Source organism: Mycobacterium sp. NGS48 (assembly GCF_059812585.1).
Map to the genome: position 1 here is coordinate 114,107 of NZ_JCALCY010000007.1, position 114,796 is coordinate 228,902.

The 114,796-nt window shown below is 65.1% G+C and carries 106 protein-coding genes, 1 tRNA gene and 5 pseudogenes (2 of these 112 cut by a window edge); 75 read left to right on the forward strand and 37 right to left on the reverse strand.

The features are described from left to right. The 3 genes from AC5Y42_RS14960 to AC5Y42_RS14970 all read right to left on the reverse strand — a co-directional run. Positions 1-248, reverse strand: the beginning of a protein-coding gene (locus tag AC5Y42_RS14960) for an SDR family NAD(P)-dependent oxidoreductase (protein ID WP_499899223.1). The gene continues 487 nt to the left of window position 1, outside the view; the window shows 248 of its 735 coding nt (coding positions 1-248); the start codon lies at positions 246-248; its stop codon lies off the left edge, out of view. Continuing rightward, positions 235-1,134 (reverse strand): TIGR03619 family F420-dependent LLM class oxidoreductase, encoded by a 900-nt coding sequence (locus AC5Y42_RS14965; protein ID WP_499899224.1) that lies wholly within the window; start codon positions 1,132-1,134, stop codon positions 235-237. The genes AC5Y42_RS14960 and AC5Y42_RS14965 overlap by 14 nt, the downstream gene beginning before the upstream one ends. An 86-nt stretch (positions 1,135-1,220) precedes the next feature. Next, positions 1,221-1,844, reverse strand: coding sequence for an NADPH-dependent F420 reductase (locus tag AC5Y42_RS14970; protein WP_499899225.1), 624 nt, complete (start codon positions 1,842-1,844; stop codon positions 1,221-1,223). Positions 1,845-1,943: 99 nt separating this feature from the next. On the opposite strand from AC5Y42_RS14970, the gene AC5Y42_RS14975 reads away from it, so the two are divergent. After that, positions 1,944-2,426, forward strand: coding sequence for a MarR family winged helix-turn-helix transcriptional regulator (locus AC5Y42_RS14975; RefSeq protein WP_499899227.1), 483 nt, complete (start codon positions 1,944-1,946; stop codon positions 2,424-2,426). 28 nt (positions 2,427-2,454) lie between these two features. Here the strand turns inward: AC5Y42_RS14975 and AC5Y42_RS14980 are convergent, their stop codons facing one another. The 6 genes and pseudogenes from AC5Y42_RS14980 to AC5Y42_RS15005 all read right to left on the reverse strand — a co-directional run. Further along, positions 2,455-2,892 carry a nitroreductase family deazaflavin-dependent oxidoreductase gene (locus tag AC5Y42_RS14980; protein ID WP_499899228.1) on the reverse strand — a complete coding sequence of 146 codons (438 nt, stop codon included), beginning with the start codon at positions 2,890-2,892 and terminating at the stop codon, positions 2,455-2,457. A gap of 403 nt (positions 2,893-3,295) precedes the next feature. Further along, the gene (locus tag AC5Y42_RS14985) at positions 3,296-3,730 is read right to left on the reverse strand and encodes a type II toxin-antitoxin system VapC family toxin (RefSeq protein WP_046286737.1); all 435 of its coding nucleotides are present in this window, start codon (positions 3,728-3,730) and stop codon (positions 3,296-3,298) included. 3 nt (positions 3,731-3,733) lie between these two features. Next, positions 3,734-4,188: pseudogene (locus tag AC5Y42_RS14990) on the reverse strand (type II toxin-antitoxin system Phd/YefM family antitoxin). 487 nt (positions 4,189-4,675) lie between these two features. After that, the gene (locus AC5Y42_RS14995) at positions 4,676-5,254 is read right to left on the reverse strand and encodes a carboxymuconolactone decarboxylase family protein (RefSeq protein WP_036428816.1); all 579 of its coding nucleotides are present in this window, start codon (positions 5,252-5,254) and stop codon (positions 4,676-4,678) included. Next, the gene (locus AC5Y42_RS15000) at positions 5,251-6,387 is read right to left on the reverse strand and encodes a zinc-dependent alcohol dehydrogenase (RefSeq protein WP_046286738.1); all 1,137 of its coding nucleotides are present in this window, start codon (positions 6,385-6,387) and stop codon (positions 5,251-5,253) included. Before AC5Y42_RS15000 ends, AC5Y42_RS14995 begins: the two co-directional genes overlap by 4 nt. Beyond that, a pseudogene (locus AC5Y42_RS15005) lies at positions 6,384-6,752 on the reverse strand (TLP1 C-terminal extension domain-containing protein); the annotation flags it as partial. The pseudogene AC5Y42_RS15005 and the gene AC5Y42_RS15000, both read right to left, overlap by 4 nt. 275 nt (positions 6,753-7,027) lie before the next feature. Between AC5Y42_RS15005 and AC5Y42_RS15010 the strand changes: the two are divergent. The 5 genes and pseudogenes from AC5Y42_RS15010 to AC5Y42_RS15030 form a co-directional block, all read left to right on the forward strand. Further along, the gene (locus AC5Y42_RS15010) at positions 7,028-7,552 is read left to right on the forward strand and encodes a TetR/AcrR family transcriptional regulator (RefSeq protein ID WP_008256180.1); all 525 of its coding nucleotides are present in this window, start codon (positions 7,028-7,030) and stop codon (positions 7,550-7,552) included. A 53-nt stretch (positions 7,553-7,605) separates the two neighbouring features. Next, positions 7,606-8,043 (forward strand): PaaI family thioesterase, encoded by a 438-nt coding sequence (locus AC5Y42_RS15015; protein ID WP_046286743.1) that lies wholly within the window; start codon positions 7,606-7,608, stop codon positions 8,041-8,043. After that, the gene (locus tag AC5Y42_RS15020; protein ID WP_012394833.1) at positions 8,043-8,954 is read left to right on the forward strand and encodes an alpha/beta fold hydrolase; all 912 of its coding nucleotides are present in this window, start codon (positions 8,043-8,045) and stop codon (positions 8,952-8,954) included. Before AC5Y42_RS15015 ends, AC5Y42_RS15020 begins: the two co-directional genes overlap by 1 nt. A 92-nt stretch (positions 8,955-9,046) precedes the next feature. Next, a complete protein-coding gene (locus AC5Y42_RS15025; protein ID WP_172827193.1) occupies positions 9,047-9,625 on the forward strand; it encodes a TetR/AcrR family transcriptional regulator in 579 nt (192 codons plus the stop codon). Positions 9,626-9,772: 147 nt separating this feature from the next. Further along, positions 9,773-10,198: pseudogene (locus AC5Y42_RS15030) on the forward strand (IS1380 family transposase); the annotation flags it as partial. 69 nt (positions 10,199-10,267) lie between these two features. Here the strand turns inward: AC5Y42_RS15030 and AC5Y42_RS15035 are convergent. Continuing rightward, positions 10,268-11,233, reverse strand: a complete 966-nt coding sequence (locus AC5Y42_RS15035; RefSeq protein WP_046188922.1) for a helix-turn-helix transcriptional regulator — start codon at positions 11,231-11,233, stop codon at positions 10,268-10,270. Positions 11,234-11,395: 162 nt separating this feature from the next. Here AC5Y42_RS15035 and AC5Y42_RS15040 point away from each other — a divergent pair, with 162 nt between their 5' ends. The 7 genes from AC5Y42_RS15040 to AC5Y42_RS15070 all read left to right on the forward strand — a co-directional run bounded on the left by AC5Y42_RS15040 (position 11,396) and on the right by AC5Y42_RS15070 (position 19,195). Continuing rightward, on the forward strand, positions 11,396-11,716 hold the full coding sequence (locus AC5Y42_RS15040; RefSeq protein ID WP_012394830.1) for a 2Fe-2S iron-sulfur cluster-binding protein: 321 nt from the start codon (positions 11,396-11,398) through the stop codon (positions 11,714-11,716). A 71-nt stretch (positions 11,717-11,787) separates the two neighbouring features. After that, on the forward strand, positions 11,788-13,128 hold the full coding sequence (locus AC5Y42_RS15045) for a cytochrome P450 (protein ID WP_046188902.1): 1,341 nt from the start codon (positions 11,788-11,790) through the stop codon (positions 13,126-13,128). Continuing rightward, a complete protein-coding gene (locus AC5Y42_RS15050; RefSeq protein ID WP_012394828.1) occupies positions 13,125-14,327 on the forward strand; it encodes an NAD(P)/FAD-dependent oxidoreductase in 1,203 nt (400 codons plus the stop codon). The genes AC5Y42_RS15045 and AC5Y42_RS15050 overlap by 4 nt, the downstream gene beginning before the upstream one ends. Before the next feature lie 261 nt (positions 14,328-14,588). Continuing rightward, positions 14,589-14,999, forward strand: a complete 411-nt coding sequence (locus AC5Y42_RS15055) for an SCP2 sterol-binding domain-containing protein (RefSeq protein WP_016889191.1) — start codon at positions 14,589-14,591, stop codon at positions 14,997-14,999. A gap of 48 nt (positions 15,000-15,047) precedes the next feature. Next, positions 15,048-16,664, forward strand: coding sequence for a fatty acid--CoA ligase (locus AC5Y42_RS15060; RefSeq protein ID WP_016889190.1), 1,617 nt, complete (start codon positions 15,048-15,050; stop codon positions 16,662-16,664). A gap of 46 nt (positions 16,665-16,710) precedes the next feature. After that, the gene (locus AC5Y42_RS15065) at positions 16,711-17,817 is read left to right on the forward strand and encodes an NDMA-dependent alcohol dehydrogenase (RefSeq protein WP_012394825.1); all 1,107 of its coding nucleotides are present in this window, start codon (positions 16,711-16,713) and stop codon (positions 17,815-17,817) included. A gap of 277 nt (positions 17,818-18,094) precedes the next feature. Further along, positions 18,095-19,195, forward strand: coding sequence for a BtrH N-terminal domain-containing protein (locus tag AC5Y42_RS15070; RefSeq protein ID WP_042789224.1), 1,101 nt, complete (start codon positions 18,095-18,097; stop codon positions 19,193-19,195). 335 nt (positions 19,196-19,530) lie between these two features. On the opposite strand, the gene AC5Y42_RS15075 is transcribed toward AC5Y42_RS15070, so the two are convergent. After that, complete coding sequence (locus AC5Y42_RS15075; protein ID WP_012394823.1) at positions 19,531-19,815, reverse strand: hypothetical protein; 285 nt, start codon at positions 19,813-19,815, stop codon at positions 19,531-19,533. On the opposite strand from AC5Y42_RS15075, the gene AC5Y42_RS15080 reads away from it, so the two are divergent. Then, complete coding sequence (locus tag AC5Y42_RS15080; protein ID WP_016889187.1) at positions 19,783-20,160, forward strand: PaaI family thioesterase; 378 nt, start codon at positions 19,783-19,785, stop codon at positions 20,158-20,160. The genes AC5Y42_RS15075 and AC5Y42_RS15080 overlap by 33 nt on opposite strands. A gap of 162 nt (positions 20,161-20,322) precedes the next feature. Here AC5Y42_RS15080 and AC5Y42_RS15085 read toward each other — a convergent pair whose 3' ends face one another. Continuing rightward, entirely contained in the window at positions 20,323-21,012 is a 690-nt protein-coding gene (locus AC5Y42_RS15085; RefSeq protein ID WP_012394821.1) for a TetR/AcrR family transcriptional regulator, read from the reverse strand. 73 nt (positions 21,013-21,085) lie between these two features. On the opposite strand from AC5Y42_RS15085, the gene AC5Y42_RS15090 reads away from it, so the two are divergent. Next, positions 21,086-21,955, forward strand: a complete 870-nt coding sequence (locus AC5Y42_RS15090; protein ID WP_068157895.1) for a metal-dependent hydrolase — start codon at positions 21,086-21,088, stop codon at positions 21,953-21,955. A gap of 166 nt (positions 21,956-22,121) precedes the next feature. Here the strand turns inward: AC5Y42_RS15090 and AC5Y42_RS15095 are convergent, their stop codons facing one another. Continuing rightward, a complete protein-coding gene (locus AC5Y42_RS15095; protein WP_095562669.1) occupies positions 22,122-22,754 on the reverse strand; it encodes a TetR/AcrR family transcriptional regulator in 633 nt (210 codons plus the stop codon). Between the two features lie 128 nt (positions 22,755-22,882). On the opposite strand from AC5Y42_RS15095, the gene AC5Y42_RS15100 reads away from it, so the two are divergent. The 10 genes from AC5Y42_RS15100 to AC5Y42_RS15145 all read left to right on the forward strand — a co-directional run bounded on the left by AC5Y42_RS15100 (position 22,883) and on the right by AC5Y42_RS15145 (position 35,345). After that, positions 22,883-23,749, forward strand: a complete 867-nt coding sequence (locus AC5Y42_RS15100) for an SDR family NAD(P)-dependent oxidoreductase (RefSeq protein WP_046285465.1) — start codon at positions 22,883-22,885, stop codon at positions 23,747-23,749. A 1-nt stretch (position 23,750) separates the two neighbouring features. Beyond that, a complete protein-coding gene (locus AC5Y42_RS15105; RefSeq protein ID WP_046285466.1) occupies positions 23,751-24,674 on the forward strand; it encodes a hypothetical protein in 924 nt (307 codons plus the stop codon). Beyond that, positions 24,671-26,170, forward strand: coding sequence for a flavin-containing monooxygenase (locus AC5Y42_RS15110; protein WP_046285467.1), 1,500 nt, complete (start codon positions 24,671-24,673; stop codon positions 26,168-26,170). The genes AC5Y42_RS15105 and AC5Y42_RS15110 overlap by 4 nt, the downstream gene beginning before the upstream one ends. Positions 26,171-26,217: 47 nt before the next feature. After that, the gene (locus AC5Y42_RS15115; RefSeq protein WP_046285468.1) at positions 26,218-27,735 is read left to right on the forward strand and encodes a flavin-containing monooxygenase; all 1,518 of its coding nucleotides are present in this window, start codon (positions 26,218-26,220) and stop codon (positions 27,733-27,735) included. Then, positions 27,732-28,697, forward strand: a complete 966-nt coding sequence (locus tag AC5Y42_RS15120; protein WP_046285469.1) for an alpha/beta hydrolase — start codon at positions 27,732-27,734, stop codon at positions 28,695-28,697. Before AC5Y42_RS15115 ends, AC5Y42_RS15120 begins: the two co-directional genes overlap by 4 nt. 61 nt (positions 28,698-28,758) lie before the next feature. Then, the gene (locus AC5Y42_RS15125) at positions 28,759-30,294 is read left to right on the forward strand and encodes a flavin-containing monooxygenase (RefSeq protein WP_046285470.1); all 1,536 of its coding nucleotides are present in this window, start codon (positions 28,759-28,761) and stop codon (positions 30,292-30,294) included. A 115-nt stretch (positions 30,295-30,409) separates the two neighbouring features. Continuing rightward, complete coding sequence (locus tag AC5Y42_RS15130) at positions 30,410-31,867, forward strand: cytochrome P450 (RefSeq protein WP_047037865.1); 1,458 nt, start codon at positions 30,410-30,412, stop codon at positions 31,865-31,867. After that, a complete protein-coding gene (locus AC5Y42_RS15135) occupies positions 31,864-32,517 on the forward strand; it encodes a transglutaminase-like domain-containing protein (RefSeq protein WP_012394811.1) in 654 nt (217 codons plus the stop codon). Before AC5Y42_RS15130 ends, AC5Y42_RS15135 begins: the two co-directional genes overlap by 4 nt. 14 nt (positions 32,518-32,531) lie before the next feature. After that, a complete protein-coding gene (locus AC5Y42_RS15140) occupies positions 32,532-34,157 on the forward strand; it encodes a fatty acid--CoA ligase (protein WP_046286959.1) in 1,626 nt (541 codons plus the stop codon). A 66-nt stretch (positions 34,158-34,223) separates the two neighbouring features. Next, a complete protein-coding gene (locus AC5Y42_RS15145) occupies positions 34,224-35,345 on the forward strand; it encodes an acyl-CoA dehydrogenase family protein (protein ID WP_016889182.1) in 1,122 nt (373 codons plus the stop codon). 135 nt (positions 35,346-35,480) lie between these two features. Here the strand turns inward: AC5Y42_RS15145 and AC5Y42_RS15150 are convergent, their stop codons facing one another. After that, a complete protein-coding gene (locus AC5Y42_RS15150; protein ID WP_081288816.1) occupies positions 35,481-35,960 on the reverse strand; it encodes a transposase in 480 nt (159 codons plus the stop codon). Positions 35,961-36,316: 356 nt separating this feature from the next. Here AC5Y42_RS15150 and AC5Y42_RS15155 point away from each other — a divergent pair, with 356 nt between their 5' ends. Next, positions 36,317-36,853 carry an HD domain-containing protein gene (locus AC5Y42_RS15155; protein ID WP_012394808.1) on the forward strand — a complete coding sequence of 179 codons (537 nt, stop codon included), beginning with the start codon at positions 36,317-36,319 and terminating at the stop codon, positions 36,851-36,853. A 10-nt stretch (positions 36,854-36,863) separates the two neighbouring features. Here AC5Y42_RS15155 and AC5Y42_RS15160 read toward each other — a convergent pair whose 3' ends face one another. Then, positions 36,864-37,331 (reverse strand): NUDIX hydrolase, encoded by a 468-nt coding sequence (locus AC5Y42_RS15160; RefSeq protein ID WP_012394807.1) that lies wholly within the window; start codon positions 37,329-37,331, stop codon positions 36,864-36,866. 5 nt (positions 37,332-37,336) lie between these two features. Continuing rightward, positions 37,337-38,155 carry a hypothetical protein gene (locus AC5Y42_RS15165; RefSeq protein ID WP_012394806.1) on the reverse strand — a complete coding sequence of 273 codons (819 nt, stop codon included), beginning with the start codon at positions 38,153-38,155 and terminating at the stop codon, positions 37,337-37,339. 240 nt (positions 38,156-38,395) lie between these two features. Here AC5Y42_RS15165 and AC5Y42_RS15170 point away from each other — a divergent pair, with 240 nt between their 5' ends. The 4 genes from AC5Y42_RS15170 to AC5Y42_RS15185 all read left to right on the forward strand — a co-directional run bounded on the left by AC5Y42_RS15170 (position 38,396) and on the right by AC5Y42_RS15185 (position 43,622). Then, positions 38,396-38,740, forward strand: a complete 345-nt coding sequence (locus tag AC5Y42_RS15170; RefSeq protein WP_011893911.1) for an SCO3933 family regulatory protein — start codon at positions 38,396-38,398, stop codon at positions 38,738-38,740. Positions 38,741-38,829: 89 nt separating this feature from the next. Then, positions 38,830-40,263 (forward strand): FtsK/SpoIIIE domain-containing protein, encoded by a 1,434-nt coding sequence (locus tag AC5Y42_RS15175; protein ID WP_047037876.1) that lies wholly within the window; start codon positions 38,830-38,832, stop codon positions 40,261-40,263. After that, a complete protein-coding gene (locus tag AC5Y42_RS15180) occupies positions 40,260-41,789 on the forward strand; it encodes a replication initiator (protein ID WP_095562670.1) in 1,530 nt (509 codons plus the stop codon). The genes AC5Y42_RS15175 and AC5Y42_RS15180 overlap by 4 nt, the downstream gene beginning before the upstream one ends. A 186-nt stretch (positions 41,790-41,975) precedes the next feature. Then, on the forward strand, positions 41,976-43,622 hold the full coding sequence (locus AC5Y42_RS15185) for a recombinase family protein (protein ID WP_012394803.1): 1,647 nt from the start codon (positions 41,976-41,978) through the stop codon (positions 43,620-43,622). Here the strand turns inward: AC5Y42_RS15185 and AC5Y42_RS15190 are convergent. Next, a tRNA-Leu gene (locus tag AC5Y42_RS15190) sits at positions 43,604-43,689 on the reverse strand. The genes AC5Y42_RS15185 and AC5Y42_RS15190 overlap by 19 nt on opposite strands. Before the next feature lie 94 nt (positions 43,690-43,783). On the opposite strand from AC5Y42_RS15190, the gene AC5Y42_RS15195 reads away from it, so the two are divergent. The 3 genes from AC5Y42_RS15195 to AC5Y42_RS15205 are packed head-to-tail and all read left to right on the forward strand — an operon-like array spanning position 43,784 to position 46,343. After that, a complete protein-coding gene (locus tag AC5Y42_RS15195) occupies positions 43,784-45,130 on the forward strand; it encodes a M20/M25/M40 family metallo-hydrolase (RefSeq protein WP_499899245.1) in 1,347 nt (448 codons plus the stop codon). Positions 45,131-45,165: 35 nt separating this feature from the next. Further along, positions 45,166-45,696: a YbhB/YbcL family Raf kinase inhibitor-like protein gene (locus tag AC5Y42_RS15200; protein ID WP_499899248.1), complete on the forward strand. Its 531-nt coding sequence runs from the start codon at positions 45,166-45,168 to the stop codon at positions 45,694-45,696. A gap of 41 nt (positions 45,697-45,737) precedes the next feature. Continuing rightward, the gene (locus AC5Y42_RS15205; RefSeq protein WP_499899250.1) at positions 45,738-46,343 is read left to right on the forward strand and encodes an alpha/beta hydrolase family protein; all 606 of its coding nucleotides are present in this window, start codon (positions 45,738-45,740) and stop codon (positions 46,341-46,343) included. Positions 46,344-46,369: 26 nt separating this feature from the next. On the opposite strand, the gene AC5Y42_RS15210 is transcribed toward AC5Y42_RS15205, so the two are convergent. The 3 genes from AC5Y42_RS15210 to AC5Y42_RS15220 are packed head-to-tail and all read right to left on the reverse strand — an operon-like array spanning position 46,370 to position 48,761. Next, positions 46,370-47,434, reverse strand: coding sequence for a quinone-dependent dihydroorotate dehydrogenase (locus AC5Y42_RS15210; protein WP_499899360.1), 1,065 nt, complete (start codon positions 47,432-47,434; stop codon positions 46,370-46,372). Positions 47,435-47,457: 23 nt separating this feature from the next. Next, entirely contained in the window at positions 47,458-47,670 is a 213-nt protein-coding gene (locus AC5Y42_RS15215) for a DUF5703 family protein (RefSeq protein WP_499899362.1), read from the reverse strand. A gap of 44 nt (positions 47,671-47,714) precedes the next feature. After that, the gene (locus AC5Y42_RS15220; RefSeq protein WP_499899252.1) at positions 47,715-48,761 is read right to left on the reverse strand and encodes a hypothetical protein; all 1,047 of its coding nucleotides are present in this window, start codon (positions 48,759-48,761) and stop codon (positions 47,715-47,717) included. Between the two features lie 130 nt (positions 48,762-48,891). Between AC5Y42_RS15220 and AC5Y42_RS15225 the strand changes: the two genes are divergently transcribed. The 11 genes and pseudogenes from AC5Y42_RS15225 to AC5Y42_RS15275 all read left to right on the forward strand — a co-directional run bounded on the left by AC5Y42_RS15225 (position 48,892) and on the right by AC5Y42_RS15275 (position 56,893). Further along, positions 48,892-49,209 carry a hypothetical protein gene (locus tag AC5Y42_RS15225; RefSeq protein WP_499899253.1) on the forward strand — a complete coding sequence of 106 codons (318 nt, stop codon included), beginning with the start codon at positions 48,892-48,894 and terminating at the stop codon, positions 49,207-49,209. A 74-nt stretch (positions 49,210-49,283) separates the two neighbouring features. Beyond that, on the forward strand, positions 49,284-50,114 hold the full coding sequence (locus AC5Y42_RS15230; protein ID WP_499899363.1) for an undecaprenyl-diphosphate phosphatase: 831 nt from the start codon (positions 49,284-49,286) through the stop codon (positions 50,112-50,114). Next, the gene (locus AC5Y42_RS15235) at positions 50,111-50,803 is read left to right on the forward strand and encodes a histidine phosphatase family protein (RefSeq protein WP_499899255.1); all 693 of its coding nucleotides are present in this window, start codon (positions 50,111-50,113) and stop codon (positions 50,801-50,803) included. The genes AC5Y42_RS15230 and AC5Y42_RS15235 overlap by 4 nt, the downstream gene beginning before the upstream one ends. A gap of 68 nt (positions 50,804-50,871) precedes the next feature. Continuing rightward, the gene (locus AC5Y42_RS15240) at positions 50,872-51,459 is read left to right on the forward strand and encodes a DUF3090 domain-containing protein (RefSeq protein ID WP_499899257.1); all 588 of its coding nucleotides are present in this window, start codon (positions 50,872-50,874) and stop codon (positions 51,457-51,459) included. Next, on the forward strand, positions 51,443-52,258 hold the full coding sequence (locus tag AC5Y42_RS15245; RefSeq protein ID WP_499899260.1) for an SCO1664 family protein: 816 nt from the start codon (positions 51,443-51,445) through the stop codon (positions 52,256-52,258). The genes AC5Y42_RS15240 and AC5Y42_RS15245 overlap by 17 nt, the downstream gene beginning before the upstream one ends. Before the next feature lie 19 nt (positions 52,259-52,277). Then, positions 52,278-52,781, forward strand: a complete 504-nt coding sequence (locus tag AC5Y42_RS15250; RefSeq protein WP_499899261.1) for a DUF2505 domain-containing protein — start codon at positions 52,278-52,280, stop codon at positions 52,779-52,781. Positions 52,782-52,802: 21 nt separating this feature from the next. Further along, positions 52,803-53,570 (forward strand): 3'(2'),5'-bisphosphate nucleotidase CysQ, encoded by a 768-nt coding sequence (locus AC5Y42_RS15255; protein ID WP_499899263.1) that lies wholly within the window; start codon positions 52,803-52,805, stop codon positions 53,568-53,570. A 34-nt stretch (positions 53,571-53,604) separates the two neighbouring features. Further along, positions 53,605-54,846 carry a cysteine--1-D-myo-inosityl 2-amino-2-deoxy-alpha-D-glucopyranoside ligase gene (gene mshC, locus AC5Y42_RS15260; RefSeq protein ID WP_499899265.1) on the forward strand — a complete coding sequence of 414 codons (1,242 nt, stop codon included), beginning with the start codon at positions 53,605-53,607 and terminating at the stop codon, positions 54,844-54,846. Continuing rightward, positions 54,843-55,715 (forward strand): annotated as a pseudogene (locus AC5Y42_RS15265) (SDR family oxidoreductase). Before mshC ends, AC5Y42_RS15265 begins: the two are co-directional and overlap by 4 nt. Positions 55,716-56,177: 462 nt before the next feature. Continuing rightward, complete coding sequence (locus AC5Y42_RS15270) at positions 56,178-56,510, forward strand: hypothetical protein (RefSeq protein WP_499899267.1); 333 nt, start codon at positions 56,178-56,180, stop codon at positions 56,508-56,510. Positions 56,511-56,587: 77 nt separating this feature from the next. Next, a complete protein-coding gene (locus AC5Y42_RS15275) occupies positions 56,588-56,893 on the forward strand; it encodes a hypothetical protein (RefSeq protein WP_499899269.1) in 306 nt (101 codons plus the stop codon). Positions 56,894-56,932: 39 nt separating this feature from the next. Here the strand turns inward: AC5Y42_RS15275 and AC5Y42_RS15280 are convergent, their stop codons facing one another. Next, on the reverse strand, positions 56,933-59,566 hold the full coding sequence (locus tag AC5Y42_RS15280) for an ATP-binding protein (protein ID WP_499899270.1): 2,634 nt from the start codon (positions 59,564-59,566) through the stop codon (positions 56,933-56,935). 232 nt (positions 59,567-59,798) lie between these two features. On the opposite strand from AC5Y42_RS15280, the gene AC5Y42_RS15285 reads away from it, so the two are divergent. Continuing rightward, positions 59,799-60,113 carry a hypothetical protein gene (locus tag AC5Y42_RS15285; RefSeq protein WP_499899272.1) on the forward strand — a complete coding sequence of 105 codons (315 nt, stop codon included), beginning with the start codon at positions 59,799-59,801 and terminating at the stop codon, positions 60,111-60,113. A gap of 131 nt (positions 60,114-60,244) precedes the next feature. Here AC5Y42_RS15285 and AC5Y42_RS15290 read toward each other — a convergent pair whose 3' ends face one another. Beyond that, positions 60,245-61,165: a PAC2 family protein gene (locus tag AC5Y42_RS15290; RefSeq protein WP_499899273.1), complete on the reverse strand. Its 921-nt coding sequence runs from the start codon at positions 61,163-61,165 to the stop codon at positions 60,245-60,247. Positions 61,166-61,362: 197 nt separating this feature from the next. On the opposite strand from AC5Y42_RS15290, the gene metH reads away from it, so the two are divergent. From metH to AC5Y42_RS15320, 6 genes are all read left to right on the forward strand, one after another. Next, on the forward strand, positions 61,363-65,097 hold the full coding sequence (gene metH / locus AC5Y42_RS15295; RefSeq protein WP_499899275.1) for a methionine synthase: 3,735 nt from the start codon (positions 61,363-61,365) through the stop codon (positions 65,095-65,097). Positions 65,098-65,144: 47 nt separating this feature from the next. Next, the gene (locus AC5Y42_RS15300; protein ID WP_499899276.1) at positions 65,145-66,581 is read left to right on the forward strand and encodes a sugar porter family MFS transporter; all 1,437 of its coding nucleotides are present in this window, start codon (positions 65,145-65,147) and stop codon (positions 66,579-66,581) included. A gap of 16 nt (positions 66,582-66,597) precedes the next feature. Beyond that, a complete protein-coding gene (locus tag AC5Y42_RS15305; RefSeq protein ID WP_499884102.1) occupies positions 66,598-66,879 on the forward strand; it encodes a phosphoribosyl-ATP diphosphatase in 282 nt (93 codons plus the stop codon). Further along, positions 66,879-67,727 carry an ATP phosphoribosyltransferase gene (gene hisG, locus AC5Y42_RS15310; protein WP_499899278.1) on the forward strand — a complete coding sequence of 283 codons (849 nt, stop codon included), beginning with the start codon at positions 66,879-66,881 and terminating at the stop codon, positions 67,725-67,727. Before AC5Y42_RS15305 ends, hisG begins: the two co-directional genes overlap by 1 nt. Positions 67,728-67,796: 69 nt before the next feature. Beyond that, the gene (locus tag AC5Y42_RS15315; RefSeq protein ID WP_499899279.1) at positions 67,797-68,276 is read left to right on the forward strand and encodes a DUF4126 family protein; all 480 of its coding nucleotides are present in this window, start codon (positions 67,797-67,799) and stop codon (positions 68,274-68,276) included. Further along, positions 68,273-69,643: an FAD-containing oxidoreductase gene (locus AC5Y42_RS15320; protein ID WP_499899282.1), complete on the forward strand. Its 1,371-nt coding sequence runs from the start codon at positions 68,273-68,275 to the stop codon at positions 69,641-69,643. The genes AC5Y42_RS15315 and AC5Y42_RS15320 overlap by 4 nt, the downstream gene beginning before the upstream one ends. Positions 69,644-69,649: 6 nt before the next feature. On the opposite strand, the gene AC5Y42_RS15325 is transcribed toward AC5Y42_RS15320, so the two are convergent. Beyond that, entirely contained in the window at positions 69,650-70,432 is a 783-nt protein-coding gene (locus AC5Y42_RS15325) for a thioesterase family protein (RefSeq protein ID WP_499899284.1), read from the reverse strand. Continuing rightward, positions 70,429-71,307: a RecB family exonuclease gene (locus tag AC5Y42_RS15330; RefSeq protein WP_499899285.1), complete on the reverse strand. Its 879-nt coding sequence runs from the start codon at positions 71,305-71,307 to the stop codon at positions 70,429-70,431. Before AC5Y42_RS15330 ends, AC5Y42_RS15325 begins: the two co-directional genes overlap by 4 nt. 74 nt (positions 71,308-71,381) lie before the next feature. On the opposite strand from AC5Y42_RS15330, the gene trmI reads away from it, so the two are divergent. Then, a complete protein-coding gene (gene trmI / locus AC5Y42_RS15335) occupies positions 71,382-72,209 on the forward strand; it encodes a tRNA (adenine(58)-N(1))-methyltransferase TrmI (protein WP_499899286.1) in 828 nt (275 codons plus the stop codon). Between the two features lie 6 nt (positions 72,210-72,215). Here trmI and AC5Y42_RS15340 read toward each other — a convergent pair whose 3' ends face one another. From AC5Y42_RS15340 to AC5Y42_RS15350, 3 genes are read right to left on the reverse strand one after another with little or no spacing between them, the layout of a single operon-like run. Next, entirely contained in the window at positions 72,216-72,509 is a 294-nt protein-coding gene (locus AC5Y42_RS15340) for a DUF503 domain-containing protein (RefSeq protein ID WP_499899288.1), read from the reverse strand. A gap of 7 nt (positions 72,510-72,516) precedes the next feature. Next, positions 72,517-73,071, reverse strand: coding sequence for a lipoprotein LppK (gene lppK, locus AC5Y42_RS15345; protein WP_499899289.1), 555 nt, complete (start codon positions 73,069-73,071; stop codon positions 72,517-72,519). 15 nt (positions 73,072-73,086) lie between these two features. Next, positions 73,087-73,590: an MTB12 family secreted protein gene (locus AC5Y42_RS15350; protein ID WP_499899364.1), complete on the reverse strand. Its 504-nt coding sequence runs from the start codon at positions 73,588-73,590 to the stop codon at positions 73,087-73,089. A 142-nt stretch (positions 73,591-73,732) separates the two neighbouring features. On the opposite strand from AC5Y42_RS15350, the gene arc reads away from it, so the two are divergent. The 12 genes from arc to AC5Y42_RS15410 all read left to right on the forward strand — a co-directional run bounded on the left by arc (position 73,733) and on the right by AC5Y42_RS15410 (position 87,458). Continuing rightward, entirely contained in the window at positions 73,733-75,559 is a 1,827-nt protein-coding gene (gene arc, locus AC5Y42_RS15355) for a proteasome ATPase (protein WP_499899290.1), read from the forward strand. 137 nt (positions 75,560-75,696) lie between these two features. Continuing rightward, positions 75,697-77,205, forward strand: coding sequence for a pup deamidase/depupylase (dop, locus tag AC5Y42_RS15360; protein WP_499899291.1), 1,509 nt, complete (start codon positions 75,697-75,699; stop codon positions 77,203-77,205). Between the two features lie 106 nt (positions 77,206-77,311). After that, complete coding sequence (locus AC5Y42_RS15365) at positions 77,312-77,506, forward strand: ubiquitin-like protein Pup (RefSeq protein WP_062540654.1); 195 nt, start codon at positions 77,312-77,314, stop codon at positions 77,504-77,506. After that, positions 77,503-78,381 (forward strand): proteasome subunit beta, encoded by an 879-nt coding sequence (gene prcB / locus AC5Y42_RS15370; RefSeq protein ID WP_499899293.1) that lies wholly within the window; start codon positions 77,503-77,505, stop codon positions 78,379-78,381. Before AC5Y42_RS15365 ends, prcB begins: the two co-directional genes overlap by 4 nt. After that, the gene (gene prcA, locus AC5Y42_RS15375) at positions 78,378-79,127 is read left to right on the forward strand and encodes a proteasome subunit alpha (RefSeq protein ID WP_499899294.1); all 750 of its coding nucleotides are present in this window, start codon (positions 78,378-78,380) and stop codon (positions 79,125-79,127) included. Before prcB ends, prcA begins: the two co-directional genes overlap by 4 nt. A 173-nt stretch (positions 79,128-79,300) precedes the next feature. Then, on the forward strand, positions 79,301-80,659 hold the full coding sequence (gene pafA / locus AC5Y42_RS15380) for a Pup--protein ligase (protein ID WP_499899296.1): 1,359 nt from the start codon (positions 79,301-79,303) through the stop codon (positions 80,657-80,659). 18 nt (positions 80,660-80,677) lie between these two features. Further along, the gene (locus tag AC5Y42_RS15385) at positions 80,678-81,655 is read left to right on the forward strand and encodes a helix-turn-helix transcriptional regulator (RefSeq protein ID WP_499899298.1); all 978 of its coding nucleotides are present in this window, start codon (positions 80,678-80,680) and stop codon (positions 81,653-81,655) included. Continuing rightward, the gene (locus tag AC5Y42_RS15390; RefSeq protein ID WP_499899299.1) at positions 81,652-82,614 is read left to right on the forward strand and encodes a helix-turn-helix transcriptional regulator; all 963 of its coding nucleotides are present in this window, start codon (positions 81,652-81,654) and stop codon (positions 82,612-82,614) included. The genes AC5Y42_RS15385 and AC5Y42_RS15390 overlap by 4 nt, the downstream gene beginning before the upstream one ends. Positions 82,615-82,643: 29 nt before the next feature. Further along, positions 82,644-82,883, forward strand: a complete 240-nt coding sequence (gene tatA, locus AC5Y42_RS15395; protein ID WP_499899300.1) for a Sec-independent protein translocase subunit TatA — start codon at positions 82,644-82,646, stop codon at positions 82,881-82,883. Between the two features lie 45 nt (positions 82,884-82,928). Further along, positions 82,929-83,864 carry a twin-arginine translocase subunit TatC gene (gene tatC / locus AC5Y42_RS15400; RefSeq protein ID WP_499899365.1) on the forward strand — a complete coding sequence of 312 codons (936 nt, stop codon included), beginning with the start codon at positions 82,929-82,931 and terminating at the stop codon, positions 83,862-83,864. Further along, positions 83,848-86,610, forward strand: coding sequence for a DEAD/DEAH box helicase (locus AC5Y42_RS15405; protein ID WP_499899302.1), 2,763 nt, complete (start codon positions 83,848-83,850; stop codon positions 86,608-86,610). Before tatC ends, AC5Y42_RS15405 begins: the two co-directional genes overlap by 17 nt. A 59-nt stretch (positions 86,611-86,669) precedes the next feature. Then, the gene (locus tag AC5Y42_RS15410) at positions 86,670-87,458 is read left to right on the forward strand and encodes a DUF4333 domain-containing protein (protein WP_499899304.1); all 789 of its coding nucleotides are present in this window, start codon (positions 86,670-86,672) and stop codon (positions 87,456-87,458) included. A gap of 7 nt (positions 87,459-87,465) precedes the next feature. On the opposite strand, the gene AC5Y42_RS15415 is transcribed toward AC5Y42_RS15410, so the two are convergent. Then, positions 87,466-88,422 carry a 5'-3' exonuclease gene (locus AC5Y42_RS15415; RefSeq protein ID WP_499899305.1) on the reverse strand — a complete coding sequence of 319 codons (957 nt, stop codon included), beginning with the start codon at positions 88,420-88,422 and terminating at the stop codon, positions 87,466-87,468. 111 nt (positions 88,423-88,533) lie between these two features. Between AC5Y42_RS15415 and AC5Y42_RS15420 the strand changes: the two genes are divergently transcribed. Both AC5Y42_RS15420 and AC5Y42_RS15425 read left to right on the forward strand, forming a co-directional pair. Continuing rightward, positions 88,534-89,661, forward strand: a complete 1,128-nt coding sequence (locus tag AC5Y42_RS15420) for a M24 family metallopeptidase (RefSeq protein ID WP_499899307.1) — start codon at positions 88,534-88,536, stop codon at positions 89,659-89,661. Positions 89,662-89,689: 28 nt separating this feature from the next. Next, on the forward strand, positions 89,690-90,364 hold the full coding sequence (locus tag AC5Y42_RS15425; RefSeq protein WP_499899308.1) for a GNAT family N-acetyltransferase: 675 nt from the start codon (positions 89,690-89,692) through the stop codon (positions 90,362-90,364). A gap of 12 nt (positions 90,365-90,376) precedes the next feature. Here the strand turns inward: AC5Y42_RS15425 and AC5Y42_RS15430 are convergent, their stop codons facing one another. Both AC5Y42_RS15430 and AC5Y42_RS15435 read right to left on the reverse strand, forming a co-directional pair. After that, on the reverse strand, positions 90,377-91,246 hold the full coding sequence (locus AC5Y42_RS15430) for an NYN domain-containing protein (protein WP_499899310.1): 870 nt from the start codon (positions 91,244-91,246) through the stop codon (positions 90,377-90,379). A gap of 1 nt (position 91,247) precedes the next feature. After that, a complete protein-coding gene (locus tag AC5Y42_RS15435) occupies positions 91,248-91,661 on the reverse strand; it encodes a F420-dependent biliverdin reductase (protein ID WP_499899311.1) in 414 nt (137 codons plus the stop codon). Positions 91,662-91,696: 35 nt separating this feature from the next. On the opposite strand from AC5Y42_RS15435, the gene dprE2 reads away from it, so the two are divergent. From dprE2 to AC5Y42_RS15460, 5 genes are all read left to right on the forward strand, one after another. Next, positions 91,697-92,446 carry a decaprenylphospho-beta-D-erythro-pentofuranosid-2-ulose 2-reductase gene (dprE2, locus tag AC5Y42_RS15440; RefSeq protein ID WP_499899312.1) on the forward strand — a complete coding sequence of 250 codons (750 nt, stop codon included), beginning with the start codon at positions 91,697-91,699 and terminating at the stop codon, positions 92,444-92,446. Next, entirely contained in the window at positions 92,443-93,618 is a 1,176-nt protein-coding gene (gene cbiE, locus AC5Y42_RS15445; protein ID WP_499899314.1) for a precorrin-6y C5,15-methyltransferase (decarboxylating) subunit CbiE, read from the forward strand. Before dprE2 ends, cbiE begins: the two co-directional genes overlap by 4 nt. Continuing rightward, the gene (gene cobM / locus AC5Y42_RS15450; protein ID WP_499899315.1) at positions 93,615-94,370 is read left to right on the forward strand and encodes a precorrin-4 C(11)-methyltransferase; all 756 of its coding nucleotides are present in this window, start codon (positions 93,615-93,617) and stop codon (positions 94,368-94,370) included. The genes cbiE and cobM overlap by 4 nt, the downstream gene beginning before the upstream one ends. Beyond that, positions 94,370-95,101, forward strand: a complete 732-nt coding sequence (locus AC5Y42_RS15455) for a cobalt-precorrin-6A reductase (protein ID WP_499899316.1) — start codon at positions 94,370-94,372, stop codon at positions 95,099-95,101. Before cobM ends, AC5Y42_RS15455 begins: the two co-directional genes overlap by 1 nt. 65 nt (positions 95,102-95,166) lie before the next feature. Continuing rightward, the gene (locus AC5Y42_RS15460; protein ID WP_499899318.1) at positions 95,167-98,337 is read left to right on the forward strand and encodes an AAA family ATPase; all 3,171 of its coding nucleotides are present in this window, start codon (positions 95,167-95,169) and stop codon (positions 98,335-98,337) included. 2 nt (positions 98,338-98,339) lie between these two features. Here AC5Y42_RS15460 and AC5Y42_RS15465 read toward each other — a convergent pair whose 3' ends face one another. Then, positions 98,340-99,731, reverse strand: coding sequence for an FAD-dependent oxidoreductase (locus AC5Y42_RS15465; RefSeq protein WP_499899319.1), 1,392 nt, complete (start codon positions 99,729-99,731; stop codon positions 98,340-98,342). A 163-nt stretch (positions 99,732-99,894) separates the two neighbouring features. Between AC5Y42_RS15465 and AC5Y42_RS15470 the strand changes: the two genes are divergently transcribed. Beyond that, on the forward strand, positions 99,895-102,513 hold the full coding sequence (locus AC5Y42_RS15470; protein ID WP_499899321.1) for a helix-turn-helix transcriptional regulator: 2,619 nt from the start codon (positions 99,895-99,897) through the stop codon (positions 102,511-102,513). Between the two features lie 4 nt (positions 102,514-102,517). Here AC5Y42_RS15470 and AC5Y42_RS15475 read toward each other — a convergent pair whose 3' ends face one another. The 3 genes from AC5Y42_RS15475 to cobG are packed head-to-tail and all read right to left on the reverse strand — an operon-like array spanning position 102,518 to position 105,714. Further along, a complete protein-coding gene (locus AC5Y42_RS15475) occupies positions 102,518-103,978 on the reverse strand; it encodes a precorrin-2 C(20)-methyltransferase (protein ID WP_499899323.1) in 1,461 nt (486 codons plus the stop codon). Continuing rightward, on the reverse strand, positions 103,975-104,598 hold the full coding sequence (locus AC5Y42_RS15480; RefSeq protein WP_499899325.1) for a precorrin-8X methylmutase: 624 nt from the start codon (positions 104,596-104,598) through the stop codon (positions 103,975-103,977). Before AC5Y42_RS15480 ends, AC5Y42_RS15475 begins: the two co-directional genes overlap by 4 nt. A gap of 9 nt (positions 104,599-104,607) precedes the next feature. Beyond that, a complete protein-coding gene (gene cobG, locus AC5Y42_RS15485; protein WP_499899327.1) occupies positions 104,608-105,714 on the reverse strand; it encodes a precorrin-3B synthase in 1,107 nt (368 codons plus the stop codon). 410 nt (positions 105,715-106,124) lie between these two features. Between cobG and AC5Y42_RS15490 the strand changes: the two genes are divergently transcribed. Continuing rightward, positions 106,125-108,776, forward strand: a complete 2,652-nt coding sequence (locus AC5Y42_RS15490) for a LuxR C-terminal-related transcriptional regulator (protein ID WP_499899329.1) — start codon at positions 106,125-106,127, stop codon at positions 108,774-108,776. Positions 108,777-108,800: 24 nt separating this feature from the next. Here AC5Y42_RS15490 and AC5Y42_RS15495 read toward each other — a convergent pair. Further along, positions 108,801-110,157, reverse strand: a pseudogene (locus AC5Y42_RS15495) (HNH endonuclease signature motif containing protein). Positions 110,158-110,454: 297 nt separating this feature from the next. Here AC5Y42_RS15495 and AC5Y42_RS15500 point away from each other — a divergent pair. Further along, entirely contained in the window at positions 110,455-110,841 is a 387-nt protein-coding gene (locus tag AC5Y42_RS15500) for a nuclear transport factor 2 family protein (RefSeq protein ID WP_499899331.1), read from the forward strand. A 70-nt stretch (positions 110,842-110,911) separates the two neighbouring features. Next, a complete protein-coding gene (locus tag AC5Y42_RS15505) occupies positions 110,912-112,372 on the forward strand; it encodes a flavin-containing monooxygenase (RefSeq protein ID WP_499899333.1) in 1,461 nt (486 codons plus the stop codon). 4 nt (positions 112,373-112,376) lie between these two features. Here AC5Y42_RS15505 and AC5Y42_RS15510 read toward each other — a convergent pair whose 3' ends face one another. Next, on the reverse strand, positions 112,377-113,474 hold the full coding sequence (locus AC5Y42_RS15510; RefSeq protein ID WP_499899334.1) for a helix-turn-helix transcriptional regulator: 1,098 nt from the start codon (positions 113,472-113,474) through the stop codon (positions 112,377-112,379). Between the two features lie 590 nt (positions 113,475-114,064). Continuing rightward, on the reverse strand, positions 114,065-114,796 hold the 3' portion of the coding sequence (locus AC5Y42_RS15515; RefSeq protein ID WP_499899336.1) for an SDR family oxidoreductase. 90 nt of this gene lie beyond the right edge of the window; the window shows 732 of its 822 coding nt (coding positions 91-822); its start codon lies off the right edge, out of view; its stop codon occupies positions 114,065-114,067.

Below are 114,796 nucleotides of genomic sequence, written 5' to 3' on the forward strand. Positions count from 1 at the left end.
ACGTCGACGGCGCCCTTTTCCCGCTTGACCGCGTCGAACAAACGGTCCAGATCGTCCAGGTTGGCCGAATCAGCTTGTACGCCAGTCACGTTCCGGCCGATCAGCGTGACGGCTTCATCCAGAGCGTCCTGCCGTCGACCGGAGATGAAAACGTGAGCTCCTTCGTCAACGAACGACTTGGCACCGGCCAGCGCCATACCGCTTGATCCACCGGTGATCACCGCTACCTTGCCGTCAAGCTTTCCCACGACTACTCCATCGATTGATTACCTGGCCGGCGAAGTCAAGCAGCTGGTCAAGGGTGGAGAACATTGCGAAGGCATCCACGATCGCCTCATCAGCACCGGACTTGGCGAGGCGCTCGAGCCTGTCGACAACCGCGTCAACGGATGTGCCCGGTTCGAGGTTGATCCGCATGGCCGTCTTCAGCGCGTCCGGATCTCGACCGGCGTCCTTTGCCGCACGGCGCGCAATCGACCACAGATGGTCGTTGACCTCGTCCTGCAGCCCCTCGACTCCGAGCCAACCGGTGCCGCTGCGGCCGACTCGGCGCATCGCGGCCTCACTGGCACCGCCGATCCAGATGGGCGGACCGCCGGCCTGGACCGGGCGCAGGTCGGCATGGACCGGCGGCAGCGAGAAGAACTCGCTGTCCCAGGACACCGGGGTGGTCGTCCACCACTCGTGCAGGAACGCCAGCACGTCATCGAGCATCTGCCCGCGCCGGCGCCAGTTCGCGCTGCGGGCAATGTCGTGTTCGTCCTTCATCCACCCGATTCCCACGCCGACGTCGAGGCGGCCGTCGCTGAGCACGTCGAGGGTGGTCAGCAGCCGGGCCAGGTGAACCGGCTCGTAGTAGAACGTGCTGAGCGTGCTGGCGTTCAGCCGCACCCGGCTGGTCGCCGTCGCGGCGACGGTCCACAGCAGCACCGGATCGAGGTAACGGGTCATCTGCGGCGGGTAGGGCTGCTCTTCGCCCGGATAGGCGCTGTGCATTTCAACCGGCGTGACCAGGCGATCGCCGACCCATAAGGTGTCGTAGCCAAGGTCCTCGAGGCCGCGGCAGAACGCGCTCAGACCAGCGGCGCTGCTGATAGCGGGCCCGACTATGGGAAGTGCGAAACCAAGCTTCATCGCTAGAATCCTTTCGTTGATGTATCAACTATTCTTTGGACGCACGGCGCCCCTGTTCTTTCAGCCCGGACCGGCGGCGGTGCGGCTCAGCCGGGCACAGTGGCGCCGAGGGCGAAGTCGAAGTTCCCTACCCCGTGACGGGCGAGACCCATCGTGACCAGGCCAGTTCCTTCCAGCCAGTGCGCCATGTGCAAGCCGCCGACGTCCAGTGGGCGCAGCCCGAGGCTCTCGACGAACTCCGCCATGCCCAACTTGGCGCGCACGTCGTCGCCGGCGATGAAGACGTCGAGCGGCCGGCCCTGGGCAAGGACAACACCGAAGATGGTGTTGAATGCCTTCACCACGCTGGCGCTGGCCGGGGCCGCCTTGGCAACTTCCTGCGCGATCGAGGTGTGATCGGGAATGGCCAGCCCGTCGGCAGCAGAATTGAAGGGGTTGCTGATGTCGACGATGACCTTGCCCGCGAGGGCGTCTCCGTACTGGGTGACGACGGGAATCACGTTGGCGTACAGCAGAGAAACGATGACGATGTCCCCGGCCGGGACGGCGCCGAACTCTCCCGTCGTGGCGCTGCCGCCGAGAGCCTTGGCCAGGTCGGCGGCTTTGGCCTGATCGCGGCCGATGACCTCGACGGTGTTGCCGCCCGCTACCGCCAGCGCGCCGATGGTGCGGGCCATGTTCCCGGTGCCGATGATGCTGATGCTGCTCATGAGGGTTCCGATCTTGGAGTAATGCTCGAAAAGGTTGACTCGTCCACCTTAAGCTAATTTTGATGACACGTCAACCAATTAGTGGTACCCTGAAGGCTGATGAAACCGAACTGGCTGAACCCTCGTGAAGACCGCGCCTGGCGGGCCTTCCAGCATGCGCATCATCGGCTCGACGTGCACCTGAACCGCGGCCTGCAGGAGACGGGCCTGTCGGGGGCCGACTACGAGGTCCTGGCGGTGCTCTCAGGTCACGACGGAGACCGCATGCCCGCCCGCGAGTTGTGCAACACACTGGGCTGGGAGAAGAGCCGTGTCTCCCACCAGGTGCGGCGCATGCAGAAGGGCGGGCTGATCTGTCGCGAGCCCAACCCCGATGACGCCCGCAGCACCATGGTCTGCCTGCTGCCGGCTGGCCGGGCCGCCATCGAGAAGGCGGCGGCCGGGCACGTGGCGGACGTCCGCCGGAACTTCATCGACCTGCTCACCCCGGCTGAGCTCGACATGCTCTCCGCCCTCAACGAACGAGTCCTGCGCCACCTGGCCAAAGACGACGCCTCCCCCGTTGAAGACGAGCCCTCATAGCCTTCATCGACTGTGAGCAGTGGGGCAGTCATGCCGCGCCCTGCTCCAGCTCGAATATTGGGATGGTGCGTGTGGTTTGTGATTGGTAGTCCGCGAATCCAGGCCAGGACGCAGTGATCCTGGGAATGACGGCTTCTCGTTCGGACGGGTCGAGCTCGCGCGCAACGACTTCGAAAGCGCCGGTGGTGGCCTCGACGTGCGCGCGCGAGTTGGCCCGCAGGTTGTGTACCCATGCCGGGTTGACGTCGGCCCCGCCGTAACCGCCGGCGATCAGGAGCTTGCCGTCGATGCGAAACGCCACCAGTGGGGCGACGCGCGGCTCGCCGGACTTGGCGCCCGTCGTCGTGAGTAGCAACAGCTCGTTGTCTTTGAATCGCCCTCCGACTTTGCCCGCGTTCGCGCGGAACTCATCGGTGACATTGGCGTTGAGTGCATTTAGCGTCTCGGGATCGGGTTTCTCAGCCACGGCAAACACAGCTGCTTGGTCATCCCTTCTATTCCCTCTGGCTTGAGCACTGCAGTGGAGTCTGGCGGGGCGGTTGAAAATTTGACGGTTGCGTTGAGTCGCCGTACCGGCAAGCGCGACCAGGTGAGGACTACGCAACGCTGGTTTGCGTCTTGACTGCGACCCGCATGGCCAACGAATGACGGCGACGGCCAACCTAAGTGTTGCCGGACGTGTGATCGCGGCTTCGCCGCTCAACACACTCCATCGGCTCGGAAATGAACGCGAGCGTTCATTTCGCTCGCCTCAGTCGTGTGTCCGAGGGGGGACTTGGCCACTTACGACACGGGTTCTGACCTGGCGAATCGGTACCTGATCGTCATCCATGCCGGGGTCGACCCACCTCTGACGTCGAGCGGTCGGATTAGCGGTCGAGTTGGGCGGGGGCGAGTCGGCACCCGGCGGCTTGGGCTCCGGCGTGCAGGCGTCGGTCCCAAACGGCGACGATCAGGCCGGGGTCGCCGACTGCCAACGCGCTGGCCAGATGGACAGCGTCGGCTCCGCGCAAGGCATGGGCGCGGGCGAGGCGGCCGGCGTGCTGTTCAATTGTCGCGGTGAGTTCGACTGGGCGGGTGGCGGCCCAGAAGTCCTCCCAGTCACGCTCGGCAGCGGCGAGCTCGGATTCAGTTAGGTCGTGATTGCGGGCTGCTGCAGCGAGTGCGGCGCGGACTTCGGGGTAGGCCAGACGGCTGGACAATGCGGCGTCGCAGCCGTCCCATAGCGCGGACGCCAGCGAGCTCCCTGTCTCGGTGGTGAGAAGTTTGACGAAGGCGCTGGCGTCGAAGTAGACGAGCGGCACCGGTCAGCGCCGCTGGTCGCTGACCTGGTCAGACACCGGCCGCCGCGGCCTGGGCCGGGACCGTCCCGCAGCGACGGGCCGCTGCGCGGTGGCCCTGCCAATCACGCCTTCGGCCGTGAGACGCTCCAAGGTGCCTGCGCTGTCCAGCGCAGCGAGTCGCGCGACCGGAATCCCGCGGTCGGTGATGACGACCTCACCACCAGCCCGAACTCGATCGAGCCAATCGCTAAGGTGCGCGCGCAACTCGGTCACGGATACCTCCACACCGTGAACTGTACACTCGCTGAACCGTGATTTGTACATGTCACTCCTGAGTGTGGCAACGACGACCTGAGAGATTGACCTGCGCAAGCCGGAGGCGAGGTGGCAACGGGCCGGTACACCGATTCGTCCGCGGTGCTGGCGACGCCGAGACGGTCGATATCATGGTGGCTGGTGGCCTTCCGTCCAAGCTGCATCCGAAGGTGTTGCGGCGGAAGGTGTTTGCCGTCCCCGGTGGGACTTCGGCGCAGCTGGCGTTCGTGGTCAGCTGCATGGAGGCGGCAGCGCCTCGGTGTCGGACGCCGGGTCTAGCTTGCAGCAGCGGGCTCTTGAATTCTCTGCTTGAGGTGCTGTGTGCGGTGACTGCTGGCGATCGCCTTCATTGGCGTTCTGTTGCCAGCGACCCGATTGAACGACTCTCCCAGTAGTAACAGTTGGCCTGAGTCGCGAAGAACCTCGACATGCCTTGGATCGTATTCGTATGACGGAGCGTGCTTCAAGCTGGTGTAGGCGTCCCAGAACAGTTGGCTCCACATGTTTAGTTGGTGGCATTACCCCGAGACCGTGGCTATGAGACCGAAATCACAACTACCCGTTTGAAATTCAATAGCCCACAACTGACTAGGAACATAAGGGGTAACCGAGCTTCAACTTGGGTGCGATTGCTGAACAACCGGTTTTTACTCAATCGTCACGTCGAGGGGCTCGCCCATCGGGCGGCCAGGAGTCGGTACCCGACTCAAGCGGAATATTCAAGGATCGAAGCAGGATCGAAAAGAGCCGCCAATTGGCGATCGCTCCGACAAGTTCGACCAAAACCGCGTGATCGCCATTGAATGCCTTGTGGCACGCGGCCCAGTTTTCCTCGGCAATGACCCCGTCACGTACCACATCATCGGTCGCCGCCAGGACTGCACGCTCGGCATGGCCCAGACGATTGGAACTTTGCCAGTCACGCACCGCCAGAAGGTCATCCGAAGCCACACCGAGCAGCGTCGCGATTCGCCAATGCTGTGTCCACTCATATACCGACCCCGTTACCCAGCCGATGCGCATGATGATCAATTCGCGTAGCCGGGCGTCGAGCACACCGTTAAATAGCAGCGCCTCGAGCATTCCGTACAGGGCCACTGCGAGGCTCGGCTGGTGAAGTGCCACGCGAAATACTGACAGTTCTGCCATCTCTTCGGGCAGCCCACACTCGGCAGCCCGCAGCCGGGCCTGCTCAAGGTCGAGCATCGGTACGCGTTCCGTCCTCGTCACGTGACCTTTCTCTGTTGAAGCTCCGCATGCTGTGAGGGCGTGGGCACGAAGACGTTGTGCAGGGCCGCACTCGATTTGGCATTTTCATCTGCAAGCGAACTGAGCAGCGGCGCGAGACCAGCGAATCCGGTTGATTCTCTTGTGATCCGGTCGAACGGCCAGCGGCGCGTGGCCAGAATCTCGAGGGCTGCCCGGTAGGCGGGATACTCCACGCCGAGTGCACCGGAGATGTGTAATTCCTTATACACCAGCGTGTCTGGTTCAAAGCCGGGCGCGCCGCCTCCGCCGCGGGTGCCGGCAACCACGACCGTGCCGCCAGGCCTGGCAAGGGCGACGGCGTCGGCGAACGCGGAGGGTGCTTTGGCGGTGACATCGACGACCACGTCGGCAAGCTGTCCGCCTGTCTCACGCTGGAGCGCTGTCACTGCATCGTCCTGCGATACGTCGATGGGCAGGTCGACACCGAATGATCTGGCTATGGCCAGTCGCTGATCGTCGCGTGGACCGATGCCGGTCATCGCGACGAAAGCGGCTCCCGCCTCTTTCGCCGCCACCGCCGCGCAGATCCCGCGGATGCCCGGTCCCAGTATCGCTACGATACCCCCCGCCTTGGTGTCGGGAAGAGTTTTCCCCCATTGGATACCGGCCCCGAGAGGGTTGAACAACGTGGCGAGAACGGGGTCCATGTCTTCGGCAATCGGGAGTAGCATCGCGTCCCACGGAAGCTCCACATGGGTGGCGTATCCGCCCCATAACCCGGCGCCGATCTCCACGTCGACGAACCCGAACATGGTGGCGATGCCGTTCACCGCACATCGCCGGTATTCGCCGCGGCGACACTCCGGGCAGTCTCGGCAGGACCGGAACACCTCGACGGCCACGCGCTGGCCGGCCTGGACGCACAAGCGTTCGCTGGCCGCATTGCCGACATGTTCGACGATGCCGACGATTTCGTGACCTGGAACGAATGAGAAGCCGGCAGGCAGGTGTCCGGTGAATTGTTCGTGATCTGTACCGCATAGACCACATGCTTCAACTCGCAGGATCGCACCGCGGTCACCGACGTCGGGGATGGTCATCTGGCGCCGCTCCAGATTCCGCGGTCCGGTCAACACCATGGCCTCGGCGATCATGGAAGCTCGAATCCCGTGGACGACCCTGTGTTTCGGAGGCAAACCGTTCTGCCAACGTACATCTCGCCCGCCATCGCCTCGGCAATCTGCGGATCGTCGCTGCGTGCGACGACTCTTCGCCCGTCGGACAGGTGCGCGATGATCGGTGTCCATCGAGGTCGCCCGTCTCGGTCGTATTCGACCGTGTACCCGTCCACTGTCGCGCGACCGGTCGCCTCGTCGACGCCTGCGACGGCCAGCCGCGATGAATCGATCTGAGCTTGTTCGTCTGCCGTGTCGATCAGTCGCCACCCGGTTGGTGGAGGGGTGGCCGACCACACACCGACCGAATGTTTCGTCGAATACCAACCGAGGCCGGTGACGACGTCGTCCCCGCGATGGGTTACTTCGCCTACGCCGACCACCACCGGAGTACGCGCTTCTACCGACAATCGATCACTCGCTCAGGGCCACGGGCTGTTGTGAGACACGAATGCGATGGTGTCATATCTGCAGTCAAGCCACAATGGTGTGCGCCCGCGGCATACTGGCTGTTGTGTCGACGAAGTTGGTGCGATGGGGTGCCGCCGCGCCGTCAGATCGTGGTTCCGCTCGCGACCGATTGCTAGATGCTGCCGAGCGGTGCCTAGAGAGTTGCGGCGTGGTAGGCACGACCATGGAGGACATCGGCAGAACAGCGGGTGTCTCCAGGGCAACGGTGTATCGCTACTTCCCTAATCGGGAGGCGGTGATGTCGGGCGTCATCATTCGCGCCGCCGAGCGCTATCTCGATCGCATCAACCCCCGGATCGCGGAGCACACCGATCTGGGCTCCGCTCTCGTCGATTTCGTGGAATACACAGTTGAGGCCGCGCGCCGCGAAGAGATCATCGGATTGTTGTTCGGCAGCGACGAGGAACTCGCCGGCGTTGGCCTCGCGGCGGGGACCTCGACGTCACTCTTCGAACTCGTCACCGAGTTTCTCCGTCCCATCTTCAGGAGACACTGGAGTTACGTAGAACCGGGCGTCTCCGTCGACGACGCCGCCGAGTGGGTTCTCCGCACGATACTGAGCCTGCTGACTGTTCGAGGACCGCGGGAGCGCAGTCGTGACGGGCTCCGGACATTTCTTTCAAGGTTTCTCCTTCCCGCAATCCTGGCGAGCGACCATTGTCGACCGATGTGACAGACAAGGCGTAATGTCTCAACCACAGCTGAGGTAGGAGGCCGGACATGTCTGTGCAGTTCACCACGTTCAACCAGCAGGTCGCTGAACAACTGCAGAGCGCAGCAGAAACCACGGGCGGGTTGGCCGGTTACCTCGGCTTCCGGCACACTGACTTCACTGCTGGACGGCTCGTCGCGGAGATGGACGCACGCGACGACCTGAAGACGCCTTTCGGCAACTTGCATGGCGGCTGCTTGTCGGCCATGGTCGACCATTGCCTTGGAGTGGTGTTTTATCCCGTGATTCCGATGGGATCCTGGGTCGCGACGACGGAGTTCAAACTGAATTTGCTTCGTCCAGTCTCCAGCGGAACCTGTGTAGCCACGGCTGAGATCATCTCGCTGGGCAGAACCAGCGGTGTGGCACGTATCGACATCTGCAACGACGGCAGAGCGGTGTGTGCGGCGCAGGGCACCGTCACCGTCGTCGCACCGAAGGCCATCTCTTGATGTCTGCAAACAGAGCACATGATTCGTCCGCTCCTGTCGTCGAGCGCGTGCCCACGGTGGATGGGCTCTCGCTGGCGGTCGACTTCTACCGCTGTGACGGACCGCGGGCGGTCGTGTTGCTCCTTCACGGCGGTGGTCAGAGCCGGCACGCCTGGGATGTCACCGCCCAACGATTGCATCAGCGGGGCTACACCGTTGCCGCCTACGACGCAAGGGGACATGGTGACAGCGACTGGGATCCAGACGGACGCTATGACATCGAACGGCTGGGGTCCGACCTGTTGGCCGTGCGCGCGTACGCCGGCTCCGCCCGCCCAGTTGCCGCGATCGGGGCATCGTTGGGCGGTTTGACCATCCTCGGCACGCACTTGCTCGCCCCATCGGAGCTATGGCAGGCCGTCGTCCTGGTTGACATCACTCCGCGAATGCAGATGCACGGCGCCCGCCGAGTCCTATCGTTCATGTCGGCCCATCCCGAAGGTTTCGACAGCCTAGAGTCGGCCGCTGACGTGATCGCCGCCTACAACCCGCACCGCCCTCGCCCCGAAAACGTCGACGGCCTTCAAAAAGTCCTCCGCCGACGTGGAGACGGTCGCTGGGCCTGGCGATGGGATCCGGCGTTTGCGACGTCGAATTTTCAGTTCCTGCAGAGTGATTCAGACGACGGCGCAGAGGAGTTCGAGATGATGAGCGCATTCCTTGTCGATGGCGCGCGACAGGTGTCCGCGCCGGCGCTGCTGGTCCGCGGCCTGCTGTCGGACATAGTCTCCGAAGAGACAGTGAAGGATTTCCTCACCTTGGTTCCCCACGCGCAAACCGTTGACGTGTCGGGCGCGGGCCACATGGTTGCTGGCGACAACAACGACGCATTCTCGACGGCGGTCGTCGACTTTCTCGACCGTACCGTTTGACGCCAGTCGTCGGGCTGCGCGGGAGATCCCAGTTCGCCACCTATTCTGCTCGTATGCCAACTGATTCGGCGCGGATGTCGTTTCGCCGACATATCCGCGAGCAGGTCTTGAGGGCGACACGGGAACTCACCATTGAGAAGGGCTGGGAACAAGTCCGAGTGAGTGAGGTCGCCGAACTTGTCGGCGTCTCCCGACCGACGCTATACAAGGAGTTCGGCGATAAGCAGGGACTTGGTGACGCGCTCGTGGTGGCCGAGGGTCAGCGCTTCCTGGAGGGTATCCACGCCATCCTCGCCGAACACACCGGCGACGTTCAGGGCGGCATCACCGCAGCGGTGCGGTTCACCCTGCGTGAAGCAGAAGCCAGTCCGCTCCTGAAGTCGGTGCTGACGTCCAGCCACTCAGGGGATGATCGCGCCGGTGCGCCGACGACGGGCGTTCTTCCTCTCCTGCCGACATCGGCGTCCCTGCTCCAGCTCTCCTCCGCGGCTTTGGTCGCGTGGTTTCACGACCACTTCGCCGATCTCGACTCCGAAGACGTCGAGGAGGTCGCAGACGTTCTGGTGCGGCTCACCGTGAGTCACGTCGTCCTTCCCTCCGCGGACATCGCCACCACGGGTGCGCGGATCTCGCGGGTGGCGCTCCGCTACCTCGGCGTTGGCTATAGATAGCTGTGACTTGAGCGGTCTTAGCCTCGATCCACTGACAATGGACTGTTTGTCGGGGTGTCGGGATAAGGAAAGTGCGTTCTGAGCTGGGAAGATTGATATTGTTCAGGCAACAATCGGTCCAGTTCGAGAACGGCACTTCCGGCGCGAGTGTCCCACACGTTCACCCCGCGGTCCGATGTGTTCGATGAGGACATCTGGTGTCGTGCGCGGGCCTGGTGCCGGTGATGGCGCTGGCTGAGCAGGCAGGCCTATCGGAGTTGTTGGCCAACAAGATTCACATCGCAGCTCCCAGGGTCAAGTCGAGGTCGGCCAATCCGGCTCCGAAACTGGCCACCCTGATCGCGAGCATGTACGCGGGCGCGGATTACATCGATGATGTCGACCTGGTCCGCGCTGGCGGCATAAAAACCCTTTTTCCGCCGGGTGTATCCCCCGTCAACGATGGGAACGCTGTTGCGGGAGTTCACTTTCGGTTATGCCCGCCAATTGGATTCGGTGCTGGCCGAGCATCTGGCCGGCTTGTGTGACCGGGTGAATCTGCTGCCCGGCGCGCAGGCTCGGGCCTTCATCGAACACCCGGGGAGAGGCGACGCTGCAGAAAGACGCCGCAAAGGTCGGGATCTCCGGACCCGCCGGGACAGCTCAATGTGGTGAGAGCCGAAACTCGCTCGGAGAGCGGCCGGTCCATCGCTTGAAGGCGTGTGAGAAGTTGGCGAGGTCGCTGTATCCGAGATCCGTGGCGATCTCACTCACCGATAGGGATCGGTCGAGTAGCTGCAGCATCGCGCGCTCGCGCAGGAATGCTTGGCGCAACTCGCGAAAGGTGGTCTCCTCTTCGGAGAGGCGCCGCTTGAGTGTGCTGGTGGACATCGACAGCTCATGTGCGAACCAATGTTTACTTCGGCGTCCGGGCTCCTTCTGCAGCAGCCGTCTCACCTTCTCCGAGAACGACGTGGTTTCGCTCCGCTGGTCGAGAGTTCGCTGCAGATCGACGATGGCGAGTCGGTATGCGACGGGATCGGAGAACCGGCACACCTCGTTGAGCGTGTCCGCGGGAACATGGAGGAAGGACATCGGAGCGTCGAAGAACAGGCGCCCGGCGGTAAGGTCGTCCTCGCGATCTTTCAAGGCGGCGGGCGCTGGCCAACTCAAGTGGAGTGTGAGGGTCGGCGCCGCACGGACGAGCATGTCCAGCAGTCGCAACAACGCCAACCCGGCGTACGTGACGGCGAGGCAGTCCAGGGCACGATCGCTGGTGTGTCCCCAGAGCCCGACGGTGAGGCCTTGGTCATCTGGATGAAACTGTGCTTTGACAGCCGTCGTGATCAACGGCAGATAAGTCAGCAGCTCTACGATCTCGGCCACTGAGCCCGCGCTGACCAGCGGAACACTCAGCGGGCCGAAGGACGTCAACTGTGCCTGTTCGGCTAACGCAAATCCGAGCAGCGTTGCCTGATCGATGTCTAGACCGGGGTACGCCTCACGAAACCACCGTAACGGGGCCTGGATATCACGCTGAATCAGCGTCGCCTCGTCGGTTCCTTCGCGAGCCATGATGTTGCGAAGCCGCGCGACGGCGTCTGGGTCAAACGCCGGGCTCTCGAGCATTTGCACGAATGCGAGTGGGGGCACACCCGCGTCATTGGGGTTCACTGACCATGGCCCCTTTGAGCCGAAATCACAAGTTTCTGACTCCGGCGAACATAGCCGCAGCGCTCATCTGGCGCAAGACTTGTGTCAAGTAACTGAGGACACGCAAGGAGCCTGGCTATGGCAGTTGTCACATTTGTCTCCCACGGCGGCGAGAAGTATGAGGCGCCTCTCGAGGAAGGTCAGTCACTGATGCGGGTCGCGACCAACAATGCGGTGCCCGGCATCGACGGCGACTGCGGAGGCGAAGCCGCGTGCGGCACCTGCCATGTGATCGTCGATCCGCAATGGTCCGATCGGGTCGGCCTCTCCGGGGCCAATGAAGAGGAGATGCTCGCGATGAACCCCGAGCGTCAGCCGACCTCCCGGCTGTCCTGCCAGATGCAGGTCTCTGAGGCGTGGGACGGTTTGATCGTCCATCTGCCCGAGTTCCAACTGTGATGACGAAAGAGAGGTGAGACGTGAGCAATATTCGCGAGGCAGTCACTGCCAAGGCTCAGGCAACAATTCCGATGGACCGAATAATCCAGGGCGCCCACCTCTACGACAGAACGCGGCGCTGGGTCACCGGCACCAACGGTGAAAAAATCTTCATCGAGCGACCGATCCCGCCGGCTGACGAGGTTGAACTGACCGACATCGACCTTAGCAATCCTTTCCTCTATCGTCAGGGTCGCTGGAAGTCCTATTACGAGCGCCTACGCAACGAGGCTCCCGTGCACTATCAGGCCCACAGCGCGTTCGGCCCGTTCTGGTCGGTGACGCGGCATGCCGACATCGTGGCCGTCGACAAGAACCACGAGGTCTTCTCCTCCGAGCCGTTCATCGTCATCGGGAGCCCGCCGCGCTTCCTCGACATTGCGATGTTCATCGCGATGGACCCCCCAAAACACGACCGGCAACGGCAGGCTGTCCAGGGTGTGGTCGCACCGAAGAACCTGCGTGAGATGGAGGGCCTCATCCGCGAGCGGGTGGTAGACGTGCTCGACGCTCTGCCGCTTGGCGAACCGTTCAACTGGGTGCAGCACGTCTCGATCGAGCTAACCGCGCGCATGCTGGCCACGCTGCTGGACTTCCCGTTCGAGCAGCGGCGCAAGCTCGTCCAATGGTCCGATCTCGCCACCTCCATGGAGCAAGCCAACGGTGGGCCCTCGGACAACGACGAGATATTTCGCGGCATGGTCGATATGGCTAGAGGTCTCAGCGCTCACTGGCGGGACAAGGCAGCCCGGACAGCTGCCGGAGAGCTGCCCGGCTTCGATCTGATCACCATGTTGCAGAGCGACGAGAGCACCAAGGACCTGATCGATCGCCCGATGGAGTTCTTGGGCAACTTGGTATTGCTGATCGTGGGTGGCAACGATACGACCCGCAATTCCATGAGCGGTGGTGTTCTGGCGCTGAACGAGTTCCCTGACCAGTTTGAGAAGCTGAAGGCGAACCCCGAGCTGATCCCCAACATGGTCTCGGAGATCATCCGGTGGCAAACCCCGCTCGCGCATATGCGCCGGATCGCCAAGGCCGACACTGTGCTCAACGGGCAGTTCATCCGCAAGGGCGACAAGGTCCTGATGTGGTACGCCTCGGGCAACCGCGACGAGCGCGTGTTCGATCGGCCCGATGACCTGATTATCGATCGGGCCAACGCCCGTAACCACATCTCCTTCGGTTTCGGCGTGCACCGCTGTATGGGTAACCGGCTGGCCGAGATGCAGTTGCGGATCCTGTGGGAGGAGCTGCTTCCGCGGTTCGAGAACATCGAGGTCGTCGGTGAGCCCGAGTACGTGCAGTCCAACTTCGTGAGGGGGATCAGTAAGCTGATGGTCCGCCTCACCCCGAAAGGTGGCGCATGACCGTGCAGCGAGCGGTCATCGCGGGGGCCAGCCACGCGGGCACCCAGCTCGCCGCCAGTCTTCGCCGAGAAGGGTGGGACGGCGAAATCGTCCTCGTCGGCGATGAGTCGGCGTTGCCCTACCAGCGGCCCCCGCTGTCCAAGTCGTACCTGGCCGACAAATGCGAACTGGCCGAACTCGCGATCCGCAACTCGGATTTCTACGCCAAGCAGCGGATCCGACTCCTGGATGCGACGGTGGCGGCGGTCGACCGCTCGGCTGGTCATGTCGTGCTGAGTACCGGCGACGCACTGCCCTACGACAAGCTCGCGCTGTGCACTGGCGCCCGGCCTCGTCGGCTCCCCACCCCGGGAGCGGACCTGGCCGGAGTCTTCTACCTACGCACCGCCGCGGACGGCGAGATGATCCGAGAGGCCGCCGGCCCCGGGCGTCGGGCGGTGATCGTCGGCGGCGGCTACATCGGACTGGAGACAGCCGCCTCGTTGCGTGCACTGGGTCTGGAGGTCACCCTGCTCGAGGCGACCGGGCGCGTCCTTGAACGGGTCACCGCCCCGGAGGTATCGGAGTTCTTCGACCGGATCCACCGGGAGGAGGGCGTCAACATCCGGACGGGCACGCTGGTCGAGGCTCTGTCCGGCGACGGCAGGGTCCGCGAAGTAATCCTGGCCGGTGGCGAATCAATTCCCGCCGACCTCGTCATTGTCGGCATCGGCGTGGAGCCGAACACCGAGCTCGCCGCCACCGCGGGCCTGGTCGTCGACAACGGCGTCGTGATCGACGATCAGGCCCGGACTAGCGACCCCGACATCGTGGCCGCCGGGGACTGCGCCAGCCACGACATGGCCCGTTACGGCCGTCGCATCCGCCTGGAGTCCGTGCCGAGCGCGGCCGAGCAGGCCAAGGTCGCCGCCGCGACCGTCTGTGGGAAGTCCAAGAAGATAGCGGCCCTTCCATGGTTCTGGTCAGATCAATACGACCTCAAGCTCCAGATCGCCGGTCTCAACACCGGGTACGACGAGGTCGTCCTCAGCGGCGACCCGACCCGGGAGCGCGACTTCACCTGCTTCTACCTCCGTGCCGGCGAGCTTCTTGCCGCCGACTGCATCAACCGTCCCCGCGACTTCATGTTCAGCAAGCGGGTCATCACGCAGCAAGTCGCCGTCGAACGGGCCGAACTGGTGCTCGCCGGCTCGGACTGAGGTGCCGGCGGTGCGTAGGCGGTGGGAACGACGACGGCGGATGCGACGCGTGTCTTGGAGAGGTACTTCAGTGACAATTGCCATCCAGCCCCGCTGGCAAAGGAACGCTAGCGGCTGCCCGGCGGTCGCCTTGGCGCAGCGCATCAGGACCTAGTGGGGTTTCCCAACGAGCATGACGATTCTTTCCGGAGGAGCAGCGTCAGAAGTCGGTGCCTGTTCTGTTCTGTTCTGTTCTGACAATGAGGTTAGTTGAGGTTGACGGTGGCGGTATTTAGGGACGAGGACGAGGTCTATGCCTTCCTGGGCGGGATCTTTCGGCGGGGTTTGGAGAAGGAGGGTCTGGCGGACAAGCTCGCGAATTCGGGTGTGGTGTTGCGGGTGCATTACACAGATCCGGATGCGGTTGTGACGGTGGACATGCCGAACAAGGTGGTGGAGACCGGAGCGGCCAGTACCGCGGTGCCCAACGTGGAGTTGTTCATGTCGGCAGACACGGGGAACAAGTTCTGGTTGGGGAAGGTGAACTTGACGATGGCGATGGCCAAGGGAACGGTACGTGCGAAAGGTCCGGTGCCGAAGTTGATCAAGTTGATCCCGCAGGCCAAGAACCTGTTCCCCGAGTACCGGTTGATGCTGGAGAGCCAGAATCGGCAGGACCTCATCGATGCGTGACCCTCGCCTCACCGCGGGCTGTAGGGCGGGTGTGCGATGAGGAGCACGATGCAGGACGTTGCGTTGACTGTGCCCGCGATCGTGGCCCATGCTTCGGCAGTCCATGGCGATCGCGAGGTGCTGACTGCGCGCGGACCCCGGCAGATCTCTGGGGTGTCCTATCGCGAGGTGGGTGAGCGTGCGGCACGGTTGGCAAATGCTTTGCGCCAGATCGGCATCCGTGGAGATGAGCGTGTCGCGACGCTGCAATGGAGCAACCAGGAGCATCTGGACTGTTACGCGGCGGTGCCGTCGATGGGCGCGGTGCTGCATACGTTGAACCTGCGGCTGCCGCCGGAACAGCTGACGTGGATCGCCAATCATGCCGAGGATCGGGTGATCATCGTCGACAGTACGGTGCTTGCCCTTTTGGCGGCGGCGTTGCCGTCGATGACCTCGGTGCGCACGGTGCTAGTGACCGGAACCGGCGATCTTGCCGCGGTCGAGGGGTGCGGAAAGGACGTCCTACGGTACGACGATGTGGTGGCCGCCCAGTCGAGTACGTTCGAGTGGCCCGATGTCGATGAGCGGTCGGCTGCAGCGATGTGCTATACGAGCGGTACCACCGGGCACCCGAAAGGTGTTGTCTACAGCCATCGTTCGACGTGGTTGCACTCTCAGGCGGCGTGCACCTCGAATGCCTTGGGCATCGGTCATGACGACACGGTGTTGGCGATCGTTCCGATGTTCCACGCCAACGCGTGGGGGTTGCCGTATGCGGCGATGATGGCCGGCGCGCAGCTTCTGCTGCCTGACCGTTTCCTGCAGGCGGGGCCTTTGGTGGAGATGATCGAGGCGGTGCGGCCGACGATGGCGGGGGCGGTGCCGACAATCTGGACCGATGTTCTGCATTACTTGCGCGACAATCCTGGCCATGACGTGAGTTCGCTGAAGATGGTGGCCTGCGGTGGTTCGGCGGTTCCGCGGTCGTTGATGACCGCCTATGACGAGCTGGGCATCCGCATTGTGCAGGCTTGGGGGATGACTGAGACTTCCCCGCTGGCCTCGGTCGCTCTGCCGCGGAGTTCTGATACCCCGGAGAGGTCGCTTCACCTGCGCGCAACCCAAGGCCGGGTGGTGGCCGGTGTGCAGGCCCGCATCGTCGATGACAGCGGTGCAGAACAACCGTGGGACGGAAAATCGGTGGGGGAGATTCAAGTCCGCGGCCCGTGGATCACTCAGTCGTATTACGAGAATGACAGTCCGGCGGCGTCGCCGGACGGGTGGTTGCGTACCGGGGACGTCGGGACGATCAGCGCGGACGCGCTCATCGCGCTGACCGACCGCTCCAAGGATGTCATCAAGTCCGGGGGCGAATGGATCTCCTCGGTGGAATTGGAGAACGAGTTGGCCGCTCACCCTGCGGTGCGCACCGCCACGGTGATTGGAGTGCCCGACGACAAGTGGCAGGAACGGCCGCTGGCGGTGGTCGTCCTGGCTGCCGACCGCACCGCCACCGCGGCGGAGCTGACCGAATTTCTGCGTGCGCGGGTGGCCAAGTGGTGGCTACCGGAACGGTGGGCGTTCGTCACCGACATTCCGCTGACTTCCACTGGCAAGTTCGACAAGAAGAAGCTGCGCCGCCAGTTCGCCGACGGTGACCTCATCATCGAGACGCTGGCGTGAATCATCAATCCACTGCGACCGAAACACTGACGTTAAGGAGACACACATGAAGACACGTGCTGCAGTGCTGTGGGGCCTAGGAGAAAAGTGGGAAGTCGAGGACATCGAGTTGGATCCTCCCGGCCCCGATGAAGTGCTCGTCCAGCTGACCGCGACCGGGTTGTGCCATTCCGACGAACACCTCGTGACCGGCGACCTGCCCATTCCGCTGCCCGTCGTCGGTGGCCACGAGGGTGCCGGCACCGTGGTCGAAGTGGGTGCGGGTGTCGAGAACGTCGCCGAGGGCGATTCGGTGATCCTGACGTTCCTGCCGTCGTGCGGGCACTGTTCCTATTGCGCGCGGGGGATGGGGAACATGTGCGACTTGGGTGCCGCGCTCATGATGGGACCCCAGATCGACGGCACTTACCGTTTCCATGCCAGGGGTGAGGACGTCGGCCAGATGTGCCTGCTGGGCACGTTCTCGGAATACACCGTGGTCCCCAAGGCGTCTCTGGTCAAAATCGACCAGGGGACACCGCTGGACAAGGCGGCGTTGATCGGGTGTGGTGTGACGACCGGGTACGGGTCGGCGGTGCGCACCGGTGAGGTGCGTGCCGGGGATACCGTGGCGGTGATCGGAGCCGGTGGCATCGGCATGAATGCGATTCAGGGTGCCCGCATCGCGGGCGCGTTGAACATCGTGGCTGTCGATCCGGTGGCGTTCAAGCGTGAACAAGCCGGCGGTTTCGGTGCGACGCATGCCGTTGCCACGATCGACGAGGCCTGGTCACTGATCAGTGACATCACCCGCGGCAAACTCGCCGATGTCTGCGTCTTGACCACCGATGTCGCCGAAGGGTCCTACATCGGCGAGGCGCTGTCCTTGGTCGGTAAACGCGGCCGTGTGGTCGTTACCGCGATCGGGCACCCCGAAGACACCTCGATGTCGGGTTCACTGCTGGAATTGACGCTGTATGAAAAGCAGATCCGCGGCGCTCTGTACGGTTCTTCGAACGCCGCCCACGACATCCCGCGGCTCGTCGAGCTCTACAACGCCGGACACCTCAAGCTGGATGAGCTGATCACCCGTGAGTACACCCTCGATCAGATCAACGAAGGCTACGCGGATATGCGATCGGGCCGCAACATCCGAGGACTCATCCGATTCTGATAAAGCAGCCGAAGCGCGGGAGCGCGACCACGGGAGCAAGCGAGCTGAGTACAACGGTTGAGTGCTGCGCGTCTGTGGCTCTTACCGTTGACGTGTTGATGCAGGACTAGCGATCGAAAGTCAATGTGCCCCATCGCCATAGGCTGTCGAGATGCGCGGCTGAGGTTGGCTGCGGTCACGCGTGTTGGTGTTGGCACCTACTGTCAGCCGGGAAGCCGTGATGAAACGTAGCTTTTGACGAGTCTCAACAGTGCTACTGACAAGGAAGGAAGCGGCGATGACGAGGATTCAAGTTCCCTATCCCCATAGGAGGGGAGGGCACTGTGGTTCCGGTGCGCTTCGTGACCTTACTGAATGGGCCCAACTCGGATGGGGGACAGAAGCACTCAGTGAAGGATTGGTCTTCACCCTCGGCGGAGTCTTGGACTTCTCGTACGTCCGCTCTACGCAGTTGTTCCCCCAGGTGTACCTGGTAGGACGAGGAAGCGACCTGGAACAGGATTACCTCTCCCGGGTTGGCGCAAAGTTCGTCGTGCGATCGACCGATGACCCGGACGTGGGATGGGCATTTGTGACCGACGAAATCGACAAAGGTCGACCCGTCATGGTCTGGGCTGACATCGGCGAACTTCCTTACCTGCGCGTCCGATTGCACATGAGCCGTCACGACATTGTCATCACCGGATACGATGACGAACAACGGGTCGCCTATGTGGTCGATAATGACCGCGAGACAACCCAGACGGTGGCCTACGACGACCTACGCCGGGCGCGGTCCTCGGTCGGGTTTCCCACACCTACCCGGCACACCACATATCACGTCGACTGGCCAGAGCGAGTGCCAGACCTTGGGCCGATCGCGGCCGCTGCACTCGCCGCGAGCGCAGCGTTCATGCGCGGCGGTGCCGTAGGTGCGCCGCTACTGCGCATCGAGGCAGCTGAAGTCGAATCTTCCGGTTTGAAGGGTGTGCAGGACTTCGCCGATGACGTAGGGCATTGGCCAACGCTGTTCGATGACGATGCCCTGACCGCGGCATTGTTCGGGCTCGGGGCGTTCATCGAGAAAGCCGGTACCGGCGGCGGGCTCTTTCGTACGCTGCAGGCAGACGGTTGCCAGAACATCGCCGATCTCCTAGATGACGCCGCCACTGCCGAAGCGGCTGCCGCGGCCCGACATGCTTCCAAAGCGTGGTCTACGCTTGCGGCCGCAGCCACGGATGCCGGCACATCGCTACGGAGTCGTAGTCTAGCTGCGGCCAAAGTCGCCGCGACGATCCCGGACGCCGAAACGCGCCTCGTCGAAGCCCTCGAAACGGCCAGTCGATCCGTTGGCACTGTCGATACCGGCATCGAAGCTCATCTGAAAGGCTATCTGTGAGTGGCACTTCAAATCAATCGAGTTTCCTGAAGACTACTGGTTTCTCGATTGGCAGCATGACGATGTTCAGCGCTTCGCCCAGAACGCGGTCGGTGACGTTCGTGACCCTTGTGCAGAAGGCGAGGTTGACCGTCACCGCTGTGGGGGACAGGATTTGGTATGACCCCTATAGCACCGACGACGACCCCGAGCATTATCGGGCGAGCTATGCGGCGACAGCGTCGAGGGCGTATTGCGGGGCAGGACCAAATGGCTGATAGTGACGGAACTGGAAGGTGTACCGCAGCGATGATCTCGGCGGGCTAACGAGTCCTTTACATACTGTCTTCGGGCGATCAGCCCAGCCGACGTCGGCGCAGTTCTTCAGTCGCATGGTGGTCCATGCACTGCGTGGTCCTATTTAGGAGGATTTCGTCATCGACGAGCAAGCGGAAGAAGATTCGGCCATCGCGTGGTGGCATAACTTTCAGAATCGTGTTATCGCCGCCGACGGCGACTACCTCGATGCGCACCATCCGTGGTGCCTTGGTTGCGGCACAGACAATCCGCACGGTCATCGCCTGCGAGCGCGTCGGCGTGGCGACGGGGTGGGCGCCAGGCATATCTTCGACGGCCGACATCGCGGCGCACCCGGGATCGCACATGGCGGCGCAGTCATGACGGTTCTTGACGACACGGTGGGCATGCTGCTCTACGTCGTCGGTGAGATGGCCGTCACCCGTAAGCTCGACACCGAGTTCTTCGCGCCGGTATTGCTGGGGGTTCCCTACGAGGTCAGCGCGGAGCTCGTGTCCAGAACCGGCCGGAAACTCGAAGTGCGGACAGAATTGCGCGAGGAAGCCACCGGCCAGCTGGTCGCGTCCGCGTCCGGGTTATTCGTCGTCGTCACGCTGGATCACTTCACTAGCTCCATACAGAAGGCGTCGTCAATACGCTGCACTGCGCGACCACCCTGGGAAGGATGACTCAACCCGTAAATCTGCTCATTTTTCAACCGGCGCAGGCTGCTCAGGATTGAACCGGGGCCGACAGGGGGTTTGCTAAGCAAACGCGTACTCGACCACATCGTGGTGTACCAGCCTTCGGTAGCGTGACGCCGCAGCGTGTCGGCGAAAATACCGCCGGTCTCATCTGTTGTGGCCCGCCGGGGAGTTGATATCGACCTGGATGTGCGAAGCGGCCGGGTCAGGTTTCTGGCCGAGGGTATACAGGCCAAGACTGCCGAGAAAACCCGCACAATGCTCGATAAGCACTTCGGTCGATAGGTTTAGTTGTCCGTCTATCCAGCGACGGAGAATCTCGAACAGGCCCCCGACACCGTAGGTAGCGGCGAGATCTGCGACCTGAATCACCTCGCTGGGTATATCGAGATGCAGGCGGGCCTCTCTGAGGACGAGCTCCGCAAATTCGGACATCAGTTCGCTTCGCAGCTGCCGAAGCAGGGGTTCAGCGCCCGATTCGACAAACAATATGCGGGCCATGCTGGGATCGTTCTCGATCATCTGAACCAGGGCCTTTATCGGAGCGTAAGCGAGTTCTTGAGGAGCAACGGTGTCATCCGGTATCGCCTTGGTGATCACGGCTTGGAAGGTGGTGGAGATCTTGGTGAACATCGCACGCAGGAGCGCGTCTCTGTCGCGAAACTGCTGGTAGAAGTACCGGCTCGTCACTCCTGACTCCGTACACACAGCGGTCACGGTGCACGCGGCGGCTCCCTGCTTGCCCATGAGCGCGACCGCGGCGTCAATCAGCAGTGCGCGGCGCTGCGCATCGCGTTGAGTTGCGGACAGCCCGCCATAAACACGTGCTGGACTCATGCCCTACATTCTGGCAGTCTCATGTGACAAGGCCTAAAGTCAGATCACGCAACGGAGGAAGGACCCCGTCAAGATGCCGGAAGATCGAGCCTCGACCAAGAGCCGTGTATTGCCAAAACCCCGGCGCGTTCGTTTCCCCATGCCCACCTCCACGAAGCGGCGACACTTCGTGGATGGCGACCTGGTGATGAGCCATTTCATCTCGGTGCTTTCTGCGACCTTCCCGGAAGGGGAAGACTTCTTCATCCGCTCGGTCAAGTATTTCCAGAGTTCCATCGACGATCCCCAATTGCTGACAGCGGTCAAGGGTTTCATCGGGCAAGAGGCCACACACCGACACCAGCATCGGCTCCTCAACGAACGGCTCCAGGCCATGGGTTATCCGACCGCGCGGATCGACCGCCACGTCGCACGCCTGATCAAGCGATTGGAGCGGCGCTTTTCGCCAGAAATGCGGCTGTCGATGACCTCTGCATTGGAGCACTACACCGCGACGCTCGCTGAAATCATTCTCACCAGCGATGACGCGCAGAAGCTCATCGGACAGACAGAGGTTCGACCGATTCTGCTGTGGCATGCGTTCGAGGAGTCGGAGCACAAAGCCGTCGCCTTCGACGCCTATCGGCTGATTGGAGGCACCGAGCGCACCCGCGTACGGGGCATGCGGATCGCCTCTGCAATTCTGTTCGGCGAACTCATTCTGCAGACTGCGCTTTCGATGGCCTCTGACAAGGCCTCGTATAACCCGGTCACGTTGGTGCGTAGCCTACATCGCTTCAGTCGCACCCCGATGTTCACCGCCGATGCGCTGCAGCGATTCCGTTCGTACAACCGCCCCGGCTTCCACCCTGATGATTGGGACAGTGCCGCGGTCCTGGAGCGATGGAGCAAGGAACTGTTCGACCAAGACGGCTCACAGAAGGTCATCGCTCAGCCTGGGTAGCAAAAGTGCGTGAGGAGGGCGACGCAGAAAGACACTGTTTCTGCGTCGTTCCTCCAAACAAACGACAGCGCGCCTGTCGTCACGGATTGGATGCCCGGTGGCGGGTCAAGGCGACAGTCATACAGACAAATGCAGTCGGCCTCGAAACTCACGGAAAGGTTAAGCCTCAGCCGCTGACGACGTAGCGTTGAGCCAAGGTTTCAGCCAGTCGGCTAGTGTGCGCGACCACTTCCTTTTCGGTCACCGCAAGCAAACCGGAGTGCCAGGCCGTGATGACTTCGACGAACCCCCCCACCGCAACCAAAGTGTCCATACGAAGGGCCGTCTCGTCGGCGTCTTCTCTGAGATGTGGCCGGCTTGCCTCGACGACCAACTGCGTTGCCTCCTGCAGCGCCACAGCGCGGCGATCTTGCAGCGGTGAGCTACCTACATGCTGAGCGAGGAGGATGTGCGCCCGGCCAGGATCGCGTGCGATCCGGTCAACCACGATGGCGATCGCCGCGGTGATGGTTTCGATCGGCGGCCGATCCACACGCTCGTCGAAGAGCGCGGAAACCTCGCCGAGCATGTCATTGCGAACGCCATCCCACGCTGCGACGAGAAGATCCTCGCGCGTCTTGAAGTCCTCGTAGAAGTATCGATCGTTGAGCCCTGTCCGGGCGCAAACGCCGCGCATAGTCACTGCGGCCCAACCGCTCTCACTCCAAATCTCGGTCGCAGCCTCGATCAATTGCTGCCGTCGCTCTGCTCGACGCTCAGCACCGGTCCGACCACCCCAGACCTTGCTTCTCGACCTCACCTCACCATCTTGACAAAACGTCGGGCTCACGCCCAAACTGGTGGCATGCGACCCCAATGGTGGCTGATGCCCCCAAATGAATATCCTCCCGCACCGGAAATCAGTGTCGCGATCCAAAGGGCAAGCAGATGAGGTTCTTGCCGTTCGGTAATTCACCAGGTAGAACCCACCGCGCCCACGCAGTAGTCACAGGCGCAGGGAGCGGTATCGGCCGCGCGTTCGCCGTTGAGCTTGCTCGCAGAGGTGGACGTGTTGTGTGTGCGGACAAAGACCCCATCACTGCGAAGGAGTCGGCCGAGATGGTGAGGCAGGCCGGCGGCGAGGGTTTCGACGTCGTATGCGACGTCACCGAACTTGAGCAGGTCCGTAACCTCGCTGATGCCAGTGAAGACTGGTTCGGCAAGGCGGCGAGTCTGGTGATCAACAACGCCGGAATCGGTGCCGGCGGCAATCGCATCGGCGATACGTCGGTCGAGGACTGGAACGCTGCGATTTCTGTCAACCTTTGGGGTGTTATCTACGGTTGCGAGACTTTTGTTCCTCGCCTCCGGAGCAACGGCCGGGGCGGAGTGATCAATGTGGCGTCCGCCGCAAGTTTCGGCTCGGCGCCCCGAATGGGCGCATACAACGTGAGTAAGGCCGGCGTGCTCGCTCTGTCCGAGACATTGGCGGCCGAACTCAGCGGTACCAACGTCAACGTCACAGTGCTTTGCCCCACCTTCGTCAAGACGAACATCGCCAATAATCCTCAGATTGAGGAGTCGGCGGCGAGACTCGCGACCAACCTGATGAGGTGGACCGGCATTTCGCCGGATCAAGTGGCTCGAACGACTCTGAACGCGCACGATCGCGGACAAATCTATGTCGTGCCCCAACTGGACGCGAAAATTTTGTGGCAACTGAAAAGAGCTTTACCCGGTCCGTTTACGCGCGCGTTGGGGCTGGTGGAGCGCATGGCCTCGTGGAACGATCCAGCCGACCAGAGGGAGCAGTGAAATGGCGTTCGCATATAGCGACATGCTCGAGACGATCAAGAACAAGCAATGGGCTCTCGCCGATATCGATTGGGACGCCCCTGGTGCGGAGTTGATCACCGACGAACAGCGTCCCAAACTCAAGCAATTCATGTCCGACGTGGTGTGGATTGAGCATGTCGGAGCGCGCGCCTTTGCTGCGATGGCCCCGAAGGCGCCCTTCGAAGCGCTCGGAGACATTTACCGTTACTTTCACGCCGAGGAGCAGCGTCACGCCAACGCCGAACTTGCTCTGATGCGTCGCTGGGGCATGATCGAGGAAGGCGAAAAGCCTGTACCGAATAAGAACATCCGTCTCGTGATCGAGTGGCTAGATCGGTACGCTGAGGCTCTTCCCCTGACTGTCATCGGCGCCGCGATTCCCGCACTGGAGACCGCGCTGGACGGGGCCCTGCTGAAATTTCTCCTTGATGAGGTCGACGACCCAATTTGCGGGGAAGTATTCAATAAGGTCAACAGCGACGAATCGCGGCACCTTGCAGTAGGTTTTCAAGTCCTGAATGACCTCGGCGCCAGTCCCATGCGAATCCATGCAATCCAAACGGTCGGCGCTGTGATGGACCCCCGTATTCTCACTGGCGCGTTGCTGTATATACCGCTTCTCACGCGCATGTTGATGAATCTCAACGCGATGGGGCTATCCGAAGAGAAGCTGTACAACGCGGTGACGCGATATGGCAATGTCGGGGACCGCAGTGAGCACACGCGGAGGGTGCCTGGATATCACATCTTGAAGGCCCACATGTCCTCCTCGATCAAGCGGTCCCAACCCCTTCACTTCGTTTCCCAGCGCTTAGGCAATGCGATCGACATCTTCCCCGTGCAAGTACTCGGGCGACCGCCTTCATGGACGGATGAACTGACCTATGAACCGGTCGCTAAATGACGGACACGGTAACGACTTTGATCGTCGGCGCCGGCTTCGCGGGTATCGGTACGGCGATGAGAATGCTTCAAGCGGGCATTAACGACTTTGTCATCTTGGAGCGATCACATCGCATCGGGGGCACCTGGCGTGACAACACTTACCCCGGCGCCGCCTGCGACATTCCGTCATTGCTGTACTCCTACTCGTTCGAGCCGAACCCAGGCTGGACTCGCGCATACTCGGGGAGCGCAGAGATCCTCGCCTATATCGACGCGATTGTCGCGAAATACGATCTTGGGAGGTTCATTCATTTCGGTGCGGACGTGAGTGCACTGGAATTCGACGAGGATGCCGGAGAGTGGGTTGTCGACACGACCGGCGGCAGGCGGTATAGGGGCCGTTCAGTCGTGATGGCTAGCGGACCACTTGCTGACGCCAGTTTCCCGGATATTCGTGGCATCGAGTCGTACGAGGGGAAAAAGATTCACAGTGCTCGGTGGGACCACTCCTATGACATGAGCGGTAAGAGGGTGGCGGTTATCGGGACCGGGGCGAGCGCTGTGCAGATCGTTCCCGAATTGGTCCAGTTGGCGGCGTCGGTCAAGGTGTTTCAGAGGACGCCCGGCTGGGTCCTACCGAGGGTGAATTTCCGGCATCCGGCCTGGGCGCGTTCGACTTTCAAGCGCATGCCGGCAACCGAACAGGCCCTACGAGGTGCGTGGTTCTGGGCGCATGAGGTCATGGCCGTGGGCATGGTTTGGGATACCGCTGCCACATCTGTCATCCAAGCGGCCGCGAAGGCGAATCTGCGTCGGCAGGTGAAGGATACCTGGTTGAGACGTCAGCTAACACCGCAGTTCAGACCTGGGTGCAAACGCATGCTTATGACTAACGACTATTACCCTGCTCTCCAGGCCGATAACTGCAAACTCGTCAGCTGGCCGATCGCCACACTGGCTCCGAACGGAATTCGAACCGCCGACGGCATCGAGCATGAGGTGGACTGCATAGTATTCGCGACAGGCTTCGATGTGTGTAAACGCGGTACGCCATTTCCGATCCGAGGGCGCGACGGACGAAAACTCGAAGACGCGTGGTCTGAGGGGAGATTTGCCTACAAGAGCGTGAGTGTGGCCGGCTATCCGAATTTGTTCTTCACTTTCGGGCCTAATTCCGGTCCTGGCCACAACTCTGCCCTTCTATATATGGAGGCAGCAATCGATTACATCGTAAAAGCGATCGAGCTCTTGCGCGACGAAGGTAACGGAGTCCATACCCTGGATGTGAAAGAGGGTAGCCAAAACGCGTACCACTCCAATATTCAGCGGCGGTTACGACGCACGACATGGAACTCGGGTTGCAGCAGCTGGTATTTAACGGAGGACGGCTATAACGGCACGATGTATCCGGGCTTTGCGACTCAGTTCACCAGGGAACTGTCCCGTCTGGATATGCGGGATTACGACATCACTCGGCGTGACGATGCTGACCTGAAGTTGACACAAACACGCTGAACTGCAGCAGCGGATAGGGTAAACATCAAAGCGCACGTGAGGAAGTAATGGGTTCTGAGTCTGGGCAGCACTACAAAATTGTAATAGTCGGAGCCGGGTTTTCTGGGATTGGTACAGCCATCAGCCTGTTGAAGGCCGGATTTGCGGACTTTCTTATAGTCGATGACGCCGATGGCGTCGGCGGCACATGGCACTGGAATACGTATCCGGGAATAGCGGTCGATATTCCGTCCTATAGTTACCAGTTCTCTTATGAGATGCGAACATCCTGGTCACGTACTTACGCTCACGGGGATGAGTTGAAGGCTTATGCAGAGCGGTGTGTAGAAAAATACGGACTCCAAAATTACATCCGGTTCAACACGACTGTGGACGAAGCCTGTTTCGACGAAGGCGCCGCACTATGGCGGCTGAGCTGCTCCTCTGGTCAGAATCTGACCGCGCGTTTTGTGATAAATTGCTCTGGCGTTCTCAGTCGGCCGAAGTGGCCTGATATTCCAGGAGTGCGCGACTTCGCCGGCGTGACGCTGCATACGGCCAGATGGGACCACACGAAAGATCTCACCGGTAAGCGGGTGGCGGTGATCGGGACTGGGGCATCTGCGGTGCAGCTGATTCCCGAAATCGCGAAGATCGCATCAAGTCTGACGGTCTTCCAGCGAACGCCGATTTACTGCTTGCCGAAGCCGGATTTCTCCATACCGAGCTGGGCCGCGACAGTGATGCGGTTGGTGCCAGGGGCACAACTGATGACGCGCACTGCGAGTCAGGCGTTCGTCGAGTTCACATTTCCAATCGCAGCTCATTTTCACTCGTTGATCCCTGTGTCGGACCTCATGGAAGAGGCGGCGAAACGCTATATGCGTCGGGCGGTCGACGATCCGGTGACTCGAGACCAACTCATTCCTCGCTATTCGTTGGGTTGTAAGCGACCGAGTTTCCACAATTCCTATCTCGCAACGTACAACCGTCGCAATGTTTCGCTCGAGACCAGCGGCATCACCCATGTCGACCATGCCTCGGTTCACACGGAAGATGGCAAGAGTTATCCGATCGATGTCATGGTCTTGGCCACCGGGTTCAAAGTGATGGAGTCGGGCAATATGCCGACTTATGTGCTGAAGGGACGCGGTGGAGTGGAGCAGTCTGCCTGGTGGGATGAGCACCGCCTCCAAGCCTTCGAGGGTGTGAGCGTCCCAGGGTTCCCGAATCACTTCAATATCTTCGGTCCCTATGGTTACAACGGCTCCTCCTACTTCACACTCATCGAGGCGCAAAGTCGGCATATCGTCCGCTGTCTTCGTCGTGCGCGCACGCTGAAGGCTGATTACGTAGAGGTCAGACAGCAGGCGAACGACCGCTACTTCGCTGACATGGTTAACCGCCGACATCGACAGGTTTTCTGGCAGCCGAGCTGTTCCAATGCCAACAGTTACTATTTCGACAAACACGGCGATGTTCCGTTGCGTCCGTCAACGACCCTGGAGACTTACTGGCGTAGCCGCACCTTCCGGCTCTCCGATTACCGATTTGAACGTCGCGCAGAATCCGTGGGCGCACGGTGACCGACACTGATGCGACGGACCGGCGCCCCAGTCTTGCAAGTCATTTCGTGGCAATGACTTCGCGAAACACACTGCGTCCGCTGTCGCAACTCATCCCGTCGAACGCCCACGGCCTCGCGGTGATGGATCGCGTACTCCGGATGGCGCTTGTGGGATCGCGGCCCCGCCGAAGCGTGGCGGTTCGCACAATAGATACCGAGTTCGCCGGGAATCAGATACGCGGGGATTGGATCACTTCTCCTGCAGTCGATCCACACGCGGTTCCGTTGCTCTACATTCATGGCGGCGCCTACTCCATGTGCTCACCGGCTACCCACCGCGGCCTGCTCGGTGAACTTGCCTCCGCGAGCGGTCGGCCCATCTTTGCGGTGAGGTATCGGCTAGCTCCACGCTATCCCTTTCCCGCTGCCGCCGACGATGCACTGAACGCATACCGCTGGCTCGTCACAGGGCAGCCTTCGGCTTCCGGCGAACGCGGTGTTGCGGTGGCCGGGGACTCGGCGGGCGGCCAGCTCACGATGGCCACCGCCCTTGGCGCACGTAGTGACGGACTTCCGCTGCCGGATTCGATGCTTCTCATGTCTCCGGTCCTGGATCTGACATGTGAACTCGCGAGGGCACGCGAACTTCGCCGCCGTGATCCTTTCGCCTCTGCTCGGTCCGCGGCCCGCGCTCTTGACCTGTACGTGGCTGGTGCAGATCACCGCAATGAGCGAATCAGCGTGCTCGACGCAGACCTCAGGTCCATGCCACCGATCCTGATTCAGGTAGGCGGAAGAGAAATGTTGATCGATGACTCGAGGCATCTTGCCGACCGCCTCCGATCGGCCGGATCAAGCGTTGAGATACAGGTGTACCGGGGACAGATCCACGTGTTCCAAGCCATGTTCCGAATCCTGCCCGAGGCTCGTGAGGCGATCCACCGCGCTGGAAACTTCCTGAAAGCTTCGGCCCACCGGTGAAAGTGTTGGGACCGTGGATGCTCCACTGCCACCGCGCCATCAACTGCTTCTTAGCTGTCTCATGACAGGCGGCTTTGCGAGGGATCCTCGAGGACACGATCCGTCGATAGTGATCATCGGGGCCGGCGTCGCGGGTATCGCCATGGCCCATCAGCTGAAGAGGGACGGATTCACCAACTTCACCATGGTGGAAAAGGCTGCAGACATCGGCGGCGTCTGGCGCGACAACACCTATCCAGGAGCGGCTTGCGACGTGCCGTCAGCGTTGTACTCACTCTCGGACAAGCCCAACACTCGTTGGTCGAGACGTTATGCAGAACAGCCCGAGATACTCCAATATCTTCGCCGACTCGTCCTGGCCGACGGAATGGACCTGCAGCTGCGCACGCGGACCGAAGTCGTCGAGATGACCTTCGATGAACAGGCCGGCCGTTGGCGTTTGGTGACCGAATCCAGCGAGACGATCTGGTGCGATGTCGTGATTTCGGCCGTGGGGCAGCTCTCGCGACCTCATACGCCGAATATTGCCGGCGAAGACACCTTCGAGGGGCCGCGTTTTCATTCGGCGCGTTGGGACCATTCGGTATCGCTGCGCGGCAAGGAAGTAGCCGTCATCGGGACAGGCGCAAGCGCGATACAGTTTGTGCCATGGATCGCACACGAGGCACAGCGCGTAACGCTGTATCAGCGCACGGCGCCTTGGATTTTGCCGAAGTGGGACAGCAGGTACGGACGTCTTCACCAACAGCTGATTAAGGTTCTGCCGCTGTGGCCGCGTCTTGAGCGTTTCGCGGTATGGCTGATTTTTGAAGTGCTCGCAGTGACGTTGGTCGACGCGAAGCCCTTGTCACGCATTCTCGGCGCGGTCGCCCGCTACCACCTCCATCGGCAGGTTGCCGATCCAATGCTGCGCCGGCAACTCACGCCATCAGATGCGCCGGGGTGCAAGCGGGTGTTGTTCTCGAATGATTACTACCCCGCGATTGCCAACGGTGAAGTCTCGTTGGTGACCAACGCGGTTGCGAAGCTTTGCGACAAGGGAGTCGTGACCGACGATGGCGTACTCCACCACGCGGACGTCGTCATTTACGGAACAGGTTTCCGCGCTACCGACTTCCTCGCCCCGATGCGTGTTCGCGGCTGGGGCGGAGTGACTCTGGACGAGGTGTGGGGGACGCAGGCGCACGCATACCTGGGCATTACAGTCCCGATGTTCCCGAATCTCTTTCTCCTCTATGGCCCGAACACGAACGTCGGTTCCGGGTCGATCATTTACATGATCGAGTCTCAGGTCCGCTATGTCGGTGCCCTCATCAAGATTTTGGCGAGTGCCCCAGGGCGTACGGTCGACGTCAGGCCAGACATCGAGCAAAGCTACAACACACGATTGGGCCGGCGGCTGCGAAGGTCGGTGTGGGCGCTTTGCGCGAGCTGGTACACGACCTCGAGTGGCGCGATCCCGACGAACTGGCCTGGGCCTACATTTGCCTACCGGATCCTCACCCGCAAACCACGCAATCACGATTATCTATTCAGGCACGTTGAACGCCTTCAGTTAGACGGCCCGAGTGAGAACGGCGCGAGGCTGCGCAGATGATCCGGGTCGCAGGCGGTGTCTAACATTTCACTGTTCATTGTTCGAATATTGACATTCAGCACATCTATGTAAACTGTTACCAGATACCCGTGCAGCAGAGCGCCCAGGAGGCATCGTGGCTAATCAGCTTCTCGCACTCACGCGTCACCCCAAGGAGCGGTTGACGTCTGTCCTGTTGGCGCCCGCCCCCCGCGTCGTCGATGACAAATGGCGACAGTGGAGTCGGGACTGGAGAGTCCGGGAACTTGCGCTGGCCCCCGCCGGATCTGGGCTGAGAGCCGTCCTAGGGGACGCTGGACTCCCGTTGCTGGGGCACACTGTCGACTACATCCGATTTGGTTCAGAATTCAGTCGGGAGCGTTACGAACGTTTGGGCTCGGTGTCGTGGATGGGCGCATTCGGTACCAAAATGGTGGTCATCGCCGGTCCAGACGCAACGCGTGAGGCGTTCACAAGCGAAGCCAAGGCCTTTTCTCAGGATGGCTGGTCCTTCTTGATCGATGCTTTCTTCCATCGCGGGTTGATGCTCATGAGCTTCGACGAACATTTGATGCACCGGCGCATCATGCAGGAGGCGTTCACGCGTCCTCGCCTGACCGGATATGTCGGGCAGGTGGCCCCGTGCGTTCGCGCAGCCGTGCCCGCGTGGCCGACCGGTCCGTCGGTCCGGATCTACCCGTTGTTGAAGAATCTCACCCTCGATATTGCCACGGATGTCTTCATGGGTGGCCGCGGCAAGGACGAGAGCGCTGCTGTCAACGAGGCGTTCATTTCCACTGTTCGCGCGGCGAGTTCCTTTGTGCGAGTTCCACTCCCGGGCACCAGGTTCCGCGCCGGCGTGCATGGGCGGCGCGTGTTGGAGGACTACTTCTCCCGACACCTGCCGGCCGCGCGTGCAGGCGAGACCGACGATCTATTCGCCGCCCTATGCCAGGCGACCACGGAAGACGGTGAACGATTCTCCGACGAGGATGTGATCAACCACATGATCTTTCTCATGATGGCCGCCCATGATACCTCCACGATCACCACCACTGCTGTGACCTACTTCCTCGCTAAACATCCTGAGTGGCAGGAGAAGGCAGCGGCGGAGGCGCGGTCCTTCGGTGACGATTCGCCAGATATCGACGAACTGGAGCAGATGACGGTCCTCGATCTGATCCTCAAAGAAGCTCTGCGTCTGCTGGCGCCCGTTCCGCTGGTGATGCGCAAGACCGTCCGCGATGTCGCCATCGACGGCTATCACATCCCCCGTGAAACCTTGTGCGCAATCACACCCGCCGTAAATCACTTCGACCGCAGAATATGGAGCGACCCGGACCGTTTCGATCCGTCGCGCTTCGATGAGCCCCGGCGCGAGGACCAACAGCACCGATTCGCCTGGGTGCCGTTCGGCGGGGGGGCGCACAAATGCATTGGGATGCAGTTCGGCACACTCGAGGTGAAGGCAATCCTGCACCAGATGTTGCGTACCTACACTTGGACGGTCCCAAACGACTATCACGTGCGTTGGGACAACACCTCGCTGCCCATTCCCGTGGACGGACTGCCTGTGACGTTGCGGCACCGATGAGCGGTGAGAACTCGCCTTACCTGGAGCCCACGGAGTTCCTCGATTGGCAACATGAATCGGTACGCGACTTCGTTGCATCGGCGACCCGCGGCGCGGTCGACGACACCACGAAGGCCATAGCCATCTTCACTGCGGTCCGCGACTCGATTTGGTATGACCCCTACACCGTGACCGATGACCCGCATGCGTATCGCGCCAGCACCATCGCAACTGCAGACCGCGCTTACTGCGTCCCGAAGGCGGTGCTCTTGACGGCGGCCTGCCGAGCAGCAGGCATCCCAGCGCGGCTGGGGTTCGCCGATGTCCGAAACCACCTTCAGACCGAGACATTGCGTGAGCGGATGGGCGGTACCGACGTATTCGTCTACCACGGATACAGCCTCATGCATCTCTGCGGTGTCTGGGTCAAGGCAACTCCGGCGTTCAATCGCGAGCTATGCGCACGGTTCGGCGTCCCGCCAATTGATTTCGACGGGCGCACAGACGCCCTGCTGCACGGGTTCGCCGGTGACGGCACACAACACATGGAATATCTGAGGGATCGAGGCGCCTTCGACGATCTACCGCTGGCAGAGATCCTGCAAGCGCTCAGAACCCACTACGGGACGCTCATAGGCGATGCGAGTCGCCATCCAGACCTGTTCGCCTGAAGGGCCGATGCGAAATGCACAGCACGATGCAAGACGTCCAGCTCACAATCTCGGCAATTGTCCGCCATGCCGCCTCCATTCACGGAAACAGCGAGGTGATCACCCCCGACGGAACTGGATGCCGAAGTATGTCCTACCGTAGCGTCCTGGGGCGAGCGGGCCGACTTGCCAATGCGTTGCGCGGGCTGGGAATAACGGCAGATCAACGGGTGGCCACTTTTCAGTGGAGTAACCAAGAGCATCTCGAGGCCTACTGCGCGGTTCCCTCCATGGGCGCGGTGCTGCACACCCTCAACATTCGTTTGGCTCCAGAGCAACTCGCGTACATCGCCAACCATGCCAGCGATCAGATCATCCTGGTGGATGCGTCGGTTGCGCCATTGTTGGCTAGTGCGCTACCAGCGATGGAGTCGGTGCATACGGTCATCGCCACCGGGGGCGGCGACCTCGCTCCGCTGCAGCGATGCGGGAAGACGGTGTTGCGTTACGAGGAGATCCTGGCGCAGCAACCGGAGACTTTCGATTGGCCCGAGATCGATGAGCGTTCCGCCGCGGCCATGTGCTACACCAGCGGGACTACTGGAAATCCCAAAGGTGTTGTCTACAGCCACCGTTCGACCTACCTACATGCACTGACCGCCTGCACGTCGAACGCCCTGGCAGTGAGCGAGGCCGACCGTATCCTGGCCATTGTCCCGATGTTTCACGCCAATGCGTGGGGACTGATCTACGCGGCGTTGATGTCTGGTGCGGACTTGGTATTACCCGATCGCCATCTGCAGGCCGCGCCGCTGGTGTCGATCATCGAAGAGACTCAGCCGACTATCGCCGGTGCAGTGCCGACGATCTGGAACGATGTCGATCGATACCTGGAATCGAATCCCGCCCGGGATATCTCCTCACTTCGGCTGGTTGCCTGCGGGGGATCGGCAGTCCCCGTCTCGCTGATGCGGGCATTCGAAGACAAGTACAACGTGCCTATCGTGCAGGCATGGGGCATGACCGAAACCTCGCCGCTGGCTACCGTCGCACGCGCAGCGCACGGAGTAGGCGAGACCCGTGCGTGGGAGATGCGCGAAAGCCAGGGTCGGCCGATGTGCGGTGTCGAGATCCGGTTGCGTGACGACCATAAGAAGACCGTGCCGTGGGACGGTCGATCAGTGGGTGAAATACAGGCGCGGGGCCCGTGGATCACCGGCGCCTACTTCGGCGAAAATGATCCGGACAAGTTCGACGGAGGGTGGCTGCGCACCGGCGACGTCGGCCGGATCGACCCAGACGGGTATCTCACGCTGACCGATCGTGCGAAGGACGTCATCAAGTCAGGTGGAGAATGGATCTCCTCAGTCGAGCTGGAAAACACGCTGATTGGTCACCCGGCGATCTACGAGGCTGCGGTGGTGGCAGTTCCCGACGACAAATGGCAGGAAAGACCGCTCGCCCTGGTCGTGGTTCACCGTGGAGCCGAGGTCGACATCGACCGACTGCGCGCGTTTCTGTTGGACAAGGTCGCCAAGTGGTGGATCCCGGAGCGGTGGAGCTTCGTGTCTGAGATTCCCCGAACAAGCGTCGGAAAATACGACAAGAAGGCCATACGCGCGCGTCACTCCGCCGGCGAGTATCAGATCGAAACGTCCTAAGAAATCAAACCCATTGATATTGAACAGCCGAGAGGGAATCCTGTGACAGCATCAATTTCTCCCTGGATGAGCGCCGAATTGCTCGAGCTTCGTGACCTTGCCGCGAAGTTCTTCTCGACCGAATTGGCACCACATGCGCAACGTTTCGCAGACCAGCACCAAGTTGACCGAGAATTGTGGCACAAAGCCGGCGAACTAGGCCTGCTCTGCATGTCCATACCCGAAGAATACGGCGGGGGAGGCGGCACATTCGCGCACGAAGCCGTCGTACTCGAAGAGCAAGCCCGAGTCGGGGACAGCTCATGGGGCGCAGGGCTGCACAGCGGAATCGTCGCGCACTACATCCTCCAGTATGCGGCCGAAGAACTACGGAGGCAGTGGCTGCCCAAGATGGCCTCAGGCGAAATGATCGGTGCTATCGCCATGACGGAGCCAGGGACCGGTTCTGATCTGCAGAGTGTCAAGACCAAAGCAATTCTTGACGGTGACGAGTACGTGATCACCGGCGCAAAGACCTTCATCACCAACGGTCAGCAAGCCGACCTGATCATCGTCGTCGCCAAGACAGATCCAAGTCAGGGCGCCGCCGGCATCTCGCTGATCGTCGCCGAAGCCGATCGACCCGGATTCCGGCGCGGCAAGGTCCTCGACAAAATCGGCCAACGCGGACAAGACACCTCCGAGTTGTTCTTCGACGACGTAAGAGTTCCCCGCTCGCACCTCCTGGGCGAGACCGAGGGTCAGGGTTTCATTCAGCTGATGACGCAGCTACCTCAAGAGCGGCTCATCGTCGCGGTTGGGGCGGTCGCGGCGATGGAACTTGCCGTGGAGCAGACACTCAAATACACCCGTGAGCGGGAAGCGTTCGGACGGCCCGTCTTCGGCTTCCAGAACACGAAATTCATCTTGGCCGAAGCTGCAACCGAAACGCGCATCGCACGAGTATTTTTGGACTACTGCATCGACCTACACCTCGCGGGCCAACTCGACGTCCAGACCGTCGCCATGGCGAAATGGTGGACCACTGAGCGAGCGATGAAGGTGCTCGATGACTGTTTGCAGCTCCACGGCGGATATGGGTACATGACCGAGTATCCCATCTCGAGATTGTGGGTGGACCAGCGCGTGCAGAAAATCTACGCCGGCACAAATGAGGTGATGAAGGAAATCATCTCGCGTTCCCTATGACCCTGAACGATTTGCCACCTGCACATTACTCACCTGTGAGGGTGATGGCATCGACAGTGGTGCCGTATCGCCACGAAATGGGTGGACATTGCGGATCGGGTGCCCTTCGGGAGTTGATACCAGATGCTCCTATCTTCAGGCAATGAGTTCTTCAGGCAATGAGTTCGTTGGTTCTTCTGCTGGGTTGGCGGAGGGCGTGGTAGATCTCGCGGGCGATGTACGCTTGATGCAGCGCATGATCTCGTTCTTGGTTTTGCCTTCGGCCAGGCGGTGAACGAAGTAGTCGCGGGTGGGCTGGTGACGGTGCATGCGCACCACCAGGATGACGTGCAGGGCACGGTTGGCGTCGCGATTGCCTCCCCAATTGAGCCGGTGGCGGATCGTTTTGCCGCTGGAGGCTTCCAGTGGGCTGACCCCGCAGAGTTTGGCGAAAGCGGCGTCGCTGCCGATCCGAGCGGGGTTGTCGCCGAGGGCGGTCAGCAGGGTGGCAGCGGTGTCGGGCCCGACGCTGTAGCTCGGGTGCGGCGGTGGCGGTGATGGTGTCGACGTGGCGTTCGAGTCGGGCGGCTGCGGTGTCGAGCTGGTGGCAACGTGCCGCCATCGACTTGATAGCAGTAAAGAAAGTTCTCACATCGCAGGCCAGCGGCGGTCAGGCGGGCGTTGGTCGCGCCTGCTGCCCGCGCCGTCTCGATGCGGCGAGGAGCGAGGACAGTCCTGGCTTGTCGTGGTGCCAGGATGCCGTGGCCGTTGAGATGTACAGCGCTCGTCGTCGTGTGCAAGCTTGTGTGGCGGCGGACGGAGGGCGAAGCGTAGCGAGCGGCGCGGACGGGAGCGCCAGCGGACGGGAGCAGAGGGAGCGTAGCGAAGCCCGCAGGTAGCCGCCGGTTCCTCGCGGGCTATGGCGGCCCGGGCTCCGCTGAGCATCAGTTGCGGGTCTGCGCCATGGCGATGGGACTCGTAGGATGGCGGTTGTGAGCGGGATGCTGGCGCAGCGTGCACGGCGAGAGGCCGAGACGCGACTGGTGGGGCAGCTGCGGCGGTTGGCGCATGTGCGGGGTGTCGCGACGACTGCCGAGCGGCTGAGTCGGCGGTTCGATGCCCAGACAGCGGACTCTTTGGTGGCAGCGGCGTGGCTGCACGATATCGGCTACGCACCGTCGTTGCGCCGGACCGGGTTTCATCCGCTCGATGGCGCAGAGTTTGCCCGGGCGGCGGGTTTTCGGGAGCTGGTCGCCTCCCTGGTGGCGTTCCATACTGGGGCGCACGCGGAAGCTGCCGAGCGCGGCTTGTCAGGTTTAGCGGCGTTCAGCGATCCGCCCAGCGATGTTCTGGATGTGTTGACCTTTTGCGATCTGACGACCGGGCCGGACGGGGCGCCGGTATCACCGCGAGATCGATTGATCGAGGTGTTGGGCCGCTATGGACCCGAGGACCCGGTGCACCGCGCGGTCGACGCGGGGCGCGACGAACTGTTGGCGGCGGTCCGACGGGTACGCGATTGGCTGTAAACCCAGCCGGTTAGCCGAGGTAGGGGCTGTCGCGGTGTTGCAGGTAGTGCTCGATGCGCAGTCGCATCGACGGGTGCATGTCCAGATTGGGGATGTCGTCGGGATCGGTCCAGGCGATGTCGGTGCTTTCGTGATCGATGGCCAGGGTACCGCCGAGCACCTTGGTGGTGAAGGACAGAGAGAACTGTTGGCGGACTTCGCCATCGGTGAACGCGACGACATGCTGCGGGTTGGTGTAGACACCGACAAGGCCGGTGACTTCAATGTCGAGCCCGGTTTCCTCTTTGACTTCCCGGACGGCGGTGTCGGCAATCGTTTCGCCGATGTCGTGTCCGCCGCCGGGTAGCGCCCACAGGGTGTTGTCGCGGCGTTTGATCAGCAGGATACGACCCTGTTCGTCGGTGACGATGGCCGAGGCTGACGGAACGACGCTGTTGGGCAGCGGGGCGTTGGGGTCGTTGTAGTAGTCGGTTCGCATAGGGTTCAGCCTTTCGCGCTGAGCGGTCTGGCGCGATCCCAGACCTGGGTGAAAGCGTCTTCGAGGGTGGCCCAGAGCCGTGGTTCGTGGTGGCGCGACAGCACAAGCACGGGGTTGTTGCGCCCGGGTGAGCCGTAGATGTGGAAGTTGACGATCATGGCGTCGTCGACCCGGAAGATCGACGTGTAGAGCGTGGTGTCGTGGGTGCGGATATCCAGCCCCGGGGTATCGGCATGCGGGGCGAGCAACTCCACGGACGTGCGGCAGCGGGCGATGACGGCCTCGCCGATGCCTTCCTCCTTGCCGCGCAGGATCGTGGTGGCAGTGTCAGGATCCCCGACGAGAAACCGCACCGCCACACCGCGGGCGGCGGCGTCGAGCAGAATGTCGAGGAAGCCGTCGAGGGTGTCAAACAGGAACGTGGCCGCCAGGACGAGGATGTCGATGCCGGTGGTGGCGTCGCCGAAATGCTGCTGCCACGTCGTGATCGGCAGCTGGGTGCGGCTGGCATACAGCGTCGCGGTGAACGGACCACCCAGCGACGTCGTCGCCAGCGCGCTCGCGGTAGGGGCAGGATACTGGTTGGGCCACAGGTTGTGCGGTGTGCAGCCAAGCAGCTTAGCGGCGCGGCGGGCGTTGTCCTCGCGGACGTTGTAGTCGATGTTGGCCAGCCAGCGGCGCACCGTCTTGATATCCACGCCCACCGCAGTGGCGAACCTCTGTGGGGAGAGTCCCTTGGCGTGCAGCCGTTGGGTGAGGCGATCGTTGGGGATCGTGGCGGCCTCGGCGTCGCCGTCCTGATCGCCCGTCGTCTCAGCGCACATCTTTCCGTGTCATCCCTGTCCATCCTCAGCGCGTGGTTCCTAGTTTGCCATGCGACTGCCGCCGCCCCGCGGCGGTGATGCCCGTCCGATGCCCACGGGCATGTCCCTGTCGTGTCCGAAATGTCTGCGGCAGTGTCGGCAATGCCTGCCAACGTCCCTCGCTACGTCCGCGATGTCCACGTGAACTGAGCCCAGCGCCGCAACGGGGCGCAAACAGATCACGAAAGGAACAGCGGGACAATGCGTTTAAGAATCGACACATCAGGCACACGGTTCATCGTCACCCGAGCGGCCGAGCCGCGGCTGAACTTCGAGACCGGCAGCCCAAAAGTGGACACCGCCACCGGCGTGCCACTGTATGCCGCGCAGCTGTTGGCGTTGGATGACACCGGTGGTGAAGTGCTCAACGTCACCGTCGCCGGGGATCCGAAAGTGACAGTCACCCAACCTGTTTCAGTCGCGGGTCTGGTTGCTATCCCTTGGGCTCAAGGTGATCGCAGCGGCGTGGCGTTCCGTGCCGACGCCATCACCCCCACCAACCCCGCGGCTGCGCCGAGCGATCAAGCGTCCCGCGCGCAGAAATAACCCCATTTGCTGGGGCGCGGCGCTCGTGGGTGTCGCGCCCCAGCACGTGAGCTGCTATCGACCATTCACTCACCAGAGGGACGCTTGTCATGGCATCAAACTACAAAAACAGCAAGAACTCTCAATCCAACGACGACGACTGGATCACCGACCTCATCCTCTCACTGTTCAAAGCGGCCGGGTATCTGCTGTGGTGGGCGGTCCTGTTCCCGGCCATCAGCATCCCGATCATCGCCAGCGTGGCGATGGCCATTACCCATGGCTCACGCGCGGGTCTGATCATCGGTATTGCTTTCGCTGCCGCGTATGCGGGCTGGGCGTGGCTGGACCCGCGATCGTTTCACGGATGGGTCACCGAGCCGGTGCGGCGGCGCTGGTTGACCTGGTCGCGCTACACCCGCACCTGGCAATCGGTGTGCACCCTGCACGGCCTGACCGCCACACTTGGCGAACGCACCTTGGTGCCGACCTTGCAGTCGGTGCGCATCGGCAAGACGACCGACGTCCTGGCGCTGCGAGTGGTCACCGGCCACTCCCTGGCTGATTGGCACAAGCAATCCGAGGCGCTAGCCGCCGCCTGGCGTGCCGACCGGATCGCCATCCGCGCGACCGCGCCCGGAGAGCTACGCATCACCCTGATGCGCGGCGACGTGCTGGCCGACCCGATTGCCCTGCCCATGCCCACGACGGCGACTGCGGTGGATGTGGGGTCGGTGCGGGTCGGGATCACCGAAACCCGCCACTGGTGGCACCTACCTCTGCTTGGCCACCACCTGCTCGTGGCTGGCGCGACCGGCGCGGGGAAAGGTTCAGTGTTGTGGTCACTGATCGCTGGCCTCGCCCCCGCCGTGAAAACCGGACAAGTGCGGCTCTGCGTCATCGACCCGAAAGGCGGCATGGAACTGGGCGCCGGAGCACCCATGTTCACGGTGTTCACCCACGACGCCACTGGCACCACCCTGTACCTGCTGCGGCAACTAGTGGAGGTGATGCACGCCCGCGCCAATCGGTTACGGGGCAAGACGCGCATGCACACCCCGACTCCGACTGAGCCGTTATTCGTGGTGGTGATCGATGAGATCGCCGCGCTGACTGCGTATGTGACCGACCGCAAGGTGCGCAGCGAAATTGAACAGCTGTTGGGCCTGCTGCTCTCCCAAGGCCGGGCCGTCGGCATTTCGGTGGTGGCAGCGGTGCAAGATCCGGCCAAAGACACCCTGCCGATGCGGCAGCTGTTTACCGTGCGAATCGGGTTGCGGTTGACCGAAGCCACCCAAACCACCATGGTTTTGGGCCAGGGCGCCCGCGACGCGGGGGCCGACTGCGATCACATCCCCGACACCACTCCCGGTGTGGGCTACATGATGATCGATGGCACGGCCCAACCGGTGCGGGTACGGGCATTTCACGTCGCCGACCACGACATCGCCACTCTGGCAGCACGATTCCGGCCACCTCGTGCCGCGACCCGAACCAACCAGTCCAACAGCGGGCGCACCGACACCGCCCGGGGTCAACGGTGACTACTGCAACGACAGCCCCCACGCTGGTGTTGCCCGGGGTTCCCGGCTCGATCGACACCAATGCGGTGGTGGATCAGATGGTGCGCCGCGCGTCCTCGACGGGGTTCGAATCGTGGTGGCGGCGCGCGGAATCTGTTGGCTTCTGCGCCCACCCCATCCAACTCAGAGGTACCGACGAGATAGGCCGCGATCGGGTGGTGTGGACACGGTGCAACAACCGCCGCGCACAGGTATGCCCATCGTGCTCAGACCTGTACGCCCGCGACACGTGGCAGCTCGTGCACGCTGGCACCGCCGGCGGCCACCACAACATCCCCGCAGCAGTGGCCGATCGTCCGCAGGTGTTCGTCACCCTCACCGCACCTAGCTACGGGCCTGTTCACGCCGCCGCGCGTGCAGGCGACAAGAAGCAGCGTGTGTGTCGCGACCACCACCACACTGGCGGCTACCGCCGATGCCCGCATGGGAAACCACTGTGGTGCAGCACAACCCACGGCGAAGGTGATATCTATGCGGGACAGCCGATCTGCGCGGACTGCTACGACTACACCGGGCATGTCCTGTTCACATGGCACCTGCCCGAACTGTGGCGACGCTTCACCATCACCCTGCGACGCACACTGCGCCGAGAGCTACGTGCTTCGGGCGCCGACCCGGATGCGGTGCAGGTCAGCTTCATCAAAGTCGTCGAACTGCAAGCCCGGCTCATCCCGCACATTCATGCCCTGATCCGCCTCGACCCGCCCGACAGCGATGACTCTGGCGGTCATGACTGGCATGCGCCCCTTGCGGCAACCGAACTGGCCACCATCATCCAACAGGCCGTTCGAACCGTGGCCGTGACGGTCACCGACTCATCCTCAAATACAGCGACACGCTCATCCTCAAATACAGCGACACGGGTGATCAGGTTCGGCACACAAGTCGACACCCAACCCATCGACAACCGGCACGCCGGCACGGACGGCTCTGCTGTGCAGGAGGATTCACCACACGGCGGGGTTCTTCCAGGCCGCCGCGTAGCTCGCTACCTCGCGAAATACGTCACCAAATCCTTAGCTGACGTCGGGATCAGCGCGCGACGCATCTCCACCGAGGCCATCGCTGACCTCGATGTCTGCGACCACGTTCGGGCGATCCTGACCGCCATCAGCCAACTCGCCGATAAGGGACTGGCCGGTGTCGGTCGGTGGCTGCACACCCTGGGCTACCGGGGCCACATCACCAGCAAATCCCGCCGCTATTCCACCACGATGACCGCGCTGCGCGAACGTCGCGCGGCCTGGACCCGTGAACAACGTTTAAAAAGCACTGCGCACCAACATGATCTCGGCCTCGACTCCACCGATGGCGATGATCTGGTGGCATGGGAATTCGATCGTGCCGGCCCCACCAGCCTCGGCGACCGGACCCTCATCTACTCCGCGGCCGTCCAACACATCCACACCCGCCGCATCGGACTGATCGAAGTCCGTGGCCAAGCCCGCAATCAACAATGGGATCCGCCAGGGGGAAGCGATGGCTGACAGGTCCCGAGCAGCACGTGCTCGCTCCGGGTGTGACGCTCGTCCCGATGCGCCGACGGTGTCAGAGGGGGGTGTTGAAATTGTTGTGCCCAACCAATATCGACTTCCGTCCGAGGCCAACCGCGCGCTGGTACACGTGATAATGGCTGTGCGGGACCGGATGCTTGGATCAGGGAGGGGAGTGGCGTGAGCCTGAGGTTCGCCTTCTATGGCCGAGTGAGCACGGAGGACGCTCAAGACCCGGAGGCGAGCCGCAGCTGGCAGAAGCGGCGTGCCATGGACCTGATCACTCCGCACGGCGGATTCATCGCCGCCGACTACTTCGATGTGGGACAGAGCCGTTCACTGCCGTGGAAGCGCAGGCCAGAGGCGTCACGTCTGCTTGCTGATGTCGCTTGTCGGGACCGTAGCTTTGATGCCGTAGTGATTGGGGAACCCGCCCGTGCGTTCTACGGGCCGCAGTTCGCGCTCACCTTCCCTGTCCTCACGCACTACGGAGTTGGCCTGTGGGTACCCGAGGTCGGCGGAGCGGTCGATCCCGGCTCCGAGGCACACGACCTGGTGATGACTCTGTTCGGCGGCATGAGCAAGGGAGAGCGCGCTCGAATCCAGATGCGCGTCCGTACGGCGATGTCAGCACTCGCGCACGACACCGCCAGATATCTCGGTGGTCGACCACCCTACGGTTACCGGCTCGTCGATGCCGGCCCGCATCCAAACCCTGCCAAGGCCAATCTTGGGCAGCGGCTTCACCGCCTCGAACCCGACCCCGCGACATCTTCGGTCGTCGAGCGGATCTACCGCATGTACGCCGACGGAGCGGGCCTGCGCTATATCGCGCAACGGCTCACCGACGATGGTGTACCGTCACCGAGCCAGTACGACCCGGCACGGAATCGGCATCGTGACCCACGAGGATGGTCCCATTCGGCGATCCGCGCGATACTCGACAACCCGGCGTACCGCGGTATCCGTGTTTGGGGCAAGCAGGAGAAATACGAGGTTCTGGTCAACCCCGATGATGTCGCTGCGGGGTATGAGACTCGTATGCGGTGGCGTGATGAGGCCGACTGGATCGCACCAGAACGCCGCACGCATGAAGCGCTGATCCGTGACGAACTAGCGCAGGCTGTTCGTCTTCGGATGCAGGCGCGGCGGGGTCCCGGTCTTGTTTGCAGCAGAGAGTCAACAGTGCCATATGCACTGCGTGGGCTGCTGTTCTGTGCCGCATGTGGACGGCGGATGCAGGGCGCTGCCCGCGCCGGGAAGCGAACAACACGCATCCTCTACCGTTGTGAGCTCGGTAAGTCGCGTTCGGTACCCGCGGACCTGAGTGATCACCCGCGCACCGTCTACCTCCGTGAAGATGAGGTGACTGCGCGACTTGACGAATGGATCGCCACCCTGGCCGATCCGGCCGACTTGGCACGCGGGCAAGACGCGGACCCGGTAGCAGGGGCTGGCTACGCGGCCTTGCGGCGCCAGCTCAGCGAGGCGAATGCGAAGGTTGCTGCTCTGGTTACCGCCGTGGAGTCTGGTGTGGCCGTTGAGGATTTGACTGTTGCATTGCGCCGCCGCACCGCCGAGCGCGACGAGCTGAAGGTCCGTCTTGAGCAAGCGGAGCGACCTCGCGTCATGACTGCCGCACAAATCAGCGAGTTGGTTGAGGAATTGGGCGGGCTGTCAGCAGTGCTTGGTGAGGCAACCGGGGCGGAACGCGCTCAGGTATACGCAAGCCTGGGCCTGCGCCTCGACTACGACCCGCATCTTCAGCGAGTCACGGCGACTGCCGACTTAAGTCGTGTCGCCGGACGTGTCCGAGGGGGGACTTGAACCCCCACGCCCATTAATAGGGCACTAGCACCTCAAGCTAGCGCGTCTGCCATTCCGCCACTCGGACCGACGCCAACCACGCAAGTTGGCAGCTAAGGCTATCGGATCGGCGACCCCCGACCCAAACCCGCCGGACGGCGCCGGTGGTAGGAAAGGTGACTGTGACTGTTGCAACCGGTGACCGCACCGACCCAGCCGACGACATCGTCGACGTCGTCAGCACCCTGATCCGGTTCGACACCACCAACACCGGCGACCTCGCCACCACCAAAGGCGAGGCGGAGTGTGCCCGCTGGATCGCCGGTCAGCTCGAAGACGTCGGCTACCAGGTGGAATACCTGGAATCCGGTGCGCCCGGGCGCGCCAATGTATTCGCGCGACTGGCCGGCACCGCCAGCTCCCGAGGCGCCTTGATGATCCACGGCCATCTCGACGTCGTACCCGCGGCGGCCGCCGATTGGAGCGTGCACCCGTTCTCCGGTGCGGTCGAGGACGGCTACGTCTGGGGCCGCGGAGCCGTCGACATGAAGGACATGGTGGGCATGATGATCGTGGTGGCCCGCCAGTTCCGGCGCGCCGGGATCGTGCCGCCCCGCGATCTGGTGTTCGCGTTCGTCGCCGACGAGGAGCACGGCGGCACATACGGCGCGCATTGGCTGGTCGACAATCGCCCGGATCTGTTCGACGGTGTCACCGAGGCGATCGGCGAGGTCGGCGGCTTCTCGTTGACGGTGCCGCGCCGCGACGGCGGGGAGCGGCGGCTCTACCTGATCGAGACCGCCGAAAAGGGCTTGCAGTGGATGCGATTGACGGCCCGGGGCCGGGCGGGCCACGGCTCGATGGTGCACGACCACAACGCTGTGACCATCCTCGCCGAGGCGGTCGCGCGGCTGGGCCGTCACCAGTTCCCGCTGGTGCTGACCGACGCGGTCGTGCAGTTTTTGGACGCGGTGGGCGAGGAGACCGGGCACAGCTTCGACACCGATTCCCCCGACTTGGAGGGCGCGATCGAAAAGTTGGGGCCGATTGCCCGCATCGTGAAGGCCACGCTGCGTGATACCGCCAACCCGACCATGCTCAGCGCCGGCTACAAGGCCAACGTCGTGCCGGCGATGGCCGAAGCCGTGGTGGACTGCCGGGTGTTGCCCGGGCGACAAGCGGCGTTCGAAGCCGAGGTCGACGAGCTGATCGGCCCCGACGTGACCCGGGAATGGGTCGTCAGCCTGCCGTCCTATGAGACCGGCTTCGACGGTGATCTGGTCGACGCGATGAACTCGGCGCTGCTGGCGGTGGATCCCGAAGCCCGGACCGTTCCCTACATGCTGTCCGGCGGGACTGACGCGAAAGCATTCGCGCGGTTGGGGATTCGCTGTTTCGGCTTCGCTCCGCTGCGCTTGCCGCCGGAATTGGATTTCACCGCGCTGTTCCACGGCGTGGACGAACGGGTACCCATCGACGCGCTGAGATTCGGTACCGACGTGATGTCGCACTTTTTGACAAACTGCTAGTCGGAAATCAAGCCGGAGAGACGAGAGGACTGACCATGATCGCACCGCCCGACCCCTATGCCACGCTGCCCAAGCTGCCGTCGTTTCACCTGCAATCGGCGTCGATCACCGACGGACAACCGATGGCCAGCGCTCAAATCAGCGGCATCATGGGCGCCGGCGGCGAGGACGTCAGTCCCCAACTGAGCTGGTCGGGCTTCCCGGACGAGACCCGCAGTTTTGCGGTTACGGTGTACGACCCGGATGCGCCGACGCTGTCTGGTTTCTGGCACTGGGCGGTGGCCAACCTTCCCGCCGATGTCACCGAGTTGCCCGACGGCGTGGGGGACGGTCGTGAGTTGCCGGGAGGCGCGCTGACACTGGTCAACGACGCGGGCATGCGCCGCTATGTCGGTGCGGCCCCGCCGCCGGGGCACGGCCCGCACCGGTACTACGTCACGGTGCATGCGGTGAAGGTGGAGAAACTCGATCTCAACGAGGACGCCAGCCCGGCGTTTCTCGGGTTCAACCTCTTCCAGAACGCCATCGCACGCGCCGTCATCTACGGCACCTACGAGCAGCGCTAGCCGCCGAAGCACCGGCGCCGCTTCCAGCCTTGCGAACACCAGTGGTCACCGACAACGCGATGCGCGCGTGCGTGTTGGTGCTGCCCGGCGGCGAGGTGCGCAGCGAGCGGCCTTTCAAGCCCTGGCGATTGGCCAGCCTGCGGATGATGTTCGTGACACGGGCATTACGGCGCCGGTTGGGGCGTCAGGTCGAGGTACGCCAGGTGCACTATCGCGTCTGCGGATGGAACAGCCCGCGGCTGGATCCGGTGCAGGACGCCAAGAAGGTGCTGGCCGACGTCCAGGCCCGGTTCCAGCCGGAACGAATTGCGCTGGTGGGCCACTCCATGGGCGCGCGGGTTGCGGCCCACTTGGCCGCCGGCGGGGGAGTCGGCGCGGTGGTGGCGCTTGCGCCGTGGTGGGCAGGGCAAGACGGTGACCTGATCCCGGCATCCACCCGGTTGCTTGTCGTGCACGGTACCGCCGACACCACGACCGACCCGGCCGATTCGCACGCACAAACCAGGCGGGCCTGCCGGCGCGGGCTGGATGCTCAATGGGTGGCTCTGGACGGAGTCGGCCACCACTTGGTGCGCCGATGGCGCGAATGGCACCGGCTGACGACCAGGTTTGTCGCCGATCATTTGGCTGCCGCAGCAACGAGCTAGCCGACGCGACGCGGTCGGGCGGCGGGTCAGGGACGCGTCGCCGAGCCGACCGCGTCGCTCAGCGACGCGAACCCCCCGTCGTGGAGGCGGCGGGCGATGCCGTCGTGAATGTGTTTGGCCCACAGCCCGCCGCCGTAAATGAAACCGGTGTAGCCCTGCAACAGCGAAGCACCGGCGGTGATCCGGTCCCAGGCGTCGTCGGCGGTTTCGATGCCGCCCACGCTGATGAGCACCAGACGGTCACCGACCCGGTGATACAGCCGGCGCAGCACCTCGGCGGCCCGCCGCGCCAGTGGCGGCCCCGATATGCCGCCGGGGCCGAGACCAGCCACGCCGGGGGTGGCCAGGCCGTCGCGCGACACCGTGGTGTTGGTGGCGACGATGCCGGCCAGGCCGAGTTCGACGGCAAGGTCGGCGATGTCGTCGATGTCGGTGTCGGTCAGATCCGGCGCGATCTTCACCAGCACCGGAGCCGACGTCTCGGCGAGCACCGCGGTCAGAATCGGGCGCAGCGACTCCACCGCCTGCAAGTCGCGTAGCCCGGGCGTGTTCGGCGAGCTGACGTTGACCACCAGATACGACGACAGCGGGCCGACCAGCCGTGCGCTGGCGCGGTAGTCGTCGACGGCATGCTCGGGCGGGGTCGTCTTGGTCTTGCCGATGTTGACACCGATCGGCACGTCGGCGCGGTGGCGGGCCAGCCGCGCCGAGAGTTCGGCAGCCCCGTGGTTGTTGAAGCCCATCCGGTTGAGCAGGGCGCGGTCTGCCGGCAGCCGAAACATCCGCGGGGCGGCATTGCCGGGTTGGGGGTGCGCGGTGACGGTGCCGATTTCGGCGTAGCCGAAACCCAGCGCCCCCCACGTCTTCAGGCCGGCGCCGTCCTTGTCGAAGCCGGCGGCCAGCCCGAGCGGCCCCGGGAAGCGCACGCCGAACACGGTGCTGGCCAGGACTGGGTCAGTCGGCCCCAGCGCCCGCCGAAGTCCTCGCCGCGCCCCCGCGCCGACCGTGGCGGCCCGCAATGCGGTGAACGCCAATGTGTGAATACGTTCGGGGGGCACCAGGAACAGCATTCGGCGAAGCGCACCGTAGATCCGATGATCGTCGCCGCTTGCCGTCACAGTTCCGGCTGGCCCGCGGTGTCAACTGCGTTGTCGACGCGAGATTTTTTGCGGCGCAACAACACTCGCCTGCTGCCATCGGTGTAGAGCCGTACCCGGGTCAGCTCCCAGCCGCGATATTCCGCTTCGATGGACAGCCGGGTGGATGCACTGACCCGGGTCACATCCGGAGGCAGCCGCAACGGCGCCCACTCGTATTCGTCGGACATCTCGGCGTCCCAGCCCGCGGGCAATCGGCTGCGCTGTGCCGTGCTCAACGCGGGCCCGCCGCATGCTCGATGACCTGAACTCCGCCGCCAGACCCCGACACCACATACAACGTGCCTGAAGCGTCGGCGACGGCGAGGAAGTTGGGCTGCTGCACGGTCGGGTAACGCACCTTTTCGACGGGTATTCCGGTGGACAGATCGTAACCAATAACCGTATTCGCCGCGGTCTGCGTCACCCAGGTCAATCCGCTCGACCCGGCCAGACCGTACGGAGCCTGGCGCACCGGATAGGCCTGACGCAGGATCAGCGGGTCGACTCCGAACACCAGCAACTGGCCGCCGCGGGTATCAGCGACCAGTACCCGGCCCAGCGGATCAGCGGCGATGGTGGTGGCGCCCTGACCCGCCCGCAACGCCTGCCCAAGTGTGCCGTCAGCCTCGATCGTGGTGACCAAGGTTTGCGCTCGATCCAGAACGGCCACGGTATTACCTTGCGCCGCAAGGGCATCGACCCGACCAACAATCTTCGTCCGGTTGGCGACCGCAGCTCTGCCCGCTCCGGGTCCCGCAGTGGCCAGCCGGTAGACGGCACCGTCGGCGGTTCCCAACACCAGCGCGTTGTCGGCGCGGCGGGCGATTGCCGTGAAGTCGGTGTCTTCGGCGTCGGCAACGGCCACCCGGGCAACCCGGCCGGCGGCCAGATCGACGACGAAGTAGCCGCCGCGGGTGGCCACATAGGCGTTGCCGGCGTGGTCGCCGGTCAACGCGTTCGCCGGCCCGGGCAAGTCCATGACCCGGGCCGGCTGGGGCCCGCTGTCGAATATCGCAATGTTGGCCGGTGCCGCCGGCTGGCCGGCTGCGGTCAATACCGCCAGCGCAGCGGTGTGGTCATCGACGATCGCCGCCTGAGCGCGGCCCGTCAGCGGCCACACGACGCCGGCCGGAGCGACAGTGACCGGCGGAGAATCAGCCGGCGCAGCCGGCGAGGTCGTCGGTGGTGAGGTGTCGAATGACTCCGCCGAGCACCCGGCGACAAGTGTCAGGAAAACCAGCAGGCCAGCGGCTCGCCGGTGAACCGCCGGTTTACACATTGAGGCCAAGGGGTAACTTTCAGGTTATGCAGCGGGACGTGCGATCCGGGTCAGAGTCTAAGGAAGATTGTTTGGTTCGACCCGGCCTCGTCGCCCTGGCTTGGCGAGTCCCGGGAGGTATGGTCGCCGCATGACTGTCGCCGAAGACCGTCAGTTCGCCGATTCCGAGTTCGGAATCGAAGACATGTGGACAGGGGTCTTTTCGACCAAGGTCTTGGCGAGTGGCTTCGGTCACGTCGGGGATGGCCGCAGTTTCGCATTTCGTATCGAACGACAGTGGCTGCTCGTCGAGATTTACCGGCCACGACTCAATGGCCCGGTCCCGCAGCCCGAAGACGTCGTGGCGACGGCCCGGCGAAGCGTGGTCGATATCGACGTCGCCGACGAGCGCAGTTTGGCCGCGGCGGTGCGTGACTCGGTTGCGGCGGCCGCACCGCTACCGCGCTAGCCCGGCTTACGCGTCCGGCACGGTGAGCGGCGGGCACACCGGGTACGGTCGTCGTCGTGACTGCGGCCCCGGCGATGTCTTGGTGGCAAGTCGTGGATTTGGCCGTGGTGCAGGGTCTCACCGAATTTCTTCCGGTGTCGTCGTCGGGGCATTTGGCGATCGTGTCGCGGTTGTTGTTCGGCGGGGATGCGGGCGCCTCGTTCACGGCCGTCACCCAACTGGGCACGGAGGCAGCCGTCCTGGTCTACTTCGCCCGCGACATCGTGCGCATCATCAGGGCGTGGCTTAACGGCCTGGTCGTCACCGCCCACCGCAACGCCGACTACCGGCTGGGCTGGTATGTGATCATCGGCACGATCCCGATCTGCGTGCTGGGCCTGGTGTTCACCGATCAGATCCGCTCGGGGGCGCGCAATCTCTGGGTGGTGGCGACGGCGCTGGTGGTGTTTTCGGCGGTGATCGCGGCCGCCGAGTATCTCGGCCGGCAGATGCGCCACGTCGAGCAACTGACCTGGCGCGACGCGGTCGTAGTGGGTTGTGCGCAGACGCTGGCGCTGGTTCCCGGGGTCTCGCGGTCCGGCGCGACCATCAGCGCCGGGCTGTTTATGGGACTCGACCGCGAGTTGGCCGCACGCTTCGGGTTCCTGTTGGCGATCCCGGCGGTGTTTGCCTCCGGGTTGTTCTCGCTGCCGGACGCCTTCCATCCGGTACATGAGGGGATGAGTGCCACCGGCGCGCAACTGTTGGTCGCCACCCTGATCGCGTTCGTCGTCGGCTTCGCCGCGGTGGCGTGGTTCCTCCGGTTTTTGGTGCGGCACAACATGTATTGGTTTGTCGGATACCGGGTGATCGCCGGGATCACCGTTTTGGCCCTGCTGGCGACGGGTGTGGTGAGCGCGATATGACCGTCATTCTGTTGCGGCACGGGCGGTCCACGTCCAACACCGCACACATCCTGGCCGGCCGATCCGAGGGCGTCGACCTCGACGACAAGGGCTGCGAACAATCTGCGGACCTGGTCGATCGGGTCGGCGACCTTCCGGTCCGGGCGGTAGTGTGCTCGCCACTGCTGCGCTGCCGGCGCACGGTTGAACCACTTGCCGGTGCACTGGACCTGGCGCCGGTGGTCGACGAACGGCTGTCCGAGGTCGACTACGGCGACTGGACCGGCCGCAAAATCGCCGACTTGACCAAAGAATCGCTGTGGAAAGTGGTGCAGGCCCAGCCGAGCGCCGCGGTGTTTCCCGGTGGTGAGGGACTGGCGCAGGTCCAGGCGCGTGCGGTGGCCGCCGTCCGCGAGTACGACCGACAGCTGGCCGACCAGCACGGCGGCGATGCGCTGTGGCTGGCCTGCACCCACGGCGACGTCATCAAGGCAGTCGTCGCCGATGCGCTGGGCCTGCACCTGGACAGCTTCCAGCGCATCACCGCCGACCCGGCGTCGATGAGCGTGATCCGCTACACCGCGCTGCGCCCATTCGTGATACACGTCAACCACACCGGTGCTCGGCTGACGTCCGCGCTGGTGACGGCTCCGTCGTCCGATGCGCAAACGCCGCCCGGTGATGCGGTGGTGGGTGGCACCACCGAGTGAATCTCGCCGCAGCGGGTACTGCTGAGGCATTACGACGGTGCGGCAACAGCCGCTATTTTGGAGATGCCATGTCTCGCGCAATCCACGTTTTCCGCACCCCCGACCGGTTCGTCGCCGGGACCGTCGGCCAGCCCGGAAATCGCACCTTCTACCTGCAGGCCGTCCACGACGCACGGGTGGTCTCGGTAGTGCTGGAGAAGCAACAGGTCGCGGTGCTCGCCGAGCGAATCGGTGCGCTGCTGCTCGAGGTCAACCGCAGATTCGGGACACCGGTGCCGCCGGAGACCACCGACGTCGAGGACCTCAGCCCGCTGGTCACGCCGGTCGACGCCGAGTTCCGGGTCGGCACCATGGGTTTGGGCTGGGACTCCGAAGCGCAGACCGTGGTGGTCGAATTGCTGGCGGTCACCGACACCGAGTTCGACGCGTCGGTGGTGCTCGACGACACCGACGAGGGCCCTGACGCGGTGCGGGTGTTCCTGACGCCGGAGTCGGCGCGCCAATTCGCGACCCGCTCCAACCGTGTCATCTCCGCGGGGCGCCCACCCTGCCCGCTGTGTGATGAACCGCTGGACCCTGAGGGACATATCTGTGCGCGCACCAACGGGTACCGGCGCAGCGCGTTGCTCGGGTCTGACGATGACGCCGAGGACTGATGACCGTGAGGTGCTGCGCCGCGGCGAGTTGACGGTCCTCGGACGCATCCGCTCGGCGAGCAACGCCACCTTTTTGTGCGAGTCGACACTGGGTGAGCGCAGCGTGCACTGCGTCTACAAGCCGGTCGCCGGTGAACAGCCGCTGTGGGACTTTCCAGACGGCACCCTGGCCGGCCGGGAAGTCGGCGCGTACCTGATCTCCGAGCAGTTGGGCTGGAACATCGTGCCCTACACCATCATTCGGGTCGGGCCAGCCGGGCGCGGCATGCTGCAACGTTGGGTGGACCAACCCGGCGACACACCCGGCACCGACCGCGAGCCTCGACCGGATCTGGTCGACCTGTTTCCGGCCGGCAAGCCGCCGGCGGGCTATCTGCCGGTGCTGCGGGCCTATGACTACGCCGGTGAAGAAGTGGTGTTGATGCACGCCGACGACATCCGGCTGTGGCGGATGGCGGTTTTCGACGTGCTGGTCAACAACGCCGACCGCAAGGGCGGCCACGTGCTGCGTGACGTCGACGGGTACGTGTACGGCGTCGACCACGGGGTCTGTTTCCATGTCGAGGACAAACTTCGCACGGTGCTGTGGGGTTGGGCCGGCAAGCCCGTCGACGACGACACCCTCGATGCGCTGACCGGGTTGGTCGGCGCGCTGGACGGCCGGCTCGGTGACACATTGGCCGCCCACATCACCGCTGCCGAGATCACCGCGCTACGCCGCCGCACCCGGACGCTGCTGGACAACCCGGTGATGCCCAGTCCGGACCGGCACCGCCCGATTCCGTGGCCGGCTTTTTGAGCCAGTAGCGTGGTTCGACATGTCGCGTTCTTTCGAGACGTCAGTAGATTTTCCGGACGCCGTCGACCAGATCTTTTCGACCTTCTGCGAGGAGGAGTACTGGCAGGCGAGGGTGGCCGCCACCGGTAACCCCAATGCCAAGCTCGACTCGCTGATCATCGACGCAGACGACACCGTCACGGCGAACGTCAGTATCAGCTTCCTGGGCGAGCGGCTGCCTAAGGCGATCACCAAGTTGACGGGCGGTGACCTCAAATTCTCCCAAACCCAGCGGTGGGGCCGTGACGGCGACCGGGTGCGCGGCGAGATCAACGTGGCCGTTTCCCGGCTACCGGCGTCGGGCCTCGGGAAGGCGTTGCTGTTGCCGGTGAGCAATGGCTCGCGGATGGACGTCACCACCACCGTCGAGGTCAAGATTCCGCTCGTCGGCGGCAAGTTCGAACGTTACGTCGGCGGCCTGCTCGACGACGACCTCAAGAGCTTTCAGCGCTTCACCACCGAGTGGATTGCAGAAAAGTCCTGAACCTCGGCGATACTGGACCAGGTGAGGCCGGAGCAGACTGACGCGGCGCTGGCCGCCGATTTGGCCGCCGACGCCGGACAGCTGCTGCTGGCGGTGCGCGAGCAGGTCGGGTTCGACTATCCGTGGATGCTCGGCGATGCCGGTGATACCGGCGCCAACGCCCTGCTGCTGCGGCGGCTACATGCCGAGCGCGCCGGCGACGCGGTGCTGTCCGAGGAGGCCCACGACGACCTGGCCCGGCTGCGCGCCGATCGGGTGTGGATCGTCGATCCACTCGACGGCACCCGCGAGTTCTCCACTCCCGGCCGAGACGATTGGGCTGTGCACGTCGCGTTGTGGCGCCGCGACGGCGGCCCGCACGGCGCGATCACCGACGCGGCAGTCGCGCTGCCCGCGATGGGCGAGCTGTATGGCAGCGACACCGTCAGCGCCGACACCTCGACACGGTCAGGCCCGATCCGGATCACCGCCAGCTCCAACCGGCCACCGGCAGTGCTGTACCGGCTGGCCGAGCGGCTCGATATCGAACTGGTGCGGATCGGCTCGGCCGGCGCCAAAGCGATGTCGCTGGTGCGCGGCGACGCCGACGCCTACGTCCATGCCGGCGGCCAGTGGGAGTGGGATTCAGCCGCGCCGGCGGGCGTGGTGCAGGCGGCGGGCATGCACGCGTCGCGGCTCGACGGCTCCGAGCTGATCTACAACCGGCCCGATCCCTACCTGCCGGACTTCCTGATGTGCCGGCCCGAGCTGGCCGACGTGCTGCTGGGCGCCATCCGGCTGGCCGGCTGACCCAACGCCGCAGTGTCGCTTTACAGTCGACGGTATGCAGTCCTGGCCCTGTCCACCGCCGCCGGCCTTGCCAGGCCGTGGTCCGGAGCTGCGGCTGTATGACACCTCCGATCGGCAGGTGCGTCCGGTGGCAGCCGGGCGCACCGCCACCATGTACGTCTGCGGCATCACCCCCTACGACGCCACCCATCTCGGGCATGCCGCCACCTACCTGACGTTCGACCTGATTTATCGGCTGTGGCTGGACCTCGGGCACGACGTGCATTACGTGCAGAACGTCACCGACGTCGACGATCCGCTGTTTGAACGGGCCAACCGCGACGGCGTGGACTGGCGCGACCTGGCCGCGCGCGAGGTCGGCCTGTTCCGCGACGACATGACCGCGCTGCGGGTGCTGCCGCCGCGCGAGTATGTCGCCGCCACCGAGGCCATCGACGAAGTGGTCGAGCTGGTCGAGAAGATGCTGGCCGCCGGGGCGGCCTACATTGTCGACGACCCTGACTACCCCGACGTCTATTTTCGCGCGGACGCCGCGCCGCAATTCGGCTACGAATCGGGTTATGACCGCGACACCATGCTGGGGTTGTTCGCCGAGCGCGGCGGCGACCCGGACCGGCCCGGCAAGGTCGACCAGCTCGACGCGCTGTTGTGGCGTGCGGCGCGGGCCGGAGAACCCAGTTGGCCGTCGCCGTTCGGCCCGGGCCGGCCGGGATGGCATGTGGAATGCGCCGCGATCGCACTCAGCCGCATCGGCACCGGCCTGGACATCCAGGGCGGCGGAACCGACCTGATCTTTCCGCATCACGAATTCACCGCCGCGCACGCCGAATGTGTCAGCGGCGAACGGCGATTCGCCCGCCACTACGTGCATGCGGGGATGATCGGCTGGGACGGGCAGAAGATGTCCAAAAGCCGCGGCAACCTGGTGCTGGTGTCGGCGCTGCGTAACCAGGGTGTCGAACCGTCGGCGATCCGGCTGGGTCTGCTGGCCGGTCACTATCGCGCCGACCGTTACTGGGACGCCCAGGTGCTGGACGAGGCCATCGCACGACTGGATCGGTGGCGCGCCGCTGCCGCGTTGCCGGCCGGCCCGGACGCCGCCGACACCATTGCCCGGCTGCGCCGCTACTTGGCCGACGACCTCAACACACCCAAAGCCCTTGCCGCTCTTGATGGTTGGGCCACCGACGCGCTCGAGTACGGCGGCCACGATGTATCCGCGCCGCAGGCGGTGGCAACTATGGTCGACGCACTGTTGGGAGTGGACCTGTCATGACCCCCGTGAATTCTCAAGTCGTTTTCATCACCGGTGGGGCCGGCGGGATCGGAGGCGAGCTCGCCCGTCGGTTGCACGCCAAGGGCGCCAAGCTGGTTATGACCGACCTGGATGATGCGTAGCTCAAGGCCCTGACCGGCGAACTCGGTGACAATCGGGTGCTCATTGCGGTCGCCGATGTGCGTGACCTGGCGGCAATGCAAGCTGCGGTGGACCGAGGTGTCGAAAGGTACGGCGGCATTGACACCGTAGTGGCGAACGCCGGCATTGGAAGCTACGGCTCGGTGCTTCAGGTCGACCCGGAGGCGTTCAGGCAACTCATGGACGTCAACGTGCTCGGTGTGTGTTTCACACGGTCCGGGCCGCGCTGCCGTCGGGATCGAACGTCGCGGGTATGTGCTGATCGTGTCTTCGCTGGCCGCATACGCTGATTGTCCAGGCCTGGCGCCGTAAAACGCCTCCAAAGCCGCCGTCGAGCACTTCGCCAATGCGCTGCGCCAGGAAGTGGCCCACCGCGGCGTGGACGTCGGATTGGCGCACATGTCGTGGATCGACACCGCAATGGTGCAAGACACCAAGGCCGACTTGTCCACTTTCACCGAGATGCTGGCTAAGTTGCCGTATCTACTTAACCGCACCACCTCGGTGCAGATCTGCGGCCAGAGCTTCGTCAAGGGCATCGAGGGCGCAAGTGCCACATCAATTGCCCGGGCTGGGTCGGTGCGATGCGCTGGCTGAAGGCGGCATTGTCGAGTCGGATTGGCGAAGCGCCGGTTGGTCGGCTCGTGCCGGATCTGTTGATGGACGCCGAGGTCGCCGCCCTTGGTCGTTCTACCAGCGCGCGCACCGAGTCACTGGAGAAGTCCTGAGCTGTCGGCGCGGATCGTGTTGAGGGCTGGCATCGTCGGCCAATGCGCCGGTTAGGCGTTGACCGAGCCGATCCGCGGGTGGTGGCGTTAGCGCCGCACCATCAGTGTGCTGTTCCCACAGATCACCATCGGTGTCTTTCGCCAAGACGCCTTGCACTGGCACCGGAACGGGACGTTCACCTCGCCACCGACGGTGGCGGCTAACCCCTGGAAGCGAGACCTACTACATCCCGCCCCGCCTGATTAATCACCCAAGGAGGTTTCAGCGGTGTCCGTCCGTCCGAATATGGGGTGAACGCCTCATGCGCCGCGTCGGTCGGCCGCGCACACTATGCACTACAAACCCTGGCTCGGCGCCGTCGCGCTCAACTCCGCGAACCGGTGGCCCGCCAACACGGCACAGTGCCAATCTCAAGAATGGGAAGGAAGGATTCGATGAACCGTACTCGTACGGTCACTGGAATGGTGACCTCGGCGCTGCTGGGCGGCAGCGTGGCGATGGGCCTTGCAGCCGGTGCTGCGCACGCCGACGACTATGGCGGCGGCACCTGGTGTCCCGGGAAACCATTGCCGGTGGTGGAGAACTTTGTATTGACCCCGGATGGTGTCATGTCCGGGAGCGGGCCAATTCCAGGCGCCGTCAACTGGGATATGACGGTCTGCCACGACTGGTACAACAAAATGGTGGACAACGGCGACGGAACAAAAACTAACACTGTTGTCGAGGGCAGACTGCTTCCGATGAATTGCGGACTTTTCTGGTGTCCGGTTCCTCCCGGAACGCCAGCACCTTAAGAGCGGTCGGCGCCCGCGCACTGGTCGCGGTCTCGGGTGTCACCGTCGCCGCAGTACTGGGACTAGGCATATTGAGCGTGAGCGTTGACAACGCCCGGGCTGCTTCCGAGTGTTCGCCGGCCAATGCCAACACTCCGCCGTGCGCCCCACCCGAGGGGCCCGCGGGAACCTGCGACGCGAACGGGGTATGCGGCCAGTTGTGGTGCCCGGGCTCCCGGATGGTAGGTTTCCCCGATTGGGATATGAACGTCTGTCACACGTTCTACTTCGATCCCAACTCCCCGGAGGACAAGCCCGTCATCATCGCCGGCATGCCGCCCGGTCCGCCGCCGGGTCCACGCCCGCCGTGCATTCCGTTCGTCAACTGCCTGCCGGGGTTGTGATCGCCGCGGCCGATCACGTCGTTGACGTGGCAACGGGGCTCAAGCCGGGTGAGTAATGACGTCCTTCTGCGACGACGCGTAAGCCGCAGCGGCTTGAGCGCGGTTGCGGGCGCCGAGTTTGCCCAAAATGGCTCCGACGTGCCTGTTGGCGGTCTTGGGGCTGATAAACAACGCGGTGGCGATCTCACTGTCACTGAGGCCGGCCGCAACGAGTTCGAGTACGTCGCGTTCACGCTGGGTGAGCCCGTGCGGGTCGCTGATCGTGGCTTTGCGGCGCATGTCCGGATTGCGGTGGCGCAGCAGGGCCAAGCGCTCGCGCGCGCGCCGGGCAGCGGCGCGGGCACCGCAACGGCGGAAGGATTCCAGCGCCGCCTCGACGGCAGGGATGTCGCCGCCGATCTGGGCCAGCGCCGCATCGTAGGGGCTACCCAGGCGCAGCCATTCAGCGGCGGCGGCTTGCCAGTCCCCACTGACTTCGAAGCGATAGGGCGTGACGGTGTCGGGTGTCGGCGCCGCATCCGGCGTCCCACCGGCCAGATGCGCCCAGCGTCGAAGCTGGCCCACCAGCCACGGGTCGGCGTGCTCGGTGGACGCGGCCAACCCCGCGTGCGCTTCGGCGCGGGCGGCCTCGTCGTCACCAGCCAGCCAGGCCGCTTCGGCACGGGCCGCCCACACCAGCCCCAGGCGGGAGAGGTCGCCCGGGTCGGCGGCGGCGCGCGCCTCGTCGAGCAGCGCCGCCACCGATTGCTGCTCGCCGCGGCGCGCACGGATCAACGCGACACAGATGAGTGGCAGGATTCGCGGCGGTGGCGGCAGGAACGGCCGAGTCAGCACTTCGTCGGCGTGAACCAGCGCACGGTCCCAGTCGCCGCGGTGCAAGGCGACCAGGGCGGCCGCCCCGGTGGTTATCGAGGCGAACATGCCCAGTCCGTGGGCAGCACAGAAGGAGCTGGTGTCGGCGATGTAGGCTTCGGCGCGCTCCAGGTGATGGTGCACCGCAGCGAACCAGCAGATGAGACCGCCATTCAGACCGCCCAGCTCAGACAGTCCCTCGGTTGCCATCGAGTCGCGCCAGGCCGTCTCGAGTTGATCCCAGCCGGTGTCGCTCCGCAACACGGCGGCCAGCAGCGCGAAGAAGCGGGTCCGTACCACGACGGCGGTGTCGCCAAGTCGGGTGCCGACCTCGATGGCGCGTGCCGCGTAGGCGTCACATGCCGGGTCGAAACCGAACGCCGCCAATGCTGTCATCGTCGCCAGAGACCAAGCCAGCTGCGGGCACTCCTCCGCGTTTTCGAGCAGCCGCAGCGAGGCGGCAGCGGCTTCGAGTGCGTCGCCGGTGCGGCCCAGCAAATACAGTTGGTGCGACAGCCAGTGCAAGTCCTCGCTTTCCCGTAACCCGTCACCGAGCGCGCGGCGCAGCGCGATCGCGTCTTCCCATGACGACACCGCGGCCTCGCCGAGGCCACTGAGGTAACCGGTGAAGGCGTGCTGTTCCAGCCATGTCGCCTTGTCCTGTTCGGTTGCCGTGTCGGCGTGGCGCAAGGCGAGAGCGTAAAGCTCGGCGGCCTCGCGGTTCGCGCCCAACGAGGAGGCCCGCGCGGCGGCGGCGGGTCCGTAACGCACGACCGCGTCGATGTCGCCGGCCTGCTCGGCATGTAACGCCAAGGCTGCCCAGCTGTCCGGGTCCAGTGGCTCTTCCATCAACACCGCCAACGCCCGTTTGTGCAGCGTTCGACGTTCGAATGGGGGTATCTGCTCCAGCGCCGCGCGCCGGGCCAGCTCGTGACGAAAGCTGACGGTGTCCACATCGGCGACCAGCATTCCAGCGTTCAGGCACTCCGTCAGCCCTTCCACGGCGCCGGTGCATACTCGGCGCACCAACGCCAGGTCGGCCCGCGGCCCGCACACCGCCGCGGCGTGCGCCGTTTCACGTCCGCTGTTCGACAGCCGCGCCAGCCTTCCCCACACCGCCTCAGACACGCTGCGCGGCAGGGCTTCACGCGACAGCGCCTCAGCGCCTCCGGCCAGCACCTCGGTGACGAAAAAGGGATTGCCATCGGTGAGCCGGTGCAACGCCTTGGCGTCGACGCCGCTGTCGGCAGCCAGCGCAGCCACCGCTTTCGCGCTGAGCCGCTCCAATCCGATGCGCCGCACCACCGCCGAGGTCGCCAGATCGCCCAGTAGAACGGTCAACGGGTGTTGCTCGCCGATTTCGTCATCGCGGTAAGACACCACCAGCAGAACGGGCAGCGCCGCGATGCGCCGAGCCAGGAAGCGCAGCAGGTCCAGCGTGGCGCTGTCGGCCCAGTGCGCGTCCTCGACAATGCACACTCGCACGGGGGCGCCGGTCGCCATGTGCACCAACCGGCCATGAATCGCTTCGATGTCTGCGGCGTCGATGGCCGCTCGCAGCTCGGCCGCCTGCGCTCCGGACGTTTCAGCGAGCATGTCGAGCACCGGGCCCAGTGGCCGCGGGGTCGCCACCGGATCACACCATCCCCACGACACGGCCATCCCTTGACCCGCGCCGGCCACAAACCGCTTTATCACCGCGGTTTTGCCGACCCCTGCTTCACCGCGCAGTAACACCAGCTGTCCGCAACCCCGGGCCGCCGTCCGGTAATGCCGATTCAGTTCGGCCAGCGCGGTCTCGCGCTCCAGCAGTCGGTCCACCGCACTCCCGCCATCGGTCGCTGCGCGGCCGCACGGTCCGAGGCCGCATCATCGGGGGCCGAATATGGGGTGAATACCCGATGCGCCGGGACCCTGCGGCCACGCACACTATGCGGTAGAAAGCGTAGCCCCGCCGCACCCACCGGCGTGGACAATCGCCCTCGCTCGCTGCCGGGTGCGGCGAACACGAGATGCGCCAGGCCAGACGACCAGAACGAAGGGAAACGCAAACATGAACGCCATTCGCTCGGTGAAAACGCTCGGCGCGGCGCTGTTGTCGAGCGGCGTCGTCGTGATCGGATTGGGTGTATTTCCAGGAACAGCGCAGGCCGCGCCCGGTTTCGCGCCGCTGGTCACCTGGTGTCCGGGGCAGCCCGTGCCGTTTTCGACTCCGCCGGTCAGTTGGGACATGAGCGTCTGCCACGAGTGGCACAGCGTCTGGGATCAGGATGCCTACGCCGTGCGCGTCATCGAAGGACCCTCACCCAAAAACCCGGAAGACAACTGTCCACCGGGCGCACGCGCCTCGATACTGCCGTGCTTGTAGCGCCACGAAAGGGAAGGCTTGCGCCGCGATGGCCTGCGAGAGCGGGTCGCCGCCGGTAAAAGCCTGCAGCGCCGGCGTCGCGGGGTATTGCGCCCACGGTTGCCGTTCCGGCGATCGACGGTGCGAGGGCGTTACCGCCCGAAGCCCGGGCGCCGGCGGCGCAAGTACCGCTCGAACTCCGCGGCCAGCGCGTCGCCGTCGATCTTGCCCAGCGCCTCGTGCATCTCCACGTCGGCGTCGCCGCGCTCCTCCAGCGAGTGCACGTATTCGGCGATCTCGTCGTCCTCGGCGGTCATCTCGGTGACGGCCTGCTCCCACTCCTCGGCCTGGGCCGGCAGATCGCCCAGCGGCACCTCGACGTCGAGCACATCCTCGACGCGACGCAGCAACGCCACCGTGGCCTTCGGGTTGGGTGGCTGAGAGACGTAGTGCGGCACCGCGGCCCAGAACGTCACCGCGGGAATCCCGGCCGCGACGCAGGCATCCTGAAACACGCCTGCGATACCGGTCGGCCCCTCGTAGCGGGTCTCCTCCAGGCCGAAGTGTTGCGCCGAGTCGGCGGAGTAGGCCGCACCCGACACCGGCACCGGGCGGGTGTGCGGGGTGTCGGCCAGCAGCGCCCCGAGGATCAGGACGGTGTCGACGTTGAGCTTGTCGGCGATGGCCAGCAGCTCCGCGCAGAACGTCCGCCAGCGCATATTCGGCTCGACCCCGTGCATCAACACGATGTCGCGGTCGCTGCCCGGCGGGCGGCAATGGGTGAGCCGCATCGACGGCCACACCAGCTCCCGGGTGACGCCGTCGAGCTGACGGATCACCGGACGGTTGACCTGGTAGTCGTAGTAGGCCTCGTCGTCGATCTCGACGATCGGGTCGCCCTCCCAGATGGCGTCCAGATGTTCCAGCGCGTCGCTGGCCGCGTCCCCGGCGTCGTTCCAGCCCTCGAACGCCGCCACGACGATGGTGTTGTGCAGTTCGGGGAGCACAGCGCTGGTCACGCCAATCAGCGTAACGACCCGTGGAGGCTGACGCGGTGGCGACGAACCGACCATTTTCCATAGTCCGGCTATGCTTGTGGGGATGACTTCCACCGGGTCGAGCTGGGACGGGCGTCCAGACGTCTTGTGACGACGTAGACTTTTCTGGTCGAGAGGCGTTGCAACGGTTTTCTGGAGGGGGCCTGCCCCCCGTCCGGTATCCGCCACGCTCGGCAGAGTCAAGGACGCCTTCCGTTACGGAAGGGACGTACGTGAACGCCTTTGAGCCGAATATCCGCCCCGACTGCACCGAGGAACTGACGGCTGCGCTGCGCCGTCGGATCGTGGTGATCGACGGCGCGATGGGCACAGCGATCCAGCGGGACCGGCCGGACGAGGCCGGCTACCGCGGCGATCGGTTCACCGAGTGGCCGACCGCGCTGCAGGGCAACAACGACCTCCTCAATTTGACGCAGCCGCAGATCATCGACGGGATCCACCGCGAGTACCTCGAGGCGGGCGCCGACATCCTGGAGACCAACACCTTCAACTCGACCGCGATCTCGCTATCCGACTACGACATGGCGGAGCTGGCCTACGAACTGAACTACGCCGGCGCTGCGCTGGCCCGCAAGGCCGCCGACGAGTCCGGCACCCCGGAAAAACCCCGGTACGTGGCCGGCACCATCGGACCGACGACGCGGACGGCGTCGATTTCGCCGGACGTCAACGACCCCGGCGCCCGCAACGTCTCCTACGACCAGCTCGTCGCCGCCTACCTCGAAGCCGCCAACGGCCTGGTCGACGGGGGCGCCGACATCATCCTCATCGAGACGATCTTCGACTCGTTGAACGCCAAGGCTGCGGTGTTCGCCGTCGAGACGCTGTTCGAGGACCGCGGACGCCGCTGGCCGGTCATCATCTCCGGCACCATCACCGATGCGTCCGGGCGCACGTTGTCGGGTCAGGTCACCGAGGCGTTCTGGAACTCGATCCGGCACGTGAAGCCGATCGCGGTGGGCCTCAACTGCGCCCTGGGTGCGCCGGAGATGAGGCCCTACATCGCCGAGATGGCGCGGATCGCCGACACCTTCGTCTCCTGCTACCCGAACGCCGGCCTGCCCAATGCCTTCGGCGAGTATGACGAGTCCCCGGAGCGCCAGGCCGGCTACATCGCCGACTTCGCCGACGCCGGCTTGGTCAACATCGTCGGGGGTTGCTGCGGAACGGCGCCGCCGCACATCGCCGAGATCGCCAAGGTCGTCGAGGGCAAACCGCCGCGCGAAGTGCCGCAGATCCCGGTGGCCACTCGGCTTTCGGGACTGGAGCCGCTCAATATCACCGACGATTCCCTGTTCGTGAACATCGGTGAACGCACCAACATCACCGGCTCCGCGCGGTTCCGCAATCTGATCAAGGCCGAGGACTACGACACCGCGCTGTCGGTGGCGCTGCAGCAGGTCGAGGTCGGTGCGCAGGTCATCGACATCAACATGGACGAGGGCATGATCGACGGCGTCGCGGCGATGGACCGGTTCACCAAGCTGGTCGCGGCCGAGCCGGACATCAGCCGCGTCCCGGTGATGATCGACTCCTCCAAGTGGGAGGTCATCGAGGCGGGCCTGAAGAACGTGCAGGGCAAGCCGATCGTCAACTCGATCTCCATGAAGGAGGGTGAGGAGAAGTTCATCCGCGAGGCGCGGCTGTGCCGCAAGTACGGCGCCGCCGTCGTCGTGATGGCCTTCGACGAGCAGGGCCAGGCCGACAACCTGGAACGCCGCAAACAGATCTGCGGGCGCGCCTACCGGATCCTGACCGAAGAGGTCGGCTTTCCGGCCGAGGACATCATCTTCGACCCGAACTGCTTCGCGCTCGCGACCGGCATCGAGGAACACGCGACCTACGGGATCGACTTCATCGAGGCCTGCGCGTGGATTAAGGAGAACCTTCCCGGGGTGCACATCTCCGGCGGCATCTCGAACGTGTCGTTCTCGTTCCGTGGCAACAACCCGGTCCGGGAGGCGATTCACGCGGTGTTCCTGTACCACGCCATCAAGGCCGGCCTGGACATGGGCATCGTCAACGCCGGAGCGCTGGTGCCCTACGACTCGATCGACCCCGAGCTGCGGGAGCGCATCGAGGACGTCGTCCTGAACCGTCGAGAGGACGCGGCCGAACGGCTCCTGGAGATCGCCGAACGGTTCAACTCCTCCGAGAAGGCGGAAGATCCCGCGGCGGCCGAGTGGCGCAACCTCCCGGTCCGCGAGCGGATCACGCACGCCCTGGTCAAGGGCATCGACGCCCACGTCGACGACGACACCGAGGAGCTGCGGGCCGAGATCGCCACCGCGGGCGGTCGCCCGATCGAGGTGATCGAGGGCCCGCTGATGGACGGCATGAACGTCGTCGGTGACCTCTTCGGCTCCGGCAAGATGTTCCTGCCCCAGGTCGTGAAGTCGGCCCGGGTGATGAAGAAGGCCGTCGCGTACCTGCTGCCGTTCATCGAGGCGGAGAAGGCGGAGAACGGCACGGCTGATTCCAAGGACACCAACGGCACCATCGTGATGGCGACTGTGAAGGGCGACGTCCACGACATCGGCAAGAACATCGTCGGAGTCGTCCTGCAGTGCAACAACTTCGAAGTGATCGACCTCGGTGTGATGGTGCCCGCCGAGAAGATTTTGGCTGCGGCGAACGAGCACGACGCCGACATCATCGGGCTGTCCGGCCTGATCACCCCGTCGTTGGACGAGATGTCCAACTTCGCCGTCGAAATGGAACGCGAAGGCCTGGAGATCCCGCTGCTGATCGGCGGCGCGACCACCTCGCGCGCCCACACGGCCGTGAAGATATCGCCGCGTCGCAGCGGTCCGGTGGTCTGGGTCAAAGATGCCTCGCGTTCCGTTCCCGTCGCTGCCGCGCTGCTCGACGACAAGCAGCGTCCCGCCCTGCTGGAGGCCACCGAGAAGGACTATGCGGCCCTGCGTGATCGGCACGCCCAGAAGAACGAGCGGCCGATGATGACGCTGGAGAAGGCCCGCGCCAACCGGACGCCGATCGAGTGGGACGGCTACACGCCGCCGGTGCCCGCCATCGGCACGGGAGTATGGGATTTCCTCGACTACGACCTCGCCGAGTTGCGCGAGTTCATCGACTGGCAGCCGTTCTTCAATGCCTGGGAGATGAAGGGCCGCTTTCCCGACATCCTCAACAACCCGGCTTCGGGCGAGGCTGCCCGCAAGCTGTACGACGACGCGCAGCAGATGCTGGACACCCTGATCAAGGAGAAGTGGCTGACGGCCAACGCGGTGATCGGGTTCTTCCCGGCCAACGCGGTGGGTGACGACGTCGAGGTCTACACCGACGACACTCGTACCGAGATGCTGACCATGTTCTACAACCTGCGCCAGCAGGGCGAGCACCGGGCCGGCATCCCGAACCGGTCGTTGGGCGACTACATCGCCCCCAAAGAAACGGGTCTGGCGGACTACATCGGCGCCTTCGCCGTCACCGCGGGGCTCGGCAGCGGCGAGAAGATCGCGGAGTTCAAGGCAGATCTCGACGACTACAGCGCGATCCTGCTGGAGTCGATCGCCGACCGGCTGGCGGAGGCTTTCGCCGAACGGATGCACCAGCGGGTTCGCAAGGAGTTCTGGGGATTCCAGCCAGACGAGGCCTTGGACAACGAGGCGCTCATCGCCGAGAAGTACCAGGGAATCCGACCTGCCCCGGGTTACCCGGCCTGCCCGGAGCACACCGAGAAGGCGACGATCTGGAAGTTGCTCGACGTCCACGAGCGGACCCGCATTGAGCTGACCGAGTCGATGGCGATGTGGCCCGGTGCCGCCGTCAGCGGCTTGTATTTCTCGCACCCGCAGTCGCAGTATTTCGTGGTCGGCCGGATGGCCCAGGACCAGGTCGCCGACTACTCGAGGCGCAAGGGCTGGACACTGCGGGAAGGTGAGCGCTGGCTGTCCTCCAACCTCGCCTACAACCCGGAGGACTGAGCCCTACCTTGAGCTGAGGTCCATGCCACACCGTACGTTGGAGACCCGTGGGAAATGACGCGACTGCCCGTGCTGTTCGATTTGCGTCGGTCGCCGCGCTGGGCGGACTGATATTCGGCTACGACGTGTCGGTGACCAACGGTGCGGTCGGCGCACTGCAGGACACCTTCCAGATCGGCAACGCGCTGCTGGGCTTGGCGTCCGGCGCGGGGCTACTGGGTGCCGCGGTAGGAGCGATCTTCGCCGGACGAACCGCCGACCGGCTGGGCCGGGTGACGATGATGAAGCTGGCCGCGGCGCTGTTTTTCCTCTGCGGCCTCGGCACCGGCCTAGCGGGCAATATTTGGCTGTTCATCGCCTTCCATCTGTTGGGTGGTGTCGGTATCGGTATCGCGTCCGCTGTTGTCCCGGCGTATATCGCAGAAATTTCGCCAGTGCGTATCCGCGGCAGGCTTGGCTCCCTCCAGCAACTCGCAATCGTGTTGGGCATCTTCGGAGCCCTGGCGGTGAACTGGCTGCCGTTTCACATCGCAGGCGGTCCACGGGAAGAACTGTGGCTGGGACTGGCGGCGTGGCGTTGGACGTTCCTGGCCGAGGTGATCCCGGCGGTGATCTACGGTGCGCTGGCCTTCACCCTTCCGCCCTCACCGCGCTACCTTGTTGCAGAACAACGTATTCCGGAGGCACGACAAGTGCTGTCGATGGTGCTGGACGAGCGCGACGTGGACATCACCGTGACCCGGATCGCCGAAACGCTGCGTAGCGAAAAGCCGCCGTCGTGGCACGACCTGCGCGCTCCGACCGGCGGCCTGCACGGCATTGTGTGGGTGGGGCTGGGACTGGCCGTCTTTCAGCAGTTCATCGGAATCACGGTGATCTTCTTCTACGGAAGCGTGCTGTGGCAGGCGGTCGGCTTCGGCGAGCAGTCATCGTTCACCATCGCCTTGATCACGTCGGTGGTCAACGTCCTCATCACCTTGGTGGCCATCGCGCTGATCGACAAAGTGGGCCGCAGGCCGCTGTTGCTGACCGGGTCGGCCGGGATGGCGTTGATGTTGTTGACGATGACCGTCGTATTCGCCAGCGGCCCAGTCGTCGACGGCACACCGCACCTATCGGAGACGTCGGGACTGATCGCGCTGATCGCGGCCAACGTCTTCGTGATCGCATTCGGAGTGTCCTGGGGACCGATCCTCTGGGTGGCGCTGGGGGAGATCTTCCCCAACCGCATCCGGGCCGCCGCGGCCGGACTGGCCGCCGCCGGGCAGTGGGTGGCCAACTTCACCATCGCCTTCACCTTCCCCGCACTGCGCCAAGTTCTCGGCCTCGCCTACGGCTTCTACACCCTGTGCGCGGTGCTGTCGTTCCTGTTCGTGTGGCGCTGGGTGCGCGAGACCAAAGGTGTGTCGTTGGAAGACATGCACGCCGACCTGTCTTCTCCGCCGGCGGAGCCCACGCAGCAGGCGAACGAGAAACTGCCGTGACTTTGCTGACCGGCGCATGAAACAATCGCTGCCCGTGAAGAGTTTCGAGGATCTGTTCGCCGAGCTCGGTGAGCGCGCCCGAACCCGGCCGCCCGGCAGTGCCACGGTGGCCGCACTGGACGGTGGGGTGCACGCGCTGGGGAAGAAGATCCTGGAAGAGGCCGGCGAAGTCTGGTTGGCCGCCGAACACGAACCCGACGACGCACTCGCCGAGGAGATCAGCCAGTTGCTCTACTGGACGCAGGTGTTGATGATCTCCCGCGGGCTGACGCTGCACGACGTGTACCGGAAGTTGTGATGCTGCGAGTCGCGGTTCCCAACAAGGGAGCATTGAGTGAGCCGGCCACCGAGATCCTCGCCGAGGCCGGATACCGGCGTCGCACCGATGCCAAGGACCTGACGGTCCTCGACCCGGTGAACAACGTCGAGTTCTTTTTCCTGCGGCCCAAAGACATTGCGATCTACGTGGGTTCTGGCGAGCTTGACTTCGGGATCACCGGCCGCGATTTGGCGCGCGAGTCCCAGGCTCCGGTGCGTGAGCGGCTGGCACTGGGTTTCGGCTCCTCGAGCTTTCGTTACGCGGCGCCGGCCGGCCGAGACTGGACCATCGCCGATCTTGCCGGACGGCGGATCGCCACCGCCTACCCGAACCTGGTGCGAAAAGACTTGGCCGGCAGGGGCATTGATGCCACTGTCATCCGGCTCGATGGGGCGGTGGAGATCTCGGTTCAACTCGGCGTCGCGGACGCCATCGCCGACGTGGTGGGGTCAGGGCGGACGCTGAGCCTGCATGATTTGGCGGCCTTCGGTGAACCGCTGTGTGATTCGGAGGCGGTGCTCATCGAACGAGCCGACCCGGAGGAAGGCAGCAACGCCCGTGATCAACTCGTGGCGCGAGTGCAGGGGGTCGTTTTCGGACAGCAATATCTGATGCTGGACTACGACTGTCCGCGTTCTGTTCTGGACGACGCCACGGCGATCACGCCGGGACTGGAATCACCGACGATCGCCCCGCTGGCCGACCCGGACTGGGTGGCGGTGCGCGCGCTGGTTCCGCGCCGGGACGTCAACGCCACGATGGACCGGCTGGCCGCCATCGGGGCCAAGGCCATTCTGGCCTCAGACATCAGGTTCTGCCGATTCTGAGGTAGACCGGCATCGGCGCCGTTGCTGTGTTAGCGTCCGGCTAACCAATCCCGCCCCAGGAGGGCTGCCGTGACGCATTCCCTTGTCCTGTTGCTTGCCCTGTTGATCGGAGTCGTCGCCGGTCTGCGTGCCCTGACGGCGCCCACTGTGGTCGCATGGGCCGCCCTATTCCAATGGATCAACTTGGACGGCACCTGGGTGTCATGGCTGGCTCATCCGATCACCGTTGCCGTGCTGACGATTCTCGCCCTCATCGAGCTGGTTACCGACAAGCTTCCCTCGACACCGAGTCGCACCGCGGTGATGTCATTTGCTGCCCGAATCATTCTGGGCGCCTTCGCCGGCGCCGTGATCGGCACGGCATGGGGCTACCGCTGGGGCGGACTGGGCGCCGGCGTCATCGGCGCGGTGCTGGGCACCCTGGGCGGTTATCAGGCCCGCACCAAGCTGGCTGCCGCCCACGGCCATGACCTCTCGGTCGCCTTGCTCGAGGACGCGGTAGCGGTGCTGGGTGGATTCGCCATCGCCGCGATGACGGCCGTTCTGTGACACAGCGTTTCGACGCCATAGTGGTAGGTGCGGGTCAGGCCGGGCCGCCGTTGGCCGGCCGGTTGACCGCCGCCGGCCAACGCGTTGCGGTGGTGGAGCGCAAGCTGATCGGCGGCACCTGCGTCAACACCGGGTGCATACCCACCAAGACGTTGGTGGCCAGCGCGCACGCGGCGCAGCTGGCTCGCCGGGGCGGCGACTACGGTTTCGGCGCCGGCACGGTCACTGTGGACATGGCGAAAGTCAAGGCGCGCAAAGACCACATCATGCTCACCGACCGCCAGGGCGTTGAAGACTGGCTGGCCGGGATGGATGGCTGCACGGTTGTTCGCGGCCACGCCCGGTTCGAGGATCCGCACACGCTGCGCGTCGATGACGACACCGTGCAGGCCGACCGGATCTTCCTCAACGTCGGTGGTCGGGCCGTGGTGCCGAACATCCCCGGACTTTCAGATGTCGAGTTCCTCACCAATGTGTCGATCCTCGAACTCGACACGCTGCCGGAGCATCTGGTGATCATCGGTGGTAGCTACATCGCACTTGAGTTCGCGCAGATGTACCGCCGCTTCGGTGCCCGGGTGACCGTCGTCGAAAAGGGACCGCGGCTGGCGTCACGCGAAGACGAGGACATCTCCGGCGCGATCCGGACAATTTTGGAGGGCGACGGAATCGATATCGTCGTGGACGCCGACGATATCCGGGTGGCCAAGCGTGGCAACGGTTTCGAGCTGACACCCCGCGAGGGTGCGGCGCCGATCGCAGGTAGCCATCTGCTGGTGGCGGTGGGCCGGCGGCCCAACACCGACGATCTCGGCTTGGAGCACGCCGGTGTGCATACCGATGAGCGCGGATACATCACGGTCGACGATCAGCTGAGGACCACCGTCGAGCACATCTGGGCGATGGGGGACTGCAACGGCAAGGGCGCGTTCACCCATACCTCCTACAACGACTTCGAGATCGTCGCGGCCAACCTGCTCGACGGTGACCCGCGCCGGGTCAGTGACCGCATCACCACCTATGCGCTCTATATCGACCCGCCACTGGGACGCGCCGGCATGACCGTCGAGCAGGCGCGCACGTCGGGTCGGCGAGTCGTGGTCGGGCGGCGGCCGATGACCCGCGTCGGTCGTGCCGTGGAAAAAGGTGAGACGCAAGGGTTTATGACGGTTGTCGTCGACGCGGACACCGACGAGATCCTGGGCGCTGCCATCCTCGGCGTCGGCGGCGATGAATGCATCCACGCGATCTTGGACGTGATGTCGGCCAAAGCGCCCTACACGACGCTGTCGCGCACGATGCATATTCATCCCACGGTCAGCGAGCTGATACCCACGATGCTGCAGGCGATGTCGCCGCTGCAATAGCCCGCGTCAGCGGCGCTGCACCAGCAGGGTTTGGGCACAGGTACCGATGAACCCGCTGCGGTCGAAGATCTCGGCGGTGGTCACCCCGATGCCGTCGGGCCCGATCGAGCCGCGGGCGCGCAGCCCGAAGTCCGCTCCGCGCGGGGCCCGGTGCAGATGCACGACGGTGTCGGTGTTCATGAAGACGAACCGCTGCGGGTCCAGGGCCGCGCCGACACCGTTGGCCGAATCGACGACCATGGCCAGGTTCTGCAACGGGGAAGTGTCCTCGCCGTCGACGACATGCACCAGCGGGCGCAGCCACCACACCGCCGCTCCGGCCGCATCGTCGGGTTGCCGGCGCCACTCCACCGACTTCATGTAGCCCGCGACATTCCACCAGTGCGGTGGCAGCGGTTCGGCCGTACCCTCGGTCAGCGGTGGGTAGCGGTCACGGGCCACGTCGGCGGTGTCACTGGGGGCCAGCGCCCACGCGCTCACTCGTGCCACCGGACGGCCGTTACCGTCACGCATTTCGGCGGCCACTAAGGAGATTCGCTTGCCCGGCCGCTCGATCCAGGCGCGCACCGACACCGAAGCCACCGGGATGGCGCCCAGAATGTCAAGGTTGAGCCGGCCGATCCGCAACGGCGTGTCGGTAAGCAGCGCCTCGATGGACTTGGTCAACAGCGCCAGTGGCGGTGACCCGTGCTGCAGATCGGGTGCCCAGTTGCTGCGGGTGAAGTCGGTGGATTCAAACGTCAGGACGTCGGCTTCGGTTGAGAGCCGACGGTAGTGGCAGCCGATCACGCCGCCGGGTCTGCCCGGTGCAGGACGGCGTCCGCGCCACCTTCGTGGGGTTGCTCCGGCCAGCCGGGGTAGGGCGGCGGTGTGCCGCCATAGACCGGGCAGCGCGCCCGGTGTGCACACCAGTCGCACAGCCGCGACGGGTGGGGCCGGAAATCGCCTGTCGCCCCTGCTGATTGGATTGCGCGCCAGATCGCGATCAGCGTCTTTTCGAAGCGCAGCAGCTCGTCCTCGTCGGGCGTGTAGTCCAGCAGCTGGCCATCTGCCAGGTAGATCAGTCGCAACCGGGTGGGCAGCACGCCGCGTGAACGCAGCAGCGCCACGGCGTAGAACTTCATCTGGAACAGTGCCTTGTACTCGGCGAGGGCCCGCGCTTCCGGCGGCGCTTTTCCGGTCTTGTAGTCGACTACCCGCAGCTCGCCGGTGGACGCGACGTCGATCCGGTCGATGAATCCGCGCAGCAGCGTGCCGTCGGCCAGTTCGACCTCGACGCGCTGCTCGCAGCTCTGCGGGTCGAACCGGGTCGGGTCTTCGAGCCGGTAGTAGCCCGACAGCAAGGCGCGCGCCTCGTCGAGAAGTTGGCGGCGTTGCTCCGGCTCCACGCTGTCGGTCAGGCCGGGCTCCTCGGCGATCACCTGGTCCCAGGCCGGGTCGACCAGCGCCTGGGCGGTCTCGGGAACGCGCTGCGGAGCCGGCAGCGCATACAGCTGCTCCAGCGCGGCGTGCACGACCGACCCCCGCAGCTGCGCCGACGACGGCGGCTCGGGCAACCGGTCGATCGCCCGGAACCGATACAGCAGCGGGCATTGTTTGAAATCGGCCGCGCGCGACGGTGACAACGCCGGTCGCGATCGAGGCGCATCCGGATGGCCGGTCATGGCAGCAGCTTAGGAGCCTAGGCCGACAACCCCAGCCACGCGAGACGGCGCGTCTGCTGGCAGGCTAGGCGATTATGTCCGCAACCGGCCCGTTCACCGTCGGTGACCGCGTCCAGCTCACCGACGTCAAGGGCCGGCACTACACGATGGTGCTGAGTCCGGGCAGCGAGTTCCACACACACCGCGGGGCGATCGCCCACGATGCGGTAATCGGGCTACCGGAAGGCAGCGTGGTCAATTCCGCCAATGGTGACCCGTTTCTGGTGCTGCGTCCGCTGCTGGTCGACTACGTGATGTCGATGCCGCGCGGGGCGCAGGTGGTCTACCCCAAAGACGCCGCCCAGATCGTGCACGAGGGTGACATCTTTCCGGGCGCTCGGGTGCTCGAGGCCGGCGCCGGGTCGGGTGCGCTGGCGTGTTCGCTGCTGCGTGCGGTCGGCCCGGGCGGGCAACTGATCTCCTACGAGGTGCGCGCCGACCACGCCGAACACGCCCGCCGCAATGTGGAGACATTTGTCGGCAGCCCGCCGCACAACTGGCAGCTGATCGTCGACGACCTGGTGGACTGTGATCTAGCGGACGGCTCGATCGATCGGGTGGTCCTCGACATGCTGGCGCCGTGGGATGTGCTCGAGGCGGTGTCGCGGGTACTGGTCGCCGGCGGTGTGCTGATGATCTATGTCGCCACCGTCACCCAGCTGTCCAAGACCGTGGAGGCGCTGCGCGAGCAGCAATGCTGGACCGAACCGCGGTCCTGGGAAACGATGCAGCGCGGCTGGAACGTCGTCGGCCTGGCGGTGCGGCCGCAGCACAACATGCGCGGCCACACCGCGTTTCTGGTGTCGGCCCGCCGGCTGGCACCTGGGACCGTGACCCCAACACCGCTGCGCCGCAAGCGTTAAGCCCGGTTAATCGTCGCTGCGCGAAAACCCGCGGCGCACCGACAGCAGCTCGAACTCGGGGTGGGCTGCCACCAGGCGTTCGGCCGAGTCGAGCACATCGGTGACGTGACTCCGGTCGGCGCCCACCACGGCGACACCGAGACCCGCCCGCCGGTACAGGTCGTGGGACGCCGTCTCGGCGGCCGACACGCTGAACTTGCGACGCAACTCCGCCACCACCGGACGAATCACCGACCGCTTCTGCTTGAGTGACCGCACATCACCGAGCAGCAGGTCGAACTCGAGCCAGCCCATCCACATTGCCGGCTCAGGGAGTTGGCGGCGACGACGGGCCGGGCCCAGATCCGCTGAAGGTCAACAGCATCTGCGCGGTTCGCTGCGACAACTGCCAGCCCCCTTGATAAGGCTTGAACTCCATCGGGAACGAGAATCCGGCCGCACCGGGGTTCGGCGTGCCGACATCGACGGTGGCCACCACGTCGGCTGGGTTCCGGTCCGACCACGCGATATCCCGTGCTTCGAATGTCATCGGGGCGTATCCACCGTCCAGCAGCGCGGTGGCGAATTTATCCAGCGCCGCAGCATCGTCGGGGGTGGCGCCCTCGACCAGGTTCAGCTTGTCCGTACCGGCGACTCCGGGATCCGCAAGGCGGTACAGCACGCCGGTGAGGGCCTCCGGCGGCGGCACGGGAGCAACCGCCTTGGCCTCCGAAGTCAGCACAACCGACCCCGGCGTCGACGCAGCCGACGAGGAACTGGACGAACCAGCATCCGGTTCAGCGCCCGAACATCCCGACAGCCCGGGCGCCACCACAACCGTGGCGGCGCTCAAAGCTGCTCCGATGTACCTGGAGACTGGCAAAGCATCCAGCAGCGGTCAGCCCGCCGCCTGGAATTGCTGCACCAGCGACATGGCGGAGGCGCGGGACAGCTTCCAGCCGCCCTGGTTGACGAAGGTGATGTTCTGAGTGGTCGGTGCCAGATTCGGACCGGTGGCGGTGACCTCGGCCGAGGCGGTACCCGGACCGGCCGGTGCGATATTTGCCACATTGAATGACAGTGGCAGCGAGCCACGCTGCGCGGCCTTCTGCAGTTGGCGGTCAGCGAGACGGCCCTCGACCCCGCCGACGCCGCCCTCGACGAGGTTGCCCTTGCCGGCGAACGGAACGCTGGGGTTTTGCAGCTCGTTGAGGACGGTGATCAGCTCGCCGGCAGTCGGCACGTCAGCCGCGGGATCCAGCGGAAGCGGCGCGCCGAACACGACCGGTTGCACCTGGGGCGCAGCCTCGGTAGAGGCTGCACTGAAAGTCATACCGGCGGCTGCCGCACCGATTGCGGCGACGGCGGCAACACCCGTGGCTAGGGATTTCACGGTGACGATTGTCCTCTCGATCAGACTGACGCGAACTAAATGTTAACTCCGGCGCCAGTGTGCCCTATTTCGAGATCCCGCATGATTCCAAAATCGCCGGTAGCGTTGGAGTGTCCGCCGCGCCTCCTTCGGGGCGAGAAAGGAGCGCAACATGGGTGAGTCAGAGCGCGAAGCGTTCGAAGCCTCCCGCGAACCCGACTTGTCCAGCGAGGATGCGGCCGAGCTGGAGGAGTTGCGGCGGGAGGCGGCTGTTTTGCGCGAACAGTTGGACAGCGCTGTCGGGCCGCAAAGCGCCGCGCGCAGCGCGCGCGATGTGCATCAACTCGAGGCGCGCATCGACTCGCTTGCGGCGCGCAATTCCAAATTGATGGAAACCCTCAAGGAGGCTCGGCAACAACTGCTCGCGCTGCGTGAGGAAGTCGACCGGCTCGGGCAGCCGCCCAGCGGCTACGGCGTGCTGTTGGGCACCCACGACGACGAGACCGTCGATGTGTTCACCTCGGGCCGCAAGATGCGCCTGACATGCTCGCCCAACATCGATGTCAAATTGCTGAAGAAGGGTCAGACGCTTCGCCTCAACGAAGCGCTGACCGTGGTCGAGGCCGGAACCTATGAATCGGTCGGGGAGATCTCGACCTTGCGGGAGATCCTGGGCGACGGTCACCGGGCCCTGGTCGTCGGGCACGCCGACGAGGAACGCATTGTCTGGCTGGCCGAACCGCTGGTCGCCTCGGATTTGCCAGATGGCGTCCCCGACGCGCTCAACGACGACACCCGTCCGCGCAAATTGCGCCCCGGCGACTCGCTGCTGGTCGATACCAAGGCGGGGTATGCGTTCGAACGCATCCCCAAGGCTGAGGTCGAGGACTTGGTGCTCGAAGAGGTGCCCGATGTCAGCTACGAGGACATCGGTGGTCTGACTCGTCAGATCGAGCAGATCCGCGACGCGGTGGAGTTGCCGTTCCTGCACAAGGAGCTCTACAAGGAGTACGCGTTGCGCCCGCCCAAAGGCGTGCTGCTCTACGGCCCGCCCGGTTGCGGTAAAACGCTGATCGCCAAGGCCGTTGCCAATTCGCTGGCCAAGAAGATGGCCGAGGTGCGCGGCGACGACGCCCGCGAGGCGAAGTCCTACTTCCTCAACATCAAGGGCCCCGAGCTGCTGAACAAGTTCGTCGGCGAGACCGAGCGTCACATCCGGCTGATCTTCCAGCGGGCCCGGGAGAAGGCGTCGGAGGGCACCCCGGTGATCGTGTTCTTCGACGAGATGGACTCGATCTTCCGTACCCGCGGCACCGGCGTCTCCTCCGACGTCGAAACGACGGTTGTTCCGCAGCTGCTGAGTGAGATCGACGGCGTGGAGGGGCTGGAGAACGTCATCGTCATCGGCGCCTCCAACCGCGAGGACATGATCGACCCGGCGATCCTGCGACCCGGACGCCTTGATGTGAAGATCAAGATCGAACGCCCGGACGCCGAAGCGGCACAGGACATCTTCTCCAAGTACCTCACCGAGGAGCTGCCGGTGCACGCCGACGACCTCGCGGAGTTCGGCGGCGACCGTTCGCTGTGCATCAAGGCGATGATCGAGAAGGTGGTCGACCGGATGTACGCCGAGATCGACGACAACCGGTTCTTGGAGGTCACCTACGCCAACGGCGACAAAGAAGTCATGTACTTCAAGGACTTCAACTCCGGGGCCATGATCCAGAACGTCGTCGACCGGGCCAAGAAGAACGCCATCAAGTCGGTGCTGGAGACCGGCCAGCCGGGCCTGCGCATCCAGCATCTGCTCGACTCGATCGTCGACGAGTTCGCCGAGAACGAGGACCTGCCCAACACCACCAATCCCGATGACTGGGCACGGATCTCGGGCAAGAAGGGCGAGCGGATCGTCTACATCCGCACCCTGGTCACCGGCAAGAGTTCGAGCGCCAGCCGCGCTATCGACACCGAGTCCAACCTCGGCCAGTACCTCTGACCCGTTCTGCCGCGCGGGGGTCCGCCGTTCTGCCGCGAGCGTGCGTGTCCCCGGTCGACACGCCAAAGAAAGACCGTGGTTTACGCACGTTCGCGGCCAAGACGATGCCCGCTGAGCCGTCGCCTAGTCTTTAGAGCATGCAACGAATCATCGGGACCGAGGTCGAGTACGGCATCTCGTCGCCGTCGGACCCGACTGCGAACCCGATCCTGACCTCCACGCAGGCGGTGCTGGCCTATGCCGCCGCCGCAGGCATCCAGCGGGCCAAACGGACCCGCTGGGATTACGAGGTGGAATCGCCGCTGCGGGATGCCCGCGGCTTCGACCTGAGTCGCTCGGCCGGGCCGCCGCCGGTAGTCGATGCCGACGAGGTCGGCGCCGCCAACATGATCTTGACCAACGGTGCGCGGCTCTACGTCGACCACGCACATCCGGAATACTCCGCCCCCGAATGCACTGACCCGCTCGACGCGGTGATCTGGGATAAGGCCGGCGAGCGGGTGATGGAGGCGGCGGCCCGACACGTCGCCAGCGTGCCCGGGGCGGCCAAGCTGCAGCTGTACAAGAACAACGTCGACGGCAAGGGCGCCTCCTACGGATCGCACGAGAACTATCTGATGAGCCGGCAGACACCGTTCTCCGCCGTCATCGCCGGCCTGACCCCGTTTCTGGTGTCGCGGCAGGTAGTCACCGGCTCCGGACGGGTCGGCATCGGACCCGCCGGCGACGAGCCCGGCTTCCAGCTGTCCCAGCGAGCCGACTACATCGAGGTCGAAGTCGGGCTGGAGACCACGCTCAAACGCGGCATCATCAACACCCGCGACGAGCCGCACGCCGACGCCGACCGCTACCGCCGGCTGCACGTGATCATCGGTGACGCCAACCTCGCCGAAACGTCGACCTATCTGAAGTTAGGCACGACGGCGCTGGTGCTCGACCTCATCGAAGAGGGCCCTCAGCACGGCATCGACCTGACTGACCTGGCGTTGGCGCGGCCGGTTCATGCCGTGCACGCCATCAGCCGGGACCCGTCGCTGCGCACCGCGGTCGCGCTGGCCGACGGACGTGAACTGACCGCGCTTGCGCTGCAACGGATTTACTTGGATCGGGTCGCAAAGCTGGTCGATTCACGTGACCCGGATCCGCGCGCCGCCGACGTCGTGCAAACCTGGGCGGGAGTCCTCGACCAGCTCGAGCGCGACCCGATGGCTTGTGCCGACCTGCTCGACTGGCCGGCCAAGCTGCGGTTGCTTGAGGGATTTCGGCACCGGGAAAACCTGAGCTGGTCGGCGCCGCGGTTGCATCTGGTCGATCTGCAGTACTCCGATGTCCGGCTGGACAAGGGGCTGTACAACCGGTTGGTGGCACGCGGCTCGATGCGCCGGCTGGTCACCGAACAGCAGGTGCTGGGCGCGGTAAACAATCCGCCGACCGATACCCGGGCCTACTTCCGCGGCGAGTGTCTGCGGCGGTTCGGCGCCGATATCGCCGCGGCCAGTTGGGACTCGGTGATTTTCGACCTGGGCGGCGACTCGCTGGTGCGTATCCCGACGCTGGAGCCGCTGCGCGGCAGCAAGGCCCACGTCGGTGCCCTGTTGGATTCCGTGGACAGCGCGGCGGAACTGGTGGAGCAACTGACGACGTGAGCCGGACAGTGAGCATGGTTAGCCGCGGCAAGACCGGGGTCGACCGGTAGGCTGGAGAAACCGGCCGCCGTGTAATGCGCGGCCGATAACGATGCAGGAGGCAGCGATGGCTCAAGAGCAGACCAAGCGCGGCGGGGGCGGCGGAGACGACGACGATCTGACTGCCAGCACCGCCGCGGGCCAAGAGCGTCGCGAGAAGCTGACCGAGGAAACCGACGATCTGCTCGACGAAATCGACGACGTTCTGGAAGAGAACGCCGAGGACTTCGTGCGCGCATACGTCCAAAAGGGCGGCCAGTGACCTGGCCGTTTCGTGATCGCCTGGCCACAAACTCAGCAATCCCCGGAATCCCCGCTAGCCCTATAGAGCTGTCGTCTTTCGCTGATTTCCTGCGTCGTCAGGCGCCGGAGTTGTTACCGATGGGCGTTGGTGGGGTTGAGCCCAGCGGGCAATTGCCGCACGGGACGACCATCGTCGCGCTGAAGTATCCGGGCGGTGTGCTCATCGCCGGCGACCGGCGCTCGACGCAGGGCAACATGATCGCCGGGCGGGATGTGCAAAAGGTCTACATCACCGACGAATACACCGCGACCGGCATCGCCGGTACCGCGGCCATCGCCGTCGAATTTGCCCGGCTCTACGCTGTCGAACTGGAGCACTACGAGAAGCTGGAAGGCGTCCCGCTCACATTTTCGGGCAAGGTCAACCGGCTCGCGACCATGGTGCGCGGCAACCTGGGGGCCGCCTTGCAGGGTCTGGTGGCGTTGCCGCTGTTGGCCGGCTACGACATCGACGACCCGGCCCCACAGAAGGCGGGCCGCATCGTGTCCTTCGACGCCGCGGGCGGCTGGAACCTCGAAGAAGAGGGTTACCAATCGGTGGGTTCCGGATCGATTTTCGCCAAGTCGTCGATGAAGAAGCTGTACTCACAGGTGAGCGACGCCGACTCCGCGTTGCGGGTAGCCGTCGAGGCGCTCTACGACGCCGCCGACGACGATTCGGCAACCGGCGGCCCCGACCTGGTTCGTGGGATCTATCCGACCGCGGTCACCATCGACGCTGACGGTGCGGTCGACGTGGCTGAGCCGCGCATCGCCGAACTGGCCCGAGAGGTAATCGAAAGCCGTTCCCGCGCAGACACTTTCGGTCCTGACGCGCAGCGGGGTGAAGCGTGAGTTTTCCATACTTCATCTCGCCCGAGCAGGCGATGCGCGAGCGCAGCGAGCTCGCCCGCAAGGGCATCGGCCGAGGCCGTAGCGTGGTGGCGCTGGCTTACTCCGGTGGTGTGCTGTTCGTCGCCGAGAACCCGTCGCGCTCACTGCAGAAGATCAGTGAACTCTATGACCGGGTCGCGTTCGCGGCGGCGGGAAAGTTCAACGAATTCGACAACCTGCGCCGCGGTGGAATCCAGTTCGCCGACACCCGCGGCTATGCCTACGATCGCCGCGACGTCACCGGCCGGCAGTTGGCCAATGTGTACGCCCAGACGTTGGGCACGATCTTCACCGAGCAGGCCAAGCCGTACGAGGTCGAGTTGTGCGTGGCCGAGGTCGCGCACTACGGCGAGACCAAAGCGCCCGAGCTGTACCGGATCACCTACGACGGCTCGATCAATGACGAACCGCATTACGTGGTGATGGGCGGCACGACGGAGCCGATCACCACCGCGCTCAAGGACTCCTATGCCGAAAACGCCGACCTGGCCGACGCGGTCCGGATTGCCGTCGACGCGCTGCGGGCCGGCAGTGCCAACGGCGATCAGCCCACCCTCGGGGTGTCGACGCTGGAGGTGGCCATCCTCGACGCCAGTCGGCCGCGTCGCGCGTTCCGGCGGATCACCGGCCCGGCGCTGGAACGGCTGCTGCCGAAAGAGGATTCGGCCTCGGACGAGTCGCCGGAGGAGTCGAACAGGGGCGACTAGCGTGATATCGCCCGTGATATCGCTTTAGAGCTTGGTCATCGATTCGCTGCGGGTATAGCTGTGACCGATGTGACTGCTGGGTCTTCTGACGCCCTGATATTCCGGCGTATATCCACAGGTCCACAGGCGAGGCTTCCCACCGTCCCCGTACGGCAACAAGTACGCTCGATCACGTGCAGCGACGGATTATGGGCATCGAGACCGAATTCGGTGTTACCTGCACATTTCACGGCCACCGCCGCTTGAGCCCCGACGAGGTAGCGCGCTACCTGTTTCGCCGGGTGGTGTCGTGGGGTCGGAGCTCGAACGTGTTCCTGCGCAACGGCGCACGCCTGTATCTGGACGTGGGCAGCCACCCCGAGTACGCCACCGCCGAATGCGACAGCCTGGTGCAACTGGTCACCCATGACCGGGCCGGGGAGCGGGTGCTGGAAGATCTGCTCGTCGACGCCGAGCAGCGGCTGGCCGACGAAGGCATCGGTGGCGACATCTACCTGTTCAAGAACAACACCGACTCGGCGGGTAACTCCTACGGCTGTCACGAGAACTACCTGATCGTGCGGGCCGGCGAGTTCTCCCGCATCTCCGATGTGCTGCTGCCGTTTCTGGTGACCCGCCAGCTGATCTGCGGGGCGGGAAAGGTGCTGCAAACCCCCAAGGCCGCCACCTTCTGCCTGTCGCAGCGTGCCGAACACATCTGGGAGGGCGTGTCGAGCGCAACGACGCGATCACGCCCCATCATCAACACCCGCGACGAGCCGCACGCCGACGCCGAAAAATACCGGCGCCTGCACGTGATCGTCGGCGACTCCAACATGTGCGAGACCACTACCATGCTCAAGGTCGGCACGGCCGCGCTGGTGCTGGAGATGATCGAAGCCGGGGTGGCGTTCCGGGACTTTTCGCTGGACAACCCTATCCGCGCGATCCGCGAGGTCAGCCACGACGTCACTGGCCGACGGCCGGTGCGGCTCGCAGGCGGGCGTCAGGCCAGCGCGCTGGATATCCAGCGGGAGTACTACGCGCGGGCCGTCGAGCACTTGCAGACTCGGGAGCCCAATGCCCAGATCGAGCAGGTCGTCGACCTCTGGGGACGCCAGCTTGATGCGGTCGAAACTCAAGACTTCGCCAAGGTCGACACCGAAATCGACTGGGTGATCAAACGTAAGTTGTTCCAGCGTTATCAGGACCGCTACAGCATGGAGCTGTCCGACCCCAAGATCGCCCAACTCGACCTGGCCTACCACGACATCAAACGCGGGCGCGGGGTGTTCGATCTGTTGCAGCGCAAGGGCCTGGCGTCGCGGATCACCACCGATGAGGAAATCGACGAGGCCGTCGACCAGCCGCCGCAGACCACCCGCGCCCGGTTGCGCGGCGAATTCATCAGCGCTGCGCAGGCCGCCGGCCGCGACTTCACCGTCGACTGGGTGCATCTCAAGCTCAACGACCAAGCCCAGCGCACCGTGCTGTGCAAAGACCCATTCCGATCAGTCGACGAGCGGGTCAAGCGGCTGATCGCGAGCATGTAGCCCTCTACCCTGGTGCCCGTGGCGACGTCGAAAATCGAACGGCTGATGAACCTTGTCATCGCGCTGTTGTATACCCGCGGCTATGTGACCGCCGACAAGATCCGGTCCACCGTCAAGGGCTACGACGACAGCCCCAATGCCGAAGCGTTCTCCCGGATGTTCGAGCGCGACAAGAACGAGTTGCGCGACCTCGGCATCCCGTTGGAGACCGGCAAGGTGTCGTCGTTCGATCCGGTGGAGGGCTACCGCATCAACCGCGACGCCTACGCGCTGCCCGACATCGAGCTGACCGGCGACGAGGCCGCCGCAGTGGCGATCGCCACCCAGTTATGGGAATCGCCCGAGTTGGTCACCGCCACCCAGAGCGCGCTGTTGAAGCTGCGGGCCGCCGGAATGGACCTTGATCCCGACGCGCCGGTGGCCATCGCGTCACCGGCCGGGGCCGCCGGCCTAGACAGTTTTGGTCCGCTGCTGACGGCCATCCAAAACGGGCAGGCCGTGCGGTTTCCACACCGGCCGTCTCCGACGGACGCGTACACGATGCGCACTGTCGAACCGTGGGGGGTGATCATTGAGAAGGGCCGCCCGTATCTGGTCGGGCACGATCGCGACCGCGACGCGACTCGGGTGTTCCGGTTGTCGCGGATCGGCGCGAACGTCACTGCGATCGGCCCGGCTGGCGCCGTCACCCAGCCGGCGGATGTAAACCTGCGCGCGATTGTCGCCGAAGCGGTGACCGACGCGCCGACGGGCGTGCAGGCGCGAGTATGGGTGGCCGACGGGCGGGCCACCGCGCTGAGGCGCGCCGGAAACTCTGGCGAGACGCGGCAATTGGGCGGTCGCGACGGCGAGGTGATCGAACTCGACATCGGGTCCACCGACCGGCTGGCGCAGGAGATCACCGGGTACGGCGCCGACGCCGTCGTGCTGGAACCAGAGTCGCTGCGCGAGGACGTGCTGGACCGGCTGCGAGCTCACATCGGAGCGCCGGCGTGACCGCGATATCGACGCGGCTGGTGCGTCTGCTCAACATGGTGCCGTACTTTCAGGCCAATCCGCGGGTCACCCGCGCTAAAGCCGCCGCCGACCTGGGTGTGTCGCTCAAGCAGTTGCAGGAAGACCTGAAACAGCTGTTTTTGTGCGGTTTGCCCGGCTACTACCCGGACGACTACATCGACTTCGATTTCTCCGGTGACACCATCGAGGTGATCTTCTCGGCCGGCGTGGACAAGCCGCTGCGGCTGACCTCGCCGGAAGCCACCGTTGTGCTGATGGCGTTGCGGGCACTGGCGGACATCCCCGGCGCGGTCGACCCGGAGGCGGCGCGCAGCGCGATCGCCAAGATCGAAACCGCTGCCGGTGTCGCCGCGCGGGGATCCGGCGCAGCCGTCGACGAGCCGGCTCCGGCCGAAAGCCAGGCCACGGCCGCGGTGCGTTCCGCAGTACGCGACAACCGTGCTGTGGCGATCGACTACTACGCCGCCTCGCACGACACCCTGTCGCACCGGATCGTCGACCCGATCCGGATCGTGGTGATCGGCGATCACAGTTACTTGGAGGCGTGGTCACGTGAGGCCGAGGGCGTGCGACTGTTCCGGTTCGACCGGATCGTCGATGCGCAGGTGCTCGATGTGCCGGCCGCGCCGCCGGAAGCCGCCCTGGCCGCGCCGCCGGATACCTCGCTGTTCGATGCCGATCCCACACTGCCCTCGGCAACCCTGGAGCTGGCCCCGTCGGCGGCATGGATGTTCGAGTACTACCCGATGCGCATGCTGCGCGAGTTGCCTGATGGCTACTGCGAGGCGGCCATGACCTATGCCTCCGACGACTGGATGACACGCCTGGTGCTGGGCCTCGGACCGGCGGTGCGGGTGCTGGCCCCTGAGGCGCTGGCGCAACGGGTACGGGATACCGCGGCAGTGGCGCTGGAGATGTACGAGGCTGCGCTGCGGTAGCATCGGTTGGACGTCTGGAGGTAACCAAAGTGGGCAGTTTCAGTCCGTGGCACTGGGCGATCCTCGCGGTCGTGGTGGTCATTCTGTTCGGTGCCAAGCGGCTCCCTGACGCTGCGCGTTCGCTGGGCAAGTCGTTGCGAATCTTCAAATCCGAGGTCCGTGAACTGCAGAGTGAAAGCAAGTCGGAGTCGCCGGCCGCCCCGACAACCGTGCAGGCCGAGCGGGTCGACCCGCCGGCACCCGCAGCCGGACAGGATCGGCAGGCTTAGGCTGCGATCGCTCTCGGGGTGTCTGAGCGTCACCCACTGACCGTCGTGCGCACCACCGGTTTATTCAGGCGGCTCGATCCGCGCCTGCGTCGTACCCGCACCAATCCAGACGGGACGATGTCGCTCGTCGACCACCTCACCGAGTTGCGTACCCGGCTGCTGATCTCGCTGGCCACGATCGTGCTGACCACCGCGCTGGGGTTCGTCTGGTACTCGCACTCGCTGTTCGGAGTGGAAAGTCTGGGGGAGTGGCTGCGCCATCCGTACTGCGCGTTGCCGTCCTCGGCGCGCGCGGAGATCAGCGCCGACGGGCAATGCCGCTTGCTGGCCACTGCGCCGTTCGACCAGTTCATGTTGCGGCTCAAAGTCGGGCTGACCGCCGGCATCGTGCTGGCCTGCCCGATGTGGCTCTACCAACTGTGGGCGTTCATCACGCCGGGGCTCTACAAGAAGGAGCGGCGCTTCGCGGCGGCCTTCGTCATTCCCGCCGCGGTGCTGTTCGTTGTCGGTGCTCTGCTGGCCTACCTGGTGTTGTCGAAGGCGTTGCACTTCCTGCTGACCGTTGGCAGCGACGTCCAGGTCACCGCGTTGTCCGGCGACCGGTACTTCGGATTCCTGATCAACCTGCTGATGGTTTTCGGCATCAGCTTCGAATTCCCGTTGCTCATCGTCATGCTCAACTTGGCCGGTGTGCTGAGTTATGCGCGGCTGCGGTCCTGGCGGCGCGGCCTGATCTTCGCGGTGTTCTGCTTTGCGGCGATCTTCACCCCCGGATCGGATCCGTTCTCGATGCTCGCGCTCGGGCTGGCGTTGACCCTGCTGCTCGAACTGGCCATCCAGATCGCGCGGCTGCACGACAAACGGAAAGCTAAGCGCGAAGCGCTGACTGCGGTTCCCGACGAGGAGGCCTCGACCATCGAACCGCCGTCGGCGGTGGCGACGCCGTCGGGCAGCGCCGGATCCCATGACGACGTCACCTGACGCCCACTCGGGCGAGCTGGCGCGGTTCACCGCGGAACTGGCCTTCGGGCTCGACGGTTTCCAGCAGCAGGCGTGTGCGGCGCTCGAGCGCGGCCACGGAGTCTTGGTCTGCGCGCCGACCGGAGCCGGCAAGACCGTGGTCGGCGAGTTCGCGGTCCATTTGGCTCTTGCCGCGGGAGGTAAGTGCTTCTACACCACCCCGTTGAAAGCACTGAGCAATCAGAAGCACTCCGACTTCGTCGCCCGCTACGGCAAAGACCGGATCGGCTTGCTCACCGGCGACCTGTCGGTCAACGCCAATGCACCCGTGGTGGTGATGACCACCGAAGTGCTGCGCAACATGCTGTATGCCGGTTCGCCTGCACTGCAAAGGCTTTCCCACGTGGTCATGGACGAGGTGCACTTCTTGGCCGACCGGATGCGCGGCGCGGTGTGGGAAGAGGTGATCTTGCATCTGCCCGACGAGGTGCGGCTGGTCAGCCTCTCGGCGACGGTGAGCAACGCCGAGGAGTTCGGCGGCTGGATCCAGACCGTACGCGGCGACACCGCGGTGGTGGTCGACGAGCACCGGCCGGTGCCGTTGTGGCAGCACATGCTGGTCGGTAAACGCCTCTTCGACCTGTTCGACTACGACGGCGACGGTGCCAAGCATCAGCCCCACGTCGACCCCAACCTGGTGCGCCACATCGCGCATCGCCGGGAGGCAGATCGGCTCGCCGACTGGCGTCCGCGCCACCGTAACCCGGGGCGGCCCGGCCGGCCCACCATGTACCGGCCGCCGCCGCGCCCGGACGTGATCACCGCGCTGGACCGCGAAGGCCTGCTGCCTGCGATCACGTTCGTGTTCTCCCGCGCCGGATGTGACGCGGCGGTCGGCCAATGTCTGCGCTCGTCGCTGCGGCTGACCACCGAGGAGGACCGGGCGCGGATCGCCGAGGTGATCGACCATCGCTGCGGCGATCTGGCCGACGCCGACCTCGACGTGCTCGGCTACTACGAGTGGCGCGAGGGCCTGTTACGCGGTTTGGCCGCCCATCATGCCGGGCTGTTGCCGGTGTTTCGGCACACCGTCGAAGAGCTGTTCACCGCCGGGTTGGTCAAGGCGGTATTCGCCACCGAGACCCTGGCGCTGGGCATCAACATGCCGGCGCGCACGGTCGTGCTGGAACGGCTGGTCAAGTTCAACGGCGAGCAACACGTTCCGCTGACGCCGGGGGAGTACACCCAGCTGACCGGCCGGGCCGGTAGACGCGGCATCGACGTGGAAGGCCACGCGGTGGTGATCTGGCATCCCGATATCGAACCGGCCGAAGTCGCCGGCCTGGCCTCCACCCGCACCTTCCCGCTGCGCAGTTCGTTCGCCCCGTCGTACAACATGACGATCAATCTCGTCCACCAACTGGGCCCCGAGCAGGCGCACCGGCTGCTGGAGCAGTCGTTCGCCCAATACCAGGCTGACCGCTCGGTCGTCGGGCTGGTCCGCGGCGTCGAGCGGGGCGAGCGGATGCTCGAGGAGATCGCGAGCGGGCTGGGCGGTCCCGAGGCGCCGATCCTCGACTACGCCCGGCTGCGCGAACAGATCTCGCAACGGGAACGCACGCAGGCCCGCGCCTCGCGGTTGCAGCGGCGGCAGGCCGCCAACGACGCATTGGCCGCGTTGCGCCGCGGCGACATCATCACGATCCCGCACGGCCGCCGCGGCGGCTTGGCGGTGGTGCTGGAATCCGCCCGGGACGGCTCCGATCCCCGGCCGTTGGTGCTCACCGAACACCGCTGGGCCGGCCGGATTTCGTCGGCGGACTACTCCGGGGCGGCGACGCCGGTCGGGTCGATGAGCTTGCCCAAACGGGTTGAGCACCGCCAGCCGCGGGTCCGGCGGGATCTGGCGTCGGCGCTGCGCTCGGCGGCTGCCGGAGTGGTTGCCCCGTCGACCCGGGGCCGGCGAAGCGGCCAGGCATCTGAGGGCCCCGATGTGGATCCCGAGCTGGCGTCGCTGCGCGAACTGATGCGTCGTCATCCCGCCCATCAGGCATCCGACCGCGAAACCCAGATGCGGGTCGCGGAGCGTTATCTGCGGATTGAGCGCGATAACGAGCAGCTGCAGAAGAAGGTGGCCGCGGCCACCAACTCGTTGGCGCGCACCTTCGACCGCATCGTCGGGTTGCTCACCGAGCGCGGGTTCATCCGCGCCGGCGACGACGATCCGCAGGTCACTGACGACGGCCGGCTGTTGGCCCGGATCTACAGCGAAAGCGACCTGTTGGTGGCCGAATGCCTACGCACCGGGGCGTGGGCCGGCCTGCGGCCGGCAGAACTGGCCGCGGTGCTCTCGACGGTGCTCTACGAGACGCGCGGCTCTGACGGTCCGGGGCCGCCGCTGCAACGCGCGGAAGCGCTGCCCGCGCAGTTGCGCCAGGCGCTGCACCGGACGCGACGGCTCTCGGCGGGGTTGCGTGCTGACGAGCAGCGGCACCGTCTCACACCGACCCGCGAGCCCGACGACGGGTTTGTCGCTGCGATCTATCGCTGGGCCAGCAGTGGCGACTTGGCCTCGGCGTTAGCTGCCGCCGACAGCGAGGGTGGCGGTTCGCCATTGTCGGCCGGGGACTTTGTGCGCTGGTGCCGGCAGGTGCTCGACCTGTTGGACCAGGTGCGCAACGCTGCGCCGCAACCGGACCTGCGGGTCAGCGCGAAACGCGCGATCGACGCCATTCGGCGCGGCGTCGTCGCAGTTGACGCCGGGTAGGCTGAGCTCCGGTTACGGTTATATACGGCAGTGCCAGTACTGAGAGGACCGAGAACACGATGAGTGGACCGCAGGGATCCGACCCGACGCAGCCGTGGCAGCCGCCGCAGGGCGAGGACCAGCAATCCACCGATCAGCCGACTGCGCAGGCTTCGCCCTGGCAGCAGTCATCCGGCGCCGAGCAGCAGAGTTGGCAGCAGCCGTCCGCCGAGCAGCAGACCTGGCAGGCGCCGGCGTACACGCCCACCGAGTATCCGCAGTACCAGCAGCCCGGCCAGTTCTATCCGCCGTCGCAGCCGTATGCACAACCACCGGCCTACCCGCAGTCCGAGCAGTATGGCGCGCAGACCGAGCAATACGGCGCGCAGCCGGGCCAATACGGTCAGCCGGGCCAGTACGGCCAGCCCACCCAGTACGGGCAGCCGGGGCAGTACGGCCAATATCCACCGGGCCAGTACGGCCAATACCCGCCACAGCCGGGCCAGTACGGTCCGCCGCCGCCGGGGTCACAGCGTTCGCGAGCAGTGATCGGCACGGTCATCGGAGTGTTCGCCGCTGTGGTTGTCGCGGTGATTCTGGTGCTGGGCTTCTGGGCGCCTGGGTTTTTCGTGACCACCAAGCTCGACATCAACAAGGCGCAGACCGGTGTGCAGCAAATTCTTTCCGACGAGACCAACGGCTACGGCGCCAAGAACGTCAAAGACGTCAAGTGCAACGACGGTCAGAACCCGGTCGTCAAAAAGGGCGGAACTTTCGACTGCAACGTCAGCATCGACGGCTCCAAACGGCAAGTGACCGTGACTTTCCAGGACAACAAGGGCACCTACGAGGTCGGCCGGCCCAAATAAGCCGCCGTCAACCTGGTAGCGAGTCCAGCGCTTTCTGCAGCCGGGTGATCGACGAGCCGACGCCGAACCGGTGTGCCAGCTCCGCGACGGTCTTGGGGTCGGCGGCCGCCAGCGGCAGCGCATCGGTCGGCGTCGACAACGTGACCGGCGCGTCGGTGGCCACCCGCACCACCGGCCCGGCGGCTTCGACGTAGTCGGCGGCCTCCTGGAGTTTCCGCCGAAGGCCTTTGGACAGCGACGATTTCGGGTCGTCGACGGCAGCCAGGATGCCCGCCAGTGAGCCATGCTGAGCCAGTAGTGTCGCTGCGGTCTTCTCGCCGATACCGGGGACACCGGGCAGCCCGTCGGACGGATCGCCGCGCAGCAACGCCAGCTCGGCGTAGCCGGCGCCGGCCCGATCGGCGGGCACACCGTAGCGGTCGGCCACCTCGGCCGGCCCCATCAGCGTCGCGTTGGTCAAGCCGCGGCCCAGGTACAGCACCCGAACCCGGACCGGATCGTCGCCGACCACCTGTAACAGGTCGCGGTCGCCGCTGACGACGACGACGGGGTCGCGGCGTTCGGCGGCGGCCAGTGTGCCGATGACGTCGTCGGCCTCGAAGCCGGGCGCGCCACCGGCGGCAATGCCGAACGCGTCCAGGATCGCCTCGATCACCTCCACCTGCGGGGACAACTCGTCGGGCACTTCCTCGACATCCGGCTGGCCGTCGGGGTTTTCCTGCTCGACGCGGTGCGCCTTGTATGACGGGATGGCGTCCACCCGGAACTGCGGGCGCCAGTCCAGGTCCAGGCACACCACCAGCCGGCCGGGTCGCTGCTTGGTGATCACCAGCGCCATCGAGTCCAAAAAGCCGCGGACCGCGTTCACCGGCCGGCCGTCGGGTGACGTGATCGACGACGGCACCCCGTAGTAGGCGCGGAACCACATGCTGGCACCGTCAAGCAGCAGCAGAGGTGCAGACATGCCCGCCATCGTCTCACGTCGGCGAGCGTCGACTTGTCGTCGTCCGCTGCCCGAAATCGCCCCGACAACTCGACGTTCGGCCCGGTGTGGCCCCGGGCTAGCCTGGCAGGCGTGAATTCCCGCCGATTCGACACCGACGTGTACGCCCGCCGCCTCGCCGCAGCGGCCGCCGCCACCGCCGACGCGGGCCTGGCGGGTTTGGTGATCACCCCCGGCTACGACCTGCGGTATCTGATCGGTTCGCGGGCACAGACCTTCGAACGGCTCACCGCGCTGGTGTTGCCCGCCTCCGGTGACCCCACCGTGGTGGTGCCGCGGCTGGAGCTGGCCGCGCTCAAGGAGTCGGCTGCCGCGGATCTGGGCCTGGCAGTGGCCGATTGGGTCGATGGCGACAACCCCTATCAACTGGTCGCCGCGGCACTCGGCGGCGCCCCAGTGGCGACGGCGGTCACCGATGCCATGCCGGCGTTGCATCTGTTGCCGCTGGCCGATGTCCTCGGGGTACTGCCGGTACTGGCCACCGAGGTGCTGCGCGAGCTGCGGATGGTCAAGGATGCCGCCGAGATCGACGCTCTGCGCAAGGCGGGCGCGGCGATCGACCGGGTGCACGCCCGGGTGCCGGAATTTCTGGTGCCGGGCCGAACCGAGGCCGACGTCGCCGCGGACATCGCCGAAGCGATTGTCGCCGAAGGTCATTCGGAAGTTGCATTCATCATCGTCGGGTCCGGCCCGCACGGCGCCGACCCGCATCACGAATGCTCCGACCGCGAACTTCACGCCGGGGACATCGTCGTCGTCGACATCGGTGGCTCCTACGAGCCCGGATACCACTCCGACTCGACGCGGACCTACAGCATCGGTGAGCCCAGCGCTGAAGTAGCGCAACAGTATTCAGTGCTGCAGCGTGCGCAGCGCACGGCCGTGGATGCGGTTCGCCCGGGTATGACGGCGCAGGAAGTGGATGCCGCCGCCCGCGAAGTGCTCACCGAGGCCGGCCTCGGCGAGTACTTCGTGCACCGCACCGGGCACGGTATCGGGCTGTCCGTGCACGAAGAGCCTTACATCGTCGCCGGCAACGGCGTGGCGCTGACAGCGGGCATGGCGTTTTCCGTCGAGCCGGGCATCTACTTTCCCGGCCACTGGGGGGCCCGCATCGAGGACATCGTGGTGGTGACCGAAAACGGCGCCGAGCCGGTGAACCAGCAACCGCATGAACTGGTCGTGGTTCCAATCGACTGACTCCCGGCGCAACGACTAGGCTCGGGCGATGAGCAACCACGACCGTGCCGCCGCCCGTCGGGAAATCGCCGACGCTTTGCTCCTCGCCCTGGAACGTCGCCACGAGGTCTTGGACGTGATCGTGGAGGCGGACGACCGACCTGCAGCAGTGGAGGCGATCGTCGCCTCGCTGGGCATTTCGCACCGGGGCAGCGAGGCGGTGATGGGAATGTCGTTCGACCAACTCACCAAGGATTCCCGTAAGCGGATCGCTGCCGAACTCGACGATCTGAACACCCAACTGAGCTTTACCCTGCAGGAGCGGCCCGCGAGCTCGGGCGAAAGTCTGGCGCTGCGGCCGTTCGCCGGCGAGGCGGATCGCGACATCTTCGGTGTGCGCACCGAGGAGATCGGCGGCGCGGGCGACGGGTCGGGCGGGCCCGCCGGCACCCTCGACGACGAGATCCGCGCGGCGCTGGCCCGAATCGACGCCGAGGATGCCGCCTGGTTCGTCGCAGTCGACGGCGCGCAGAAGGTCGGCATGGTCTTCGGCGAGCTCATCGGCCACGAGGTGCACGTCCGGATCTGGATCCATCCCGACTGCCGCCACCGCGGCTACGGCACTGCCGCCCTGGGCAAGTCGCGACCGGAGCTGGCGGCCTATTTCCCCGCGGTACCGCTGGTCATCCGAGCGCCCGGCGCCCGCGACGCTCACACCGGCTAGCGGGCCGACCGGCTAGGTCTCGGCGCGCAGCCGGACCATCCGCGTCGTGCTGCTCTCGTCCAGCTCTACCAATTCGCTGCGCGAACGCAGAAAGTCGCTGAATGAGCGGAATCCCAGCGACTTTTCACTGAACGACGGGTCCATCCGCTTCATTTGCGCCTTGACCGCCGAGTTGTGCAGCCACTCCGCGTCGTCCTTCTCGTGTCCGATCCGCAGCGCCCGCGCCAGCAAGCCGGTGGCCGCGGCCTGGGCGTCGGGCGGCTGCGGCTCCTCGTCGGCCTCCTGGGTCTTCGTGCGTCGGGGTCGTTTCTTCGGCGCGGCGTCCTCAGGGCTGGAAACGCCGGGCAGAGCGTCGTAGCTGACAAAATCGTCGCAGGCCGCAGTGAGCGACCGGCTGGTCGAACCGGCCACACCGATACCGACGACGTAGCGGCCCAGCCGCTTACACCGCTGGGCCAGCGCGATGTAGTCCGAGTCGCCCGCGACGATGACGACGTGGGTCAGGTCGGGCAACCGGAACATGTCTTCGACCGCGTCGACCGCAAGCCGGATATCGGCCCCGTTCTTGCCGTACGCAGCTGCGGGAAACAGCTGCACCAAATCGACTGCGCGGCCCACCAATTGGTCACGGTAGCCGGCGTTGACGTCGGCTGACCAGTCGGCGTAGGCCCTGGTCAGCACCAGCGTTCCAAACGACGAGGCGAAATCGATGATGGCACCGACATCGACGGCGGCGTTCACCAACCGCTCGGGCTCTTTGTCGAAGCCGCGTGCCTTGTCGCGCTGGAACGAGTTGCGGCCGTAAACCTGGTCATACCGCGACATCACGATGTTGTCGAAGTCGAGGTACACCGCGACGCGGTCCGCAGCGGGTTCCGTCAAATCAGCCCTTGCCGCGGTCGAGCAGATCCGACGATCCCAGCACCCGCTCCACTTGCACCTCGATGACCACCCGTCGCGGGTTTTCGCGCGGGGTGCGGTACCGCTGCGCATAGCGCAGTTCGGCATCGCGCACGGCGTCGGCACCGCTGTTCACACTGGCCCGGCCCTCCAAGGACAGCCAGCGGGCGCCGTCGACCTGGCTGAGCACAGCGACCCCGCCGCGCTCGGCGTTGACCGCTTTCTGCGAGCCGCCGCTGGTGATCACTCGTGCGATATGGGTCTTGGGGTCGAAGGTGAAGCCCACCGCCACCACATGCGGGGAATTGTCCGCGCGCAGGGTGGTCAACATGGCCAAATGGCGCTCGGTGAGGAACGCCAGCGCGTCGGTGGTGAGCCGGGTGGTGGTATTCGCCATCACCGCTCACGTTATCGCAGGCGATAATCGCAGCCGTGGGCGACACGGATGCCGGGACGGTGCTGATTCTGGGCGGTCGAAGCGAGATCGGCACCGAACTGGCGCTGCGGCTGGCTCCCGGAGCCACGGTGGTGCTGGCGGCGCGCCAGGCCGACCGGCTCGGCGAGCAGGTGTCGATGATCCGGGCGGCCGGGGCGGTGGCCGTGCACACCTGCGAGTTCGACGCCGACGACCTGGCTTCGCACGGCGCGCTGGTGGACTCGATCATCGCTGATCACGGGCCGATCGAGACCGCGGTGCTGGCGTTCGGGATCCTCGGCGATCAAACTCGCGCCGAGACCGACGCCGCGCACGCGGTAGCTGTCGTCCACACGGACTACGTCGCGCAGGTCAGCCTGCTCACCCATTTGGCGGCGGCCATGCGCACCGCCGGGCGGGGCTCGCTGGTGGTGTTCTCCTCGATCGCCGGGGTGCGGGTGCGTCGCGCCAACTACGTCTACGGCTCGGCCAAGGCCGGTCTGGACGGCTTCGCCAGCGGACTGGCCGATGCGCTGCACGGCACCGGGGTGCGGGTGCTGATCGTGCGGCCGGGATTCGTCGTCGGCCGGATGACCGAAGGCATGCCGCCGGCGCCGCTGCCCAGCACTCCGGCGCACGTGGCCGCCGCGACGGCGCGGGCACTGGCCAAGGGGCGGCGCACAGTGTGGATTCCACGGGCCTTGCGTCCGGCGTCGGTGGTGATGCGATTGTTACCGCAGTTCGCCTGGCGAAGGATGCCGCGGTGATTGTCATCGTCGGGATCGGCGCCGACGGGATGGCCGGCCTGTCGGAGCGATCGTCGACCGAACTGCGCAGCGCCGCAGTCATTTACGGCTCACGCAGGCAACTGGACATGCTCGACGCCTCGGTGTCCGCGCACAAGCGGGAATGGCCGTCGCCGTTGCTGCCCGCGCTGCAAAGTCTGCGCGACGAGTCGACCGACGTGCACGTGCTGGCCAGCGGCGACCCGATGCTGCACGGTATCGGCGGCACCCTGATCCGGCTGCTGGGTCCGGAGCAGGTTGTCGTGTTGCCGCATGTCTCGGCGGTGACGCTGGCGTGCGCCCGGATGGGCTGGATCGTCCAAGACACCGAAGTAATCAGCCTGGTGAACGCGGCGCCGCACACTGCGGTACGCCGTGGCGGGCGCGCGGTCGTGTTGTCGCGCGACGCCGGCACCCCGTTGGCGCTGGCCGGGCTGCTCACCGAACACGGCCGCGGCGATTCGCTGTTCAGTGTGCTCGAACAGCTCGGCGGCCCAGGGGAGCGGTGCCGTCACAGCACTGCCCGCGACTGGGCCGCCGCCCCCCCAGACGATGTCGACGGCCTCAACGTGATCGCGGTGCGGTATCTACCCGACGACCGGGTGTCGGCGGTGCTGCCCGAGGATACGTTCGCCCACGACGGTCAGATCACCAAGCAGAGCATCCGCGCGGTGACACTGGCCGCGTTGGCGCCGCGCCCCGGCGAGCGGTTGTGGGATGTGGGGTCGGGTTCGGGGAGCATCGCGGTGGAGTGGGCGCGCAGCGGCCGGGGCTGCCCCGCGGTGGCTTTCGAACGCGACGACACGCGTCGCGACAGCATCGCGCGCAATGCCGCCGCGTTCGGCGTCGACGTCGATGTGCGCGGCGCGGCGCCGCAGGCCTTCGACGGCGCTGCCACGCCGTCGGCGGTGTTCCTCGGCGGCGGGCTGACCCAGCCGGGGATGTTCGAGGCCTGCCTCGACCACCTGCCCGCCGGCGGACGGCTCGTGGCCAATGCCGTCACCGCTGAGTCGGAAGCCGTTCTGACGCAGCTGTATTCGCGTTTAGGCGGAACCCTGCAACGCTTTCAGCACTATCGTGGCGAGCCGCTGGGCGGCTTCACCGGTTGGCGACCGCAGCTGCCGGTCACCCAATGGGCGGTGACCAAGTTATGACCGTGTACTTCATCGGCGCGGGCCCCGGGGCAGCCGATCTGATCACCGTGCGGGGACAGCGACTACTCAGCCAATGCCCGGTCTGCCTGTACGCGGGCTCCATCATGCCGGACGACCTGCTGGCCCTCTGCCCACCCGATGCGCGGGTCGTCGACACCGGTCCGCTGACCCTGGAGCAGATCGTTGCCGAGATCGCCGAGGCCGCCGCCGCCGGCCGCGACGTAGCCCGGCTGCATTCTGGTGACCCGTCGCTCTACAGCGCGTTGGCCGAGCAGTGCCGACGGCTCGACACATTGGGCATCGAATACGAAGTCGTGCCCGGCGTTCCGGCCTTCGCCGCAGCCGCGGCCGCGCTGGGGCGTGAGCTCACCGTCCCGGGGGTCGCGCAGACGGTGACCCTGACCCGGGTGGCGACCTTGTCGACGGCCATGCCGCCGGGTGAAGACCTCGGCACGCTGGCCCGATCCGGCGGGACACTCGTGCTGCATTTGGCCGCCGCGCAGATCGACGCCATCGTGCCGCAATTGGTGGACGGCGGCTATCAACCCGAAACTCCCACGGCGGTAGTGGCTTTCGCCAGTTGGCTGCAGCAGAGCGTATTGCGCGGCACACTTTCCGATATCGCCGGGCAGATGCACCAGGCGGGGATTACCAAGACCGCGGTCATCATCGTCGGCGACGTGCTGGCCGCGGAGGGCTTCACCGACAGCTACCTGTATTCGCCAGGCCGTACCCGAGGGCCTAGGCACTGATGCGGGTGCTGCTGCTCGGCGGCACCGGCGAGGCGCGCGCGCTGGCCACCCGGTTGCACCCAGACGTCGACATCATCAGTTCGCTGGCCGGCCGGGTGCCGGACCCGGCGCTGCCGGTCGGCGCGGTGCGCATCGGCGGGTTCGGTGGTGTAGCCGGACTACGAGGCTGGCTGCGCGACGAACACATCGACGTCGTGGTCGACGCCACCCACCCATTCGCGGCGACCATCACCGCGCACGCCGCACAGGTATGCGGCGAGTTGGGACTGCCATATCTCGTGCTGGCCCGCCCGGCTTGGGATCCGGGCGACGCCATCGTGGTCGCCTCGGATAGTGAGGCAGCCGAAGTGATTGCCCACCGGGGGTTTTCCCGGGTGTTCCTCACCACCGGCAGATCCGGTACCGCGGCCTTCGCGCGCAGCGAGGCCTGGTTTTTCGTCCGCGCGGTCACACCACCGGACACCGAGGTCTTGCCCCGCCGCCACCACCTGCTGTTGTCCCGCGGTCCGTACCGCTACGAGGGGGAGTACGCGCTGCTGCGCGAGCATCGCATCGACGCGCTGGTCACCAAGAACAGCGGCGGCCAGATGACGCGGGCCAAACTGGACGCCGCCGCCGCGCTGGACATCCCCGTGGTGATGGTGGCCCGCCCGCTGCTGCCGCCCGGCGTGGCGACGGTGGGCACAGTCGACGAGGCGTTGACCTGGCTGACGCAGGCAGCAGGACGCTGATCACAAGCCCGCGGGCAGCCGGCGTTTTCCCAGCGTAGGGAGGCAGGCGGTGTCACGATGGTGGCGTGAGCGACGGCAGCGTGACCGCCGGATTGGCCTGCGCGGCATGTGGCACTACGGCGCGCGCAGAAGCCAAATTCTGCGACGAGTGCGGGGCGCCGCTCACCGCATCGGTTACCGCCGCCGAGTACAAGCAGGTGACGGTGCTGTTCGCCGACGTCGTGCATTCGATGGACATCGCGGCGGCTGTCGGTGCGGAGCGGCTGCGCGAGATCATGACGCAACTGTTCAAGCGGTCCGCCGCCGCAGCACAGCGCTACGGCGGCACGGTGGACAAGTTCACCGGCGACGGCATCATGGTGATCTTCGGCGCCCCAGTGTCTTTGGAAGATCACGCTTTTCGGGCTTGCGCCGCCGCGCTGGACATGCAAGAAGAAGCCAAGCATCTGGCCGCCGAGGTCAACGCCAACGACGACATCACCCTGCAACTGCGAGTCGGACTGAACTCCGGCGAAGTCATCGCGGGCGAGATCGGTTCGGGCCCTGCCGGTTATACCGCGATCGGCCACCAGGTCGGGATGGCTCAGCGGATGGAATCGATCGCGCCGCCCGGTGGGGTGATGCTCAGCGAGACCACCGCGCGACTGGTCGAGCATGCCGCTGTTCTCGGTGAACCGGAACTGGTGCGCATCAAAGGCGCCGCCGAGCCAGTGCCGGCACGCCCGCTGATGGCGTTGGCGGCGACGCAGGGGCGGATTGGTCCGCATGCGTTGGCCTTGGTGGGCCGAGAGTGGGAACTCGCCGCCCTGACGGCGATGCTGGATCGGTCGCTGACGGGCCACGGCTGTGTGGCTGGAGTCGTCGGTCCGGCCGGCATCGGGAAGAGCCGCATCGTCGCCGAGACGGTTTCCATTGCGGAAAGCCGCGGTGTGCAGGTGTTTTCGACTTATTGCGAATCGCATACCAGCGACGTCCCATTTCACGCGGTGACACGATTGCTGCGACTGGTCGTGGGGATAGCGGACCTTGACCCCGAGGCAGCGCGCGCCCAGGTGCGAGACCAACTCGCTCATGCCGATGCCGCGGATCTGCTACTCCTCGACGACCTGCTGGGTATCCGGGATGCCTCGACGGAGCAGGCCGCTATCGCGCCTGACGCTCGCCGGCGACGGCTGACGGCGCTACTGAACACAGCCGCGCTGGCGCGCTCGACGCCGCGTGTCTATGTCATCGAGGACGCGCACTGGATTGACCAGGCCAGCGAATCAATGTTGGCTGATTTCCTGGCGGTGATTCCGCAGACGCGCTCGTTGGTGCTGATCACTTGCCGCCCGGAGTACCGTGGCGCACTTTGCAGGTCACCGGGCGGGCAGACGATTGCGCTTGCGCCACTAGATGACTCGCAAGCCTCAGCATTGATCGGGCAACTGCTTGGTTCTGACCCATCGGTTGCTGTACTGGCTGAGCAAATTAGTGAGCGGGCCGCCGGAAACCCGTTTTTCGTCGACCAGATCGTGCGTGACCTCGCTGACCGAAAGGTGCTCTCTGGCGAGCGGGGGGCATATTTGTGCGTGGATGCCACGGCGGAACTGCACGTGCCGGCCAGCCTGCACGCCGCCATCGCGGCACGCATTGATCGCCTGGCCGCACCGGCCAAGCGGACGTTGAACGCCGCCGCGGTCCTCGGGATGCGTTTCGACACTGAGCTGCTCGCCAGGCTGGAAGCAAATCCGGCTCTTGATGAGCTCGTGACGGCAGGACTGCTCGACCAGATCGCGTTCAACCCGCGCGCCGAGTATGCATTCCACCATCCGCTGATCCGAACGGTCGCCTACGAGTCTCAGCTCAGGTCGGATCGAGCCGGGTTGCACCGTCGACTGGCCGCGGGCATCGAGCAGAACGACGAAAATGGGCCACTGATTGCCGAGCACCTGGAGGCTGCCGGTGATCTGCATGCGGCGTTCGACTGGCACATGCGGGCCGGCACCTGGTTGCGGGCGTACCGCGACATCGGCTCTGCATGGATCAGCTGGCAACGTGCACGCGAGATTGCGGACCGGCTGCCCGCCGACGATCCGGACCGCACCGCGATGCGGATCGGGCCACGAGCCCGGCTGTGCGCGACGGCATGGCGCGCCGGGGGGAGTGCCGGCAACACCGGATTCGACGAGCTTCGCACGATGTGCATCGCCGCCGATGACAAAGTGTCACTCGCCATCGGGATGGCCGGGCACATCGCGGCACTCGCCGGCGAGGAGCACCAGCAGAAAGCGTCGCAGCTGTCCACGGAACTCTCAACCTTGCTCGAGTCGATTGGTGATCCAACGCTGACAGTGGCGCTGTTGTGGACGGCGCTGACACCAAAACTGAGCGTGTGCGAAATCACCGAGGCCCTGCGGATGGCGCAGCACATGATCGATCTGGCGGACGGCGATCCGCATATGGGCGACCTCATCGTCGAAACGCCACTGATAATGGCCTTGATGGCGCGCGCCGTCGCGCTGGCCTGTTTGGGACAGCCGGGTTGGAAAAACGAAATCGACAAAGCCGCGGCGATGTGCCGCGAGATCAAGCCCGGAGGTCGCGCGGCGATCGAACTGCCCTTCATTTATGGCTTCGGAATACTGCATGGGCTGCTGCGCTCCGACACTCCTCTGCTACAAGACACCGCGGAGACGTTGAAACTGGCTGAAGATCGAGGCGACGACTACGCGCTGACAGCGGCTCGAATGCTGCGCGGCTTCGCGCTGACACAACCGGACGGCCGGCAACGCAGCGATGGCTTCCAGCTACTCGCAATGGCCCGCGATGCACTGTTAGAGAACCGGTTTATCACGAACACGGTCCATCTGATCGATATGGCAAACGCCAAGGAGAAGGTGCGAACGGGCGACCATGACGATGCGATCGAGATCCTCCGCGCTGTGGCGAATCTCGGATTCGCCGCCGGCGCAACGGTGTATAGCGGAACAGCAGTGATCGCTCTCGCCGAGGCTTTGCTCCAACGCGGCACCGACGCTGACGTGACCGAAGCCCAGGCCGCGATCGAACGTCTGGCGGCCACACCCGTCGAACCCGGGTTCGTGCTCCACGACGTGGCGCTGCTGCGCTTGCGAGCGCTGCTCGCGCGGGCACAGGGCGACGATCAAACGTATCGAGATTTCGTCGATCGCTACCGCGTGATCGCGACATCGCTTGGCTTTGAAGGCCATATCGCGATGGCCGAGGCCATGTAGCGCTAAACCGCTACTTTGTCGACCGGCGCCGTCGGTTCACTGACCTGCCCGTCGCGCCGCCGCTGGCGATAGTTGGCCGAGGCCGCGCGCCACAGCATGTTGGGCCGCAGCAGCCGATTCGGCGGATCGACGAGCGAAGTGACCTTGATGAACTGATTCAGCGCGGCCGGGTCGAATTCCGCAGCGGTCAGTACGCGATCCACGTATCCGTTGAACATTCGCGTCGCCCGCGGTCGTTCGCCGTCGATCTCGGGCAACGCGAGGTCGCCACCGGCGGCCAGTTGCCACGCGTGGCGGATCGGCCTCGCCGATGCCCGGAAGAACCGCCAAGCCAGATCGCTTGTCCCCGTGCGTAAACAGCCACGTAAGGCTAAGGCTTCCAGCGCGGCCACCGTCATACCTTGGCCGTAGATCGGGTTGAAACTGCAGACTGCGTCCCCGGTGACCAACAGTCCTTTGGGGAATCGCCGCATCTTGTCATACCGGCGCCACTGGCTCGACGGGACACGGTGGCGTACTACTTCGCCAATGGGGTGCGCGTCGCGTACTGCATTCAGCACATGCCGGGGTGCGAACCTTTCGGCGAATGCACACATCGCGGAGAGCTCGCAGGGCGGCTGGTGGCCCGCCATTCCCATCACGGTCAGCACCCAGGTGTCGTTCTCACAACTGATAAGCCCCAGCCCGGCGGGCCGGCCGGGCACCACGCCGACCAAAACGCCCAGTTCGTGCAAAGCGCCGGGCCGCATCGTTAGTCGCTGACTGGAATAGGCCAGGTGCACCACGACGCGGTCTTCGATCGGGCGGGCATAGCCCAGCCTTTCCAGCCACAGCGGCGTGCGCGACGCGCGTCCGGTCGCGTCGACGACCAAATCGGCGGGCAGGATCGACTCTTGCCTACTGTGTCGGTTGACGGTGAGGACGCCGGTGACGCGGGTGCAGTCCGGCCTTGACATCAACTCGACGACATCGTGATTGTCCAGCAGGCTGACATTGGCGATGGCGCGGACCCGCTGCCGGACGTGGTGCTCCAGGAACGGTCTGCTTGTCAGATATACGGCAGTCGCCTCGGCCGAACCGGCATTGACGACTCGGTGACCGCCAAGGTTGTAATGAAACTTCGACAGGTCGCAGCCATCGAAGTACGACGCGCCGTCAGTGATCAGCTCGTCGAGAATCTCAGGGAACAGCTCATCCAATACCTGCGCACCCCTCGCCAGCAGCGCATGTAGGTGGCGTCCCTGTGGTACCCCACGACGGTCGGCGGCCTCGTAGGGCAGGGTGTCGCGCTCGACTATCGTGACCGTCTCGTAGAACTCGGCTACTGCTCGTGCGGCCAGCAGACCGGCCATGCTCGCGCCCAAGATGACTGCATGGTCCCCGATCTTGGCCATTGCGCACCCACTCTCGACGAGCTGTCACTGACGCAAACCATGTTCATCGCCGGCGCAACGAGCCGGACAGCGTAGTCGACTACTCGACTTTCTGGATCCGGTCCGCGCGGCAATAGCTGCCGAATCGCCTCGTGAGCTGCGCGGGCGCGGTTATAGTCGCCGCGTGATCAGCGGTGATCCGTTGGCCGGCCGGGACGGTGAGCTAGGGGTTATTCGTCGTGCGCTGAGCGGGTTTGGCAACTACTCCGGCGTGATAATCGCTGGAGCCGCCGGGGTGGGCAAGACCCGGCTCGCTCGCGAGGTGTTGACCCGCGCGGCGGCGGGCGGTGACCGCACCAACTGGATCGTCGGCACCGAATCGGCGCGATCACTTCCGCTGGGTGCATTCACCGCGCTACTCACCGATTCGGTCGCAGAGCCGTTGCCGAACGTGCGGCGGCTGATCAATAGCTTTGTCGCGCAGCAGCGCAGGGGCCGGGTGTTGGTGGGAGTCGACGACGCGCACCTGCTTGACGGGTTGTCCGCACATGTCGTGCATCAACTGGCGCAGACTCGGGGCGCGCGGTTGGTGGTGACCGTGCGAACCGGCGCCGACGAGCCCGATGCCGTGACGGCGTTGTGGAAGGACGGCCTGCTCACCCGCCTGGATTTGGAACCGCTGTCCGCCGAGGCAACTCGCGCCCTGATAGAAGCCACGGTCGGTGGGTCGGTCGATGCCCGCAGCGCCGAGCGGTTTTGGAGGCTGACGGGCGGCAACGCATTGTTCTTGCGGCAGTTGATCGCCGACCAAGTCGCCGCGGGCCGGATGCGGCAACTGGCCGGAGTATGGATGTGGGACGGCGATGTCGCGGTGTCACAGAATCTCAGCGACATGCTGGCCCGCCAGCTGGGCCGGATGACCGCGGGGGTAGCACGCGTGATCGACACCCTCTCACAGTGCGAACCGCTGAGTGTGCCGGTGCTCTGTGATCTGGTGCGCCGGGGAGACCTCGAGTCGGCCGAACAGATGCGTCTGGTGGCCGTGGAGCGGGTGGGTGACGAGCGGCTGGCCCGGTTAGCGCATCCGCTGATCGGTGAGCTTCGCCGGGCGACGGCAGGAGAGATGCATCTGTCCAAAGTCCGCGGCCGGTTAGCGCAACGGCTGGGCCGGGAAGCCGATCGCGACATGCGCGCGACGGTGCGGCGCGCTCTGCTCACCCTCGACTCCGATCTCGATCCGGACCCGGACTTGTATCTGGAGGCAGCACGCTTCGCGATGATGCTCCTGGATCCCGATTCGGCCGAGCGGTTCGCCGCGGCGGCGGCCTCCTGCGGCGCGCCCGATGCAGCGACCATGCGTGCGATGACCCTCGTTCTGCTCGGGCGGGGCGAGCAGGCCGAGGAAGTCCTGCGGGACGTCTGTGAGAGCGGTCGTGCGGACAGCCATCGATGGTCGACCATTCGGGCTGCCAACTTGGTGTGGATGCTCGGCCGGCCGGCGGAGGCGGCGGACATACTCGAACGTCTCGCCGCAGCAGCGGAGTCGACGGCCGACCGCGATGCACGCATGGCGGTCCAGGCATGCGTCGACGTGGTGTTGGCCCGCTGCGCGGCCGCGGACGAAAAGGCCAGGGCTGCATTGTCTTCCGGGACATTGTCGGACTTCCACGCGATGATGGCATCGGTTGCGCGGATCATGGCAATGGGCGCTCTCGGCACGGTGGACGAGCTGACCGTCGTCGCCGAACAGGCCATCGACCGGGTGATCACCGCGTTCGAATCATCGCCGATGCGGTTCTGGTTCGGTGGGGTTTATGCCCGCGCCTGCCGATTGACGGGCCGGATCGACGAGAGCCTGCACGCTGCCACGCGGATCGCCGACTCGGCTCGAGAGGTACCCGGACTTGCGTACGCCAACCTCGCGTTCCTGTTGGGCCACGCCGACTTGATGCGCGGTGACGTGCACAGCGCCGTCCGGCTGCTGCGCGAAGCACGTGCGGGAGTTGAGAGACACGGTGCAACAACAGGTTTACGTCCAGCCAGTTGCTTCGGCTTGGCCGAAGCGTACGCCAAACTGGGCCAGCCGGCGGCTGCCGAAGAAGCGCTCGACGAAGCCCGGCGTTGCGTGCCGGGCGACTACCGTTTCATGCACACGGCGCTGGCGCTCGCCACCGGGTGGACGCTGGCGGCCAAAGGCTATCTGGTCGAGGCCATCGCCGCGGTACGCCAGGCAGCCGATGAGGCGCGGGACCGCGGGCAGCCGACCCATGAACTGGCCTGCCTTCAGGCGATGGCCCAATGGGGTGATGCATCGGCGGCGGCCCGAGCCCGTGAATTGGCTGAGACATTGTCGCTTCGCCTTGCCGATGCCGTCGCGCTGCACACTGAATCGCTGCTCACAGGTAACGGAGAAGGCCTGCTCACGGCCTCGTCGGAATACCGGGCGATCGGTGATCGGGCCGCGGCGGCCGACGCGGCCGCACAGGCGGCGGCCGTCTTCACCGGCAGCCGGCAGCGCCAGCGCGGCCTGTATGCGGCCGCGGTGGCACGCGAGCTGTCCGATGAGTGCGGTGGGCTGTGCACACCGGCGTTGCGCAGCTCGGCGGGTCTTCCGTTGAGCGGGCGCCAGCGCGAGGTGATCGAGTTGGTGGTCGCGGGTTTGTCCAACCGCGAGATCGCCGAGCGGCTGATGATGTCGGTGCGCACCGTCGAGGGACACGTTTACCGGGCCTGTCAGCGCGTCGGCGTGACTACCCGCGACGAGCTGGGGTCCGTCATCCGTGGCGGGCTGGCCCAGTCTTGAGCAGCTATGCCGGATAAGTCCGCGGGGTGAAGACGCGATCGCCGTACCACTGCGTCTGCGACGAGCCGACGATCAGCAGGCAACGCATATCGACACCGCTGGGATCGAGGTCAGCCAACCGCACCAGCCGGACCTCTTCATCCGGGCCGGACACGTCGCGACCGATCACCACCGGTGTGCCCGGTTCGCGATGTGCGAGCAACAGATCTCGCATCGCCTCGACTTGCCAGGTCCGGGTCTTCGACGCCGGGTTGTACACGGCCAGCACCAGATCGGCCGCGGCCGCCGCCGCGAGCCGCGCAGCGATCACCTCCCACGGCTTGAGCCGATCGGATAGCGAGATCACCGCGTAGTCGTGGCCCAGCGGGGCGCCGACCCGGCTGGCGACGGCTTGCGCCGCCGTCATCGCAGGAATTACTCGTACCGGCACGGTCGGCCACTGTTTGGCCTCTTCCAGCACCGCCGTCGCCATCGCGAACACCCCGGGATCACCCGACGACACCACCGCCACCGCGCGTCCCTGCTCGGCCAGCGCACACGCCAACTGCGCCCGCGCCGGTTCATCGGTGTTGTCGCTGGGGTGACGGCGCTGACCGTTACGCACCGGGATGCGCTGCAGATACGGGTCGTAACCGATCAGATCCGTTGCGGCGGCCAGCTCGCGACGGCACTCCGGCGTCATCCAGTCGGTGTGCCCAGGACCCAGCCCGACGACCGCGACCCCGCCTGGGCGCGAACTGCGCTGCCGCGCACCGGGAACCATCGCCAACGAGAAGTAGGGCACGCTGGACTCGTCGACGTCGGCGGCCGGCAGCACCCGCTGCTGGGCGGTACTCGCGCGCTCTACGTAGAGGGCGTCGTCGAGTTGGCCTGCCAACGAAAGAGCCTCTCGCACAGCAGGATACGATCGGCCCAGCTTCAACACCACGGCGGCGTCGGCGTCGGAAAGCCGGCGCGCCAGCTCGGCGACCGGCAACGTGCCGGGTAGCACCGACAGCACCTCGTCGCCGGCCACCAGCGGCGTTGCGATCGCCGCCGCGGCCGCGCTGACCGACGTCACCCCCGGCACGATCACCGCGGAGAACTGCTGCGTCAGCCTGGTGTGCAGATGCATGTAGGAGCTGTAGAACAGCGGATCACCCTCGGCCAGCAGAGCCACGTCGCGGCCGGCGTCCAGATGCGCGGCGATGCGTTCGGTGGCAGCGGTGTAAAAATCCTCCAGCGCTCCGGCGTAGCCGCCGGGATGGTCGGTGGTCTCAGTGGTGACCGGATAAACCAGGTGCTCCTCGATTTGACCGGGCCGCAGATAGGGTTCGGCGATACCACGGGCGATGCTGTGACCGTGGCGGGCGCTGTGATAGGCCACCACGTCCGCGTCGCCGATCACCCGGGCGGCTTTGACTGTCACCAACTCCGGGTCGCCTGGCCCCAGCCCGACGCCGAACAGTGTCCCGCGGCCGGTCATTGTGCGCCGGCGATCGCGTTGACGGCGGCGGCGGCCATCGCGCTACCGCCGCGACGGCCCTGCACCACCAGATACGACATTCCGCGCGGTCGGTCGATGAGTTCCTGCTTGGACTGCGCCGATCCAACGAATCCCACCGGCCCACCGAGGACCGCGGCCGGCGTCGGCGCCCCGCCGTCGAGGAGTTCGAGCAGTCGGAACAACGCGGTGGGCGCGTTGCCGATAGCCAGCACCGCCCCGGACAGCTGATCGGCCCACAGCTCCACCCCGGCTGCCGAGCGGGTGGTGTTCCGGCGCGCGGCCAACTCAACGGCGCGGGGATCGGCCACCAGCGACACCACCTCGTTGTTCGCCGGGAGCCGCGCCCGGGTGATGCCGGCGGCCACCATCGACGAATCGCACAGCACCGGAGCACCGCCCGTCAGGGCGGCGCCGGCCCTGGCGACGACGTCGGCGGTGTAAGCGACATGCTCGGGAAGGTCGACCTGGCCGCAGGTATGGATCAGCCGCACCACCACCTGCTCGACGTCGGCCGGGAACCGGGCCAGATCCGCTTCGGCGCGGATGGTCGCAAACGACTGCCGGTAGATCTCGGCGGCGTCGCGAAGGTAGTCCAGCACGCGCTCACCCTACGGGCGTGCCCGCAGCGTTCGGTACCCGTCTCCGGTGGCGACCAGAACGTCACCCACCGGCGGACTGCCGCAGGCCCGCTCGCAACCGACAAGGTGGCGGCGGGGGAGCGGATCGGCCGTCTGCGCCGCGAAAGCCGCTGCATCGGCCCGCACATCGGCCGCCGAATATGCGCATCCCGGGCTGCCGACGCAGGCACTGATCGACAGCCAGGGCGAGTTCTCGTCGAACACCAGGCCCAGCGGCGCCAGCACCCGCAGCGCCGTGTCGGCGACGGCGTCGTCGAGATCGCACACCAGCACCGACCGCCACGGCGTGATGACCAGTGGCGCGTCGATCGCCGCCAGATAGTCCGCGGTGCGGGACGGCACAACGCCCAGGGGCACCACGGCGCCCAACGTTATGCGGCCGTCATCCTGTGAGATCCACCCCACCGGCGGGGCGGTGGCCTGGGGGATCCGGGTGCCAACCCGGGCGCCGGGCACCAACAAGGTCGAGTCGGCCAATTCGCAAATCCGCCAGGCCTTTCCACGTGCCTTGACGAACCGCTTCGCGACCCCAACCAGCGCGCCCACCGCCTCGTCGGCTGCCAGCCGCACGCCGGTGTCCCGGCCGGCCAAGAGCAGCGCGATGCCGTCGTCGAGCAGATGGAGGCCGGCGTCAGCGCCCAGCCCCGACACGTCGCCGCGGCCGTCGTCGATGCTGAACCAGAATCGGCCGGGCAGCGAAGCCAATGCGGCCTCGGCTTGAATCGCCGCGTCGAGCTCACCCACCCACTTGCGCACGTCGACGCGGCCACCCACCCGACCCGAGAGCGGGGAGGCGACGATGTTGCGGACCCGCTCGTGTGTTGCCGACGGCAACAGACCCGCGCTGCTCAGCAGATCGGCGACCCGTGCCGGGTCGGTGATCGCGCGGAGCTGCACGTTGCCGCGTGCTGTCAACTCGAGCGTTCCCGAGCCGCACTGGCGCGACGTCTGCGCCAGAGTTGCCAACTGAGCCGCGGTGACCATTCCCCCGGGCAGCCGCACTCGAACCAACGGTCCGTCGGCGGCCTGATGCAGCTGCAGGGCGCCGGGGCAGGCGTCCTGGTCGCGGGTGCGCATTACCGCTAACGGTACGGCCTGTGGCAAACGGGACGTGAAAAACAGGTAGTCCACTACTCGTGCGTGCCACGCGTTGCCGGTCGTACGTTGCTGGCATAGACACCAACTCAGCGCGCGAGACGCCCCTAGGTAGGAAGAACGACCCGCTATGACCGGTCTGCTGGAGGTTTTCACAGGTGTTTTGCTGGCGCTGATTCTGTTCGGCCTCTACCGGCTGCAACCTTGGCTTGAACGGTGGGACACCGAGCGGCACTTCGAAGACTGAGCGCCGCTGTCCGGCGGCCCAGCCGGCGGGTAGAACCGTTCGGCAGGCTGGACTCGAATTCAGGCAGTAAAGTCGCACCAGCACGCGCGTTAGCCGGGAGGTTCGACGGCCGGTGCACATCGAGGACAGATCGAAGTGGCCCATCGTGGCCCGCGATGAGGAGTTCCGCCAAGCATTGGCGGCGCTCGAGGATGGCGCGCAATTCGAAGGCGTGGCGTTGGTCGGCGCCAGCGGGGTGGGCAAATCGACGCTTGCTCGCGCCCTCGCCCAAAGCCTCGAGTCGAGCGGGCGGACCGTGCGATTCGTGCTGGGCACCGAAACCGGTTGCGCCGTGCCGTTGGGGGCGTTTTCCCGGGCGATCACGGTTGCTGCCGCACAAGAACCGGCCACCATGCTGGCCGCGGCCCAAGCGACCTTGGAACAGGAAGAAAACCTGGTAGTCGTCGTCGACGACGCGCAGCTGCTCGATCCATTGTCGGCCACCTTGGTCTATCAGCTTGCGGCAGCCCGCAGTGCCCGATTGATCGTGACGATCCGGTCGGGAGAAGCGGTGCTCGACGCGGTGACAGCGCTGCTGAAAGAGCGATTGCTGCTGAATCTGCATGTCGACGCGTTCACCGCCGAGCAGACCGGTGAACTCGCCCATCGCGTGCTCGGCGGCGCCGTCGAGTCTCATCTGGTCGACGAGCTCTACGGCCGCAGCGGGGGGAACTTGCTGCTGCTGCGGGGCTTGCTCAGCGCCGGCCGGGAAAACGGTGTCCTGGTCCGCAGTGACGACGGCTGGCAACTGAAGGGTCCGCTGCGTGCGGACCGCGAACTCTACGACCTTCTCGAGTTCCGGCTGAAATCCCTCACTCCAGAAGAGCTGAACGCAGTCGAGATTTTGGCCATCGGCGAGCTTCTGGACTGGGAGATTGTGCGTGAGCTTTGCGATGCCGAAGCGTTGGCGAGTCTGGAGCGCCGAGGCCTCATCCAATTGCTTGCCGACGGGCGGGAAACCGTAGCGCAGTTGAATCACCCCGTCATCGGTGACGCCGCGATTCGGTTCAGCGGGGTAGTGCGGTCACGACAGCTCAATGGCCTGCTGGCCCAGGCGCTGCAAAAGCACCTGCAGGCCGGCGGGCGCCGCTCGCGGTTGCCCGACCTGCGCGGCCAGATCCGACTCGCTCAGTTCATGATGCGCAGCGACTTGGAGCCGGATCTGGAGGTGATCATCACCGCGGCTGCGAGCGCGGTCGCCATGTCGAACCACGGCTACGGCGAAGAGCTGGCCCGATACGCGTTCGACTACGGCGGTGGTCTGCCGGCCGCACTGGTACTCGCCGATGCGCTGAGCTGGCAGGGACGAGGCGAGGCAGCCGAGGCGGTGCTCGCCGATGTCGATTCCGACGGGGCGGCTGAATTGCTGACCATTCGCTGGGGGTGTCTGCGCGCGGCCAATCTGTTCTGGGTTTGTGGTCGCGTCGATGCGGCGCGGCAGGCACTGGCCGACGTCAAAAATCGGGTGGATTCCGCATTGGGGGTTGACCTGGTTGCGGCCCTGGAGCTGTCGTTTGCCTTCTTCTCCGGTGATGTCGCAACGACAGCCAAGGCCGGTCCGGCGCTGTGCGCACCGGAGGTGCTGCCGTTGGCGACGGTGTGGGCGGCGGTACCGACGATTTGTGCGCAGGCGCTTGTCGGGCGGCATAGTCAGGTTCACCGCCTCGCGGAGGCGGGGTTGCGGGCCGCGGCGCTCAGCGAGTCGGGACCGCAGCGGTTCGCCATCGGCGTCGCTGAGGTCATGGCGGTGACGGCCGTCGGTGATCACCGGGCGGCTGAGCGGGCTGCCGAACGCTATGCCGAGATGGCTGCCGGTGTGCCTGCTGCAGACGCCATGGTGGGTGCGATATCCGGGTTCGTACACTTTAGCGGCGGTGCGCTGCAGGCCGCGTGTTCGGAGTTCTGTGCTGCGATATCGGGGTTATCGCAAGGCTTTCCGTCGCCCTGGGTGATGTTGGTGAGCGCCTGGCAGGCCCAGGCCGAAGGCGCCCGGGGAAACGCTGACGCTGCCGCTGCTGCAGTGCAAAGCTCAGAATCCGCCTATGGACCGCAGGTGGCGGTGTTCTCACCGGAGCTCGAGCTCGCTCGGGCCTGGGAGCGGGCGGCCGCCGGTCAGACATCGGCCGCCCAGACGCACGCTATGCATGCCGCGCAGCAGGCACAGCGGTCCGGGATGTCAGCGGTAGAGATGCGGGCACTGCACACCGCTGCCCGGTTCGGTGACCGTGCGCACGCCGCGAGGCTGGCGGAGCTCGCCAAGAAATTGCGAACTCCGATGGCAGAAGCGGTCGCCGCACATGCCGCCGGCCTGGTCAACCACGACGGTGATGCGCTGGATAGCGCGGCAGGCCGGTTCGCAGAGTTGGGCGCAGTGGCGCTTGCCGCCGATGCGGCGGCGCAGGCGGCCCGCGAGCATGCCCGCAACGGTCATCACGGCAGGGAATTGGAGTCGTCAACCCACGCATACTGGCTCGCCAGCCAAGGCGAAATCCGCACACCGGCAGTCAATGCGGCGGCGCAGCCGCTGCCGATCACCGATCGCGAACGTGAGATCGCGATGCTGGTCGCAGCGGGCTTGTCCAACCGCCAGATCGCCGACCGACTGTGCGTATCGGTGCGCACTATCGACGGACACCTCTACCGCATCTACGTGAAACTCCACATCGAGCGCCGTGACCAACTCGTCGACTTGATCAGTGGTTCGAGGGTCACCCGTATTCGCCGCTCGAGCGGCTACCCGGCCGCCAACTCAGACTGAGGTTGTCAGCCGCCTTGGCGTCTTTCACGGCTTGTCGTCGTCTTCGCCGTCGCGGAGCAGTCGCTCGGGATGGTGGTAGGTATTGGTTCTGGGTCGGCCGCGGTCCAGGTGGGGCGGTGGGATCCATTCGGTGTCACCGTTTTTGAGTTTGCGGGTTCTCCAGCCGCCAGAGGTGACCAGTTTGTGGTGGGGACCGCAGCACAAGGTGAGATCATCGATGTTGGTTTCCCGGCATTGGGCGAAGTCGGTGACGTGATGGGTCTCAGTGAGGTAGCCGGGCACATCGCAGTTAGGGAATGAACAGCCGCGGTCTTTAACGTACAACACAATTCGCTGACTTTGCGAGGCCAGTCGCTTCGTGTGGTAGAGCCCCATCGCCTTGCCGTTGTCGAAGATCGCCAGGTAATGATGGGCCTGGGTGGCCAGCCGAATCACATCACTCATTGGTAGCAAAGTGCCGCCGCCGGTGAGCGCTTTGCCGCGACCCGCTTCGAGCTCGGCCAAGGTGGTCGACACAATGATCGACGCGGGTAGCCCGTTGTGTTTGCCTAAATCACCGGAGGCCAACAGCGCGCGTCCGGCGGCATTGAGCGCATCGTGGTTGCGCTGGCCGGTGCTGCGGGTGTCGCGCTCGATGGCCTCTTGAGAGGGGGTGCCGCCCAGGCAGGGGGTGGGGTTGTCGGGGTTGCACATGCCCGGGGCGGCCAACTTCGCCAGGACCGCGTCGATGGTGGCGCGCGCCTCAGGGATCAAATATCCGGTGATCGGGCTCATGCCGTCGACGTCTTGTTTGCCGATGATCAGACTGCGGCGGCGGGCACGGTCGTTGTCGGTGAAATCGCCGTCGGGGTTGAGGCAGTCGGTGAGTCTGTCAGCCAGCTTGGCCAGTTGGTCGGGCCGAAATTGGCTGCCTTGGCGGGCTAGCTGTGCTTCTGCCTGCTCCCTTCTCGATGTCAACTGCGTCGGGCAGCCGATGGTAGAAGTTGCGGATCACCCGCACGTGACCGTCGCCGATCTCACCGGCGCGCTGCGCTTCGGCAGTGCCCGGCAGCACCGGCGCCAGGGGCTCGCCGGTCATCGCGCGGCGCGGCCCCAAATCGGCAGCCTCGCCGATGCGCCGCGATGCTTCGGGGCGAGTAATACGCAACCGCTCGACCGCCAACTTGCCGCCCAACTCCGTCTCGTCGGCCTGTTCGGCGACCTTATTGATCAACGCGTGGTCAACCGCCGACATGCACCGACGGATTCGTTCCCAACGTTCCAGCAACGCCAAACACTCTGGGGTAGTCAACCCGTCAAACGACAAGTCCACCGCGAGCCGCATATCGGCCTCGGCAGCATCGAAGACCCCGACGATCTCCTCCCGGCTATTCGAACGCATATTCGAATGCTACCGGACCAGTCTGACATGGATTAAGAACACGATAGTGGCCTGTGGATGAAGGTCGAAGTGTTAATAACTCGTTGAAAACACTGTGAAGCAGGGGTTTCAGTGATTCATGCGATGGCGTCGATGGCTTTGTCTTATCGCGATATCGGCGCTGGACGACCAGCAGCACCGCTACAAGAAATGGAGTAGCCGCCTACTCTAGGCGCCCACCCGGGTCGTCCCGCACACTCCACTTGAGACATCGGCCTACCGGCCGGGCGTAACGACAAGGTAGAGAAGGGGTTCGGGATGTCCAATCAGAATATTGAGACGACCAAAAAGGGCTACGCCGCGTTCAGCGCGGGCGATCTCGAGTCGGCCCTGGGCATTTTCGATGACGCCGCAGAGTGGACGCTCACCGGCGAAAGCGCGATCAGCGGAACCTACCGCGGCAAAGACGAACTCACCGCGTTGTTCGGGCAACTAGGGGAGAAGTCGACCGCGGTCGAAATCAAGAGCATTCTTGCCGACGGCGACGTCGTGGTGGTGCTGACCGAAGTCACGGTCGGCGGAGCGCCCTACCAGGAAGCCGACGTTTTCACATTTCGCGACGGCGCCATCGTCAAGGCCCAGTCATTCGGCGACACCGCCGCACAAGAACGGATCTTCGGTTCCAAGCGAGTAGTCGCCGGTTAGCCGGCGGAATCTCGCAATCGGTCGACCTGGCCGGCGTAGGTTGAGGCCTACGCCGGCAACGGGAGGTTGCATGTACCAGAAGCGCCCACTGAAGATCGCGATCATCGGCGCCGGGATGTCGGGGCTGTGCATGGCAGTCAAGCTGCAACAGGCGGGCATCGACTCGTACACCATTTTCGAGAAGGCCGACGAGGTCGGCGGTACCTGGCGCGACAACACCTATCCGGGTCTGACCTGTGACGTCCCCTCGCGGTACTACTCGTATTCGTTTCGGCCCAACCCGAACTGGTCGCATCTGCTGCCGCCCGGCCCGGAAATCCAGGCATATTTCCGGCAGGTGGCCGACGAACGAGCCATCCGGCCGCACATCCGGTTCGGCACCGACGTCGCGTCGGCCCGCTATGACGACGGACGCTGGTGGCTGACCACCGCCGGGGGCGAGGAATCGTTCGACGTGCTGATCACCGCGACCGGTGTCTTGCGGGTACCCCGCTACCCGGAGATACCCGGGCTGGAGACCTTCGCCGGCCCGACGTTCCATTCCTCGCGGTGGGATCACTCGATTACGCTGCCCGACAAACGCATTGGGTTGATCGGCACCGGATCCACCGGCGTGCAGATCACTGCGGAACTCGGCGGTCAAGTCCGCCAATTGAAGGTCTTCCAGCGCACCGCCCAATGGGTCTGCCCAATGCCCAACCTGCGCTACTCACCACTGACCCGGGCGGCGCTGGGCCGGTGGCCGAAGCTCAATGAAATCGGCTACCGCTTCTGGGGTTGGTACACGCGGTTTATGTTCGGCCGGGCGCCGATTCGTCCCGGCTTCCAGCGCCGGCTTTTTCAAGCTCAGTGCCGGTGGAATTTGCGGCTCTCGGTGCGCGACCGGCATTTGCGCGCGAAGCTCACGCCCCGAGATCAGCCAATGTGTAAGCGGCTGATCTTCGCGGGTCATTTCTACCGTTCCTTGCAGAAGCCGGGCGTCGACGTCGTGACCGACTCGATCGACCACGTCGAGCCGCGCGGCGTCGTCACCTCCGATGGCACGTTGCACGAGCTTGATCTGCTGGTCTACGCAACGGGTTTCGACGCCCGCGCCTACGTGCGCCCCCTCGTTGTCATCGGCGAGGGCGGGCTGACCCTTGACGAGGCCTGGGCCGACGGCCCCAGGGCCTATCGATCGGTCGCGGTGCCGGGGTTTCCCAACCTGTTCATGCTGATGGGTCCACATTCGCCCATCGGCAACCAATCGTTGATACCGATCGCTGAGGACCAGGCCGACTACGCAATGTGGTGGATCAACCAGATCCGCGATGGCCGCGTCGTTGCCGCCGCACCGACCGAAGTCGCCACCATGGAATACAACGAGGATATGAAACAGGCGATGCCACAGACCATCTGGGTTACCGGATGCAACAGTTGGTACCTGGGCAAAGACGGCCTGCCCGAGTTGTTCCCGTGGACACCAGAACGGCACCGCGAACTGCTGCGCCAGCCGCCCGAGCTCGCCGACTTCGACATCCGCACTGCCTGACCAGTCAAGGACTCAGCGCAAGCAGCAGCCGCACGAGTTCAGCTTGGCGGTGGGTGTCGGTTTTGTCGAAGACGTGTTGCAGATGGGTGCGAACTGTGGTCATGGAGACTGATAGCTCTTCGGAGATCTGCTTGAGGTCCGCGCCGTTCGACATGCGCACCGCCACTTCTGCTTCGGCCTCCGTGAGGTGGTAAAGCCGCCGTAACAGCGCGGCGGTGGGTACAGGTTCGTCCTCGGGGTCGACGATCAAGACCAAGGCCATCGCTTGCCTGGGTGGCTCATCGGCGTCCCGGCGGTGCGAGGGCAGCACGTGAATGATGTAGGGCCGCCTACCGGAGGGCCGCACGCAGACGAGTGACCGGCTTCCGCGAACGGCGGAGGTTCCGCCGGCCAGGGCCTGGTGTAGGGCGCGTTGCAGGCCATGATCGGCGTGCATATTCGTCGCGACGATTCGTCCTGACCGCGTGCAAAGGCCATCCTCGGCGCGGAAGATCCGCTCCGCCGCGGAATTCAGGTTGATCACCAGCTGGTCGCCGGCGACGATGATCATTCCGTGCCGGACAACCTCAAGCGCGCCGGCCAGCTCGATTGCGCTGTCGGCCAACGCAGTCAGCTTGTCCTGGGTGCGTACCGCCTGCTGCAGGTGTTCGACCAGCCCAGTCATCAACTGCACCCGTTCGGGGGTGTCAAAGGACTGTCGCGCTGATGTCACAAGGAAAGTCGTGGGCCGGTCGCGGCCGCCGGTCAACCGGACGAACAGCCCGTCTTCGAATTGGTTGGTGCGCATCCAGTCGGCGTAGAACTCATCGTTTCGATTGGGAACCAAAATTTCTGGGCCGGTCCGCACAGCGCCGACCGGTCCTTTCTTGACGGCGGCGACCACATAGTCCAGTCGGTGGTAGTACTTCGCATAACTTTCGAGTGCTGCGACGGGGATGGTCGAATTACGGAAAGACCAGGAGTCATCGCCCATCAGAAGCGAACCGCCCGTTGCGCCGAGCGCGCGATGAATGTCGCGGATCGCCGGCTCCCAGTGTTGCGGAGTGACCGCCGCCGCGTAGATGCCTGATACTAGGCGCGAGAAATCCTCGACCGTGACCATCGCCTGGTCTCCGCGTCGCCGGTCAGCATCTCTCCGTGAACCTGCCTAGGTGGAAGCCCGCCGCGAAAAGCAGCTGAATCTCCGTCATTTGAATGAGGTTTCGGACCTCCCATGGTGGTTGTCTTGCGATGTAGTGATCGAGCATGAAGGGATCCGCATATGCCGCACGTATTACCGCGACCCTCGGAGAGACTCGATGTCGGAGCCCGGCGTCCCGCGGAAAGCTCCCGGAAGCGCACTCCCACAACGGTCGTCGTTACCGAACAGGAAGTTGTCTTCAGCAGCGCGGCAGCACTGTCGTTGCCGCCGAAGGTAACTGGCCGTCGTCGGCTCAACGAAAGGCTGATTGCCGCGATTGGCTGCATGCTCACCCCGCTGCCCGAGCCACGACGGCACTACCCGCCGCGTGAACCGAATTATTTCGAGGCCGCGCGGATGTCTCGCGAGATGGACCGCCTATAGAGCCGGGCCAGCCCGGGCTGGCACCACCGCCTCGCAACTTCTCGTATCGCAGCTGTGTTGATCACTCGACTATCCCGCGGCCGCGCCAAGGTGGATAGGGTAATCGCCTACCCCAATCGGGTGACCCGTCAGGACGTCCCGGTCCGGTCGGCATACGATTTGCGCTTTGTGACGTCGACGTCCGAGCTGAAGACACGCTCGGTGCCCAGCGCACGGCCGAGCGCCTCGGATACCCGCTGCGGCACGAATCGCTGAGACAGCAGCATGACACCCATCGAACGCGGTACCACCACGCGGCGTTTCGGTTTGCCGACCAGCCCTGCGACCGCGTTGGCAACCTCCTCGGGTTCGGCGTTCCTGAGTCCCTTGGCGTGACCAATGCCGGCGATCATCTCGGTGTTGGTCAACGTCGGGAGGACCGCGGAGAACTCGACGCCGCTACCACGGTTTTCCAGGCGGACCGTGTCGGTGAATCCGAGCACCGCATGCTTTGTCGCGCAATAGGTGGCGATGCCGGCCGTCGGCAGCAGGCCGCCCACCGAAGCGATGTTGATGATGTGACCGTGACCGCGGGGCACCATGCGTTCGGCAGCCAGTTTGGTGCCCAGGATCACGCCGTAGACGTTCACATCGAGCAGCCGCTTGGTGACGGTGTCGGCCTCGTCGACCGCGTCGCCCACCGCGATGACCCCGGCGTTATTGACCAACACGTCGATAGGTCCGAGCTGATCTTCCACGGTGTCGAGAAAATTGCTGAAAGATCGGCGTTGCGTCACGTCCAATCTGCCGTGAAACTCGAGGCCCAACCGGCCGGCGGCCTCCTTGCCAGCGGATTTGTCGACATCTCCGATGGCGACCTT

Excerpts from the sequence above, each read along its gene's own strand:
- AC5Y42_RS14965 (WP_499899224.1), bottom strand. The coding sequence starts at position 1,134 with ATGAAGCTTGGTTTCGCACTTCCCATAGTCGGGCCCGCTATCAGCAGC.
- AC5Y42_RS14970 (WP_499899225.1), bottom strand. The coding sequence starts at position 1,844 with ATGAGCAGCATCAGCATCATCGGCACCGGGAACATGGCCCGCACCATC.
- AC5Y42_RS14975 (WP_499899227.1), top strand. The coding sequence starts at position 1,944 with ATGAAACCGAACTGGCTGAACCCTCGTGAAGACCGCGCCTGGCGGGCC.
- AC5Y42_RS15000 (WP_046286738.1), bottom strand. The coding sequence starts at position 6,387 with ATGATCGCCGAGGCCATGGTGTTGACCGGACCGCGGAATCTGGAGCGG.
- AC5Y42_RS15020 (WP_012394833.1), top strand. The coding sequence starts at position 8,043 with ATGTCTGCAAACAGAGCACATGATTCGTCCGCTCCTGTCGTCGAGCGC.
- AC5Y42_RS15035 (WP_046188922.1), bottom strand. The coding sequence starts at position 11,233 with ATGCTCGAGAGCCCGGCGTTTGACCCAGACGCCGTCGCGCGGCTTCGC.
- AC5Y42_RS15040 (WP_012394830.1), top strand. The coding sequence starts at position 11,396 with ATGGCAGTTGTCACATTTGTCTCCCACGGCGGCGAGAAGTATGAGGCG.
- AC5Y42_RS15045 (WP_046188902.1), top strand. The coding sequence starts at position 11,788 with ATGGACCGAATAATCCAGGGCGCCCACCTCTACGACAGAACGCGGCGC.
- AC5Y42_RS15050 (WP_012394828.1), top strand. The coding sequence starts at position 13,125 with ATGACCGTGCAGCGAGCGGTCATCGCGGGGGCCAGCCACGCGGGCACC.
- AC5Y42_RS15060 (WP_016889190.1), top strand. The coding sequence starts at position 15,048 with ATGCAGGACGTTGCGTTGACTGTGCCCGCGATCGTGGCCCATGCTTCG.
- AC5Y42_RS15065 (WP_012394825.1), top strand. The coding sequence starts at position 16,711 with ATGAAGACACGTGCTGCAGTGCTGTGGGGCCTAGGAGAAAAGTGGGAA.
- AC5Y42_RS15070 (WP_042789224.1), top strand. The coding sequence starts at position 18,095 with ATGACGAGGATTCAAGTTCCCTATCCCCATAGGAGGGGAGGGCACTGT.
- AC5Y42_RS15075 (WP_012394823.1), bottom strand. The coding sequence starts at position 19,815 with ATGTCGGCCGTCGAAGATATGCCTGGCGCCCACCCCGTCGCCACGCCG.
- AC5Y42_RS15085 (WP_012394821.1), bottom strand. The coding sequence starts at position 21,012 with ATGAGTCCAGCACGTGTTTATGGCGGGCTGTCCGCAACTCAACGCGAT.
- AC5Y42_RS15090 (WP_068157895.1), top strand. The coding sequence starts at position 21,086 with ATGCCGGAAGATCGAGCCTCGACCAAGAGCCGTGTATTGCCAAAACCC.
- AC5Y42_RS15100 (WP_046285465.1), top strand. The coding sequence starts at position 22,883 with ATGAGGTTCTTGCCGTTCGGTAATTCACCAGGTAGAACCCACCGCGCC.
- AC5Y42_RS15105 (WP_046285466.1), top strand. The coding sequence starts at position 23,751 with ATGGCGTTCGCATATAGCGACATGCTCGAGACGATCAAGAACAAGCAA.
- AC5Y42_RS15110 (WP_046285467.1), top strand. The coding sequence starts at position 24,671 with ATGACGGACACGGTAACGACTTTGATCGTCGGCGCCGGCTTCGCGGGT.
- AC5Y42_RS15115 (WP_046285468.1), top strand. The coding sequence starts at position 26,218 with ATGGGTTCTGAGTCTGGGCAGCACTACAAAATTGTAATAGTCGGAGCC.
- AC5Y42_RS15125 (WP_046285470.1), top strand. The coding sequence starts at position 28,759 with ATGACAGGCGGCTTTGCGAGGGATCCTCGAGGACACGATCCGTCGATA.
- AC5Y42_RS15135 (WP_012394811.1), top strand. The coding sequence starts at position 31,864 with ATGAGCGGTGAGAACTCGCCTTACCTGGAGCCCACGGAGTTCCTCGAT.
- AC5Y42_RS15140 (WP_046286959.1), top strand. The coding sequence starts at position 32,532 with ATGCACAGCACGATGCAAGACGTCCAGCTCACAATCTCGGCAATTGTC.
- AC5Y42_RS15145 (WP_016889182.1), top strand. The coding sequence starts at position 34,224 with ATGAGCGCCGAATTGCTCGAGCTTCGTGACCTTGCCGCGAAGTTCTTC.
- AC5Y42_RS15160 (WP_012394807.1), bottom strand. The coding sequence starts at position 37,331 with ATGCGAACCGACTACTACAACGACCCCAACGCCCCGCTGCCCAACAGC.
- AC5Y42_RS15165 (WP_012394806.1), bottom strand. The coding sequence starts at position 38,155 with ATGTGCGCTGAGACGACGGGCGATCAGGACGGCGACGCCGAGGCCGCC.
- AC5Y42_RS15170 (WP_011893911.1), top strand. The coding sequence starts at position 38,396 with ATGCGTTTAAGAATCGACACATCAGGCACACGGTTCATCGTCACCCGA.
- AC5Y42_RS15175 (WP_047037876.1), top strand. The coding sequence starts at position 38,830 with ATGGCATCAAACTACAAAAACAGCAAGAACTCTCAATCCAACGACGAC.
- AC5Y42_RS15200 (WP_499899248.1), top strand. The coding sequence starts at position 45,166 with ATGATCGCACCGCCCGACCCCTATGCCACGCTGCCCAAGCTGCCGTCG.
- AC5Y42_RS15215 (WP_499899362.1), bottom strand. The coding sequence starts at position 47,670 with ATGTCCGACGAATACGAGTGGGCGCCGTTGCGGCTGCCTCCGGATGTG.
- AC5Y42_RS15220 (WP_499899252.1), bottom strand. The coding sequence starts at position 48,761 with ATGTGTAAACCGGCGGTTCACCGGCGAGCCGCTGGCCTGCTGGTTTTC.
- AC5Y42_RS15225 (WP_499899253.1), top strand. The coding sequence starts at position 48,892 with ATGACTGTCGCCGAAGACCGTCAGTTCGCCGATTCCGAGTTCGGAATC.
- AC5Y42_RS15230 (WP_499899363.1), top strand. The coding sequence starts at position 49,284 with ATGTCTTGGTGGCAAGTCGTGGATTTGGCCGTGGTGCAGGGTCTCACC.
- AC5Y42_RS15235 (WP_499899255.1), top strand. The coding sequence starts at position 50,111 with ATGACCGTCATTCTGTTGCGGCACGGGCGGTCCACGTCCAACACCGCA.
- AC5Y42_RS15240 (WP_499899257.1), top strand. The coding sequence starts at position 50,872 with ATGTCTCGCGCAATCCACGTTTTCCGCACCCCCGACCGGTTCGTCGCC.
- AC5Y42_RS15245 (WP_499899260.1), top strand. The coding sequence starts at position 51,443 with ATGACGCCGAGGACTGATGACCGTGAGGTGCTGCGCCGCGGCGAGTTG.
- AC5Y42_RS15250 (WP_499899261.1), top strand. The coding sequence starts at position 52,278 with ATGTCGCGTTCTTTCGAGACGTCAGTAGATTTTCCGGACGCCGTCGAC.
- mshC (WP_499899265.1), top strand. The coding sequence starts at position 53,605 with ATGCAGTCCTGGCCCTGTCCACCGCCGCCGGCCTTGCCAGGCCGTGGT.
- AC5Y42_RS15270 (WP_499899267.1), top strand. The coding sequence starts at position 56,178 with ATGGTGACCTCGGCGCTGCTGGGCGGCAGCGTGGCGATGGGCCTTGCA.
- AC5Y42_RS15285 (WP_499899272.1), top strand. The coding sequence starts at position 59,799 with ATGAACGCCATTCGCTCGGTGAAAACGCTCGGCGCGGCGCTGTTGTCG.
- AC5Y42_RS15290 (WP_499899273.1), bottom strand. The coding sequence starts at position 61,165 with ATGGTCGGTTCGTCGCCACCGCGTCAGCCTCCACGGGTCGTTACGCTG.
- AC5Y42_RS15305 (WP_499884102.1), top strand. The coding sequence starts at position 66,598 with ATGAAACAATCGCTGCCCGTGAAGAGTTTCGAGGATCTGTTCGCCGAG.
- hisG (WP_499899278.1), top strand. The coding sequence starts at position 66,879 with ATGCTGCGAGTCGCGGTTCCCAACAAGGGAGCATTGAGTGAGCCGGCC.
- AC5Y42_RS15330 (WP_499899285.1), bottom strand. The coding sequence starts at position 71,307 with ATGACCGGCCATCCGGATGCGCCTCGATCGCGACCGGCGTTGTCACCG.
- trmI (WP_499899286.1), top strand. The coding sequence starts at position 71,382 with ATGTCCGCAACCGGCCCGTTCACCGTCGGTGACCGCGTCCAGCTCACC.
- AC5Y42_RS15340 (WP_499899288.1), bottom strand. The coding sequence starts at position 72,509 with ATGTGGATGGGCTGGCTCGAGTTCGACCTGCTGCTCGGTGATGTGCGG.
- arc (WP_499899290.1), top strand. The coding sequence starts at position 73,733 with ATGGGTGAGTCAGAGCGCGAAGCGTTCGAAGCCTCCCGCGAACCCGAC.
- dop (WP_499899291.1), top strand. The coding sequence starts at position 75,697 with ATGCAACGAATCATCGGGACCGAGGTCGAGTACGGCATCTCGTCGCCG.
- AC5Y42_RS15365 (WP_062540654.1), top strand. The coding sequence starts at position 77,312 with ATGGCTCAAGAGCAGACCAAGCGCGGCGGGGGCGGCGGAGACGACGAC.
- AC5Y42_RS15405 (WP_499899302.1), top strand. The coding sequence starts at position 83,848 with ATGACGACGTCACCTGACGCCCACTCGGGCGAGCTGGCGCGGTTCACC.
- AC5Y42_RS15410 (WP_499899304.1), top strand. The coding sequence starts at position 86,670 with ATGAGTGGACCGCAGGGATCCGACCCGACGCAGCCGTGGCAGCCGCCG.
- AC5Y42_RS15415 (WP_499899305.1), bottom strand. The coding sequence starts at position 88,422 with ATGTCTGCACCTCTGCTGCTGCTTGACGGTGCCAGCATGTGGTTCCGC.
- AC5Y42_RS15425 (WP_499899308.1), top strand. The coding sequence starts at position 89,690 with ATGAGCAACCACGACCGTGCCGCCGCCCGTCGGGAAATCGCCGACGCT.
- AC5Y42_RS15435 (WP_499899311.1), bottom strand. The coding sequence starts at position 91,661 with ATGGCGAATACCACCACCCGGCTCACCACCGACGCGCTGGCGTTCCTC.
- cobM (WP_499899315.1), top strand. The coding sequence starts at position 93,615 with ATGACCGTGTACTTCATCGGCGCGGGCCCCGGGGCAGCCGATCTGATC.
- AC5Y42_RS15455 (WP_499899316.1), top strand. The coding sequence starts at position 94,370 with ATGCGGGTGCTGCTGCTCGGCGGCACCGGCGAGGCGCGCGCGCTGGCC.
- AC5Y42_RS15465 (WP_499899319.1), bottom strand. The coding sequence starts at position 99,731 with ATGGCCAAGATCGGGGACCATGCAGTCATCTTGGGCGCGAGCATGGCC.
- AC5Y42_RS15475 (WP_499899323.1), bottom strand. The coding sequence starts at position 103,978 with ATGACCGGCCGCGGGACACTGTTCGGCGTCGGGCTGGGGCCAGGCGAC.
- cobG (WP_499899327.1), bottom strand. The coding sequence starts at position 105,714 with ATGCGCACCCGCGACCAGGACGCCTGCCCCGGCGCCCTGCAGCTGCAT.
- AC5Y42_RS15500 (WP_499899331.1), top strand. The coding sequence starts at position 110,455 with ATGTCCAATCAGAATATTGAGACGACCAAAAAGGGCTACGCCGCGTTC.
- AC5Y42_RS15505 (WP_499899333.1), top strand. The coding sequence starts at position 110,912 with ATGTACCAGAAGCGCCCACTGAAGATCGCGATCATCGGCGCCGGGATG.
- AC5Y42_RS15510 (WP_499899334.1), bottom strand. The coding sequence starts at position 113,474 with ATGGTCACGGTCGAGGATTTCTCGCGCCTAGTATCAGGCATCTACGCG.